Annotated in this window: 107 protein-coding genes (1 of these 107 running past the window's edge); 82 read left to right on the top strand and 25 right to left on the bottom strand. The window is 64.6% G+C overall.

Annotated features, from left to right (window positions below; genetic code table 11):
• A protein-coding gene (locus A9Z00_RS12400) for a C40 family peptidase (protein WP_296977855.1) crosses the window boundary here: on the bottom strand, positions 1-1,199 show its 5' portion. 103 nt of this gene lie to the left of the window's left edge; the window shows 1,199 of its 1,302 coding nt (coding positions 1-1,199); the start codon lies at positions 1,197-1,199; its stop codon lies beyond the left edge, outside the window.
• A gap of 383 nt (positions 1,200-1,582) precedes the next feature.
• Between A9Z00_RS12400 and A9Z00_RS12395 the strand changes: the two genes are divergently transcribed.
• Positions 1,583-3,433 (top strand): glycoside hydrolase family 9 protein, encoded by a 1,851-nt coding sequence (locus A9Z00_RS12395; RefSeq protein WP_296977852.1) that lies wholly within the window; start codon positions 1,583-1,585, stop codon positions 3,431-3,433.
• Positions 3,434-3,550: 117 nt separating this feature from the next.
• Here the strand turns inward: A9Z00_RS12395 and A9Z00_RS12390 are convergent, their stop codons facing one another.
• A complete protein-coding gene (locus A9Z00_RS12390) occupies positions 3,551-4,630 on the bottom strand; it encodes a LacI family DNA-binding transcriptional regulator (RefSeq protein WP_296977849.1) in 1,080 nt (359 codons plus the stop codon).
• 237 nt (positions 4,631-4,867) lie between these two features.
• Between A9Z00_RS12390 and A9Z00_RS12385 the strand changes: the two genes are divergently transcribed.
• From A9Z00_RS12385 to A9Z00_RS12375, 3 genes are all read left to right on the top strand, one after another.
• Positions 4,868-7,411, top strand: coding sequence for a beta-mannosidase (locus tag A9Z00_RS12385; RefSeq protein ID WP_296977847.1), 2,544 nt, complete (start codon positions 4,868-4,870; stop codon positions 7,409-7,411).
• Positions 7,412-7,505: 94 nt separating this feature from the next.
• A complete protein-coding gene (locus A9Z00_RS12380) occupies positions 7,506-8,471 on the top strand; it encodes an acetylxylan esterase (protein ID WP_296977845.1) in 966 nt (321 codons plus the stop codon).
• A 420-nt stretch (positions 8,472-8,891) separates the two neighbouring features.
• A complete protein-coding gene (locus A9Z00_RS12375) occupies positions 8,892-10,133 on the top strand; it encodes an MFS transporter (protein ID WP_296977842.1) in 1,242 nt (413 codons plus the stop codon).
• 137 nt (positions 10,134-10,270) lie between these two features.
• Here the strand turns inward: A9Z00_RS12375 and A9Z00_RS12370 are convergent, their stop codons facing one another.
• Positions 10,271-12,358, bottom strand: coding sequence for an ABC-F family ATP-binding cassette domain-containing protein (locus A9Z00_RS12370; protein ID WP_296977838.1), 2,088 nt, complete (start codon positions 12,356-12,358; stop codon positions 10,271-10,273).
• Between the two features lie 141 nt (positions 12,359-12,499).
• Positions 12,500-14,416, bottom strand: a complete 1,917-nt coding sequence (locus A9Z00_RS12365) for an electron transport protein (protein ID WP_296977835.1) — start codon at positions 14,414-14,416, stop codon at positions 12,500-12,502.
• A 191-nt stretch (positions 14,417-14,607) separates the two neighbouring features.
• On the opposite strand from A9Z00_RS12365, the gene A9Z00_RS12360 reads away from it, so the two are divergent.
• The 11 genes from A9Z00_RS12360 (at position 14,608) to mutY (ending at position 24,083) form a co-directional block, all read left to right on the top strand.
• Positions 14,608-15,219, top strand: a complete 612-nt coding sequence (locus tag A9Z00_RS12360) for a 5-formyltetrahydrofolate cyclo-ligase (RefSeq protein WP_296977833.1) — start codon at positions 14,608-14,610, stop codon at positions 15,217-15,219.
• Positions 15,220-15,269: 50 nt separating this feature from the next.
• Complete coding sequence (moaC, locus tag A9Z00_RS12355; protein ID WP_296977828.1) at positions 15,270-15,761, top strand: cyclic pyranopterin monophosphate synthase MoaC; 492 nt, start codon at positions 15,270-15,272, stop codon at positions 15,759-15,761.
• Positions 15,762-15,933: 172 nt separating this feature from the next.
• Complete coding sequence (locus A9Z00_RS12350; RefSeq protein WP_296977825.1) at positions 15,934-16,425, top strand: MogA/MoaB family molybdenum cofactor biosynthesis protein; 492 nt, start codon at positions 15,934-15,936, stop codon at positions 16,423-16,425.
• A 14-nt stretch (positions 16,426-16,439) separates the two neighbouring features.
• Entirely contained in the window at positions 16,440-17,450 is a 1,011-nt protein-coding gene (locus A9Z00_RS12345) for a molybdopterin-binding protein (RefSeq protein ID WP_296977822.1), read from the top strand.
• Positions 17,451-17,549: 99 nt separating this feature from the next.
• The gene (gene tatA, locus A9Z00_RS12340) at positions 17,550-17,768 is read left to right on the top strand and encodes a twin-arginine translocase TatA/TatE family subunit (RefSeq protein WP_296977820.1); all 219 of its coding nucleotides are present in this window, start codon (positions 17,550-17,552) and stop codon (positions 17,766-17,768) included.
• 491 nt (positions 17,769-18,259) lie between these two features.
• Positions 18,260-18,997: a twin-arginine translocase subunit TatC gene (gene tatC / locus A9Z00_RS12335; protein WP_296978034.1), complete on the top strand. Its 738-nt coding sequence runs from the start codon at positions 18,260-18,262 to the stop codon at positions 18,995-18,997.
• Between the two features lie 147 nt (positions 18,998-19,144).
• Positions 19,145-19,426 (top strand): co-chaperone GroES, encoded by a 282-nt coding sequence (gene groES, locus A9Z00_RS12330; RefSeq protein ID WP_296977817.1) that lies wholly within the window; start codon positions 19,145-19,147, stop codon positions 19,424-19,426.
• 111 nt (positions 19,427-19,537) lie between these two features.
• Complete coding sequence (gene groL / locus A9Z00_RS12325) at positions 19,538-21,154, top strand: chaperonin GroEL (protein WP_296977814.1); 1,617 nt, start codon at positions 19,538-19,540, stop codon at positions 21,152-21,154.
• A gap of 132 nt (positions 21,155-21,286) precedes the next feature.
• A complete protein-coding gene (gene acpS / locus A9Z00_RS12320) occupies positions 21,287-21,676 on the top strand; it encodes a holo-ACP synthase (protein WP_296977812.1) in 390 nt (129 codons plus the stop codon).
• Between the two features lie 45 nt (positions 21,677-21,721).
• The gene (locus tag A9Z00_RS12315) at positions 21,722-22,876 is read left to right on the top strand and encodes an AraC family transcriptional regulator (RefSeq protein ID WP_296977809.1); all 1,155 of its coding nucleotides are present in this window, start codon (positions 21,722-21,724) and stop codon (positions 22,874-22,876) included.
• The gene (mutY, locus tag A9Z00_RS12310) at positions 22,857-24,083 is read left to right on the top strand and encodes an A/G-specific adenine glycosylase (RefSeq protein WP_296977806.1); all 1,227 of its coding nucleotides are present in this window, start codon (positions 22,857-22,859) and stop codon (positions 24,081-24,083) included. The genes A9Z00_RS12315 and mutY overlap by 20 nt, the downstream gene beginning before the upstream one ends.
• A gap of 135 nt (positions 24,084-24,218) precedes the next feature.
• Here the strand turns inward: mutY and A9Z00_RS12305 are convergent, their stop codons facing one another.
• Together A9Z00_RS12305 and ylbJ are read right to left on the bottom strand one after the other, a co-directional pair.
• Positions 24,219-25,013 (bottom strand): NAD kinase, encoded by a 795-nt coding sequence (locus A9Z00_RS12305; protein WP_296977802.1) that lies wholly within the window; start codon positions 25,011-25,013, stop codon positions 24,219-24,221.
• Positions 25,014-25,096: 83 nt separating this feature from the next.
• Positions 25,097-26,155, bottom strand: coding sequence for a sporulation integral membrane protein YlbJ (ylbJ, locus tag A9Z00_RS12300; protein ID WP_296977799.1), 1,059 nt, complete (start codon positions 26,153-26,155; stop codon positions 25,097-25,099).
• Between the two features lie 184 nt (positions 26,156-26,339).
• Between ylbJ and A9Z00_RS12295 the strand changes: the two genes are divergently transcribed.
• The 6 genes from A9Z00_RS12295 to glpX all read left to right on the top strand — a co-directional run bounded on the left by A9Z00_RS12295 (position 26,340) and on the right by glpX (position 32,346).
• A complete protein-coding gene (locus A9Z00_RS12295) occupies positions 26,340-26,735 on the top strand; it encodes a globin domain-containing protein (protein WP_296977796.1) in 396 nt (131 codons plus the stop codon).
• 3 nt (positions 26,736-26,738) lie between these two features.
• On the top strand, positions 26,739-27,440 hold the full coding sequence (locus tag A9Z00_RS12290; RefSeq protein WP_296977794.1) for a DUF2225 domain-containing protein: 702 nt from the start codon (positions 26,739-26,741) through the stop codon (positions 27,438-27,440).
• A gap of 223 nt (positions 27,441-27,663) precedes the next feature.
• A complete protein-coding gene (locus A9Z00_RS12285) occupies positions 27,664-29,451 on the top strand; it encodes a M3 family oligoendopeptidase (RefSeq protein WP_296977790.1) in 1,788 nt (595 codons plus the stop codon).
• Between the two features lie 444 nt (positions 29,452-29,895).
• Positions 29,896-30,525 carry a helix-turn-helix transcriptional regulator gene (locus A9Z00_RS12280; protein ID WP_296978033.1) on the top strand — a complete coding sequence of 210 codons (630 nt, stop codon included), beginning with the start codon at positions 29,896-29,898 and terminating at the stop codon, positions 30,523-30,525.
• Positions 30,522-31,370, top strand: a complete 849-nt coding sequence (locus A9Z00_RS12275) for a pyruvate, water dikinase regulatory protein (protein WP_296977787.1) — start codon at positions 30,522-30,524, stop codon at positions 31,368-31,370. The genes A9Z00_RS12280 and A9Z00_RS12275 overlap by 4 nt, the downstream gene beginning before the upstream one ends.
• 10 nt (positions 31,371-31,380) lie before the next feature.
• Positions 31,381-32,346: a class II fructose-bisphosphatase gene (glpX, locus tag A9Z00_RS12270; RefSeq protein ID WP_296977784.1), complete on the top strand. Its 966-nt coding sequence runs from the start codon at positions 31,381-31,383 to the stop codon at positions 32,344-32,346.
• Between the two features lie 267 nt (positions 32,347-32,613).
• Here the strand turns inward: glpX and A9Z00_RS12265 are convergent, their stop codons facing one another.
• Complete coding sequence (locus A9Z00_RS12265; protein ID WP_296977781.1) at positions 32,614-33,612, bottom strand: LacI family DNA-binding transcriptional regulator; 999 nt, start codon at positions 33,610-33,612, stop codon at positions 32,614-32,616.
• A 251-nt stretch (positions 33,613-33,863) separates the two neighbouring features.
• Between A9Z00_RS12265 and A9Z00_RS12260 the strand changes: the two genes are divergently transcribed.
• The 18 genes from A9Z00_RS12260 (at position 33,864) to A9Z00_RS12175 (ending at position 52,143) form a co-directional block, all read left to right on the top strand.
• Entirely contained in the window at positions 33,864-35,249 is a 1,386-nt protein-coding gene (locus A9Z00_RS12260) for an extracellular solute-binding protein (RefSeq protein WP_296977778.1), read from the top strand.
• A 58-nt stretch (positions 35,250-35,307) separates the two neighbouring features.
• On the top strand, positions 35,308-36,189 hold the full coding sequence (locus tag A9Z00_RS12255) for a carbohydrate ABC transporter permease (RefSeq protein WP_296977775.1): 882 nt from the start codon (positions 35,308-35,310) through the stop codon (positions 36,187-36,189).
• Entirely contained in the window at positions 36,186-37,019 is an 834-nt protein-coding gene (locus A9Z00_RS12250; protein ID WP_296977772.1) for a carbohydrate ABC transporter permease, read from the top strand. Before A9Z00_RS12255 ends, A9Z00_RS12250 begins: the two co-directional genes overlap by 4 nt.
• Positions 37,020-37,057: 38 nt before the next feature.
• Positions 37,058-38,527: a glycoside hydrolase family 32 protein gene (locus A9Z00_RS12245; protein ID WP_296977769.1), complete on the top strand. Its 1,470-nt coding sequence runs from the start codon at positions 37,058-37,060 to the stop codon at positions 38,525-38,527.
• A 146-nt stretch (positions 38,528-38,673) separates the two neighbouring features.
• A complete protein-coding gene (locus tag A9Z00_RS12240; protein WP_296977767.1) occupies positions 38,674-38,985 on the top strand; it encodes a hypothetical protein in 312 nt (103 codons plus the stop codon).
• Between the two features lie 129 nt (positions 38,986-39,114).
• Positions 39,115-39,231: a sporulation protein YjcZ gene (locus tag A9Z00_RS12235; RefSeq protein WP_296977764.1), complete on the top strand. Its 117-nt coding sequence runs from the start codon at positions 39,115-39,117 to the stop codon at positions 39,229-39,231.
• Positions 39,232-39,497: 266 nt separating this feature from the next.
• A complete protein-coding gene (locus tag A9Z00_RS12230) occupies positions 39,498-40,184 on the top strand; it encodes a DUF2461 domain-containing protein (RefSeq protein WP_296977762.1) in 687 nt (228 codons plus the stop codon).
• Between the two features lie 30 nt (positions 40,185-40,214).
• Positions 40,215-40,682, top strand: coding sequence for a GNAT family N-acetyltransferase (locus tag A9Z00_RS12225; RefSeq protein WP_296977757.1), 468 nt, complete (start codon positions 40,215-40,217; stop codon positions 40,680-40,682).
• 235 nt (positions 40,683-40,917) lie between these two features.
• Positions 40,918-42,093, top strand: coding sequence for a CpaE/TadZ family protein (locus A9Z00_RS12220; protein ID WP_296977754.1), 1,176 nt, complete (start codon positions 40,918-40,920; stop codon positions 42,091-42,093).
• Complete coding sequence (locus A9Z00_RS12215) at positions 42,029-43,342, top strand: TadA family conjugal transfer-associated ATPase (protein ID WP_296977752.1); 1,314 nt, start codon at positions 42,029-42,031, stop codon at positions 43,340-43,342. Before A9Z00_RS12220 ends, A9Z00_RS12215 begins: the two co-directional genes overlap by 65 nt.
• Entirely contained in the window at positions 43,335-44,159 is an 825-nt protein-coding gene (locus tag A9Z00_RS12210; protein WP_296977749.1) for a type II secretion system F family protein, read from the top strand. Before A9Z00_RS12215 ends, A9Z00_RS12210 begins: the two co-directional genes overlap by 8 nt.
• A gap of 16 nt (positions 44,160-44,175) precedes the next feature.
• Positions 44,176-45,036 (top strand): type II secretion system F family protein, encoded by an 861-nt coding sequence (locus A9Z00_RS12205; protein ID WP_296977746.1) that lies wholly within the window; start codon positions 44,176-44,178, stop codon positions 45,034-45,036.
• 38 nt (positions 45,037-45,074) lie between these two features.
• Complete coding sequence (locus tag A9Z00_RS12200) at positions 45,075-45,308, top strand: Flp1 family type IVb pilin (protein ID WP_296977743.1); 234 nt, start codon at positions 45,075-45,077, stop codon at positions 45,306-45,308.
• The gene (locus A9Z00_RS12195) at positions 45,259-45,993 is read left to right on the top strand and encodes a TadE family protein (RefSeq protein WP_367189526.1); all 735 of its coding nucleotides are present in this window, start codon (positions 45,259-45,261) and stop codon (positions 45,991-45,993) included. The genes A9Z00_RS12200 and A9Z00_RS12195 overlap by 50 nt, the downstream gene beginning before the upstream one ends.
• A complete protein-coding gene (locus A9Z00_RS12190; protein WP_296977741.1) occupies positions 45,990-48,380 on the top strand; it encodes a prolipoprotein diacylglyceryl transferase in 2,391 nt (796 codons plus the stop codon). Before A9Z00_RS12195 ends, A9Z00_RS12190 begins: the two co-directional genes overlap by 4 nt.
• Positions 48,361-49,362 carry a TadE/TadG family type IV pilus assembly protein gene (locus A9Z00_RS12185; protein ID WP_296977738.1) on the top strand — a complete coding sequence of 334 codons (1,002 nt, stop codon included), beginning with the start codon at positions 48,361-48,363 and terminating at the stop codon, positions 49,360-49,362. The genes A9Z00_RS12190 and A9Z00_RS12185 overlap by 20 nt, the downstream gene beginning before the upstream one ends.
• 44 nt (positions 49,363-49,406) lie before the next feature.
• Positions 49,407-50,009: an A24 family peptidase gene (locus tag A9Z00_RS12180; protein WP_296977736.1), complete on the top strand. Its 603-nt coding sequence runs from the start codon at positions 49,407-49,409 to the stop codon at positions 50,007-50,009.
• Positions 50,010-50,187: 178 nt separating this feature from the next.
• Positions 50,188-52,143, top strand: coding sequence for a DUF6382 domain-containing protein (locus tag A9Z00_RS12175; protein WP_296977733.1), 1,956 nt, complete (start codon positions 50,188-50,190; stop codon positions 52,141-52,143).
• Between the two features lie 51 nt (positions 52,144-52,194).
• On the opposite strand, the gene A9Z00_RS12170 is transcribed toward A9Z00_RS12175, so the two are convergent.
• From A9Z00_RS12170 to A9Z00_RS12160, 3 genes are all read right to left on the bottom strand, one after another.
• Complete coding sequence (locus A9Z00_RS12170) at positions 52,195-53,100, bottom strand: TIGR01777 family oxidoreductase (RefSeq protein WP_296977731.1); 906 nt, start codon at positions 53,098-53,100, stop codon at positions 52,195-52,197.
• 22 nt (positions 53,101-53,122) lie between these two features.
• Entirely contained in the window at positions 53,123-53,560 is a 438-nt protein-coding gene (locus A9Z00_RS12165) for a DUF2621 domain-containing protein (RefSeq protein WP_296977728.1), read from the bottom strand.
• A 186-nt stretch (positions 53,561-53,746) separates the two neighbouring features.
• Positions 53,747-54,808, bottom strand: coding sequence for an FAD:protein FMN transferase (locus A9Z00_RS12160; RefSeq protein ID WP_296977726.1), 1,062 nt, complete (start codon positions 54,806-54,808; stop codon positions 53,747-53,749).
• 148 nt (positions 54,809-54,956) lie between these two features.
• Between A9Z00_RS12160 and A9Z00_RS12155 the strand changes: the two genes are divergently transcribed.
• The 13 genes from A9Z00_RS12155 (at position 54,957) to A9Z00_RS12095 (ending at position 67,868) form a co-directional block, all read left to right on the top strand.
• Complete coding sequence (locus A9Z00_RS12155) at positions 54,957-55,337, top strand: NusG domain II-containing protein (protein ID WP_296977723.1); 381 nt, start codon at positions 54,957-54,959, stop codon at positions 55,335-55,337.
• Positions 55,321-55,902: a Gx transporter family protein gene (locus A9Z00_RS12150; protein ID WP_296977720.1), complete on the top strand. Its 582-nt coding sequence runs from the start codon at positions 55,321-55,323 to the stop codon at positions 55,900-55,902. Before A9Z00_RS12155 ends, A9Z00_RS12150 begins: the two co-directional genes overlap by 17 nt.
• Before the next feature lie 3 nt (positions 55,903-55,905).
• Complete coding sequence (locus A9Z00_RS12145) at positions 55,906-56,796, top strand: ATP-binding cassette domain-containing protein (RefSeq protein WP_296977717.1); 891 nt, start codon at positions 55,906-55,908, stop codon at positions 56,794-56,796.
• Positions 56,727-57,638, top strand: a complete 912-nt coding sequence (locus tag A9Z00_RS12140; protein ID WP_296977714.1) for an ATP-binding cassette domain-containing protein — start codon at positions 56,727-56,729, stop codon at positions 57,636-57,638. Before A9Z00_RS12145 ends, A9Z00_RS12140 begins: the two co-directional genes overlap by 70 nt.
• Positions 57,623-58,405 (top strand): energy-coupling factor transporter transmembrane component T family protein, encoded by a 783-nt coding sequence (locus A9Z00_RS12135; RefSeq protein WP_296977711.1) that lies wholly within the window; start codon positions 57,623-57,625, stop codon positions 58,403-58,405. The genes A9Z00_RS12140 and A9Z00_RS12135 overlap by 16 nt, the downstream gene beginning before the upstream one ends.
• A 167-nt stretch (positions 58,406-58,572) precedes the next feature.
• On the top strand, positions 58,573-59,514 hold the full coding sequence (locus A9Z00_RS12130) for a prenyltransferase (protein ID WP_296977708.1): 942 nt from the start codon (positions 58,573-58,575) through the stop codon (positions 59,512-59,514).
• Positions 59,515-59,562: 48 nt separating this feature from the next.
• Positions 59,563-60,558, top strand: a complete 996-nt coding sequence (locus A9Z00_RS12125; RefSeq protein WP_296977705.1) for an FMN-binding protein — start codon at positions 59,563-59,565, stop codon at positions 60,556-60,558.
• A 79-nt stretch (positions 60,559-60,637) separates the two neighbouring features.
• A complete protein-coding gene (locus tag A9Z00_RS12120; protein WP_296977702.1) occupies positions 60,638-62,452 on the top strand; it encodes an FAD-dependent oxidoreductase in 1,815 nt (604 codons plus the stop codon).
• Positions 62,453-62,776: 324 nt separating this feature from the next.
• A complete protein-coding gene (locus A9Z00_RS12115; RefSeq protein ID WP_296977699.1) occupies positions 62,777-63,907 on the top strand; it encodes a deoxyribonuclease IV in 1,131 nt (376 codons plus the stop codon).
• 61 nt (positions 63,908-63,968) lie between these two features.
• Positions 63,969-64,868 (top strand): formyltetrahydrofolate deformylase, encoded by a 900-nt coding sequence (gene purU, locus A9Z00_RS12110; RefSeq protein WP_296977697.1) that lies wholly within the window; start codon positions 63,969-63,971, stop codon positions 64,866-64,868.
• Between the two features lie 529 nt (positions 64,869-65,397).
• On the top strand, positions 65,398-66,747 hold the full coding sequence (locus A9Z00_RS12105; protein ID WP_296977694.1) for a glucose-6-phosphate isomerase: 1,350 nt from the start codon (positions 65,398-65,400) through the stop codon (positions 66,745-66,747).
• A gap of 14 nt (positions 66,748-66,761) precedes the next feature.
• Positions 66,762-67,388, top strand: a complete 627-nt coding sequence (locus A9Z00_RS12100) for a YigZ family protein (protein ID WP_296977691.1) — start codon at positions 66,762-66,764, stop codon at positions 67,386-67,388.
• A gap of 114 nt (positions 67,389-67,502) precedes the next feature.
• Positions 67,503-67,868 carry a DUF4383 domain-containing protein gene (locus A9Z00_RS12095; RefSeq protein WP_296977688.1) on the top strand — a complete coding sequence of 122 codons (366 nt, stop codon included), beginning with the start codon at positions 67,503-67,505 and terminating at the stop codon, positions 67,866-67,868.
• A gap of 213 nt (positions 67,869-68,081) precedes the next feature.
• Here A9Z00_RS12095 and A9Z00_RS12090 read toward each other — a convergent pair whose 3' ends face one another.
• The 3 genes from A9Z00_RS12090 to A9Z00_RS12080 all read right to left on the bottom strand — a co-directional run bounded on the left by A9Z00_RS12090 (position 68,082) and on the right by A9Z00_RS12080 (position 70,637).
• Positions 68,082-69,041 carry an MraY family glycosyltransferase gene (locus A9Z00_RS12090; protein ID WP_296977685.1) on the bottom strand — a complete coding sequence of 320 codons (960 nt, stop codon included), beginning with the start codon at positions 69,039-69,041 and terminating at the stop codon, positions 68,082-68,084.
• An 82-nt stretch (positions 69,042-69,123) separates the two neighbouring features.
• The gene (locus tag A9Z00_RS12085; protein WP_296977683.1) at positions 69,124-69,696 is read right to left on the bottom strand and encodes a GNAT family N-acetyltransferase; all 573 of its coding nucleotides are present in this window, start codon (positions 69,694-69,696) and stop codon (positions 69,124-69,126) included.
• A 134-nt stretch (positions 69,697-69,830) separates the two neighbouring features.
• Complete coding sequence (locus tag A9Z00_RS12080; protein ID WP_296977681.1) at positions 69,831-70,637, bottom strand: Cof-type HAD-IIB family hydrolase; 807 nt, start codon at positions 70,635-70,637, stop codon at positions 69,831-69,833.
• A 219-nt stretch (positions 70,638-70,856) separates the two neighbouring features.
• Here A9Z00_RS12080 and A9Z00_RS12075 point away from each other — a divergent pair, with 219 nt between their 5' ends.
• The gene (locus A9Z00_RS12075) at positions 70,857-72,323 is read left to right on the top strand and encodes a S41 family peptidase (RefSeq protein ID WP_296977679.1); all 1,467 of its coding nucleotides are present in this window, start codon (positions 70,857-70,859) and stop codon (positions 72,321-72,323) included.
• Between the two features lie 247 nt (positions 72,324-72,570).
• On the opposite strand, the gene map is transcribed toward A9Z00_RS12075, so the two are convergent.
• Positions 72,571-73,317 (bottom strand): type I methionyl aminopeptidase, encoded by a 747-nt coding sequence (gene map, locus A9Z00_RS12070; RefSeq protein ID WP_296977676.1) that lies wholly within the window; start codon positions 73,315-73,317, stop codon positions 72,571-72,573.
• A 330-nt stretch (positions 73,318-73,647) separates the two neighbouring features.
• Here map and A9Z00_RS12065 point away from each other — a divergent pair, with 330 nt between their 5' ends.
• Positions 73,648-74,208 (top strand): family 1 glycosylhydrolase, encoded by a 561-nt coding sequence (locus A9Z00_RS12065; RefSeq protein WP_296977674.1) that lies wholly within the window; start codon positions 73,648-73,650, stop codon positions 74,206-74,208.
• Positions 74,209-74,278: 70 nt separating this feature from the next.
• Here A9Z00_RS12065 and A9Z00_RS12060 read toward each other — a convergent pair whose 3' ends face one another.
• The 3 genes from A9Z00_RS12060 to A9Z00_RS12050 are packed head-to-tail and all read right to left on the bottom strand — an operon-like array spanning position 74,279 to position 78,586.
• Positions 74,279-75,241 (bottom strand): S1C family serine protease, encoded by a 963-nt coding sequence (locus A9Z00_RS12060; RefSeq protein ID WP_296977672.1) that lies wholly within the window; start codon positions 75,239-75,241, stop codon positions 74,279-74,281.
• Positions 75,242-75,275: 34 nt separating this feature from the next.
• A complete protein-coding gene (locus A9Z00_RS12055) occupies positions 75,276-76,886 on the bottom strand; it encodes a response regulator (protein ID WP_296977669.1) in 1,611 nt (536 codons plus the stop codon).
• Positions 76,883-78,586 (bottom strand): sensor histidine kinase, encoded by a 1,704-nt coding sequence (locus tag A9Z00_RS12050; protein ID WP_296977666.1) that lies wholly within the window; start codon positions 78,584-78,586, stop codon positions 76,883-76,885. Before A9Z00_RS12050 ends, A9Z00_RS12055 begins: the two co-directional genes overlap by 4 nt.
• 160 nt (positions 78,587-78,746) lie before the next feature.
• Here A9Z00_RS12050 and A9Z00_RS12045 point away from each other — a divergent pair, with 160 nt between their 5' ends.
• Both A9Z00_RS12045 and A9Z00_RS12040 read left to right on the top strand, forming a co-directional pair.
• Entirely contained in the window at positions 78,747-80,294 is a 1,548-nt protein-coding gene (locus A9Z00_RS12045) for an extracellular solute-binding protein (RefSeq protein ID WP_296978026.1), read from the top strand.
• Positions 80,295-80,402: 108 nt separating this feature from the next.
• On the top strand, positions 80,403-81,116 hold the full coding sequence (locus A9Z00_RS12040) for a Crp/Fnr family transcriptional regulator (protein WP_296977664.1): 714 nt from the start codon (positions 80,403-80,405) through the stop codon (positions 81,114-81,116).
• A gap of 33 nt (positions 81,117-81,149) precedes the next feature.
• Here A9Z00_RS12040 and A9Z00_RS12035 read toward each other — a convergent pair whose 3' ends face one another.
• On the bottom strand, positions 81,150-82,013 hold the full coding sequence (locus A9Z00_RS12035; protein WP_296977661.1) for an AraC family transcriptional regulator: 864 nt from the start codon (positions 82,011-82,013) through the stop codon (positions 81,150-81,152).
• Positions 82,014-82,204: 191 nt separating this feature from the next.
• On the opposite strand from A9Z00_RS12035, the gene A9Z00_RS12030 reads away from it, so the two are divergent.
• The 3 genes from A9Z00_RS12030 to A9Z00_RS12020 all read left to right on the top strand — a co-directional run bounded on the left by A9Z00_RS12030 (position 82,205) and on the right by A9Z00_RS12020 (position 85,780).
• Positions 82,205-83,704, top strand: a complete 1,500-nt coding sequence (locus A9Z00_RS12030) for a tagaturonate reductase (RefSeq protein ID WP_296977659.1) — start codon at positions 82,205-82,207, stop codon at positions 83,702-83,704.
• Entirely contained in the window at positions 83,701-85,194 is a 1,494-nt protein-coding gene (locus A9Z00_RS12025) for a UxaA family hydrolase (RefSeq protein WP_296977656.1), read from the top strand. Before A9Z00_RS12030 ends, A9Z00_RS12025 begins: the two co-directional genes overlap by 4 nt.
• 154 nt (positions 85,195-85,348) lie before the next feature.
• Positions 85,349-85,780: a PH domain-containing protein gene (locus A9Z00_RS12020; protein ID WP_296977653.1), complete on the top strand. Its 432-nt coding sequence runs from the start codon at positions 85,349-85,351 to the stop codon at positions 85,778-85,780.
• Between the two features lie 178 nt (positions 85,781-85,958).
• Here A9Z00_RS12020 and A9Z00_RS12015 read toward each other — a convergent pair whose 3' ends face one another.
• Positions 85,959-86,858, bottom strand: coding sequence for a mechanosensitive ion channel family protein (locus tag A9Z00_RS12015; protein WP_296977650.1), 900 nt, complete (start codon positions 86,856-86,858; stop codon positions 85,959-85,961).
• 158 nt (positions 86,859-87,016) lie between these two features.
• Here A9Z00_RS12015 and A9Z00_RS12010 point away from each other — a divergent pair, with 158 nt between their 5' ends.
• The 5 genes from A9Z00_RS12010 to A9Z00_RS11990 all read left to right on the top strand — a co-directional run bounded on the left by A9Z00_RS12010 (position 87,017) and on the right by A9Z00_RS11990 (position 92,789).
• A complete protein-coding gene (locus tag A9Z00_RS12010; protein ID WP_296977647.1) occupies positions 87,017-88,813 on the top strand; it encodes a sensor histidine kinase in 1,797 nt (598 codons plus the stop codon).
• Entirely contained in the window at positions 88,788-90,389 is a 1,602-nt protein-coding gene (locus A9Z00_RS12005) for a response regulator transcription factor (protein ID WP_296977644.1), read from the top strand. The genes A9Z00_RS12010 and A9Z00_RS12005 overlap by 26 nt, the downstream gene beginning before the upstream one ends.
• A 116-nt stretch (positions 90,390-90,505) precedes the next feature.
• Positions 90,506-90,712: a hypothetical protein gene (locus A9Z00_RS15850; protein ID WP_367189515.1), complete on the top strand. Its 207-nt coding sequence runs from the start codon at positions 90,506-90,508 to the stop codon at positions 90,710-90,712.
• Positions 90,713-90,749: 37 nt separating this feature from the next.
• Positions 90,750-92,285, top strand: a complete 1,536-nt coding sequence (locus tag A9Z00_RS11995; protein ID WP_296977642.1) for an ABC transporter substrate-binding protein — start codon at positions 90,750-90,752, stop codon at positions 92,283-92,285.
• A gap of 180 nt (positions 92,286-92,465) precedes the next feature.
• Positions 92,466-92,789: an MGMT family protein gene (locus tag A9Z00_RS11990; RefSeq protein WP_296977639.1), complete on the top strand. Its 324-nt coding sequence runs from the start codon at positions 92,466-92,468 to the stop codon at positions 92,787-92,789.
• Between the two features lie 22 nt (positions 92,790-92,811).
• Here A9Z00_RS11990 and A9Z00_RS11985 read toward each other — a convergent pair whose 3' ends face one another.
• Positions 92,812-93,234: a hypothetical protein gene (locus tag A9Z00_RS11985; RefSeq protein WP_296977636.1), complete on the bottom strand. Its 423-nt coding sequence runs from the start codon at positions 93,232-93,234 to the stop codon at positions 92,812-92,814.
• 224 nt (positions 93,235-93,458) lie between these two features.
• Here A9Z00_RS11985 and A9Z00_RS11980 point away from each other — a divergent pair, with 224 nt between their 5' ends.
• The 6 genes from A9Z00_RS11980 to A9Z00_RS11955 all read left to right on the top strand — a co-directional run bounded on the left by A9Z00_RS11980 (position 93,459) and on the right by A9Z00_RS11955 (position 97,465).
• On the top strand, positions 93,459-93,755 hold the full coding sequence (locus tag A9Z00_RS11980; protein WP_296977634.1) for a LiaF transmembrane domain-containing protein: 297 nt from the start codon (positions 93,459-93,461) through the stop codon (positions 93,753-93,755).
• A gap of 66 nt (positions 93,756-93,821) precedes the next feature.
• A complete protein-coding gene (locus A9Z00_RS11975) occupies positions 93,822-94,481 on the top strand; it encodes a PspA/IM30 family protein (RefSeq protein WP_296977632.1) in 660 nt (219 codons plus the stop codon).
• Positions 94,482-94,487: 6 nt separating this feature from the next.
• Positions 94,488-94,985, top strand: coding sequence for a PspC domain-containing protein (locus A9Z00_RS11970; RefSeq protein WP_296977629.1), 498 nt, complete (start codon positions 94,488-94,490; stop codon positions 94,983-94,985).
• A 3-nt stretch (positions 94,986-94,988) separates the two neighbouring features.
• The gene (locus A9Z00_RS11965) at positions 94,989-95,669 is read left to right on the top strand and encodes a PspA/IM30 family protein (protein ID WP_296977626.1); all 681 of its coding nucleotides are present in this window, start codon (positions 94,989-94,991) and stop codon (positions 95,667-95,669) included.
• A 106-nt stretch (positions 95,670-95,775) separates the two neighbouring features.
• The gene (locus A9Z00_RS11960; RefSeq protein ID WP_296977623.1) at positions 95,776-96,810 is read left to right on the top strand and encodes a sensor histidine kinase; all 1,035 of its coding nucleotides are present in this window, start codon (positions 95,776-95,778) and stop codon (positions 96,808-96,810) included.
• A gap of 4 nt (positions 96,811-96,814) precedes the next feature.
• The gene (locus A9Z00_RS11955; protein ID WP_296977620.1) at positions 96,815-97,465 is read left to right on the top strand and encodes a response regulator transcription factor; all 651 of its coding nucleotides are present in this window, start codon (positions 96,815-96,817) and stop codon (positions 97,463-97,465) included.
• Positions 97,466-97,655: 190 nt separating this feature from the next.
• On the opposite strand, the gene A9Z00_RS11950 is transcribed toward A9Z00_RS11955, so the two are convergent.
• From A9Z00_RS11950 to A9Z00_RS11940, 3 genes are all read right to left on the bottom strand, one after another.
• Complete coding sequence (locus A9Z00_RS11950; protein WP_296977617.1) at positions 97,656-97,853, bottom strand: hypothetical protein; 198 nt, start codon at positions 97,851-97,853, stop codon at positions 97,656-97,658.
• 272 nt (positions 97,854-98,125) lie between these two features.
• Positions 98,126-99,361, bottom strand: coding sequence for a hypothetical protein (locus A9Z00_RS11945; RefSeq protein ID WP_296977614.1), 1,236 nt, complete (start codon positions 99,359-99,361; stop codon positions 98,126-98,128).
• A gap of 109 nt (positions 99,362-99,470) precedes the next feature.
• A complete protein-coding gene (locus tag A9Z00_RS11940) occupies positions 99,471-99,881 on the bottom strand; it encodes a hypothetical protein (RefSeq protein WP_296977612.1) in 411 nt (136 codons plus the stop codon).
• A gap of 327 nt (positions 99,882-100,208) precedes the next feature.
• Here A9Z00_RS11940 and A9Z00_RS11935 point away from each other — a divergent pair, with 327 nt between their 5' ends.
• The 7 genes from A9Z00_RS11935 (at position 100,209) to A9Z00_RS11905 (ending at position 108,811) form a co-directional block, all read left to right on the top strand.
• On the top strand, positions 100,209-100,829 hold the full coding sequence (locus A9Z00_RS11935; protein WP_296977608.1) for a cyclase family protein: 621 nt from the start codon (positions 100,209-100,211) through the stop codon (positions 100,827-100,829).
• Between the two features lie 726 nt (positions 100,830-101,555).
• Positions 101,556-103,142 carry a peptide chain release factor 3 gene (locus A9Z00_RS11930; RefSeq protein ID WP_296977605.1) on the top strand — a complete coding sequence of 529 codons (1,587 nt, stop codon included), beginning with the start codon at positions 101,556-101,558 and terminating at the stop codon, positions 103,140-103,142.
• Between the two features lie 236 nt (positions 103,143-103,378).
• Positions 103,379-104,794, top strand: a complete 1,416-nt coding sequence (locus A9Z00_RS11925) for a putative bifunctional diguanylate cyclase/phosphodiesterase (protein WP_367189509.1) — start codon at positions 103,379-103,381, stop codon at positions 104,792-104,794.
• Between the two features lie 120 nt (positions 104,795-104,914).
• A complete protein-coding gene (locus A9Z00_RS11920) occupies positions 104,915-105,733 on the top strand; it encodes an alpha/beta hydrolase (protein ID WP_296977598.1) in 819 nt (272 codons plus the stop codon).
• A 210-nt stretch (positions 105,734-105,943) separates the two neighbouring features.
• Positions 105,944-107,041, top strand: coding sequence for a DUF3048 domain-containing protein (locus A9Z00_RS11915; RefSeq protein WP_296977595.1), 1,098 nt, complete (start codon positions 105,944-105,946; stop codon positions 107,039-107,041).
• Positions 107,042-107,146: 105 nt separating this feature from the next.
• Complete coding sequence (locus A9Z00_RS11910; protein WP_296977592.1) at positions 107,147-107,761, top strand: DUF47 domain-containing protein; 615 nt, start codon at positions 107,147-107,149, stop codon at positions 107,759-107,761.
• Positions 107,762-107,800: 39 nt separating this feature from the next.
• Positions 107,801-108,811: an inorganic phosphate transporter gene (locus A9Z00_RS11905; RefSeq protein WP_296977590.1), complete on the top strand. Its 1,011-nt coding sequence runs from the start codon at positions 107,801-107,803 to the stop codon at positions 108,809-108,811.
• A 568-nt stretch (positions 108,812-109,379) separates the two neighbouring features.
• Here the strand turns inward: A9Z00_RS11905 and A9Z00_RS11900 are convergent.
• Positions 109,380-109,853: a hypothetical protein gene (locus A9Z00_RS11900; RefSeq protein ID WP_296977587.1), complete on the bottom strand. Its 474-nt coding sequence runs from the start codon at positions 109,851-109,853 to the stop codon at positions 109,380-109,382.
• A 239-nt stretch (positions 109,854-110,092) separates the two neighbouring features.
• On the opposite strand from A9Z00_RS11900, the gene A9Z00_RS11895 reads away from it, so the two are divergent.
• The 5 genes from A9Z00_RS11895 (at position 110,093) to A9Z00_RS11875 (ending at position 114,565) form a co-directional block, all read left to right on the top strand.
• Positions 110,093-110,383, top strand: coding sequence for a YerC/YecD family TrpR-related protein (locus A9Z00_RS11895; RefSeq protein ID WP_296977585.1), 291 nt, complete (start codon positions 110,093-110,095; stop codon positions 110,381-110,383).
• Positions 110,384-111,310 carry a sirohydrochlorin chelatase gene (locus tag A9Z00_RS11890; RefSeq protein WP_296977583.1) on the top strand — a complete coding sequence of 309 codons (927 nt, stop codon included), beginning with the start codon at positions 110,384-110,386 and terminating at the stop codon, positions 111,308-111,310.
• A 51-nt stretch (positions 111,311-111,361) separates the two neighbouring features.
• The gene (locus A9Z00_RS11885; protein WP_296977577.1) at positions 111,362-112,303 is read left to right on the top strand and encodes a diacylglycerol kinase; all 942 of its coding nucleotides are present in this window, start codon (positions 111,362-111,364) and stop codon (positions 112,301-112,303) included.
• A 55-nt stretch (positions 112,304-112,358) separates the two neighbouring features.
• Positions 112,359-113,807 (top strand): 23S rRNA (uracil(1939)-C(5))-methyltransferase RlmD, encoded by a 1,449-nt coding sequence (gene rlmD / locus A9Z00_RS11880; protein WP_296977574.1) that lies wholly within the window; start codon positions 112,359-112,361, stop codon positions 113,805-113,807.
• A gap of 278 nt (positions 113,808-114,085) precedes the next feature.
• The gene (locus tag A9Z00_RS11875; RefSeq protein WP_296977571.1) at positions 114,086-114,565 is read left to right on the top strand and encodes a hypothetical protein; all 480 of its coding nucleotides are present in this window, start codon (positions 114,086-114,088) and stop codon (positions 114,563-114,565) included.
• 598 nt (positions 114,566-115,163) lie between these two features.
• Here the strand turns inward: A9Z00_RS11875 and A9Z00_RS11870 are convergent.
• A partial coding sequence (locus tag A9Z00_RS11870; protein WP_296977568.1) for a transposase occupies positions 115,164-115,343 on the bottom strand: 180 nt, incomplete at its 5' end.

The raw sequence follows: 115,343 nt of genomic DNA, 5'->3' as shown, positions 1-115,343 counted from the left end.
TTGCCGTCGCCGAGGTAGATGCCGACGTGGGTGATGCGGGCGTTGGCCTTGTCGATGCCTGCGTAGTCCGATGCTTTGCTGCCCAGGTAGGACATGAAGAACATCAGGTCGCCGCGCTGGAGGCTCCGCCAGTCGTCGGTCGTCTTGCCGATGGCCTTCACGTAGGCGCCCTGGCTTCGCGAGTCGCCGGGCAGGCGCAGTCCGACGCCTTCCAGCCAGGCCTGGCGGACGAAATCCGAGCAGTCGAACGTGCTCGTGTCGTTCCGGTTCGAGCCGAACTCGTACGGCGTGCCGAGGTATTTCATGCCGGCGGCGATGGCGAGCTCCGCCGCGACGGCGCGGTCCAGATTCATCCAAGGCTCGACGTAGTTGGTCGAAATGTATTTGGCGCTTGTGCTGACGTAACCGTACACGCCGTTTGCGTCCTGCACGTAATACCAGTAATCGTTGTACCGTTTCACGACGGTCAGCTGTTCGCCCGGTTTCATGTACCGGATGCGCGAAGCGGACGTGCTCGGTCCCGTCCGGAACGAAACCGTGGCGACGATCACCGCGTTCGGCTCGGACTTGTAGATCGGTTCTTCGGGCCGGTCGATCAGGTCGGGGTCCGTCTCGTCGGGGTCCGCGGGATCGGCGGGCTCCCCCGGAACCGTCGGTACCGGAGGCTTGTCCGGTTCGGCGGGCACCGTGCCGGACGGCGGTGCGAACGACGTGCGGATGTATTTCGGGTTCGCGCTCGCATAGCCGATCACGTTGTTCCGGTCCGCGACGCGGTACCAATACGGGTTGACCTGTTCGAGAATCCAGACCGGTTCTCCCTTCTTCAGCATCCGGATGATGGCCGCGTCGGTGGACGGGCCGGTGCGCAGGTTGATGCCGTAGATCACTTCGCCGTTCGGTTCGGGCGCGGCGGCGGCGGAGCGGATTTCCACATATTTGTCCAGGGAGGATACATAACCGACCGTGCCGGCAGCATCCCGGACCTTCAGCCAGTACGCGTTCGTTCGTTCGATCAGCTCCAGCACTTCGCCCTTGCGGAGATAGCGGATCCGTTCGCCCGACGTGGATGGTTTGGTCCTGAAATTGACGGTAGCGATGACATGGACCTGTTCTACGGTGGATGGATACGCCGTGGCTGCAAGCGGCATCGGGAAGAGCGCGATGCAGGCGGCGAGCGCCGCAACCAGCAGGTTCTTCATGATGACGAACCTCCCGTCACACAGGGTGATGTTGCCGCGGCAAGACAATCTTACCATAGCTGAATTTCCGGTTAGCGTAGAAAAACTTTCCAAATACGTTTTGTAGCGCTCGGGAAATTGGGACGCTTTTCGCTGGATCTTGCGGGCGGCAGGTACCAGGATCGCATCCGGAACCGGCGGGAACCCGCGGCCGTTGGGACGGACGTAGCGGGGACGGCGGTCCGGACCAGCCCGCTTCACCGGAAGGCCCGCAAGAAAAATAATCCAAAAGTCACAGTCCGAATTCCGGCGCCGGCTGCGAGAGGGGGCGGATTCCCGCCGCATTTTGGAGCAAGGAACCGCTGGAAGAGGGGGGGTTTGATGTCATGCCCGGAGGAAACAGGATGACGGGAAGACTTCTGGGCCTGATGGTGATCGTCGGGCTTGTCGCCGGCTGCATGGACACGGGCGCGGGGAAGGTGCCCGAATCCCGGGAGCCGGCGGTCCGTGAAGCGGATGCCGGCGAACCGGAAGGCGGCGGACGACCGGCTCCGGAGAATGCTGCGGGCGACGACGCTGCGGCCGTCGGCGAAGTGACGTTCGACGGGAAGGACATCAAGGTCAACCAGGTTGGCTATCTGCCGGACGCGCCCAAAATCGCGGTGCTGGAAGGCCATGCGGACGCCGACCGATTCATGGTTGTCGACGCGGCGACGATGGCGGTCGTCCATGAAGGCGAGATCGGCCCGGCCCACCTCGACGTGCATTCGGGCGAACGGGTGCGGCATCTCGATTTCACCCCGCTCGCGGAGGAAGGCGAGTACGCCGTCGTCGTGCCGGGCGCCGGTTCGTCGCGGAAGTTCCGGATCGCGCGAAACGTCTATTACGCGCCTTTCTTCGACGCGCTGCGTTCCTATACGCTCGGGCGCTCCGGGCTCGCGATCGACGATCCGGTCACCGGGTTCCGGCACGCGGCCGGGCATACGCAGGATGCCGAGGCGAAGCTTGATATCGATCATCCCCACGCGCCGGCGGGCACCGTCGTCGACGTCAGCGGCGGATGGTACGACGCCGGCGATTACGGCAAGTACGTGCCGCCCGGCGCGGTGACGGCCGCGCAGCTGTTGCTCGCGTACGAACGCAGGCCGGAGAAGTTCGGCGTCGGGCAGCTCAAGTTTCCGCCCGGCTTCGAGTGCGACGTGCCGGGATTGCCGGACGTGCTGGCGGAGGTGAAGTACGAGCTCGACTGGCTGCTCAAGATGCAGCGGCCCGACGGCGCCGTCTACCACAAGGTGTCGGGGCTCACATGGCCCGGCATGATCCGGCCGGAAGAAGACACGCAGCCGAGGTACGTCTTCGGCATGACGACCTACGGCACCGGCATGTTCGCCGGGGCGATGGCGATGGCGGCGCGCGTCTACGAGCCGTTCGACGCCGGTTACGCCGCCCGGCTGCTCGGGGCGGCCGAGCGGGCGTTCGGATTCCTCGAGGCGAATCCCCGGCTCATCGTGCTGAAGAGCGAGCACCAGGACAACGGCTCGGGCGGCTACGACAAGAACGGCGACGAGGACGACCGGTTCTGGGCGGCGGCCGAGCTGCTGAAGACGACCGGCGATCCGAAATACGATGCGTATATTCGCGAGAAGCTGCCCCATCTGCTGCAACGTGACCCGATCATCATCGGCTGGGGTTCGACGATCGCGCTCGGGCAGTTCGCCTACGCCACGGCGGAAGCGGGCGATCCGGAGATCAAGGCGAAGATCGCGCAGAGACTGGTGAAGGCGGCGGACGACATCGTCGGGCGGATCGGCCGCGACGGCTACCGCTATTCGCTGACGTCCAACGAGTATTCATGGGCATCCGTGAAGAACGGGCTCGCGAAGGCGCAGCTCCTCCTGCTCGCGCACGAGCTGGAGCCGAAGGAGACGTACCTGCACGGCGCGCTCGACCAGCTCCACTATACGCTCGGGCGCAACGCCGTCGGCACGACGTACCTGACCGGATCGGGGACGGAGATGCCGGACCATCCGCACAACCGGTTGATCATCAGTACGGGCACGTACATCCCGGGACTGCTCGTCGGCGGGCCGAACAAATTCGGCGGCGATCCGCAGCTCGACAGGCTGCTCGAACGCGAATCGCCGCCGCCGGCGAAGGCCTATCTGGACGTGAGCGGATCGTGGGCGTCGAACGAATACGCGATCGACTACAACGCGCCGCTCGTGTTCGTCCTGACCTGGTTCGCGGAACCGTGATCCGAAAGGAAGGCGGCCGGCCGGTCCTTGGGCCCGTGCCGGCCGCTCTGCCGGTTGCAAGCGGTGAATCATGCCCCGGATTTGGATGCGGAACGATCGACAGGCTGCGTTCCCGCGTCAAGCGATTTCGCCCGCGGGCGGCGCGACGGACGTTCCCTCGACCGGCAAGGTGGCGAGCCGGACATGCTCGACCGGGCGGTCCGGCTGCTCCATCCGCAGGACGAGCTGCTCGAACGCGCGGGAGCCGACGCGCACCGCGTCGATCCGGACGGATTCCAGGCGCAGGCCGTCCGGCAGCGCGCCGGCATCCGGCTCCATCGCGTCGAAGCCGGCGACGGACACGTCGCGCGGGACCTCGAGGCCCATCCGGCCGAGCGCCTGGATCGTCCGGATCGCGACGACGTCGTTTGCGCAGACGAAGGCGGTGGGAAGATGCGGCATGGCTCCGAGCGCTTCGGCGACTTCCGCGCCGTCGAAGTAATGGCGCGGCCTCGGCGCCACGGCACAGCAAGCCGGGTCGACGGGGAGCCCCGCATCCGCCATCGCGAGCCGGAAGCCGTTCCACCGTTCCATGAACGACAGGCAGTCGCCGATGTCGCCGATGAAGCCGATGCGGCGATGGCCGAGCGCGATGAGCCGCGCGGTCAGATCGCGTACGCTTCGCTCGCTCTCCATCAGCACCGTGTCGAAGACGGCGTCCCCGGCCCGCGCCGCGCTGTCGTGGTCGATCAGCACGGCCGGAAGGCCGAGCCCGGCGACGGTGCGCGCGTAGGCGAGCCGCGTGATGCCGGCCATGATGACGCCGTCCACATGCGCCTCCGTGAGCGAGCGGGGCAGGGCGAGGGCGTCGAGATCTTCGGGCGTGACGAAATGCAGCACCATGTTCCAGCCCCGGCGCCGCGTCGATTCCTCGATGCCCTGCAGCACGTCCACCCAGTAGCCCTTGCTGCCGGAGCGGGCGAGGCTCGAGCGGACCAGGCAGGCGATCGTGCGCAGGCCCGCGTCCAAAGGGCCGGACGGATCCGTCCGGCCGGCGGACAGCCGGTAATGTTTGTAGCGGAGCCGGGCGGCCGCGTCCAGCACCCGCTGCCGCGTGGCGGGCGGAACGGACGGGTGCCCGTTCAGGGCCTTCGAGACGGTCGTTCGCGAGAGGCCCAGCATCCGGGCGATGTCGTTCGTGGTGGGTTTGCGTTTCATGAACGGGGATCACCTGCCTGGCGTTGCGCGATCGTTTTTTTGTCGACCGGAATGAGCGGTTTGTTCAATTTGTTAAAATTATAGCACGGCGGAAAAGTGAACTCCAAACATCATGGGATGGCGGCGGGTTCGGGTTAACAAATTGAACAAAAAATTAACGGATTCGCCTTTACTTTTTAACATCCCTCTGTATAATGGATGGAAACATCAGCAGTTGATGACATCCGGGAGGGCATCATGAACGCGGTACAGCGATTGATCGACGGCTGGCGGTTCCGGGGCGCGGGCGAACGGGAATGGATGCCGGCCGCCGTGCCGGGCTGCGTCCATACCGACCTGCTCGCGAACGGCAGGATTCCGGATCCGTTCGACGGGACGAACGAGCGCGATTTGCAGTGGATCGACAAGCAGGATTGGGAATATGAAACGACCTTCGACGTGTCCGGCGATCTGCTCGGCGAGTCCAGAATCGACCTCGTGTTCGACGGCCTCGACACCTATGCCGACGTGACGCTGAACGGCGAGCATGTGCTGTCCGCGGACAACATGTTCCGCGTGTGGCGCGTCGGGGTGAAGCGGCTGCTGAAGCCCGCCGGCAACCGGCTGCACATCCGCTTCCGCTCGCCGATCCGCGAGGATCTGCCGAAGCTGGAGAAGCTCGGCTATCCGTTACCGGCGGTGAACGACCAGTCGGAGAACGGCGGGCTCGGCGACAGGAAGGTGAGCGTCTTCGCGCGCAAGGCGCCGTACCATTACGGCTGGGACTGGGGTCCGCGGTTCGTGACGAGCGGCATCTGGCGCGAGGTGCGGCTCGAGGCGTGGTCCGGCGTGCGGATCGCCGATTTGTTCATCCGCCAACGGAGCGTGACGGAGGCCGAGGCACGGCTGACCGCCGTCGTGGAGGTCGAGGCGGAGGCCGCGTGGAGCGGCACGCTGCGGCTTGCGGCGGACGGCCGCGTCTGGGAGCGGGACGTGTCGCTGGAAGCCGGCGTCCGGACGGTCGAGCTCGATGCGGTCATCGAGCGGCCGAGGCTGTGGTGGTGCCGCGGGCTCGGGGAGCAGCATCTGTACACGTTCCGCGCCGAGCTTCTGGCTTCCGGCCGGGTGGCGGCGGCGCGTCAGGTCCGGACCGGCCTGCGCTCGATCCGCCTCGTGCGGAAGAAGGACGAATGGGGGACGTCGTTCCATTTTGAGCTGAACGGGGTGCCGGTGTTCGCGAAGGGCGCGAACCACATCCCGCTCGACAGCTTCGTCACGCGGGTGACGCGCGAGCGGTACGAACACGAGATCGCGTCCGCCGCGCAGTCGAACATGAACATGCTGCGCGTCTGGGGCGGCGGCATCTACGAGGACGATGCGTTCTACGACCTGTGCGACGAGTATGGCATCCTCGTCTGGCAGGATTTCATGTTCGCGTGCAGCCTGTATCCGGGCGACGAAGCGTTCCTCGAAAATGTGCGGATCGAGGCGGAGCAGAACGTGAAGCGCCTGCGCAACCATCCCTGCATCGCGCTCTGGTGCGGCAACAACGAGATCGACACCGCCTGGTCGCACTACATCGAGGACGCGGGCTGGGGCTGGAAGCAGCAGTATCCGCCCGAGCTGCGGGAGAAGTTGTGGGCGGATTACGAGAAGCTGTTCCACGAGCTGCTGCCGGAAGTCGTCGGCCGGCTCGCGCCGGAGGCGGACTACTGGCCGTCGTCGCCGATGCAGGGTCTCACGCGGGATGCGAACCAGCATGCCGGCAAGCGGACGACGTCCGGCGACATCCATTACTGGGGCGTCTGGCACGAGGTGGAGCCGTTCGAGTCGTATACGGTGAACCTCGGCCGGTTCATGAGCGAGTACGGCTTCCAGTCGTTCCCCGAGGAGCGCACGGTTCGCTCGTACGCGCGGGAGCACGAGTTGGAGCTGCTCTCGGACGTCATGCTCAGCCACCAGCGGCATCCGTCCGGCAACAGGCTGATCAAGCAGTACCAGACGATGTATCTGCCGGAGCCGAAGGACTTCGTCTCGTTCCTCTCCGTCAGCCAGGTGCTGCAGGGCGAGGCGATGAAGTTCGCGATCGAGGCGCACCGGCGGCGCAAGCCGTTCTGCATGGGATCGCTGTACTGGCAGCTGGACGACTGCTGGCCGGTCGCGTCGTGGTCGTCGATGGACTACTACGGCCGGTGGAAGGCGATCCAGTATTACGCGAAGCGGAGCATGAAGGACATCATCGTCTCGATCGACGGCACGAAGGAGGGCGTCGTGGACATCCACGTCGTGTCCGACGTGCTGCGGCCGATCGACGGTGTGCTGCGCATCGCGCTGTACGATTTTGACGGCAGGCTGCTGAAGGAGTCCGGCGCTCCGGCGAAGGTGGACGCGAACGCGGCGGCGGTCGTCTGGTCGGCCTCCGTATCCGGGCTGCTCGGCGAAGCGGACCCGCGGCGCACGGTGCTGAAGGCCGATCTGATCGAAGGGGGCCGGGTGCTCGACAGCAAGCTGCACTATTTCGTTCCGGCGAAGGAAATCCGGTTGTCGAAGGCGAACGTGACGGTCCGCGAAGTGCCGGGCTCGAACGGGACGGCCTTCACGCTCGAGACGGACACGCTCGCGAAGCAGGTCGCGCTGTTCGCCGAGGCGGAAGGCATTTTCACCGACAACTGGTTCGATCTGATTCCCGGCATTCCGGTCACGGTCGAGTTCCTCGGCCGCGGCGCCGGAGGACGGGCTTTCGCGCCCGCGCGGCCGGGAAGGTTGACCGTCCGCTCGTTCGCGGACTGGATCGGGTTGTAAAGCACGGACGAGTTGCCGCTCAGGGTCTTGCCGGGCGACCGGAGCTTGCCTTACACTGGATCCGAACCCGATGTGTGGAAAGGAGATGCCCGCATTGGCACAACAACCCTATGATCTTCCGTTGAGCGAGCTCGAGAAGTACAAGCCTTCCCTGACGCGGCAGCCCGACTTCGACGCGTTCTGGGAGCGGTCGCTGCGCGAGCTGGCCGGGACGCCGCTCAAGTACGAGCTTGCGCCGCGCGACTATCCGGCCCGGAAGGTGCGGCTGTACAAAATCGTCTATGCCGGTTTCCGCGGCGCGAACGTGCAAGGGTGGCTGGCGATGCCCGACGGCGACGGGCCGTTCCCGGGGCTCATGCTGTTCCACGGGTACAACTGGGCGATGGAGGGCCAAATCCACGAGGTCGTGAACTGGGCGTTGCACGGCTATGCGGCGATGCTCATGCTGTGCCGGGGCCAGCAGGGGGAAAGCGTGGACAACACCGTCTACAGCCACGGCGCCCACGCGGGATGGATGTCGAAGGGCATCCTGTCCGAGGACGAGTATTACTACCGCGGGGTGTACATGGACGCGGTCCGCGGGCTCGAGGTGCTGGCGTCGCTGGACAAGGTGGATCGCGCGCGCATCGGCGTGACCGGCGGCAGCCAGGGCGGCGCGCTGACGCTGGCCGCGGCGGCGCTGTCGGACATCCCGGTCGTCGCGGCGGCGGACCATCCGTATCTCGCGCATTTCGAGCGGGCGATCGACATCGCGCCGGCCGGACCGTATCACGAGCTGAACGAGTTCTTCCGCCGCAACGGCGATCCGGAGATCGAGACGCGGGCGAAGCGGACGCTGTCCTACTTCGACGTCATGAATCTGGCGCCGCGCATCCGGTGCCGGACCTGGGTGTCGATCGGCCTCGTCGACACGATCACGCCGCCGTCCACGGTGTTCGCGGCTTACAATCATCTGCAGTGCGACAAATCGATCGCGGTGTTCCGCTATTTCGGCCACGAGTACATCCCGCGCGCGCATGAAGAGAAGCTGCGGCTGCTCATGGAGACGCTGCGGCCGTGACGCCGGACATGCGCGGCCGTTCGGGAAGAAGCCTTCCGCCCCGTCGGGGCGGGGGCTTTTTTTCTTCGAACCGGACGGGCGGCATCCGGCACGGACCGGACGAGAACCGGACGGGCGGCATCCTTGCCCGGCACGCACCCGGGAGGAGCGCCTCCGACGCGTACTTCGTGACGGAACGGCTGCGCAACGAATCTGCCGGACCGCCTCTGACGATCCGGAACGGCTGCACAGCGAATCTGCCGGACCGCCCCTGACGATCCGTAAGCCTTCGCAACGATCGATCCGGTGCCGCCGCCGGTCCGACGCGGTCCGGGACGGGCCGAAATCCGCGTATTTTGTCTTATCCGGCATTTGACGCGGTACCGGGACGGGTCTAGACTGAAAATAATTATCATGGTCCCGGAAGGAGACGCAGCTTGTTTGAACACGGATGTTGATGCCCGGAGGATCGCCCGGACGAGCGCGACGGTCTATTCGATCCTGCTCGCGGTCAGCGCGATCCACATGCTGAACGATTCGATGCAGACCGTCGTAACGGCGCTGTTCCCCGTGCTGCGCGATTCCCTGTCGCTGACGCTGTCGCAGATCGGATGGATCAGTTTCACCCTCAACATGACATCGTCCGTCATGCAGCCCGTGGTCGGCCTGTATTCCGACCGGCGGCCGACTCCCGGCATGCTGCCGATCGGCATGGGAATGAGCCTGCTCGGCATCGCCGGGCTGGCGTTCGCGCCGAATTATTGGCTGCTGCTGCTGGCGACCGTCCTGATCGGGATCGGATCGGCGGTGTTCCATCCGGAGGGCTCGCGGGTCGTCTATTTCGCGGCGGGCGACCGGCGCAGCTTCGCCCAGTCGGTCTACCAGATGGGCGGGAACGCCGGTTCGATGCTGGCGCCGCTCATGACGATCGCAATTTTCATCCCGCTCGGCCAGCGCGGCGCGGCCTGGGGCATGCTGCTCGCGGGCGCCGCGATCGCGATCGGGTTGTACATCGTGCCCTGGTATCGGAAGCAGCTGGCCGCGCACGGCGCGCCGGTGAAGCGGAGGAGCAGGGCGGCGGAAGGCGCGGCTGCCGAAGCCCCGCGGGGGGACGGGCTCTCCCGCGGGATGGTCGCCTTCGCGCTGGCGCTGCTCGTGCTGATCGTGTTCGCACGGTCGTGGTACGCCGCGGGCATCAACAATTTTTATCCGTTCTATCTCGAAGACAAGTTCGGGGTGTCGAAACAGACCGCCCAGCTCGCGCTGTTCCTCTATCTGGGCGCCGGCGTGGCGGGCACGTTCTTCGGCGGCATCTGGGGCGACCGATACGGACGGAAGAACATGATCATCTTCTCGCTGCTCGGATCGGCGCCGTTCGCGCTGATGCTGCCGCATCTCGCGCTTGAGGCGATCTTCCCGGTCGTCACCGTGCTCGGCTTCATCATGATGTCGGGATTTTCGGTATGCGTCGTCTATGCGCAGGAACTCATGCCGCGGAACGTCGGCATGGCATCCGGGCTGATCGTCGGCCTTGCGTTCGGCATGGGGGCGCTGGGCGCCGTCGTGCTCGGCGAATGGATGAGCGCGATCGGAGAAAATCCGATCCCGGTCATCGACGCGATCAGCTGGCTGCCGTTGACCGGGCTGCTCGCGTTCCTGCTGCCGAAGGACCGGCGCCGGTAGGGCGGAAGCAGCCGGCGCCGCGGTGCCGGCGGCGCTTGCGGCGGTGACGGGTTCCGGGAAAACGGCCTGAATCAAGGGGCTCCGGGGGACGACGGCCCGCCCGCCGCCGGCGGTCCGGCATCCCCGGCGCATGCGCGTCAGGCCATGAGCTGTTCCCACTCCGCATACGCGCTCTCCAGCGCGGAACGCTTCTCGTCCAGCAGTTTTTGCTTCTCCTGCACGAGCATGTAGTCCATATAGACCGCCGGGTCCGCCAATTCGGCTTCGATGGCGGCGATCGCCGCCTCAAGCGACTCGATCTCCGCTTCGAGCTGCTCGATCCGCCGCTGGCGCTGGCGTTCCAGCCGCTTCGCCTGCTTCATGGCTTCGTAGGACATTTCACCCGAAGCGGTGCCGCCCGTGCGCGCCCCGGCATCGCGCGCTTCCGCGGCGCTTCCCGTCCCGCGGCCGTCGTCCCCCCGCGCCGTTCCGCCGCTTGCATCGCTCCGCGCAACGGTCTGTGCCATTCCGACGCCCGCTCCGTTCCGCGCCTCCGTCCGCGCCGCGCCGCCGTTCGCCCGGTCCCCCGGGTGCGGCGCCGGCTCCGGAGCAGCCCCGAGTTCCGCCAGTTCGCGCTTCTTCTCGAGCATGTCGTCGTAATTGCCCAGCCAGACCCGCACGCCGTCCGGCGTCAGCTCGAGGATCCGCTCGGCCATTTTGTTCAGAAAATAGCGGTCGTGCGAAATGAACAGCAGCGTGCCCTCGAATTCGGCAAGCGCCGTCTCGAGGGCTTCCCTGCTGTACAGATCCAGATGGTTCGTCGGTTCGTCCAGGATGAGCACGTTCGCCCGCTCGAGCATCAGCTTCGCGAGCGCCACCCGCGCCTTCTCGCCGCCGCTCAGCGACGCGATCTTCTTGAGCACGTCCTCGCCGCTGAACAGGAAATGGCCGAGCACGGTGCGGATGCGTACTTCCTCGAGATGCGGAAAGGCGTTCCACACCTCGTCGAGCACGGTGTTGTCGGGATGGAGATTCGCCTGTTCCTGGTCGTAGTAGCCGATCTTCACGTTGGCGCCGAACCGGATCATGCCGGTCTCCGGTTGAATCTTCCCGAGCAGCGCCTTGAGCAGCGTCGACTTGCCGATGCCGTTCGGGCCCGCGATGGCGACGGTCTCGCCGCGCTGAAGCCGGAACGAGACGTTCCGGAACAGCGGCCGGTCGCTCCCCTCGAACCGGACCGCCAGATCTTGCACCTCCAGCACGTCGACGCCGGTCTGCCGGTCGATCTCGAACGCGAACGAAGCCCGCTTCGCCTCGCCGGCCGGCCGTTCGACCCGTTCCATGCGCTCGAGCATCTTGCGCCGGCTTCTCGCCCGCTTCGACGTCGAGGCGCGGGCGATGTTGCGGCGGATGAAATCTTCCATCCGCGCGATTTCTTCCTGCTGCTGTTCGTAGGCCTTGAGCTGCGCTTCGTATTCGGCGGCCTTCTGTTCGATGTAGCGGCTGTAGTTGCCGGTATACCGCTTCGCCGCGTGCCGCTCGATTTCGATGATGCTTTCCGCCAGCGCATCGAGGAAATACCGGTCGTGGGACACGACGAGAATCGCGCCCGGATAGCCGCGCAGATAGTCTTCAAGCCAGGACAGCGTCTCGATGTCAAGATGGTTTGTCGGTTCGTCCAGGAGAAGCAGGTCCGGCTCCTGCAGCAGGAGCCGCGCCAGCGCGAGCCGCGTCTTCTGCCCGCCGCTCAGCGCGGCGACCGGCGTATCCGGCGGATACGCGCCGAAGCCCATTCCGTGCAGCACGCTGCGGATTCGATTGTCAATCCCGAATCCGCCCCGCTCGCGGAACCGGTCGGACAGCGCCGCGTACCGGGTCAGCAGTTCCTCGTACCGCCCCGGGTTCTCCATCTCCTTCGGATCGGCGATGCGGATTTCCAGTTCCCGCATTTCCCGCTCCATTTCCAGCACGTCGGCAAAAACGTCCCGCATCTCCTCCCAGATCGTCCGCTCCGAATGCAGACCGCCGTTCTGGGCCAGGTAGCCGATCCGGATGCCCTTGCGCCGGTTCACCGTTCCGGCGTCCGGAACCAGCTCGCCGGCGATGATCGCGAGCAGCGTCGACTTGCCCGCGCCGTTCACGCCGACCATGCCGATCCGCTCGCGCTCGTTCACATGAAACGAAATGTTGTTCAGCACCGGTTCTGCGCCGTAGCGCTTCGAAATACCCGAAAGTTGAAGCAGCATGTCGATCCTCCGCAGCCTTCTCCCGCAACGGCGGTTCTCGTGCGCCGCCGCCTGCGGCGCGCGGCCACACTGAACAGTGTACATGATTCCGGCGCCGAGCGGAACCTCGGGGAGAGGCGCGGAACGGAGCGCCAACCGGCACTATTTATCTTCGTCGTGCAGCGTCAGCAGGTAATGGATGAGCGCGTCCTGTTCCCGCCGCGTGAAGCCCGTCGACTCATCGACCCAATATTCGTGGCCCACGCCTTCCACGTTGGCTTCCCGCAGACCGCGGTCGGCATGGTTCGCCTCGACGACTTTCCGGCGCAGCTCCTGGTCGACGAGCGCGCGCAGGCTCTCGACCGGGTCGGGGAGGACGCCGGCTCCGAACGTACCGGGGATGCCGTATTGTCCCGGCTCCGGTCCCGCCGCGACGCCGCCGTCGTGCAGGTACGGCGCCGACCAGTACAGTCCGTACAGGCTCGGCGTCTTGTAACCGCCCGGCGAATCGCCGCGCGCGAAGGCCAGCCGGATCTGGTCTTCGCTCATGCCGTTCAGCGACATGCGGTGCAGCTTCGGCTTCGCCGGCAGCGGCACGGGCGTGTCGTAATCGTACATGAGCGGCGGACCCCAGAACGCTTCCGTTTTCTTGAACGACTTCGCGCGGGACGGATTCGTGCCGATGACGGCCGCCGAGACGATCCGGTTGTTCGTGAGATACGGGCCGGCGTGGCAGGAGACGCAGCCCGCCCGGCGGAACACCCGCTCGCCTTCCGCCGCCATCGCGGCGTTCCGCTTGAGGCCGGAGCGGGGCGGCTTCAACGTATTCTGGTAGGCGGATATCGCCAGCGTGTGCCGGTTGACCGGATGGCCGGGCACGGAGGAGAGCACGCCGGACACCGAGACGAACGACGCGCGCGGATGGACGGGCGTCGGCACCGACCGGATGATGCCCGGCGAGTCCGGCGTCGGGTCCACGGCCGCGAACTGTTCGCTCGGCTTGCTCCCCTTCTCCGGATCGTACCGGTATTTGGGCGATGCGGCCCGCTGCAGCAGGATGCCCATGTAGACTTCCCGGTCGAGCCCGAACAGCGTTTCGCTCAGGCCGACCTGCGCCAGCGCGTCCATGTTCTGCGCGTTCGGGACGCCCGAGAACGTCATCAGCCCCTTGAACGGGCCGGCGAAGGCCGTGCCGTTCCAGTTGTACGGATGATCGCCGAGCGTGAACGAGTCGGGAATCTGGACCGGATTGTTCACCATGTCAATCGAGGTGTCGATGGATCCCGGAGGCCATTTCATGAGCTCCTCGTCGACCAGCCGCTCCAGCTCGTCCGGATCGGGCAGCGGCGTGCGCTTGCCTTCGCCGTCCGTCACCCAGCTCTTCGCCTCTTCCTTGAAACGCATCAGCCCCTCGATCTGTTCCTTCGTCACCCCGGTATGCGTGAAAAAAGCCGCCGAATTCTCCGCCAGCGCGAGCATGAACCCGACGTTCAGGTCACGGTTCGGCGGGCCCTCGACGACCTTGCCGCTCGCCGGATCGTAGACGGCGTGGCAGGCGATGCAGCCGACGCCGACGCGGATTTTGCCTTTGTCCATCGTGATTTTCAAGCCGAGCGGCACCACCGATCCCTTCGCGACATCGAGGCCGGTATCGATGAGGTCGCCCTTGCGGATCTTCCGGCCGCCGACGACGGCGTCCTTCTCCGCCTTCACTTTCAGGTTGGTCGTGCCTTCCCCCCTCAGCGCGGCAGCCGCCTTCAAAATGCCGCGGACGGTCAGCGGACCGTCCAGCAGCCCCATGATGTCCATGAGAAAAAGTTCGTTGCCGAACGTCTCGCCGTAAAACGCGCGCCGTCCGAGTTTCAGCGTCTCCGGGTCCGTCCGCTCCGGACCGTCCGCGGACTCCGCCGCGCGTACCGCCGGTTCTCCGTTCGGGTTCAGGAGGTGCTCCCGGTCCGGTATATAGACGTATGTCGGATGCGCGTACAATGCGAGCACGGTCAAGGCGACGCCGGCGGCCAGCACCAGCAAGCCGGCCTTGCGCCCGATGTTCCTCCGCTTGTTGTTGTTCCGGGCCATGCTGTGTACCCCACCTCCGCGATCCGGCCGGGGGCCGGGTCGACTGTCATGGAATATCACGGATAGTATCGCGCCGTCCGGCGCCTTTCATGCGCGCGGCGCCATTGGCGAATTGCGCGGCGGAATGGTAAACTGATGACAGATTATTCACGCATTATTCATACATCAAGGCGGGAAAGGCGGATTCGATCGTGGCAAGCGGCAGCCGGCATGCCGGCAAGGCGGCGCTGCGGCGGAAGATGGCCGCGCTTCGCGACGGGATTCCGGAGCCTTCCCGGCGGCTCATGTCCGAAAGGGCGTGCGCCCACGCCGCCAGGTGGCTGCGGGAGAAGGGGACGGATGTCTTCCTCGCCTACGCCCCGTTCCGTTCGGAGCTGGACACGCGGCCGCTGCTCGAGTGGGGCCTGCGCGAGGGGCTGGCCGTCCTGCTGCCCGTCTGCTCCGTGCCGGACCGGTCGCTCGTCCTGTTCCGGGTGCGGAGCCTTGACGAATTGCGGTCGGGAGCGTACGGCCTGCCGGAACCGGACCCTGCGCGCGCGGAGCGCTGGGAGGATCTTGCGGCCGTCGGCGCCGTCTTCGTCCCGGGGCTCGCCTTTGCGCCGGACGGGAGCCGGCTCGGCTACGGCGGCGGCTATTACGACCGGTTCGCGGAGCGCATGCGCGCGGCGGGAGGCGCGGCCCCCTGGATGGGCCTGGCCTTCGGGCTCCAGATCGTGCCCGTGCTGCCCGTCGAACCGCACGACGCCCGGGTCGACGGCTATGTGACGGAAGAAGGCGTGCATTTCGTGCGGGAGCCGGGTTGACGGCTGCGGCCCCGGGTTCATGCCGTGCAGGCGGCGGGGAGGCGGAACGGATGGCGGACAAGGGATTCTCGCATTTCAACGACCAGGGGCGGGCGCGCATGGTGGATGTGACGGGCAAGGACGCGACGGAGCGGACGGCGGTGGCCGAGACGACCGTCACGATGCGCCCGGAGACGCTCGCGGCGATCCGCAGCGGACGGGTCGGCAAGGGCGACGTGCTGGCCGTCGCGCAGGTGGCGGGCATCATGGCGGCGAAGCGGACGAGCGAATGGATTCCGCTGTGCCACCCGCTGCCGCTTGCCGGCATAGACATCCGGTTCAGCGACAACGGCGTCGATCGTCTGCACATCGAAGCGACCGTGAAGACGGTCGGCAGGACCGGCGTGGAGATGGAGGCGCTCACCGCCGTGTCGGCGGCGGCGCTGACCGTCTACGACATGTGCAAGGCGCTGCAGAGGGACATGGAGATCGGCCCGACACGCCTCGTCCGCAAGACGGGCGGCACGAGCGGCGACTACGAGCGGACGGAGGAACGGGCTTGAGCTTCCGCGGGCCGAAGGAATTGCGCGGCGACGGAGGACGCGGCCGGCTTGCGGGCCGTGGTCCGATCCGAGAGATAGAGAACGCCGAAGGCTGATTTTTCGTCTCATTCGCATGACGGAGGCGTCTTGCGGAGGCGGGGCACCGCCCGTCATGCCTTGGGAGGGGAAACGGATGCGTTGGAGAGTTGCGATTCTGACGGCGAGCGACAGGGGGGCCGCGGGAGAGCGGGAGGACACGAGCGCCCAGGTGATCCGCGAACTGATGGAAGAAGAAATCGGCGCCGAGATCGTCGAATACCGCATCGTGCCGGACGACCAGGACGAGATTACGGCGGCGCTGATCGAGATCACCGAGTATTACCGTCCGGACCTGATCCTGACGACGGGCGGGACGGGGCTCGGCCCCCGCGACGTCACGCCGGAGGCGACCGAGCGCGTCATCGAGCGCAGGGTTCCGGGCATTCCGGAGGCGATGCGGGCCGGCGCGATGGCGAGAACCCGCGCCGCGATGCTCTCGCGCGGCATCGCCGGCATCCGCGGCCGCACGCTGATCATCAATCTGCCGGGCAGTCCGAAGGGCGTGCAGGAGAGCCTGATGGCGATCATGGACCAACTGCCGCACGCGCTGGCGGTCCTCACCGGACGGCAGACGGAACACGGCTGAAGCGGGGGCGGAACATGAAGACGACGAGGCTGCGCGAGGTGCCGGTCGAAGAAGCCGTCGGGCTCCGGCTGGCCCACGACCTGACGCAGATCATCCCCGGACAGTTCAAGGGACGGCTGTTCCGCAAGGGGCATGTGATCACCGAAGAGGACATTCCGAAGCTGCTGGACATCGGCAAGGCGCACATTTATGTGCTGGAGCTCGGCGAGGGCGACCTGCACGAGGATGACGCCGCGCTTCGCCTGGCCCGGGCGCTCGCCGGCGACGATGTCGCGTTCGGCGAGCCGGCCGAAGGCAAGGTGACGCTGAAGGCGCAGCGGATCGGCCTTGCCGCCGTCGACGAGGCGTTCGTGCGCAGCGTGAACGAGATCGGCGACATCGCGCTCGCGACGGTCCGGAAGGATGCCCTGCTACGGCCCGGTGAGAGCATCGCGGCGGTGCGCGCGATTCCGCTCGTCATCGAGGAGCGGAAGATCGCGGCGGCCGAGGCCCTGGCCGCGGAATGGCGCGCGCGGCACGGCGGCGGACCGCTGTCCGTGCGGCCGCTCCGTTCCGTCCGCGCCGGGCTGCTCGTCACCGGCAGCGAAGTGTACAGCGGCCGCATCCGGGACAGGTTCGGCCCGGTCGTCCGCGCCAAGCTGGAGGCGCTCGGTTCGGAGGTCGCCGAGCAGCGCTTCGCGCCGGACGATCGTCAACAAATTGTCACGGAGATTCACTATTTGCTGGAACAAGGGTATGATATGATATTGGTGACCGGAGGCATGTCCGTCGACCCGGACGACCGGACGCCCGGGGCGATCCGGGAAGCCGGCGCGGACATCGTCAGCTACGGGACGCCGATGCTTCCGGGTTCCATGCTGCTTGTCGGCTATCTGGGCGACGTCCCGATCCTGGGACTCCCCGGCTGCGTCATGCACGATCCGTACACGTCGTTCGACGTCCTGTTGCCGCGCATCCTCGCGGGGGATCGCATCACGCGGGATACAATCGCCGGCATGGGCTACGGAGGATTGTACCACGGATAGAACGGCCGCCGGGCGATGGCGCCGGAACGGAGACGAACATCGAGCCCGATCCCGCGGGAAGCGGATGGGCGCGGCTCGTAAGGAGGGAACGTGAAACCTATGAGCAGTATCGGTGTGCCGGGGCTCATCCTGCTCGTCATCATCGCGCTGCTGCTGTTCGGTCCGAGCAAGCTGCCGGAGCTCGGCAGGGCGTTCGGCCGGACGCTGCGCGAGTTCAGGATGGGCGCGCGGGAGATCGTGGAGGATATCGACCGTGACGAAGGGAAGAACCGCCCTCCGGACAATCAGGATGCGGACAAGAAGCGGCTTCCGGAATGACCGGAATCGCTTTTTTTGTGGCGGAAGGGACGGTATCGGCGTTCGGGGAGCGGGCGATGACGGCCTGCATGGTCCACCGTTGCCGGTTCGGGAGGGGCATGAAGGCGCGATAACGGTCCGCGGGACCGTAAAGCGCGCATGAAGCGGGCCCGGCGCTGCCCGGGGAGGCGAAATAACGGTCCGTGGGACCGTAATGGCCCGTTCGGGAAGGGCGGCAAGGTGCGATAACGGTCCGCGGGACCGTTAACCATGCTGGAAGCGGGCCCGGTGCCGCCCGGGGAGGCGAAATAACGGTCCGTGGGACCGTAATCGCCCGTTCGGGAGGGGCGGCAAGGTGCGATAACGGTCCGCGGGACCGTTAACCATGCTGGAAGCGGGCCCGGTGCCGCCCGATTGCATCATCGCGTGCGGAAGGAGGAGGACGTGCTTTGTCGGATCGCGACATCCGGCCGGCGGACCGGTCCGGCGACGGATCGGACGGCGAGAAACAGATGCATCTGTTCGAGCATATCGCCGAGCTTCGGAGCAGACTGATCCGGGTGCTGGCCGTGCTGGTTGCCGGACTGGTCCTCGGGCTGTTTGCGGCCGATCCGGTGTTCAACTATCTGATGAGCATCGAGCCGGCCAGCAGGCTGACCGACCTGCACGCGTTCTCGCTGTGGGACGGCATCGGGATGTACATGAAAATCGCCTTCGTGGTCGCGCTGCTGATCACCATCCCGTTCGCGTTCTATCAGATCTGGGCGTTCGTCAGTCCCGGCCTCAGGCCCCGCGAGCGGAGAGCGGCGCTGGGCTACGTGCCGCTCGCGTTCGCGATGCTGGCGGCCGGGCTTGCGTTTTCCTGGTTCGTCATTTTCCCGCTCGCGTTCGAATTCACCACGTCGGTCTCGCGCCGCCTCGGCCTCGTGGAGACGTATGGGATCGTGCAATATTTCTCGTTCATGTTCAACATCATCGTGCCGATCTCGCTGCTCTTCGAGCTGCCGATTCTCATCATGTTCCTGACGCGGATCGGCATCCTGAATCCGTCGCGGCTGCGCCGGATGCGCCGGTACGCCTGGTTCGGGCTCATCTTCGTCGGCGTCCTCGTCACGCCGCCGGACTTCATCTCGGACCTGCTCGTCGCGCTGCCGCTCATCCTGCTGTACGAGTTCAGCGTCTTCATGGCGGAGGCCGTCCACCGCAGGATGCGGCGCCGGCAGGAAATCCAGCGGCCGGACGAGGGCTGATTTTTTTGCAAATTCGACGGATGATCTCCCCTTGCATTGAAATTTCATCTTGAGTATTATAAGAGTTGGCTGTTAGCACTTGCCCAGGTCGAGTGCTAACAATGCAAGTCGCTTCATATCTAACGATGCGAAGGAGGCACATTCCGCATGATCAAACCTTTGGCTGACCGCGTACTGGTCGAACCGATCGCAAGGGAAGAAACGACTGCCAGCGGCATCGTGCTGCCCGACACGGCGAAGGAAAAGCCGCAGGAAGGCAAAGTGATCGCCGTCGGCAAGGGCGCCTACAAGGACGGCGTGCTTGTCGCTCCGGAAGTGAAGGTCGGGGACCGCGTGCTGTTCTCGAAATACGCGGGTACGGAAATCAAATATGAAGGCAAGGAATACCTCATCATGAGGGAAAGCGACATCCACGCGATTCTGGAGTAATTCCGGCCCCTTGGCTTCGTGCCGACGGAACCTGCGGTCGCAGGTCAGATGCACCAGGCATCGCACACGCGCAAGACGAATCCGAACGGTTCAAGGAGGTAATCACGCACAATGGCCAAACAGATCCTGTTCAATGAAGAAGCACGCCGCGCGATGCTTCGCGGTGTTGACACGCTCGCCAACGCCGTGAAGGTGACGCTCGGTCCGAAGGGCCGCAACGTCGTGCTGGAGAAGAAGTTCGGCAGCCCGCTGATCACGAACGACGGCGTGACGATCGCGAAGGAAATCGAACTCGAAGATCCGTTTGAGAACATGGGCGCCCAACTCGTGAAGGAAGTTGCCACGAAGACGAACGACGTGGCCGGCGACGGCACGACGACGGCTACCGTTCTGGCGCAGGCGATGATTCGCGAAGGTCTGAAGAACGTGACGGCCGGCGCGAATCCGATGGCGATCCGCCGCGGCATCGAGAAAGCGGTGAAGACGGCGGTCGAGGAGCTGAAGAAGATCGCGAAGCCGATCCAAGGCCGTCAATCGATCGCCCAGGTTGCAGCCATCTCCGCCGCTGATCCGGAACTCGGCGAGCTGATCGCGGACGCGATGGAGAAGGTCGGCAACGACGGCGTCGTCACGGTCGAAGAGTCGAAGGGCATCCAGACGGAACTGGAAGTCGTCGAAGGTATGCAATTCGACCGCGGCTACACGTCCGCGTACATGGTCACGGACACGGACAAGATGGAAGCCGTGCTCGACAATCCGTACATCCTGATCACCGACAAGAAGATCTCGAGCATCCAGGACATCCTGCCGATCCTCGAGAAGGTCGTGCAAACGGGCAAACCGCTGCTCATCATCGCGGAAGACGTCGAAGGCGAAGCGCAAGCGACGCTTGTCGTCAACAAGCTGCGCGGCACGTTCCTCTGCTGCGCCGTCAAGGCTCCGGGCTTCGGTGACCGCCGCAAGGCGATGCTGGGTGACATCGCGGCGCTCACGGGCGGCCAAGTCATCACGGAAGAGCTCGGCCTCGAGCTGAAGTCGGCTACGCTGGAACAGCTCGGCAGCGCGCGTCAGGTCCGCGTGTCGAAGGAAAACACGATCATCGTGGACGGCGCCGGCGACAAGAAGGATATCCAAGCCCGTATCCAGCAAATCAAGGCTCAACTCGAAGAAACGACGTCCGACTTCGACCGCGAGAAGCTGCAAGAACGTCTTGCGAAGCTGTCCGGCGGCGTAGCGGTCATCAAGGTCGGCGCCGCTACGGAGACGGAGCTGAAGGAGCGCAAGCTGCGCATCGAAGACGCCCTCAACTCCACGAAGGCTGCGGTTGAGGAAGGCATCGTGTCCGGCGGCGGCACGGCGCTGATCAACATCCTGCCTGCGGTGGCTGCGCTGAAGGGCGAAAACGACGACGAGCAAACGGGCATCAACATCGTGCTGCGCGCGCTCGAAGAGCCGGTCCGCACGATTGCGCAAAACGCCGGCAAGGAAGGTTCCGTCATCGTCGAACGGCTGAAGAAGGAACCGGTCGGCATCGGTTACAACGCGGCGACGGACGAATTCGTCAACATGTTCGAAGCCGGCATCGTCGACCCGGCGAAGGTGACGCGCTCCGCGCTGCAAAACGCGGCTTCGGTGGCGGCCATGTTCCTGACGACGGAAGCGGTCGTGGCCGACAAGCCGGAGAAGGAGAAAAATGCGGGTCCGTCGCCGAACATGGACATGATGTGATCCCGCGACGTCCGAACGTCATCAAGGCCTCTCCCCGCGAGAGGCCTTCGCTTTTTTGGGCCGTGGAACTGTTATACTAAAATGAAGTATAATTGATCGGGCGCCAAGGCCAGGTAACGGAGGCGGCTGCACGTGATCATCGGCATCGGACACGATCTGGTGGAGATCGCGCGGATCGAACGCATCCTGGAGGGAAACCGGAAGGACGCGTTCCTTCGGCGCATTCTGACGGAAGGGGAGATCGCCCGGGCGCCGGAGGGAGGCAGGCGGCTGGCGGAATACGCGGCCGGACGTTTCGCGGTGAAGGAAGCGGTGGCGAAAGCGTTCGGATGCGGCATCGGGGCGGCGGTTCGGTTTATCGATATCATCGTGCTGCCCGACCGCCTGGGGAAACCGGTCTGTACCCTGTCCGACCGCGCTTGGGAGCGTCTCGGGTTCGATCCGTCGGAGACCGTGATCCACGTGGCGATCACCCACGATCGCGGTTATGCGTCGGCCCTCGCCGTGGCCGAACGGCGCTGAGGCGCCTGGCGCTTCGGCAATCGTACCGTACTGCTGGGAGCGATTATGGAACGCATTTACCGGATCATCCTGGAACAACATCTGAGACGACTCAACGCTGAAGTGACACTGGCCGCATGGAGTTCCTTCGCTCCCGGGTCCAGCCTGGGGTGTTCGCGGCCTCACGGCTACAAGCTCGTCTACGTGACGAAGGGGACGTGCTGGTTTGAAGTAGACGGGAAACGGGCCCTATTCAAACCCGGAACCCTGTCCATGCTGCCCGCCGGAACGGAACAGTCGTGCGGCGTGTCGGGGACGGAGCCGGTCGAGGCGTACTGGGCCCAGTTCGACGCGAATCTCGGCGACACCGAGCTGATCGGCATGCTGAAGCTTCCCGTGTGCGTCGACGTGGGCGGGGATCCGGACATCGTCCGATTATTTGAGGCGATGATTGAATCGTTTAACGATTCGGCCATCACGAGCGTGCTGCGGTCGAAGGCCGCGCTGTACGAGGTGCTGGCCCGCTTTCTCGAGAAATGCCGGGTGGACGAGAAAGCGATCGCCAACATGGACCTTTTCGTCAGGCTGGGAAACGTGCTCGATTACATCGACCGTCATCTGGCGGACAACCTGACGCTTGAAGAGCTGGCGAAGATGGCGTACCTGCATCCGAATTATTTTGTCAGCCTGTTCAAAAATCTGATCGGCCTGCCGCCCATCCACTACGTCAACATGCGGCGGCTCGAGAAGGCCAGGAAGCTGCTGGAGGAAACCGACATCCACGTCTCCGAGATCGCGGCCGCCGTCGGCATGCAAAACCACTATCTGTCCCGTCTGTTCAAGCAGCATACGGGCCTCTCGCCGACGCGCTACCGCAAGCTGTACGGCGGGCGGAAGGCCCTGACGGCCGACGCGACCCGGCCGGCGGGCGGGCCGCATGTTTCGGCTGCGAACCCGGTCTTGCCGGGGGGAACGGCTTCGGAAGCGGATGTGCCGGGCCAACGGCCGGTCGTGCCGTGCAATGGTTCGGCCGTGCCGGGAGAAGGTCCGTTCGTGCCGGGGCAGGGTCCGGCTGTGCCGGAACGTGTCTTGCCGAAGGATGCGACGGCGGGGAAGGCCGGCCTTGCGGATGCCGCGGCGGATTCCGATTTTCCGGAACGGAGCCCGGTTCCGGCGGCAACAGGCACGGGAGGAGCGGGATATGGATTCAGACCGGACTGAAGCGGCCGCCTATTTCGCATCGCGGCTGCTGGACTGGTACGATCGGAACAAGCGCGACCTTCCCTGGCGGCGGGATCGCGATCCGTACCGGATCTGGGTGTCGGAAGTGATGCTGCAGCAGACGCGGGTCGACACGGTGATTCCGTATTACGAGCGGTTCATGCGGCGGTTCCCGACGATCCGGCATCTGGCGGAGGCGCCGGAGGAAGAGGTGCTGAAGCTGTGGGAAGGCCTCGGCTACTATTCGCGGGCGCGCAATCTGCAGGCGGGAGCGCGGCAGGTGGTCGAGCGGCACGGCGGCGTCGTGCCGGATGACAAGAAGGCGCTGTCGGCGCTGAAGGGGATCGGCCCGTACACGGCCGGCGCCATCCTGAGCATCGCGTTCGGCAAGCCGGAGCCGGCGGTGGACGGCAACGTGATGCGCGTGCTGTCGCGGTATTTCCTGCTGACGGACGACGTGGCGAAGCCGTCCGCCCGCGCCCGGATCGAGCGGCTCGCGGCTTCGATCATTCCCGAGGGGAGAGCCGGCGAATTCAACCAGGCCGTCATGGAGCTCGGCGCGCTCGTCTGCACGCCCCAATCGCCGGGCTGCCTGCTCTGCCCGGTGCTGGAGCGCTGCGCCGGCCGCGCTGCCGGACGCGAACGGGAGCTGCCCGTGAAATCCAAGGCGAAGCCGCCCCGGCCCGAGGCACGGATGGCGGTCATCGTCGAGGGCCGCGGCCGGCACGCGGGCAAGGTGCTCGTTCGGCGGCGGCCGGACAGCGGGCTGCTCGCCCGGATGTGGGAGCTGCCGCATGTGCTGGCGCCGGAGGCGGCGGCCGACGGGTATGCCGCATCACCCCGGGCGGGCGCCTTCGACGCGCTCAGCCGCGGGCTGGCGGAAGAAGCCGGCCTGCTCGTGCGCCCGGTGCACCTCTGGGCGAAGGCGGAGCATGTGTTCAGCCATATCCGGTGGCAGGTGGAGGTGTATCTCGCCGAATTCGGATTTTTCCTGGACGCCGGCTCCGCGTCGACCGGAGCTGCCGGTTCCGAAGCCGCCGTCGCCGCCGAAGCGGGCGCCCCTTGTGCCGGCGGCCCGGACCGCGCTCCGGATGGGGACGAACCGCCGGAAGGCTGGCTTTGGATCGGACCGGAGGATATGGCGTCGCTCGCGTTTCCGAATGTATTCTTACGGCTATTGAACGATTACTTCGCCAAGCGGGCATGAAGCAAGCCGGGAGCATGTTCCCGGCTTGCCGTCTTTTGTCCGGTTTTGCCTGAAGCGACGTCCATGGCGGCAAAGGCGCGCCAAATCGACTCGCCCAATCGAATCGCCGAATCGGGAAAGCCCGGGCCGCCGCACCTACGACTCGGTGAGGAATGCTTCGCGCACCCTCCGCCAGAACGGGAACGGCCGGTACCGGGCGAAGCAGATTTTCTTGTCCGAGACGGTGCATCGGAGCGACCGGATGTCGCTGCGCTCGATGCTGATGTGGTCGACGACCAGCGCGAGCCGCTGCGATTCCTTCTCGGGAATGATGTCGCAGTGATGATGTTTCGGCAGCACGACGGACGAGCCGAGCGTCCGGTAGACCCGGTTGTTGATCGACGCGATCTCGGCAATCTGCAGCGATTCGATCGACGGATGGATGACCGCGCCGCCGAGGCTCTTGTTGTAGGCCGTGCTGCCGGACGGCGTCGACACGACGATGCCGTCGCCGCGGAACATTTCAAACAGTTCGTCGTTGATGTGGATGCTGGCGACGAGCGTGCTGCCGACGCCCTTCAGCGTGAACTCGTTCAGCGCCAGATACCGTTCGCTGCCGTCCGGCCTGTTCGCCACGACCTCGACCAGCGGGTAGCGGACGTACTGCGGCTTGTCCGACGCCATCTTCGCGACGAGATCGTCGAGCTCGTGGGCCTGCCAGTCGGCGTAAAAGCCCAGGTGGCCGGTATGCACGCCGACGAAGCTGACGCGGTCGAGCAGATGGTTGTACCGGTGGAACGCCTGCAGCAGCGTGCCGTCGCCGCCGATCGAAATGACGATATCCGGCGATTCCGCGTCCGGCGCAAACCCGTGCGCCGAAGCCAGCGTGTGGAACCGCCCGGTCAGCCGCCGGGACAGATCGTCGCCCCGGTCAATGACGACATATTTCAACAGAATGACTCCCTCCGCATCGTTCTCCCTCGATCATAGCGAAAAACGGCGCCGCAGACAAATCCCTTTCGTTTCTTCGCGCGTCACGGACCGAGCAGGCCCCACAGCAGATAGACGAGCGCGGCGCCGATGACGCCGTGCGCCGCCCGGGCCGCGAGGAACGGCGCGTAGCGGATGTCCGTCGTGCCGATGATGCTCGCGATCTGCGCGTGCACGGACAGACCGGCCCAGGAGAGCACCCACGCCGCCGCGGCCGCCCGGTGCGCAAGCGCCGCGTCCGCTTCGCCGGCCGCCTTCGCGCCGAGCGTCACCTCGAACAGGCCGCTGGCGAACGCGGAGGCCGTCTGCGCCGGCAGCCCCGCTCCCTGCAGGAGCGCCTGCAGCATCGCAACGAACAGATCGAGGACGCGGGCCCTGGCCAGGAGCTCCATCACGACGGAAAAAAAGACGACCAGGCCGCCCACGACGGTGTTGAGCCGAAGCGCGGAGCCGACCGCATCCGCCAGCAGCCGCCCGGGTGTGCGCCCGTCCGCCGTGCGGGCGCGGTGCATCGCGGCGAACGCGGCGGGAACAAGCCGCGCGTTCCGGGGCGATTCGGCGGGCGTGAGCGGATCCTGCCGGCGGTACCGGCGGAAGGCGAGCCCGATGACGAGGGCGCCGCCATAGTGCGCGGCCGCAAGCACCGGTGCCAGGGCGGGATCGTGGAAGAAGCCGACCGATACGGCGCCGATCAGGAAGATCGGATCGGAGGTCGTCACGAAGGCGACGAGCCGCTCGCCCTCCGTCCGGCTGATCTGTCCCTGCTCCCGCAGCCTGGACGCGAGGCGGGCGCCGACCGGGTAGCCGGAGATCAATCCCATCGTGACGACGAAGCCCGCGATGCCGGGCAGCCGGAAGAGAGGACGCATCAGCGGGTCGAGCAGCGTGCCGAAGAAATGGACAACGCCGAATCCGAGCATCAGCTCGGCCATGACGAAGAACGGAAACAGTGCGGGGAACAGCACGTCCCACCAGACGGCGACGCCCCGCAGGGACGCCTCCAGCGAAGCGGCGGGATGCGCCGCCATCAGCGCGGCGAGCACGATGCCGCACGCGGCGGCGAGCGGAGCCGGACGTGCGAGGGATCGAACCAATCGCGCCACGCCGCTTCCCCTCCCGAAAGGCGGATTCTTTTTCCATCCATATGCCCGTCCGCGGACAAACAGCACACCGGACCTGCGGCCGGCGGGCATTTCGTCTTTGTCGCGGTTCCCGCCCAAAGTATGGTATAATGCTGTCGAAACTTGCGATCGCAGTCCCGGCATTCATGCGCCTGGAGTGAGATGCGTGCAGCAGGCTTACGGCACCCTGTACGAGGCGATCGGCGGGGCTCCGATGATACGACGCATTGTCGAAGCTTTCTATCCGAAGGTCAAGGAGCATCCGCTGCTTGCGCCCTTGTTCCCGGAAGACATCCGGCCCGTCATGGAGAAGCAGTACATGTTTCTCACCCAGTTCTTCGGCGGTCCCCCGCTCTATTCGGACGTTTACGGCCATCCGATGATGCGCGCGAGGCACCTGAAGTTTCCGATCACTCCCAAGCGTGCGGACGCCTGGCTCGACTGCATGCGCCGCGCCCTGGATGAGGCCGGGCTTTCGCCGGAACTTGCGGCGCTTGTGCTGGATCGGTTGTCCGGACCGGCCCATCATTTCGTCAATACGGTCGATGAGGAGGAAGGCTGAGCGATGGTGGATCCACTGTTCCAGGCGAAAGTCCAGTGTCCGTGCTGCGAGCGGACATTCCTGAGTTCCCGCGTCCGTCCGAGCTTCCGGAAGGCGATTCGCACCGATACGGATTTCATGGCCCATTACAGGGACGATGTCAATCCCGACTTCTGCGTCGTGCGCGTCTGCCCGTCCTGCGGATACGCCTTCACCGAGAACATGAAGCAGGAACTGACGCCCAGGCAGAAGGAAATGTACATGGAGCGCATCGGCAAAAGCTGGGTGCATCGCGATTACGGCGGGAAGCGGACGTGGGAGGAGGCGCTCGACTGCTACAAGCGGGCGCTGCTCTGCGCGCAGACGGTCGGCGACTCGGAACGCGTCATCGCCGGACTGCTCCACCACATCGCCTGGATGTACCGGCTCCGGGACATGAAGGACCAGGAACTGCGATTCCTGCGCTACGCGCTGGAGGAATACATCCACGTGTATGAGCGGGAGGGCAAGGACATCAACAACGCGCGCCTCATGTATCTGATCGGCGAGCTGTACCGCCGGCTGGACGAGCCTCATGAAGCGGTCAGGTGGTTCTCCCGCATCGTCAACGACAAGCGGATCATGGACGCCGCCATGATCAAGGCGTCGCGGGAAGCGTGGCATCAACTGCGCGAAGAGATGCTGGCGAAGAAGATGGCGATGCCGGAAGAGGCCGAATTGCTGTAGGACGCATGGCATGCGTAATCCGGGGAAGGCCGGCCGGTCCCGCCGAAGCGGGTTCGGCCGGCCTTCCGCGTGTCCGGCGGGGGAGACGGTCGGCGGTCCGGGCATCGGGAGGTCCTCCGGACGGACGCATGCCCCTTTTTCTTGGTATAAAATAAGGATGCCATCCCATCGCCCCGGCACCCGCCCGGCGCGGGACGGGGCGGGAAAGGAGCGAGCCAGAACGATGCATCGGCTCGACATGAGCTGGAATCTCGACAATATCTATCCCGGCGGCTCGGGGTCCGAAGCGTTCGCGGCGGAGCTCGACGGTCTCGAGCGGGACATCGCGGCGTTCGAACGGTCGCTGCGCGCCGCGGAAGACGCGCCGGTCACCGCGGACCTGCTCGGCGAGTGGACGCGGACCGCGCAGTCGATTCTGGCCCGTCTCAGGGAAGCGGAATCGTTCACGGCCTGCCTGACGGCGGCCGATGTCGCGGACCGGCGGGCGGCCGCGCTGGATGACCGGGTGAAGAATCTGGCCGCGGCTTTCCAGGCGGTCATGACGCTGTACGACCGCGCGCTGGGCGCCGCGGGCGACGAGATGTTCGAAGGCTGGCTGTCGTCGGAAAGCGGTCCCGGCGCGGCGGCGTTTTACGTGGTCCAGCGGCGGGAGCGGGCGAAGGAGAAGCTTCCGCCCGAGCAGGAGGCGCTCGCCGGCGATCTCGCGGTGAACGGCTATCACGGGTGGGGCGAGCTGTACAACACGATCGTCGGGCGGACCCGTTTTCGGGCGGCGGACGAGACGGGAGAGGTGAAAACCTGGTCGGCGGGGCAGATGCAGAATCTGCTGTACCACGGGGACCGCGGCGTCCGGAAGGCGGCGTTCGGGAGCTGGGAGGCGGAATGGGCGCGCCAGGCCGATCTGTGCGCCGAGGCGCTGAACCGGATCGCCGGCTTCCGGCTCAAGCTGTACGACCGGCGCGGGTGGAGGAGCGTGCTGAAGGAGCCGCTCGACATGAACCGGATGCGGCCCGAGACGCTGGAGGCGATGTGGGCCGCGGTTGACGAGACGCGCCCGGCGCTCGTACGGTACCTGCGGCGGAAAGCGGAGCTGCTCGGGCTGGAACAGCCCGACTGGCACGACGTCGAGGCGCCGATCGGTGCGGCCGCGCGAACCGTGCCGTACGAAGAGGCGGCCGCCTTCATCGTCGGGCGGTTCCGGGAGTTCAGCCCGGACATGGCCGAACTGGCGGAGCGGGCGTTCCGGGAGCGCTGGATCGAAGCGGAGGACCGCGGCGGCAAGCGTCCCGGCGGCTTCTGCACGTCGTTTCCGATCGCCGGCGAGACGCGCATTTTCATGACCTATTCGGGCACGGCGGCGAACGTCTCGACGCTCGCGCACGAGCTCGGCCACGCGTACCACCAGCACGTGATGAACGATCTGCCGGCGTTCGCGCAGGAATATGCGATGAACGTGGCCGAGACGGCGTCGACGTTTGCCGAATGGATCATCTCCGATTCGGCGGTGCGGGAGGCGTCCGATCCGGCGGAGAAGCTGGCGCTGCTCGACGACCGGCTGCAGCGGGCCGTCGCGTTCTTCATGAACATCCGCGCGCGGTTCCTGTTCGAGACGCGCTTCTACGAGAGGCGCCGGGAAGGCCTCCTGTCCGCGGAGGAGCTGTGCACCCTGATGGAGGAGGCGCAGCGGGAGGCGTACGGCGGCGCGCTCGGGGCGTATCATCCGCATTTCTGGGCGTCGAAGCTGCATTTCTATCTGACGGACGTGCCGTTCTACAACTTCCCGTACACGTTCGGGTACCTGTTCAGCAGCGGCCTTTACGCACGGGCCGCGGCCGAGGGCCCGGCGTTTGCGGCCCGTTACGCCGCGCTGCTGCGCGACACCGGCGCCATGACCGTCGAGGATCTCGCGTGGAAGCATCTCGGCGTGCGGCTCGACGACATCGCGTTCTGGCGCGAGGCGGCGGCGGTTCCGCTGAAGGATGTCGACGCGTTCCTGTCGCTTGGGCCATGAGCCCTGACCATGAGCCCGGAGCGTCTTCGACGTTGCACGAGTTGCACGATACGAGGGTGCGGCTTCAAGAGGCGAAGAAACTTCCTCCATTTGGTCGAAATTCGGCCGATGCGCCGCAATAGAGGAAGTTTCTTCGCTCATTTTTTCGGATATGCGGGTACCGGTGGAGGGATCCGGGGAGATAGGAGAAATTTTGATTCTATTTTCAACCGGTGATCCGCGAAAGAAAAACACCGCCCAGCCCGTTCGTCGGGTATGGACGGTGTGTTCACCTGCATTCATCCTAGCAAAAACGGGGGCGAAAAGCAAGAGGGAGCGATCGGAAGCAACAGGCGGCAGGGTAATCTGAAATGTTGTATCATATTTTTCAATATGATATTCTATTTCCCGGAATAGAATGTTCCATAAAAGGTTGTGTTGGCCATCGAACTGACTGCGAGACAAATGGAGATCGTGCGGCTCGTGGAGCGGCACGCGCCGATCACGGGCGAACAGCTCGCCAACATGCTGGGCGTCAGCCGGCCGACGCTTCGCTCCGATCTGGCGCTGCTGGTCATGCTCGGCCTCATCGATGCGAAGCCGAAGGTCGGCTATTTCCCGGGGCCGGCCCGCACCGCCGGGTCCGCTGCGCGGGGGCTGGCGGGCGTCAAGGTGAAGGACGTCATGGCCGTGCCCGTCAGCGTCGGCGAACAGAGCACGGTGCACGACGCCGTCGTCGCGCTGTTCACCGAGAACGTCGACGGGCTGATCGTCGTCGACCGCGAGCAGCGGTTCACGGGCATCGTGACGGCCAAGGACTTGCTGAAGGTGACGATCGGAGGAGCGGACGCTTCGGCGCTTCCGGTCAGCCTCGTCATGACGCGCGTGCCGAATGTCGCGACCGTCTCGCCGGAGGACGAGGCGATCGAGGCGCTGCGCCTGATGCTCGCCCGCGAGCTCGACTGTCTGCCGGTGGTGCGCGGGCGGGACGGGGCGCTTGAGGCGGTCGGCCGCGTGACGCTCCGGCACCTGGCGCAACGGTTTGCCGGAAACCCGCAGCCGCCGGCGCCGCGTGAAGGAGGCGGACGTAGGTGACGGAAACGGAGAACGGGAAGAGACCGAAGACCATTTTCATTTGTTCGGACGGCGTCGGCGAGACGGCGGAGGCGGTGGCGAAGGCGACGGTTCGCCAGTTCGACGACCGCGATGTGCGGCTGAAACGGTACGCCCCGATCAAGGACGAGGACGAGATCGCCGCCATCGTCGAGGAGGCGGCCCGGACGGGCGCCTTCATCGCGTTCACGCTCGTGCAGCCCGAGCTGCGCGAGATGATGCGCGAGGAAGCGGGACGGCGCGGCGTCCGCGCGGTGGACGTGCTCGGGCCGATGATGCAGGCGTACATCGACACGTTCAACGGGTCGCCCAGGAGCGAGCCGGGCCTGCTGCACCAGCTGGACGAGGACTATTTCAGGAGAATCGAGGCGGTGGAGTTCGCGATCCGGTTCGACGACGGCAAGGACGTCCGCGGGCTGCTCCAGGCCGAGGTCATCCTGATCGGCGTGTCGCGCACGTCGAAAACGCCGCTCAGCGTCTTCCTCGCGCACAAGGGCATCCGCACGGCGAATCTGCCGCTCGTGCCCGAGGTCAGGCCGCCCGCGGAGCTCATGGAAAATCCCGCCGATGCGCTGATCGTCGGCCTGACGATGGATCCGGACCGTCTCCGGGAGATCCGCGGCGAGCGGCTGCGCGAGATGGGCCTGCCCGGCGGGGTGTCCTACGCTTCGGGCGAGCGCATCCGCGAGGAGCTCGCCTACGCCCGGTCCGTCATGGAGGCGCTCGGCTGTCCCGTGATCGACGTCACCTACCGGTCGATCGAGGAGACGGCGGCGATCATCATGAGGATGATGCATGAAGCGCAGGAAAAACGGCAAAACCGTTAGGAGGAAGGCCATGGAAAGGGAACTCGCGCTGGAACTGGTCCGCGTGACCGAGCTGGCGGCGCTGTCCGCCGCCCCGTGGATGGGCCGTGGCGACAAGCATGCGGCGGACGCCGCGGCGACGGAAGCGATGCGGCGCATGTTCGATTCCGTCTCGATCCGCGGCACCGTCGTCATCGGCGAGGGCGAGATGGACGAGGCGCCGATGCTCTACATCGGCGAGAAGCTCGGCGACGGAACCGGACCGGAGGTCGACATCGCGGTCGATCCGCTCGAGGGCACGGAGATCGTCGCGAAGGGGCTGAACAACGCCATGTCCGTCCTGGCGGTGGCGGGCAAGGGCCGGCTGCTGCACGCGCCGGACATGTACATGGAGAAGCTCGCGGTCGGCCCCGCGCTCGCCGGCAAGCTCAGCCTGAAGGACCCGCCGCGGACGACGGTGGAGAAGGCGGCGCTCGCGCTGGGCAAGCCGCTGTCGGATCTCACCGTCATGGTGCTCGACCGTCCGCGCCACGCGGAGCTCATCCGGGTGCTCCGGGAAGCCGGCGTGCGGATCAAGTTCCTGTCCGACGGCGACGTCGCCGGCGCGATCGCGCCCTGCTTTCCCGAGACCGGCATCGACCTGTACATGGGTTCGGGCGGCGCGCCCGAGGGCGTGCTCGCCGCGGCGGCGATCAAATGCCTCGGCGGCGAGCTGCAGGGCAGGCTGATGTTCGAGGACGACGCGCAATATCAGCGCTGCCTGTCGATGGGGCTCGACGATCCGCGCCGGATTCTCGGGATGAACGACATGGTGGGCGACGGGGATGTCATTTTTGCCGCGACGGGCATCACGCCGGGCGAATTCCTGGGCGGCGTCCGCTACCTCGAGGGCGGGCGCGCCGAGACGCATTCGATGGTGATGCGCGGAAAGACGCAGACGATCCGGTTCATCCGGTCGATCCATATGCTCAAAAACAAGCCGCTGCTGCAGCGCTGAACGGTACGCCGGCCGGCACGCCGGGGGACTGATCAGCGCATTGCAACGCTGAACAGGACGCCGACCGGCACGCCGGGGGACTGATCAGCGCATTGCAACGCTGAACAGGACGCCGACCGGCACGCCGGGGGACTGATCAGCGCATTGCAACGCTGAACAGGCCGCCGTTCGACGCGCCGGCGGACTGATCAGCGCATTGCAACGTGCTGTTCTTCGGATAGATGACCAAAATAACGAAACGGCAGCACCGCGGCTGCCGTTTTCGCTTTATATCCGGCGATGATTGGAGCTTCTGCGCGTAATCAGCGTCGGTTCCAGCTGGATGCTGACGATGTCGGGGGAGAGCTTGCCTTCGATCCGGTTGATCAGCAGTTCCAGTGTCGTCGTCACCATTTCTTCGATGGGCTGATGGATGCTGGAAATGCCCATGATTTTCGACAGCAGCGTATCGTCGAACCCGATCACGCTGATGTCTTCCGGGACCTTGAGCCCCCGTTCCTCCACCAGCCTGATGCATTCCAGGGCGATGATGTCGTTTTCCGTAAATACGCAGGTGAACGGGAACGCATCGAACTCCCGGAAGTGCTTCTCGATTCCCTGGCGCACGAGAAAATGATCGTTGGACGTCTGTTCGAGTTCCAGCACCCGGACGGCCGAAACGGGAAGCTGGTGCTCGTACAGCCCGCTGGCAAAACCGAGGTATTTCTCGTCGTCGGCTTTCCCGATGTAGGCGAAGGAGGTGTGGCCGGACCGGATGAAGCTGTGAGCCGCGAGTTTTCCCGCCTTGAAGTGATCGATGGCCACGCTGTCCAGCGCATCCACCGTCTGCGTGATGGAAACGACCGGAACAGGCAGTTTGCCGATCCGTTCGAGATTGTGTCTGCCGGCGGGGACGATGATGCATCCGTCAATCTGCCGGGTCAGGAAATTCTGGATATTCTCCCACTCCAGAATCGGATTGTGCTTGGCGTTGTGGAGAATGATATTGTACCCCAGCTTTCGCGCCTTGTCCTCCAGATGATCGACCAGCTCGACGAAATACGGGTTGTACATTTCGGACACGCTGACCCCGATCAGCTTCGATTGATTGCGCTTCAGGGTCTGGGCGGTCTGGTTCGGTACATACCCGACCTCTTCGATCACCTTCCATACCCGCGCCGCCAGTTCCTCGTTGACATCGGGGTTTCCGTTGATGACCCGCGAGACCGTGGCCTGCGACACATTGGCCAGCCGGGCGATCTCCTTCATCGTGATTCGTTTTTTCACGTTGCCCTCCCGAGCGTGCATAATTCCGTACCGCATGGCTAAAACTATGATAGCATATTCTCAAATAATCGAACACCAGAATACGATTTCCAAACGAAAATCTCTGTTTTTTAAGACTTTAAATCATGGTTGACAGCGATTTTGGCATCGGATATGATGGTTTCAAGAATACGTATTCTTATATTTTTCTCAAATTTTTCTCGATGGTTTCACACTTATTCTCAAATTTATCACGCAGACGGAGGGGTCACATGAAAAAGCATCTGGCTGTTCTGCTCGCTGCTCTCGTGGTGCTGACGCTGCTTGCGGGTTGCAGCGGCGGGGGCAAAAACGACAAGAAGGATACGATCGTGGTCTGGACGCAGGCGTCCGCCGACACTCCCGAAGGCAAAATGTTCGCCGACCGCGTGGCCAAGTACAACGAATTGCATCCGGACAAGCCGCAGGTCGTCATCGAGAACATCACGCGGGCCGGCGCCGGGTCGGGCTACATCGACAAGCTGAACGCCGCCATCACGGCCGGCGACATGCCCGACATCTTCACGCTGGACGGGCCGGACGTGGCCGCCTATGTGGAAGCGGGCGTCATCGGCGAGGTCGGTCCGTATCTCAGCGAGGGATTCGCCGACGGGTTCACCGCCTCGATCCTGCAGCAGGGTACGGTGAACGGGAAACTGTACGCGCTCGGCTACACCGATTCGGCGGTCGTCATCATGTACAACGAGGACATGATCAACGCGCTGCCGGAGGAGATCAAGGCCAAAATTCCGGGTCCCGACGAAGACTGGACCTGGGATCAGCTGCTGGAGCTCGCCCGGGACATCGACAATTACGCCGCGACCAGCAACGATCCGGCCTTCGAAAAATACGCGGTGGCCGTAAGCACGCTGCTGACCGACGTGGCGAGCGGCGTTTATGAAACCGGCACGTACTACTTCACGCCGCTGGTCTGGTCGAACGGTTCCAACATCGTCGCCGACGACGGCCTGACGGTGGACGGCGTGCTGAACTCTCCCGAAACGGTCGAGGCCATGACGAAATACGCCCAATTGTTCGCGGGCGATCGTCCGCTGGCCAGCGCGTCCGAACCCGAGAAGGCGTTCCATTCGGGGCAGGCCGCGCTGTCCGTCACCGGCTTCTGGTATGTCAACGAATTCAACAATTATCCCGATCTGAAGTACAGAACGCTCCGCTATCCGAAGATGAACGCGCAATATGACGGGCTGTACACGCCGTCGGGCAGCTGGGCATTCGTCAGAAGCGCCAATATTTCCGAAGACCGTCTTCCGCAGGTCATCGAGGTGATGGAATGGCTGACCAATGACGAAGCCTCGCGGGAATATTACCAGAAGAACGGTTCCATCCCGGCCCGGATCAACGCGATCGACGTGATCGACACCAACACGGACAATCCGTATTTCAACGAAGCCTGGAAAGTCATGCAGTTCCAGGTGCAAAACCGGAACAAGGCGCGTCCCGTCTCCGTCGGTTATCCGTACCTGTCCGAAACCTTCGCGAAGGACGTCCTGCTCCGGATCGCGCAGAACAGGGCGACCGACGAGGCGACGATCAAGTCCTATCTGGACGACGCGGTCAAGAAGATCGATCGGGAATTCGCGAAATACAAAAAAGGATAACCCGTAGCTGGCGAGGTTCCATCCTCGCCACTATCTTTGACGGGGGTGGGAAAGCCGCATGTTCAAGCAATACAAATGGTCGGAGGTCGTCACGGCATACGCGTTCCTGGCGCTGGCGCTGCTCTTGGCCGTGCTGTTCATCGTCGTGCCGATCGGCAAGGCGATCAACTACAGCTTTACGGACTATTACCTGCTGAAGCCGCAGGAGCGCGAATTCATCGGGGTTGACAACTACCGGCGCATCTTCACCGACGAACTGTTCCGCCAAACGTTCTTCAACACGGTCAAGTTCGTCGTGTGCGTGGTTCCCCTCCAGCTGTCGATGGCGCTGGGACTGGCGTTGATCGTCAACCGGAAAGTCAGGGGAGTGGGATTTTTCCGCACCGCCTACTTTTCGCCGGCCGTACTGTCGCTGGTCGTGATTTCCATTTTGTGGACGACGCTGCTCAATCCCAATAACGGGCTGATCAACGAGATTCTGATGGCGCTGGGGCTCTCGCCCCAGCCCTTCCTGACCAGCCCGTCGCAGGCCATGTACACGATCGTCGTCATCTCGGCGTGGTCGGGCTGCGGATATCAGATGATGATTTTCCTTGCAGGGCTCTCGAACATTGAAACCAGCCAGTACGAGGCGGCGGAGCTCGACGGCTGCGGTCCGCTGAGGAAATTCTGGTACATCACGCTGCCGGGCCTGAAGCCGATCACGATGTTTCTCGTCATCACCACCACGATCCAGGCGTTCAAGCTCATCGTCCAGCCCATGGTCATGACGGGCGGCGGACCGGATTACTCCACGATGACGATTCTGCAATACATTTACGAGTACGGCTACAGGCACCGGAACATCGGATATGTCAGCGCGATCACCGTGGTATTCACCATTTTCCTCATCGTCGTCTCGGTCCTCATCAAGAAGCTTTTCCGGGAGGAAAAAGCGTGAAGATCATCAATCGAACGATATTTTATGTTGCGGCTTCGCTGATCGCGCTGCAATTTCTCGTGCCCATGGTGTGGATGATTCTGTCGTCGTTCAAGATCGACAGCGTCATCTACCGCGACATCTCGACCATCTATGCCGTGGTGCCGAGGTTTGAGGATTTGACCCTGAAATCCTATCGCGAACTGCTGTCCATGTACAACGTGTTCCGGAACGTGCTCAACAGCCTGATCTACGCGTCCGTCACGGTGCTCGCGGGACTGACCATCAACTCGCTGGCGGGGTACGCGCTGGCCCGGTTTCATTTTCCGTTCAAGAACGCCATCCTGCTGTTCATTATCGCGCTCATGATCGTGCCCATCGAGGCGATCATCCTGCCGCTGTATCTGGTCGTGCACGAGCTCGGCATGATCAATACGCTGGCGGGCTATCTGATCCCGTTCTTCGTCAATGTGATGAACATCTTCCTGTTCAGGCAGCACTTCCTGTCCTTCCCCGGAGAGCTCATCGAAGCGGCGAAGGTGGACGGCCTGACGGAGTTCGGAAGCTACTGGCGGATCGTCGTTCCGTCCAGCGTGCCGATGTTCGTGACGGTGGGGATCCTGACCTTTCTCGGTTCCTGGAACGACTTTCTGTGGCCGGTCATGGCGATCACGAAGTCGGATCTCATGCCCGTTCAAGTGGCGCTCAACGCGATTTTCAGCGACACGTACAAGATTTTCACCAGCCACATGATGGCGGCCCTGACCATCGTGACCCTTCCCATCATCGTGCTCTATGCCGTGTTTCAAAGATATATCATCGAAGGGGCCATACGGGCCGGGATCAAATAACCGGCGCCGTACCGGACCAGAATTGGAGTGGGTGAATCATGCTGTCCAGACTGGAAGCGGCAAACCGGTATATCCGCGAGAACAAGCATCGCGTCACCAACCGTCCGCATTATCACTTCGCGGCGGAAATCGGATGGATCAACGATCCGAACGGCTTCATCCATTACAACGGCGAGTATCATCTCTTCTACCAATACAATCCGTATTCCACGGTCTGGCGTGACATCCATTGGGGCCACGCGGCCACGAAGGATTTCATCCGGTGGGATTACAAGCCGGTCGCGCTCGCGAATGACCGGTGGTATGATGCGAACGGCTGCTTCTCGGGGAGCGCCGTCGAGAAGGACGGCATGCTGTATCTGATGTATACCGGGCATGTGACCGGGGAAGACGGCCGGGTCATCCAGCGGCAATGCCTCGCCGTATCGGAAGACGGGATTCATTTCGAGAAGCATCCCGCCAATCCCGTCATCGGCGAACGCGAACTGCCGGACCGTTACATGCCGTGCGATTTCCGGGACCCGAAGGTGTGGAGGGAAGCGGACGGCCATTACTATTGCGTGCTCGCGGTGCGCAACGAGCAGCGGCGCGGCGAGATCGTGATGTTCAGATCGGAGGATCTGGTCCATTGGCGCTTTCATTCTTCCGTCTACCGGACGGAGGAAGCGCAGAACCTGCTGCTGGAATGTCCGGACTTCTTCCATCTGGACGGCAAGGACGTGCTGATCTTCTCCGTCATGCCGTGCGATCCCGAGTATGCCGACCAGGTGGAGAACCATGTGGCCTATGCGGTCGGCAGGCTGGATTTCGGCACGGGAAGATTTGAGCCGGAAGCCCGTGGCGTGCTGGACCGGGGACCGAGCTTCTATGCTCCGCAGACGACCGCGGGTCCCGGCGGGGAGCGCCTGCTGATCGGCTGGATGCAGAGTTGGCGGCAAGGCGGGCTGCCCGACGGCTTCGAATTCAACGGCATGATGACGATCCCGAGAAGGCTGCGGGTTGAAGGCGCGAAGCTGCTGCAGCAGCCGTTCCTGCCGAACGGGGAGTATTTTGCTCCGGTTCATTCCGGCGAAGCGGAGCTCGCTCCCGGTCGGGCGCCCGTGCTGCTTACGTCCGGCTCCGGCCGCATCCTGCTCGAACTGGACAGGGCGGAAGCGGAGGAATTGAAGGGGAATGTCCTGGAATTCCGCCTGCAGGAGAAGGACGGGCGGGCGATCCGGGTGGAAGTGGACGCGGCGGCGGGGCAAATCGCCGTTCGGAACGATTATGAAGACGGCGAGCCGGGGCGGCTGGATGTTTCGACGGACGGAGGGCTCGCGCTTGAACTGTTCGTCGACCTGTACTCGCTGGAATTGTTCGTCAACGGCGGCGAACAGGTGTTTTCCCTGACCTCCTATGCGCCCAAAGGATTCGTGTCGAAGGTCTCGGCCGCGCGGCCCGTCAGGCTGCGCCGGCTGGAAAGCTTCGCCTTTCGGCCGCCGGGCCGGGATACAAGCCGACCATCATGAGGGAGTGCGTTCGCCGCGCGCCGGCTTTCGGGCCGGCGCGCATTTTTCGTGCTTGTACACCGTTGTCCACGCGCATCCCGCCGCGGCCGCATACGGTGTGGTAGCGCGGCCGAGGCCGCGACATCCGGGAAGGAGGCGGGATGAGCATGGCGGTTACGAGAGATCAGGCGCGGAAGCTGGTGGGAAAGAAAATTTACGCGCTGAGGAAGGACGGATCGGTCGTCTCCGGCAAGCTGGTCGCGATCCGCGGCAACCGGCTGGTGCTTGAGCAGCCGCGCGGCAAGAAGGCGCGGGTAAAGGGCATTCTGCCGCTTGCGCTGTTCGATCTGCTGGCGATCGGCGAGTCGCTGTACGGGTTTGGCGGCTTCGGCGGACCGTTCTACGGTGGCTTTGGCGGTCCGTTCTACGGCGGCTTTGGTCCGTTTGGCGGGCCCTTCGGCGGCGGGTTCTGGTGGTAACGGCCGGACGGTTGGATCGGGCGAATCGGCAGGCGCGGGATGCGTCTGCCTATTTTGTTGTTCTGCCCATAATGCCGGAGGGACGGGTGCATAGGATAACGCAGTCCGACCGGAAGGAGGTGCAAGCGGATGGGTTACCCTGTCGCGCATGGCGGGTACTGCGGGCACGGCCTGTACACGAGCACGGGCGTGATCCTCGTCCTCTTCATCCTGCTGGTCATCGTGCTTCGTGGCTGGTTCGTGTAACGACCGGAGATCCGCGGACACACCCTCCGGCGAAGCGGATGCCGGGAGCGAGCGCCGTTCGTGCGGACCTGGAATTGGGGCGGCCGCACGGGCGGCGCTTTTCATGTTGGAGAAAACCGAAAATAAACACTTGATGAAAAAGATTACATCGGATATATTTGGATGCATACGGAATGCGATCATATGTTCGTGTTTCGGAGGCGAACCGGATTGCGGTCGGGCATCGTGACAAGAGGGCCCGATCCTGATGACGGGGAGGAAGCATGATGGGGGCTTTTCGCGGTTTCACCGAACGGACGATTCAATTTCTGCGCGACTTGAGGGAGAACAATGCGAAGGAATGGTTCGAGCGGAACCGGCCGGTCTACGAGCGGGAGTTGCTCGAGCCGATGCGCGATCTCGTCGCGGACCTGAGCGGCGTGATGCTGACGATCGATCCGGAGTTCGAGACGCGGCCCGCCGTGGGCAAGACGATCTCCCGCATTCACCGCGACACGCGCTTTTCGCGGGACAAATCGCCGTTCCGCGACGCGATGTGGATTACGTTCAAGCGCCGTGCGGGGGAATGGACGGACGCGCCCGCGTTCTTCTTCGAGCTCCGGACGGACGGATATCGGTACGGGATGGGGTTCTACTCCGCGTCGAAGGATACGATGGACAAGCTGCGCGAATGGATCGACGAGGAGCCGGACGATTTCCGCCGCGTGACGGCGTTCTACGGACGGCAGAAGACGTTCGCCATCGAAGGCGAGTGCTACAAGCGGGTGCTCGACCCGGACAAGCCCGCATCCGTCCTCGAGTGGTACCAGCGCAAGAACATCTACCTTGCCTGCAACCGGGAAATCGACGAACTGCTGTTCTCGCCGAAGCTCGCGGACGAGCTGGCGGCCGGTTTCACGATGCTCGGCGATCTGTACCATGCGTTCTGGAAGCTGAGGATGCGGGCCGGCTGACAGGAGTGCATCTTTCAAGGGGGATGTTAAGTGAATTACCGTCTGCTGCAGGCCAAGGATGAGCAGGAAAAGCAGCGATTTGTGCCGCTGCTGCTGCTTGCCGACGAGTCAGAGGAAATGATCCGAAAATACCTGGGGAAGGGGGATCTGTATTATCTCGTTGATGCATCCTCCGAAACGGTTGGCGTTATCGTGATGCTTGCATGGAATGATGGTACGGTGGAAATGAAAAATGTTGCCATCACCCCGGAGCATCGGGGGAAAGGACTTGGAAAATTATTGGTTACAAAGGCGATGCAAATTTACAGGGAAAAAGGGTTCAAGCGTTTTATTGTGGGAACGGCGAATTCAAGTATTGGCAATCTTGCTTTTTACCAGAAGCTTGGATTCAGAATGTTTGCAATCAGGAAAGATTTTTTCCTGGATTATCCGTCCGAAATTTGGGAGAATGGAATCAGGGCCATGGATATGATCATGTTGGAAAAAGTGGAGACCTGATCTTTTTAACCAAGTGAATGCGTGCCTCAGCGAATCTGGCGCCCGGGCTGGCGGAATCGGAAACGGCGGTTGTGATGGAAGGAAAGAATTGACAAACTCAAAACGGTTGTGCTAGCATAAATGGCAAACCAACTCCATCAGTCTGGACGAACGGAAGCACCGTTCGCGTCGGGACAACGGCGTGTTGTCCCCGCGTGCGGTGCTTTTTTCGTTGGCGGAGGTGGGAAGTGGCGGCATGATGCCGATCCATCTGTGCGTCGCGGCGCGGGAGGCGGACTATGTGCGGAGGCTGGCCGACTACGTGCGGTCGTCGCCGTACGGCCGCGATTGGCGGGTGACCGGCTTCTCGACGGAAGAAGCGCTGCGGCAATACCTGAAGGCGGGGTATCCCGCGGATCTGCTGCTCGTCGCGCCGGAGTTCGCGGAGGCGGCGTCCGGGCTCAGGCCGGGCGTTCCGATCGCGCTGCTGGTCAGGCGGACCGGCGAAGCGGGGCCGGAATCCGGGCTGCCGGAAGTCTTGCAGTTTCAGCCGGTGCCGAATCTGATCCGGCAGTTGGAGACCCTACGCGCCGGGCACGGGCTGCCGCGCGCCCCGGCCGGCGAAACGGGGCCGCTGGTCGCGGCGGTTTATTCGCCGTCGGGCGGCAGCGGCGTGACGACGACGGCGCTCTGCATGGCGCATCTTGCGGCGAAGTCGGGCGCGGGCGCGTTCTATCTCGATCTCGATCCGTTCGGCGGCATTGCAGGCGGCAAAGCGGAACCGGCAGGCGGCCTGCCGGAGCTGTTGTACACCCTGCAGGCGCGACCGGAGGAAGCGGCGGCCGTGTTCGGGCGGGTGCGGAAGCATGACGCGGCGCTGGGCATCGACCGGTTCCCCGGCGGTTGTCCGCCGGAGGAGAAGCTGGACCTCGGCCCGGAAGCGGCGGACGGACTGATCCGGACCGTGGCGGGCTGCCGGGACTACGGCGTGGTCGTCGTCGATCTCGGGTCGGCGCCGACCGCGGCCCATCTCGAGGCATTCGCCCGTTCCGATGCGATTTTCTGGCTCGTGCCGGATCACCCGTCCGGCCGGGGCAAATCCGAGGCGGCGCTCGAATTTTTCCGGCGCCGGGAACCGAAGCGGATGGCGGAGATTGAACCGCGCATCCGTATGGTGGCGGCCCATGCCGGCCGGAGCGGTTCAGCCCGGGGCGCGGCCGGGCTTCGCTTGGTTGCCGGGATTCCGGAAGTGCCGCGGCTGCGCGGCGCCGGTCGGCCGGAAGAGGCGGCCGGATCGCCCGAACTGCAGGCCGCATGCCTCGCTCTCCTCGCCGCCGCCGGATGGAGGCCGGAAGGAGGGATGCCGGATGATCGGGGAACGCGAGGTGCGCTTGCTGCGGGAACGGGTCCGAAGCAGGATCGATTTGCATGAGGAACTGAGCGACGAACGGCTGACGGGCATCATCGAATCGGTCGTCTTCGAATGGGCCCGCGACAAGCCGCTTACCGCCGCGGACAAGCACCGGGCGGTCCGCAGGCTGTTCCACGCCTTCCGCGGGCTCGACCTGCTGCAGCCGCTCATGGACGATCCGACCGTGACGGAGATCATGATCAACGGACACGAGAACATCTTCGTCGAGCGGAACGGCCGCATCGAGCGCCATCCGGGCGCGTTCGAGAGCCGCGAGCGGCTGGAGGAGCTCATCCAGACGATCGTCGGCAGCGTCAACCGCGCCGTGAACGAATCGAATCCGATCGTCGATGCGCGGCTGGCCGACGGCTCCCGGGTTCACGTGGTGCTGCCGCCGGTGTCGATCCGCGGACCGACGGTCACGATCCGGAAGTTCCCCGAGCGTCCGATGTCATTGGACGATCTCGTCGCCCGCGGATCGCTGACGGCGGAGGCGGCGGACTGGCTCTCCCGGCTGGTGCGGGCGAAATATAACGTGTTCGTCTGCGGCGGCACCGGGACGGGGAAGACGACCTTCCTGAACGCGCTCGCCCAATGCATCCCTGCGGACGAGCGGATCGTCACGATCGAGGATTCCGCCGAGCTGCAAATCTCGATGCCGAACCTCGTCTCGCTCGAGACGCGCAACGCCAACCCGGACGGGAAGGGCGAGATTCCGATCCGCGCCCTCGTGAAGGCTTCGCTCCGCATGCGGCCCGACCGGATCATCGTCGGCGAGGTGCGCGGCGGCGAGGCGATCGACATGCTGCAGGCGATGAACACCGGGCACGACGGGTCGATGTCGACCGGGCACGGCAACAGCCCGCGCGACATGCTGTCCAGGCTCGAATCGATGGTGTTGTCCCAGGCGGAGCTGCCGCTTCCGGTCATCCGGCACCAGATCGCCTCGGGCATCGATCTCCTGATCCACCTCACCCGGCTCGCCGACGGGAGGCGGTGCGTCGCGGAGATCACGGAGCTGGGAGGCGTCCGGAACGGGGACTATGAGCTGAACGTGCTGTTCAGGCGCCGGGCGGGCGTGGCGAACGGGGAGGACGGCGACGGGCGGATCGAGGCGGGTGAACTGGTCTGGACGGGCAACCGGCTCGTCCGCGCCCACAAGCTGCGGTTGGCGGGCGTCGCCGATCCGTCGCGCGGCGCCCGGGAGCCGGACGGCGGGAATCGGGAAAGGGAGGGCGCTTTCCGGGAGGAGGCCGGTCGGTATGCGTAACGCCGCACGGCCGGCCAATCCCGAAGCGCTGCGGGAACGGAAGCGGCCCGGTTCCCGCGGGAAGAAGAGCGAAGAGCGTCCGGTGACGGCGGTCCGGCTGACGGGATGGCCGAAGGCCGCCGCCGCGGCCGCCGGCATGGCGGCGGTCGGCCTGCTGGCGGGACTGTACTATCAGTCCCTCTGGGCCGGGCTGCTGTTCGCGCCGCTCGGCCTGTTCGCCCCGGCCGCGGTCGAGCGGGAGCTCGAGAACCGGCGGCGCCGGTTGCTGCGGGAGCAGTTCAAGGAGGCGCTGCACTGTCTCGTCACGTCGCTCTCGGCCGGCCGTTCCGTCGAGAACGCGCTGCTGTCGGTGCCGGACGAATTGAAGGTTCTGTACCCGGACCCGAAGACCCCGATCCGGCGCGAATTCGAGTTGATCCGGATCGGCCTCGTCAACGGGGAGCGGCCGGAGGACGGGCTCCGCCGGTTCGCGTCCCGCGCGCGGCTGGGGGAGGCCGCCCGCCTCGCCGACGTGATCGCCGTCGCGAAGCGGACGGGCGGTGACATGGCCGCCATCGTCCGCAGCTCCGCCGCGCTGCTCGGGGAGAAGATGGAGGTCGAGCGGGAGATCGCGGTCATGACCGCCGGCAAACGCTTCGAGTCCCGGCTCATGATGGCCGCCCCGTTCGCGTTCGTCCTCATGCTGACCGCGATGGCGCCGGAATACATGGCGCCGCTCTACGGCAGCGCCGCGGGGTACCTGATCCTGACCGGCGGCCTCGCGGCGCTGGCGGGCTGCGCCTGGCTCATCCGCAAGATCATGTCGATCGACGTGTGAAGGAGGTGAGGGGAACGTGTTCTTCCTGGCGATGCTCATCGCCGGAGGCTGGCTGTCCGTTACGGCGGGAGCGCTGATGCCGGCTTTGCGGAAGGCGCGGCGGAGCGGACGTCCGGCGGACTGGCGGGAACTGTTGCTCGCCGAACCGGCCGACCGGTTCCTGATCGGTTGGGCCGGCCGGTTCGCCCCGGTCCAGACGCTGCTGGCGTCCGTGCATGCCGACCTGCAGCGGCTGGCGGACAGGCCGCCGGCGCCCGCGGAATCGCGTCGGTATCTCGCGCACGCGGTCGGATCGGGCATGGCGGCGGCCGGTCTGACGGCGGTGCTGGCGCTCGCCTCCGGCACGGCGGAAGTGTTGCCGGTCGGGCTGCTCGCGGCATTGCTCCTGCCGGTGTCGCGCGTCCGGGCGCTCAGGCAGCGGGTCGAGGAGCGACGCCGGGCCGTGCTGCGGGAACTGCCGGAGCTGCTCTCCGTGCTGATGCTGCTCGTCGGTGCCGGCGAATCGCTGCAGAACGCGCTGCATCGGTGTGCCACGGAAGGCGCGGACGGTCATCCGCTGTATCGGGAACTGAAGCGGGCGATGCACGCGGTCCGGAACGGCGAACCGTTCCAGATCGCGATGGACGGGTTCGCCCGGCGGCTCGGTGTCCAGGAGGCGTCCGTCCTGACTTCGGCCCTGCTGCTCCAGTACCGGAAGGGCGGATCCGATTTCGTCCACGCGCTTAGGGAGCTGTCGTTCAGCCTGTGGGAGAAGCGCAAGAGCCTCGCCAGGATCAGGGGAGAGGAAGCGGTTTCGAAGCTGTCGCTGCCGCTCACGCTCATTTTTTTCGTGCTGATGGTGATCATCGGATCGCCGGCAATCCTTGGTTTCCGGTGAATCGGTTGAATCCACGGGTTTGCAGGAGGGATGCGCTGATGCTGATGCCGTACCGGAATGCGCCGCGCCGCGGAATTGCGAAATTGCTCCGCGACGAGGACGGCGCGGGCGTGGTGGAACTGATCATGATCATCGCCGTTGTCATCATCGTGGCAATCATTTTCAGGGAATATTTGATCGATCTGGTGAAGACGTTGATGGGCAGGGCGGAGACGGAAGCAAATGACATTTTCAACTATGACGCCAATAAGCACTTCCCCGGATCGAAATAAGCGCCGCCGGTTTATTCTCGACGATGCATCCGGCAGCGCCGCGGTCGAGTCCGCGATCGTCTTCCCGGCGGTGTTTCTGGCGGTGCTGGCGCTGCTGTTCGGGGCGATGATCATCCACGAGCGGGTGCTGCTCTACCATGCGGCTTCCGCCGCGGCGGAGCGGGCGGCCTTCCGCTGGGACAACAGCCACCGTGATCCCGTCACCGGCATCGCCCCGACCGGGCGTTACGATCCGCTGTACTGGCGGCTCACCGACGACCGGTTGTTGCAGTCCATCTTCGGCATGGAGGCCGGCGAGTCGGAGGACGCCGCGGTCGATTTGCCGGCAATGGGAGCGGAAAACGGGGGAGACCTGATGACCGGCAAACTGCTGAAAGGGGCGGGGCGCGTGCCCGGCAAATACGACGGCCGGGCGGTGTACCGCCGCCATCTGCTGTTGAAGCGGGTCTCCGTGGAACTCCAGACCTTCGACATCCCGCCGGGGGCCGCGCGTCTTACCGGAATTGCGGGGATCCGCGCTTCCGCCGCCGCGCCGGTCACCGATCCGGTCGAGCTGATCCGCATCGTCGATCTCGCGCGTTACTATGCGCAGCGGTTCGGAGCCGGAACGGACGGGGAGGAGCAGCGGAAGAAGGCCGGCGGCATTTTGAAGGTACGGTCGGGCCGGGAGGGGGGCAGCGGATGAAGCGTCGGTTCGCCGGACGGACGCTCTGGGACAGCCGGGACGGATCGGTCAACGTGTTTCTGATCGGCATTACGGCCGCGCTGTTCCTGTTCGTGGCGGTGCTGATCGATTTCGCGCGCATCGCCGCCTTCGAGCGGCTGGCGGAGACCGCCGTCTACTCCGGCGTCCGCTCTGCGCTGTCCGCCTACGACGGCACGCTGTACGAACGCTACGGCCTGTTCGCGCGGGGCGGTTCGGACGGCGGGGAAATATTCCGCCGCGTCATATCGTCCGCCCTGGAGCCGGACCATCCGGACCGGGGACTGAAGCTGCTGCGGACGGACGTCACGCATGCGGAGGTGTCACCGGGGGATACGCTCGGGCTCCATGCCGTCCTCGAGCGGCAGATTCTCGAAGAAATGAAATACAAGGCGCCGATCGATTTCACGCTGGAAATCGTCGAGCGGTTCAGGGGCGTCGCTCCGGCCCTCCGGGAGACCGCGCATGCCGCAAATGCGATGCTGCAGCTGCAGGAATTGTTCGACAGCCGCCAGCGCCATCTGGAAGAGGCGGTGCGGCGCCAGCGGGAAGCGGCCGAAGCCGTCGCGGCGTCGGGACTGGCGGCCCGGATTCCTTATCCGCCGGGTGCCGGCAGCGGAGGCACCGCGGAGGATGCAGCTGCCGGATACGAACCATATGTCGGCTGGGTCCGGGCGGAGGCGGAACGCAGGGCGAAGGAGGCGGAATGGCGGCGCCGGGTCGAGGAAGAGAGGAGGCGGTGGGAGGCCGCTTGCGGAGCGAAGCCGGGGCGTTCCGGCAATGATGCGGAGCGTGCGGCGGATCCCGCATGCGAGTCCCCGCCGGACATTCCGCCGCCCGATCTCGGGCCGAGCTATGCGGCCGAGATCGCGGCGTATGAGCAATCCGCCCGGGAGACGGCGGCCGCATTGGCCGACGCGTCCAGCATGGCCGCAACCGTCCACGCGGACGCCATAGCCGCCGCCAGGCAGGCGGTTCAGGCCGCCGCGGCCGACAACGAGCGAATGGCCGACGTCCTGCGCGAAGCCCGGCAGGCCGGAGCCGGAGACGGGGGCGGTGCATCGTCCGGGGGAGCCGGGGAGCCGGACGCTTCCGTCGTGATCCGTTCCCTGCTGGAAGATGCGTCCCGGCTCGTGCTGGACGCGGAATGGTTCGACGACTACCTCCGGGAGCTGTCCGGCCAGGATGCCGGCGCAGCCGCCCTCCGGGAGCGGGCGGACCGGTTCGGTTCGGCCGTCGCGCAGGCGCTCGCGAGCCCGGATCAACGGCATGCGGCGCCGCTCGGAGCCGCCTTCGACCGGCTGCGTGACGCGTATCGGGCCTATGCCGCGGCGTATATCGGGGAAGACGGTTCCGGCTCCGGCGGCGTCATCGCGGCGCGCGGCCGTGCCGTTGCGGAACTCGCCGCGGCGGATGAACAGCGCCGGGAATATGAACGCCGGTCCGAGGCGAAGCGCGTTGAGGCCGCTGAACTGCTGAAGCGGCTATCGCGGCTTTCGTCCGACGGGGAGGCGGAGCGGGAGTTCGGGCAGCTCCGAAAGCGGTACGAGGCGAGCCTGGCGCTCAACGGGGCCGCGCCGTCCGGCGGCGGGACGGTCGGCGGTCCGGACGACAAATCCGGAAAATACGCCAAGGAGGCGTCGCACAAGGCCGCAGGCCTGTTCGGCATGCTTGACGGTTTGGCGGCGAGTTTTCGGGATGAGGTCTATCTGAACGAATATGCGGTCCAGCGTTTCGATCATTGGGATCCGCGGCATTTGTACGATCTTGTCTTGCGCACGACGCAATCGTCGGACACGACGGCGGACGGATCGGACGGCGGCGACGGGCATTTGCCGCTGACCGTCTCCCATCAGGAAGTGGAGTATATCCTGTACGGCTTTCACAACCCGGCGGGGAACATCGCCGCCGCCCATGCGGAGATTTTCGCCGTCCGCGTCGCCATCCGCCTGGCGGAGGGATTCGTCGAGTGCCGCGCACTCGGCCATCCGCTGGTGGTGTTCGCCGCCGCTGTGGCGTACAGCTTCGAGCACGCCCTGAACGACATGGTCGAGCTGGTCCGGACCGGCAAGACGGAACTGTCGAAATGGCTGCCGATCGCCATCGCCTACCGGGACTATCTGCGCCTGTTTCTGCTGCTTCACGGCAGCAAGGCGGAGAAGCTGGCCCGCATCACCGCACTGATCGAGCATGATACCGGCTACCGGTTGGCCGCCATGCCGGTCGCGCTCACCGGGCGCGCGGACGTATCGGTCAACCTGTGGTTTCTGCCCGGGGTGATGAAGGGGATCGCCGGCGGAGGCATGTTGGAAGGAAGGGTTGTGGACGGCCGCTATGAGACGACGGTGGTTGTCGGATCGTCGTATTGAGCCCGCGCGGGATGCGAAGGGCGGCGTCACGGTCGAGGCCGCGCTGGTCATGCCGGTCTTCCTGATGGTATTCATCCTGCTGATTGCGGTCATCCGGCTGGCGATGACGCAGATGGCGCTGCAGGATGCGGCGGCGCAGATCGCCCGGCTGACGGCGGCGCACATCCACCCGGTCCAGCTTGCCGTCCGGTCCGCAGCGGGACACCCGGCAGCGGAGGCGGACGGAGCGGGGGCCGGAGACCGGACCGGACAGTCCGGGAACCCGTTCGGGCCATCCGGCGATCGAAGCCCGCAGCCCGGATTTCCGGAACTGGCGGCCGAACTGGCGGGACATTTGCCGGAACCGGCGGGTCCGTTGCTCGAAGCGGCGCTGAGGGGGGATTGGGAGGAAGCGGCCGACATCGCTTCGGCGCCGATCGGGGAGGCCGTCTTCGGTCCGCTGATCCGCGAGCTTGCCGCGGAGTCGGCGCTCGATCCCGGACGCATCCGGATCACCCGGCTCAGGCTGCCCGATTTGTCGGGCGGCGGCGAGGCGTATTTCCGGATCCGGCTGACCTATGATGTTCCGCTCGGGCTGCCTTTTACCCGTTCGCATGTGACGCTGTCGGCGGACGCCGAAGAGCGCGCCTGGATCGCCGATCCGGTGCCGGCGCGGATCCATCCGGAGGGGGAAGACGGGCCCGGCGGCATCGTCATCTTGTCAATCGAGCCGTCGCCGCTTCGGCCGGGCCGGAAGGCGAGGCTGACCGCGCTCGGGGCGCCGAACGCGAAGCTGAATCTCACGGTCTGGTACAAGAGCGGCAAGAGCCAGGCGAAACATCTCGGTGAGAAAATGACGGATGAGCACGGGCTCGTCACATGGGAGTGGCACGTGTCCGGCAACACGACGCCCGGCACGTGGGAGCTCGAGGTGACTTCGGAGGACGGCGCGAGGGCGCACCGTTATTTTGTCGTGCGGAAGGCGGGCGGCGAGGAATCCTGACGGAGTGTCGCCGTGAAGCCGGAATGAACCGGGAGGAGGGAGGCATGATGGTGTTGACCGCCGCGGGAGCGGCGATTCTGCTGGCGGCCGCGTTCGTCAGCGACATCCGGACGATGCGCATTCCGAACCGGCTGAACGTCACTGCCCTGGCGGCCGGACTGCTCTGCCATGCGGCGGCAGGCGCGTGGTCCGGCTGGCAGGAAGCGGCGTCGGCGTCCGGTGCGTGGCTGGGCGCCTTGCAGGCGGCGGGCCGGGGACTGTCGGAGGCCTGCGCGGGAGCCGGAGCGGGATTCGCCTTGTTGCTGCTGCCTTACATGCTGGGGGCTGTCGGCGGCGGAGACGTCAAGCTGTTCGCCGCGCTCGGAAGTTGGATCGGTGCGCGGGAGGCGTTGGATTGCGCCGTCTATTCCATGCTGGCGGCCGGAGCGTACGGGCTGGCGTGTCTGGCCATCGGCAAACGGCGGGCCGCGCGCTGGAGGCTATTGCGGGAAGACGCGGTTCAAGGCGGACCTTCGGCTGAAGCCGTCTCCGCCGCGGACGGCGCAACCTCCGCGGATGGGGACGGAGGGAACGGCGGACTGCGGAAATCCCGCTTTCCGTTCATGATCGCGGTGGTTCCCGGGGCGATTGCGGCATGGATATGGTGAAACCGCACCGCGGCCGCGGGCGGTGCCGTCCGATTCGCGGCCGGCGGCATGGCGGTCCGATCACGGACCGGGGCGGCATCGTCCGATAAGCGGCCGAAACGGCGTCGTACCATCAACGGCCAGGTGCGGTGCGGAACGAAACGGGTGCGGTGCGGATCGAAAGGAAAGGGGCGACGGGATGGAACGGTTGCAGGTCGATTTTGCGATGCAGCGGGGACACGAGATGATCATCCGGCGCGATCCGCCGTTTGGGCGCGCGGATTTGGACGAAGTCGACGTGCGGATGTTGCAGGCCGCGCGGCCGCCCGGGCTGCTCAAGGTCGACTGGTTCGAGATGGACGGCTGCGTGACGTTCCGTCACGCGGTCGAAGGCCGGAAAATGCTGCCGCACCGGCTGATCGCCGGACCGTTCGGAATGACGGAATATTTGGGCTTCATGCTGGGCATCGTCGAGGCGCTGGAGACCTGCGGGCATTATCTGCTCCGGGAATCCTGCTGCCTGCTGGAGGAGAGGTTCCTGTTCGTCGGTTCGGAATGGCGCGATGTCGCGTTGACCTATCTGCCGCTGCGGGAGCCGCCCGTGAAGAGGCCGGTTCGCGAAGAGCTGCTCGCACTGGCGATCCGGCTGATCGGGAAGGCGGAGCACGTGGACGGGGATGCCGTGCAGACCGTGCTTCGCCTGCTGGACGACCCGGGGGCCTCGTGGCCGGACCTTCGGCTCGGTCTGCTCAGGCTGATGGCGTCGGATCGAACGTTCGGCGCCGGACATCCGGTCGCGGAGACGGCGGGATTCCGGGCCGGCTACCTTGCCGGCGGGTCGAAGACGGAAGGCGGGCAGGCGCGTCGGATCGGATCCGCCCCCGGCTCACCGTATGAAGATGGGGGAAATGATCGGAGATTCCCGCCTGCCTTCGGCGCTGGAGGACCGGACACGGACGGCGCGTGGGGCTGTCGGATCGCATTTGGGGCCGATCGGCCGGATTCGGGAAATCGGGATCCGGTGATGGAAGCGCATGATGGTGATGCCGGCGCCGGGGGTTCCGCCCGCGTCCCGCATGCCGGCCCTTTCCCGGCCGCCGCTGACGGCCGGACGGGCGCAACCGCGGAATCGTCCCGCGCGGCGGAAGCCGAAGCGATGAACGGAAAGAACCGTTTCGGTTGGCTCGGCAGATTTTTCAAGGGAGAAGGCGCCGAAGAGCTCCCGCCGCCCGAGACGATGATGTTCGACGACGGGGAATGGCCGGGGGCGACGGGCCGCATCCGCGACACGGGCAGGGCGCGCTGGCTGTCCGTGTGCGGCGCCGTGCTGACGACGGCGCTGATCTGGCGATACCTCTACCTGCCGTCTCCCGGCACGGACCGCCTGCTGATCTGCCTCGGTGCAACGCTGCTTGCGGCGGGCGGGCTGGTCCTCGTGTGGCGGCGTCTCGCTCCCGGGAATCGCGGGATGGAGAATCACGCATGGTCGGCGGAAGGCGCGAAGGCGGGATCGGATGAAAACGGGTTGGCCAGACGGCCCCCGTGGGCGGAATCCGGATCGTGGGCGGAAGCCGGAGCCGGCGCCGACCGCGGCATTCGGTCCGAAGCGGCCGACATCCGCTTTTCCTGGCTGACCGAATTCGGATTGGACGACCGTCCGGCATCCGATGCGGCGTTCCGGGCGCAGGCGGGCGGGAGCGGACCAGGCGAGACGATCGGGTTGGAGGCGTCATCGGGTTCGACCCGGAACGGGATGCCGGGCATGACGGCGGAGGGCGACGCGGCGGAGCGCGATGAAACCGTATGGCTGCAAGACGAGACCGTGCTGCTGGACCGGGACGACGGCCGGTTGTGGCTGGTGCGGGAATATGAGGGTTCCAGCCGCCGCATCCCCGTCGAACGCGGCACGCATATCATCGGCCGTTCGGAGGCGCACGCACAGTTCGTCGACAAGGCGGAGGGCGTATCGCGCGCGCATCTGGAGGTCGCGTTTGACGGCAGCGAGGTGCGCATCAAAGATCTTGCCTCGCGCAACGGAACGTTGCTCGGAGACGAGATCATGGTGCCGTACAAGGAATACGTGCTCGGCATAGGCGACGCGTTCCGGCTGGCGGGACCGGACGGGCCGAAATACACGCTGCGCAAAAGCGGCTGACGGCCGGATTGATCATCCGGTTGTCAGCCGCGTGCTTCAGGTGATCATGGTTCACAACGACTGTCGGTCGAGCAGCTGCCGCACCGCCTCGTCGATGGTCGGATAGCGGAAGGTGAAGCCCGCCTCGAGTGCCGCGTTCGGCAGCGCCCGCTGGCCTTCCAGCAGCAGCACGGACAGCTCGCCGAATACGAGGCGCATGAGGGCGGCGGGCACCGGGAACCAGTGCGGCCGCCCGAGCGCCGCGGCGACCGCCCTGCCGAACCGGTCGTTTGTCACCGGTTCCGGCGCCGACGCGTTGACCGGCCCCGCGATATGCTCGTTGTCGAGGCAGAACAGGATGAGCCGCGTCATGTCTTCGATGTGGATCCAGGAGATCCACTGCCGTCCGCTGCCGACGCGGCCGCCGACGAACAGGCGGTACGGCAGGACCATCAGCGGAAAGGCGCCGCCGTCGGCGCCCAGGACGAGCCCGACGCGGAGCTTGACGAGCCGCCGGGCGGGGATCCGGTCCGCCGCTTCTTCCCACTCCTTCACGACGGCGGACAGGAAGTCGGTGACCCGGCCCGGGCTCCGCTCGTCAAAGGTCTCCGTCTCGGACATGCCGTAATACGAAATGCCGGACGCGTTCACGACGACCGGCTTGTCCCGCATCGCCCGCACCCATTCCGCCACGGCCCCGGCCGCGTCGAGGCGCGACTTCAGCACGCGGTCCTTCGCGGCCTTCGTCCACCGTTGGTTGATCGTCTCCCCCGCCAGGTTGACGATGGCGTCCGTTCCCTCCAGCCGTTCGGGCCGTCCGTTCCATTCCTCCCAGGTCGATTCCGTCAGGTTCGGATGCTTCAGGTTCAGCTTCCCCTTCCTGCGGGTCACGACCCGGACTTCGTCCCCGCGCTCCAGCAGCGCGCGCACGAGCGCGCGGCCGATGAAGCCGGTGCCCCCGGTGACCGCCACGCGCATGGCCTTCCGTTCCTCCCCGGGCTCAGGATTTCAGGAGATGCCGGTACGGACCGTAGTCGATCCCGTGCTTCTCGAGAAATTTGATCAGGCTGCGGTAATCGCGCTTCGGCGTCGCCTTGATGTAGCCTTCGATGCAATGTTCCCGCGTCACTTGGGATGCGCCGCTCTCGACGGCGATCCTGCCGATCTCCGCGGCGATCGCGTGCTTCGCGGTGTCCCGGAACGGCTTCGGCACCGGAGAGACGAGCAAATCGAGGAACGCCTTCGATTCCTCCGTCCACAGCGGCCGGCTCTTCTCGACCCAGTAGTTCTGCCAGTCGAGCTTCGACATGCCGTCCTGCTTCGGCAGCAGCTTGAGGAATTTGCGGAACATGAAATAGCCGCCGATCGCCATGAACACGATCAACACCATACCCCAGAACAGAATGAAAAACATGAACCCGTCATGGACACCGTTCATCCCGGCTCGTCACCTCTCCCGACCATTATACCGCACCGGCCGGCGTTTTTCGAACGACGGTTCCATGAACGGGACGGGCGCCGCCCGTCAGGTCCGGCGGACGTCCGCTGACCCGGGCATGCGCCGGCGCCTTTTGGAGGGGTTCTGGGGAACGGGTTTTCGGTGTCCGCGTTTCCCGCGCGCCGCTCAGGGCATCAGTTTGTAATCTCCGTCGGTGACGGTCACCCGGTCCCGCAGCCCCCCGGTCACGTACATTTCCCTGTCCCTGGTCAGAAACAAAGCTTCCGCGTCCGGCAGCGCTTCCGCGAAGGCCAGGCCTTCTTCCAGCCCCATCACGAACAGGGCGGTGGACAACGCATCCGCATAGGCGGAACGGTCCGTCACCACGGTTACGCTGTACAGGTTGTTCTGCGCCGGATAACCGTCATCCGGATTCAGAAGGTGATGGTACCGCACGCCGTCCTGGATGAAGTAGCGCTCGTAAATGCCGGAGGTCACAATGCTCTGGTCGCGCACTTCCACGACGGCGACATGTTTGCCCCGCGAAGTTTCCGGATTTTGAATGCCGATCCGCCAGGGCTTGCCGTCCGCCTTTTGTCCCACGGCCACCACGTTTCCGCCCAAATCGATAATGGCGCTGCGGAACCCCCGTTCCTTCAGAAACGCGGCCAACCGGTCGCCGGCGTACCCTTTGGCGACGGCCCCGACGTCCAGGGACATGCCGGGTTTCGTCAGAAAAACCGAGCACGCGGCGGCGTCCAGTTCCACCCATTCGTAATTCACAAGTCCGGCGGCTTTGCGGATCTCGGATTCGGGCGGGCGGGCCGCCCGCTCCGTGCCGATGCCCCACAAATCGACCAGCGGACCGACGGTGGGATCGAATTTCCCCTGCGACCGGCGGGCCATATCCAGCGCCAGGCGCAGCACTTCGCAGGTGTCGGCGGAGACGGTCACGGCCTCCTTCCCGGCGGCCGCGTTCACCCGGGCGATTTCGCTGTCCGCGGAAAACCGGTTCAATCGGGCATCCAGCTCCCGGCCGATCGCTTCCAGTTCCCGGAAGGTTTGCCCGGTCATCCGCTCGTCGTACACGTTCACGGTGTTGATGGTATCGAACATGAAAAACGTGTCCGATTTCGGTTCGATGGCGCCGGCGGCATAACCGGATTCCGCCCGGTCGCGGCAGCCGGCCAGCGTCAGGGCGAGGGTGACGGCGAGCAGAATGGACAAGGCTCTAAAGGTGTCAGTCATGGGAGATCCCTTCGCTTCCGCAGATTGTTACGTTTTTCACAAAGAAATCATATCAAATTGGCGTACCGGCGCCTGTGCATCTGGTCACAGTGGGGTTGCTCCATTGCCACTTACAATGAAAAAAACGAAAGCGGGGGAGGGACCGGAGATGAAGCGCGGCGATGTGTGGCTGTTGGCCGTGCTGGCGGTTGCGGTCGTTTCGTTCAAGTTGCCGGATTGGCTGAGCCCGCAGGACAGCCGCGGGGAACTCCGGGCCGAGATCTATGTCGACCGGGAACTGTACCGGACGGTCGAACCGAAGGGGGAGCCCCGGGAAATCGAAATCCGGACGGCCCGCGGGGTGAACGTGCTCCGGGTGAGCGAAAAGGGCGTGCAAATGATCGAGGCGGACTGTCCCGACAAGCTGTGCATCGCCATGGGGCGGATCGACGCCGCCGGCGAGTCGATCGTCTGCCTGCCGCACCGCGTGTGGGTGAAGATGGTCGGCGCCCCGCCGGGAGGTGACGTCCCCGATGCAATCGTATTCTGACTCCTTCGGGCTGAAACGGTTGGCGGTCGTGTCCGTGTTCGCCTCCGTGGCGGCGGTGCTGGGCATCGTGGAAGCGATGATTCCGTTTGCCGTCGCCATTCCCGGCGCCAAACTCGGACTCGGGAACATCATGGTGCTGGCCTGCCTCTATTTTTTTCGGACGCGGGACGCCGTCACGTTGATCTTGCTGAAAACGATGCTCACCTCCTTCGTGTTCGGTTCGTTTTCCGCGTTTTTGTTCAGTCTGGCCGGCGCCGTCTGCAGCCTCGCGGTCATGGGCCCGATGCTGCGCCTGGGCCGCAGCTGGTTCAGCCTGCCGGGCATCAGCATCGCCGGCGGCGTGGCGCACAACGCGGGGCAGTTGGCGGTCGCCGCCCTGGTGCTGGGGACGACGAACATCTTTTATTACTTTCCCGTCCTGATCGTTTCCGGTCTGGCGACCGGATGGCTCGTCGGCCTGGCCGCCCGGCGGCTGGTGGACGCGCTGGAACGGTCGGACGTGCTGCAGTTCATGCGCGTTTCGTCCCCCGTCGGAACGGCCGGGCAGGCCGGGAAAGGAGGATGAGCGATGACTTCCCGACCGGAACCCATCATCGAGCTCGAGCGCGTCACCTATGTCCGACGGCCCGGCGAGGCTCCGGTGCTGCGCGAACTGTCCCTGCGCGTAGGCGCCGGGGAATGGGTGTGCATCGTCGGCCGGAACGGCAGCGGGAAATCGACGCTGCTCCGCCTGCTGAACGGGCTTTTGCCCGCGACGTCGGGCCGCATCCGGGTGGACGGGTTGACGCTCGCCCCGGATACCCTGTGGGAGGTGCGCGAACGGACCGGCTTTCTGTCGTCCAACCCCGACCACCAGCTTCTGGGATTCACGGTGGCGGACGACATCATGTTCGGATTGGAAAACCGCGGCCTGCCGCGGGAGACCATCCGGGAACGGGTTCGCCGGTACGCGGAACGGCTGGGGCTCGAACCCCTGCTGAACCGCCATCCGGACCAGTTGTCCGGCGGACAGAAGCAGCGGGCCGCCATCGCCGCCGTGCTCGCCCTGGAGCCCAGGATCGTGCTGCTGGACGAAGTGACCTCGTATCTGGACGAGGCCTCCCGGCGGGAAGTGTTGGGGATTTTGCGGGAGATGAAGGACAGCGGGCGGTACACGATCGTCTCGGCGACGCACGACGAGGAGGAAATGCGCCTGGCCGACCGCCTGCTGGTGCTGGACGGCGGAACCGTCATCGCGGACGGTGCTCCGCGGGACATCCTCCGCCGGGACGACCTGCTCAAGGCCGGCGGCATGCGGCCGACCTTCGCCTTGCAGGTGTGCCGGGAATTGCGGAAAAGAGGCGTGGACATCGGCGACCATCCGGACGAGGAAGGGTTGGTGGAGGCATTATGGCGATACAAATGGTCGACGTCCACTTCCGCTATCCTGACGGGCAGCCGGGCGAATCCGGCGGATTGAACGGCGTCACCTGGACCGTCCGGGACGGGACGTTCGCGGCGGTGCTGGGGGCGTCGGGCAGCGGCAAGTCCACCCTGCTGCAGCACCTGAACGGCCTTTTGCGGCCCGCGCGGGGAGAGATCCGGGTGGGGGACTTCCGGATCGAAGCCGGAAAGCCGTTCCGGGAAGCCGCTGCCCTCCGCCGGCGGGTCGGGTTGGTGTTCCAGTTTCCGGAACAGCAATTGTTTGCCGAGACGCTCGAACAGGATTTGGGGTTCGGACCGAAAAATTTCGGGGCGACGGACGAGGAAGCGCGGGAGGCCGCGCGGCGCGCGCTGCGGCTGCTCGGCATGGACGAATCCCTGCTGACGGCCGGGCCCGAACAACTGAGCGACGGCCAGCGGCGCAAAGCGGCCATCGCCACCGTGCTGGCCATGGACCCCGACATGCTGGTGCTGGACGAACCGACCGTCTCCCTGGACCAGGCGAGCCGCGACGAGCTCATGCGGCTGTTGCACCGGCTGTGCAAGCGGGAAGGCAAAACCGTGGTGGTGGTGTCCCACCGGCTGGAGGAAGTGATCCCCTATGCCGATGAGTGCCTCCTGCTGGAGCGCGGCCGGGTGCGGTTCCAGGGACCGGCGGAGGCGCTCCTGGCCCGTCCCCGGTTGCTGGAGGAGGCCGGCTTTCCGCTTCCGCCGGCGCTGCGCCTCTCCCGTCTTCTGGCCGAGCGGTTCCACCTCCGGGAACCGCCCGCCAGCGGCCGGACCGGCGCGGAGGCGTTTGCCGAGCGGTTGTGCCGGCTCCTGGAACTGCCCGCCGCCCTCCACGGACGAGAGGATGATGGACCGTGCGGAACCGGATGATGCTCGGGCGGTTCATGGACGTCGGATCCCGGATTCACCGGCTGGATCCGCGGGCCAAGATCATCGCCCTGATGATTTACACGATCGTGGTGTTCCGGATGGATACGCTGCGGGAAGCGGCCCTGGTATCCCTGTTCTCCCTGGGCTGCCTCCGGATGACGCGGATCGGCCTTTCCCAATATGTCAAGGCGGTCCGGCCGCTGGGAACGATCGTCGTGTTCATTTTTCTGTGCCACCTGGCGCTGGATGCGGGCGGCAACCAGTTGTGGCGGCTGGGCCCGTTCAGCGTGTATTCGGAGGGACTGGAGCGGGGGCTGATGGCCGCGCTGCGCATGATCTGGTTTGTCGCGATGTCGGCCGTCCTGACCTTCACGACCCCGCCCGCCCAGCTGATCCGCGGCCTGGAGCGGGTGCTTGCGCCATTGCGCCGGCTGGGATTGCGGCCGCAGAACATTACGCTCATGCTGATGATCGCCTTTCGCTTCGTTCCCACCATCTTTGCCGAAACGGAACGGATTCTGAAAGCCCAGGCGTCGCGCGGTTTCGACCTGAAAGGTCGTCCGTGGAAGGAAAAGGCCGGCCTGTTCCTGGCGCTGCTCGTCCCCGTGACCGTCAATGCGATCCGCCGGGGCGTGGAACTGGCCGAGTCCATGGAAACCCGGGGCTTCCGGCCGGGCGTGCGGCGGTCATGCGGGCACGCGCTGATCTGGCGCGCCGGCGACACGGCGTTCGTCCTGCTGTTCGCGGTCCTGCTGGCCGTCACCTGATAACCGGGCGAACGGGGGACGAATCGACAGGGCGAATCCGGGGCGGGGCGGGAATGGTCGCTTTTTCACGATTCCTTGCTATGCTTGTGATTTTTTTCACATATTTGGAGATACAACGAAATTATAATCAAGACAAAACAAAAAACATGACAGAAAGGGGGGTTACCATGGAGCGCACGGCGATGTGGATACCCGGATGGAAACGGATTTGGAAGGGTTTCTGGCAACTGGCGGATCCGAAGGTTTGGCTGGCCTCCACGGTTCCGATGCTGGTCGCGGCCGTCATGGCCTGGCGCGATACGGGACGGATCCCGGTGTTCTGGTTGCTGGCGGCGATGGCGGGCGTGTACCTGATCGAGATCGGGAAGAACGCCGTCAACGAGTTCGTCGATTACGAGTCGGGCGTCGACCGGTTTGTCGAACCGGACAAACGAACGCCCTTCAGCGGCGGCAAGAAAACCATCGTGGACGGCCTGCTCACCGTCCGCGAGACGCGCTGGATCGCGGCGGCGACTTTGGCGGCGGCCTTCGTCGTCGGAACGGCGATCGCGGTATGGCGGGAACCCGACATTTTCTGGATCGGCGTTCTGGGGCTGCTGCTGGCCGTCTTCTACACGCTGCCTCCCCTGAAGCTGAGCTACAGGGGCTGGGGCGAAGTGACGGTCGGTCTGACGTTCGGGCCGCTCCTCTTGACCGGCATGTATTGGGTGCTGGCCGGAACGTTCGCCTGGAAGGCGATCGCAGCCGGCGTCCCGCTTGCGTTCCTGATCGCCAACGTGCTGTGGATCAACCAGTATCCGGACTACGAGGCGGATTTGAAAGGCAACAAGCGCAACGGCCTCGTCCGTCTGGGCAAGGAAAAGGGCCTGATCGTGTATCGTCTTCTGTTCGTCGCCGCGTATGCCGGTTTGGCCGCTTTGACCCTCATCGACCGGAATCCGTTCTGGCTGCTGGGCTGCCTGAGCATTCCCTGGGCCGTCAAAGCGGTTCGCGTCGCGGCAGCCTTCAAGGACGACATCCCCCGGCTGATGAAGGCCAACGCCTGCACCCTGACCGTGTACCAGGTGACGGGATTGGGGATGATGCTGGCAGCCGGGCTGTTCGGGTGACGGATCGGTCGTGCGGCAACGTCCAAGGGATCTCATGCGGAACATGCGATGAACCTTTCCGAAGTTTCAAAAAGAAAGAACATGGCCATTGCAGAACCAACCGTTGAGGAGGGACCATCGATGGTCAACAACAAACGCTGGACTTGGCTTGCGATCGCCGCGCTGGTCGCGTTTCTGCTGACGGGGTGCGGCGGCGGCAAGGACGACAACGCGGCGGGCGGCGAACCGGCCGGTACCGAGCCGGCAGATACGCCTTCCGCAAGCGCACCGGCAGACGAAGACACCGGCGCCGCTTACCAGGACGGATTCTATTATGCCGAAGCGGATCAATTCGATGAAAAGTCGGGCTGGAAATACGTCGTGGGCCTGACCGTCGAAAACGGCAAGATCGTTGACGTGGAATGGACCGGGCTGCACAAGGACGGCGGCATTGACAAGAAGACGCTGTCGATGCAGGGGAAATACGGTCTTGTGGAAAAGGGCGGCGCGCAATCGGAATGGCACGAACAGGCGGAAAAGGTGGAGCAATTCCTGCTGGACACGCAGGATCCGGCTGCCATTCAAGTGAAGGATGACGGTACGACGGACGCGGTGTCGGGCGTGACGATCAAAGTGAATGATTTCACAATGTTGGTGGAAAAGGCGCTGGCGGCCGGTCCCACGGAAAAAGGTCCCTACAAGGACGGCCGTTATCATGCCGAAGCCGACCAATTCGATGAAAAATCCGGCTGGAAAGACACGGTGGACGTCACGGTGCTCGGCGGCAAGATTTTCGCCGTGCAATGGAACGCGGTGCACAAAGACGGCGGCGACGACAAGTTGACCCGTTCCAGAAACGGCGAATACGGCATGGTGGCCAACGGCGGTGCGCAGGCGGAATGGCACGAACAGGCGGCCAGGATGGAGCAATTCCTGCTCGAAAAACAGGACCCCGCGGCCATTCCGGTGGATGACGGCGGGTACACCGACGCGGTGTCCGGCGTAACGATCCATGTCGACGGGTTCCTGGATCTGGTCCAAAAAGCGCTGGCGAATGCCAAGTAATCATTGAAAGACAGCCGGAGCCGGCAGATCGCAACCGGTGCCGGGGCAGGCAGGCCGCGGCCGAAGAGGAGGGAGAGGCATGCGACGAATCGTCGTGTTGGGCGCCGGATACGGCGGCGTGCTGACGGCCAAAAAGCTGGCCAAAAGACTGAAAAAGGATCGCGACATCCGGATCACGCTCATTGACAAAAATCCGTTTCACACGTTGCTGACCGAACTGCACGAAGTGGCAGCCGGACGTGTCGACGAATCGTCGATCCGGGTGGAATTGAAGAAAATCTTCGCAGGCTTCAAGAATGTGGAGGTGGTTCTGGACGAAATTACCGGCATCGACTTCGGATCGCGAACCCTCCATTCCGATCGCCGTCAGTACCATTATGACTATCTGGTGATCGGAACCGGCAGCAAGCCTTGCTTTTTCGGCATCCCCGGGGCGGAGGAGCATGCGTTCACGCTATGGTCCTATGAAGATGCCGTCCGGCTGCGGGATCACATCGAGGCGATGTTCCGGAAAGCCGCCTGCGAGCAAGATCCGGAGCGTCGCCGGGACCTGCTCTCCTTCGTGGTGGTCGGAGCCGGGTTCACCGGCGTGGAGATGGTCGGGGAACTGGCCGAACATGCCAACGTGCTCGCCAGAAAAATGGGCGTTGACCGTTCGGACGTCCGGCTGTACCTGGTGGACATGGTGCAACGCATCCTGCCGATATTGCCGGAATCGCTGGTCCGCAAGGCCGTCCGGCGGCTGGAGAACATGGGCGTGCAACTGATGACCGGCACCCCGATCACCGAGGTCATGGCCGACGGCGTGCGCGTGGGGGAAAACGAAATTCGCGCCGGCACGGTCATCTGGACCGCCGGGGTGGAAGGATCCGATCTGGTCGGACGCCTGGATTTGCAGCAAAAGGGCCGGAAGCGGATCGTCACCAATGACATGCTGCAGGCGGTGGACGACGACCGCGTGTACGTGATCGGCGACAACCTGTTTTTCATTCCCGAAGGTTCCGATCAGCCGGTGCCGCAAATGGTGGAGAACGCGGAACATTCCGCGGAGCTGGTGGCCCACAACATCGTCAGCGACCTGAAAAACGGGAAGAAAAAATCGTATCGCCCGAAATTCCACGGCATGATGGTCAGCATCGGCAGCCGGTACGGCGTGGCGTACGTGGGCTCGCCCAGGCGGAAATTCGGCCTGAGCGGCCGGATGGCCATGCTGATCAAACACCTGATCAACATGCTGTATTTGGCGCAGGTTTGCGGCTTCCACAAGGTCTGGTCCTATCTGGGTCATGAATTTTTCCAAATCAAGGACCGGCGCAGCATCGCGGGCGGGCACCTGGCGCACCGGTCGCCGAATTTCTGGCTGCTGCCGCTGCGGCTTCTTGTCGGGTACGTATGGTTTACCGAAGGGCTGGTCAAATGGAAGAAGATCATGGAAGATCCGGACCGCATCTTCCTCATCCCCGCCAAGACGGAGGGCACAAGCGCCGCGACGGCGGAGGCCGGGGAAGCCGCCATGGAGGCGCTGCCCGTTCCGGACTGGATCGCCGATCTGGTGCAGGGCATGATGGATGCCATGTTCTACACCAAGGACGGCGGGTTCACCGCGCTGGCCGGCGTGTTTCAAACATCGATGGTGGTGGCGGAACTCCTGTTTGGCGCCCTGCTGTTCATCGGCCTGTTCACGGCCCTGTCCTCCGTGTGCACCATCCTGATGGGGCTGATGATCTGGTCGTCCGGCACGGCGTCGCCCGAGGTGCTGTGGCTGCTCATGGGCGGCATCGCGCTGGTCGGCGGTTCGGGGAGCGCGTTCGGGTTGGATTATTACGTGCTGCCCTGGCTGAAGGAACGGTGGAAACGGATCCCGTTTGTGAAGCGCTGGTACCTGTACACCTGAGCGGGCACGGGCGGGTGCCGCCGGGATCGTCCGACGGGCGGGACGTCCGGCGGCACGGCGGCCCGGGGTGAACCGGGGGCTGCGACGGCGACGCGGATTCGGCAAAGGGATGTTTTTATCAGGCTGGTCAAACCATAAAATAAAAAAACAGCAAGGATCGGCATGGCATTGTCCGGACCGCGCGGTCCGGCGGATCGCCATGCCGTTTCCGTTGCGGCGTCGCCGCGCGGGGCGGACCGGCGGCGGATCGCGCGGCGCGCCGCCTTTCAAGCGCGGACCGATTCTGTTAGAATAATAGGAAATGTGCTGTCGGGAGGGAGCAGGTTGCTCAAGATCGGTTCGCATGTGTCGTTTTCGGACAAGGGGCTCGTGACGGCAACGGAAGAAGCGGTGTCGTACGGCTCCAGTTCGTTCATGATCTATACGGGCGCGCCGCAGAACACGAAGCGGAAGCCGATTGAAGAGTTGTACATCGAGGAAGGCAAGGCGATGATGAAGGAGCACGGCATCGACGAGATCGTCGTGCATGCGCCTTACATCATCAATCTCGGCTCGTACAAGAAGGACACGTTCGAGCTGGCCGTGCGCTTCCTGCAGGAGGAGATCCGCCGCACGCACGCGATCGGCGTCGGCCACATCGTGCTGCACCCGGGCGCGTATACGGACAAGGATCCGGCGTACGGCATCGCCCGGATCGCGGAGGGCCTGAACGAGGTGCTGGCCGGCACGGAAGGGATGGACGTGAAGATCGCCCTCGAGACGATGGCCGGCAAGGGAACCGAGATCGGCCGCACGTTCGAGGAGATCGCCGCGATCATCGACAAGGTGAAGGACAACGACCGGATATCGGTCTGCCTGGATACGTGCCACATGCACGATGCGGGTTATGACATCGTCCACGATCTCGACGGCGTGCTGCGCGAAATCGACCGGATCGTCGGGCTCGACCGCGTCGCCGTCGTCCATATCAACGATTCGAAGAATCCGCGCGGCGCGGCGAAGGACCGGCACGCGCCCATCGGCTCGGGCTACATCGGCTTCGAGGCGATCAAGCGGGTCGTCGATCACGAGCTGCTCAAGGGACGGCCGTTCATCCTCGAGACGCCGTGGATCGGCAAGGACAACAAGACGTCCCGGCCGATGTACGAAGCCGAGATCGCGCTGCTGCGCGGCGACGTGAAGGAACGCTTCGGCGAGGAGTTCCTCGAGCATGTGGAGCGCCTGCACCATTTCTTCGACAAAGAGGAAATCGACGGGCGGACGTACGTGCTCTCGGTCTGGGAGTCGCTGAAGAGCGACGCGAAGGCGAAGAAAGCCGATCCGCGCGAGCCGATGGACCGGCTCTACGATCTCGTGATCGAGCGCAAGGTGCTGCCCGAACATCTGTCGGAGGAAGCGGTCAACCACCGGCTGACGGCCTGGTTCGCCGGCAAGCGGTTGCTGAAGGAAGCGTGATCGCCCGAGCACCTCTCCACCCCGGCATCATGATCCCAATGAACGGAAGGATGTAACAGCCATGCAGCGTAACGTCTACCAGCCACAACATCCGATCCAGCGAAGCGCCAACCGGGCGCGCATGCTGATCTCGTGTCCGGACCGTCCCGGCATCGTCGCGGCCGTGTCGCAGTTCCTGTACGAGCAGGGCGCGAACATCGTGTCGTTGGACCAGTATTCGATCGATCCGGAAGGCGGCATGTTCTTCATGCGCATCGAATTCGACCTCCGGGATCTCGACCAGGAGCTGCCGAAGCTGCAGGAAGACTTCATCCGCGTCGCCGACCGGTTCCAGATGAAATGGCACATTTTCCGCGCCAGCCGGAAGAAGCGGATCGCGATCTTCGTCTCGAAGGAGGACCACTGCCTGCTGGAGCTGCTCTGGCAGTGGCAGGCGGGCGATTTGGACGCCGAGATCGCGATGGTGATCAGCAACCATCCGGACATGCGCGAGCTCGTCGAATCGTTCGGCATTCCGTACCACCATATTCCGGTGACGCCGGAGACGAAGGCCGAAGCCGAGCGGCAGCAGCTCGAGAAGGTGCACGAGGGCAAGGTCGATCTGATCGTGCTCGCGCGGTACATGCAGATCCTCTCGCCGCGGTTCATCGAGTTTTTCCCGAACCGGATCATCAACATCCACCATTCGTTCCTGCCGGCGTTCGTCGGCAGCAAGCCGTACCACCAGGCGTATGAACGCGGGGTAAAAATCATCGGCGCGACGGCCCACTATGTGACGGAGGAGCTCGACGGCGGCCCGATCATCGAACAGGATGTGCAGCGGGTGTCGCACCGCGACGACGTCGCGAGCCTGAAGCGGATCGGGCGGAACATCGAGCGCACCGTGCTCGCCCGCGCGGTGAAATGGCACCTCGAGGACCGCATCATCGTGTACCAGAACAAGACGGTCGTGTTCAACTGACGGCGGATGCGGCCGGAAGCGGATCCGGGCGGGAGCGGAGGGGGAAGCGGCTTCGTCCGCCGGCCGCTCGAAACCGGACCGCCGATCGGGCCGCGGGTTCGAACCGGCTTGCCCGGGGACACGGCTTTGCGGCCGGTCCCGCCGGGGCGAAGGCGCGGCTTTGAACCGGGCGTCCGACAGACCACCAACACGCGGCCCCGCGCAACGCGGGGCTTTGTTGCTTGCGGGAGATGACGGCACGGGTATCGCCCGGTTCACCGGCGGCGGCTGTTGACGTACGTCTCGGCTGCTTCCGCAGATGCGCGGGGCCGGCTTCCGATTGTCGCCATTGTACCGCAACCGGTCGGGCCCCCGGATATAAACCGCATTGATCACCCGGTGAAAAAACGCAATGTGCCGGCGTGACCGATTTCCTTGTGTTCGGATGTGGAATCCGGTATGCTAAAGGTTGGGTTTTTGTCGCGGGGACTTGCAGCAGGTCGGCGGCAGGAAGCCGCTCACCAGATGTCCATTCGGGAGGAAACAGGAAATGTCGAAAGCCGTAACCTTCGATTATTCGAAAGCGCTGCCGTTCATCGGACAACATGAGATCGACTATCTCGCGGGACCCGTCCGGCTGGCGCACGAACAGCTCCACAACGGGACCGGCGCGGGAAGCGATTTTCTGGGCTGGATCAACCTGCCGGCCGAATACGACCGGGAGGAATTCGCGCGGATCAAGGCGGCCGCGGCGCGCATCCGGGAAACGTCCGACGCGCTCGTCGTGATCGGCATCGGCGGTTCGTATCTCGGCGCGCGGGCCGCGATCGAGATGCTGTCGCACTCGTTCTACAATCTGCTGCCCGCCGGGAAGCGCCAGGGTCCGCTCGTGCTGTTCGCGGGCAACAACATCAGCTCGACCTACGTCGCCCACCTGCTGGAGCTGCTTGAAGGCAAGGACTGGTCGATCAACGTCATCTCGAAAAGCGGCACGACGACCGAGCCGGCCATCGCGTTCCGCATTTTCCGCGAGAAGCTGGAGCAGAAGTACGGCAAGGAAGAGGCGCGGAAGCGCATCTACGCGACGACCGACCGGTCGAAGGGCGCGCTCCGGAAACTGGCGGAGGCGGAAGGCTACGAGACGTTCGTCATTCCGGACGACGTCGGCGGCCGCTACTCCGTGCTGACCGCGGTCGGCCTCCTGCCGATCGCCGTTGCGGGCATCGACATCGACGCGATGATGCAGGGCGCCGCGGACGCGATGCGCGAATACGCGAACCCGAACCTGGCCGAGAACGGCGCGTACCAATACGCGGCCGTTCGCAACATCCTGTACCGCAAGGGCAAGACGACGGAGATTCTCGTCAATTACGAGCCGAACCTGCACTATTTCGCCGAATGGTGGAAGCAGCTGTTCGGCGAGAGCGAGGGCAAGGACCACAAGGGCATTTACCCGGCGTCGGTCGATTTCTCGACGGATCTGCACTCGATGGGCCAGTTCATCCAGGAGGGCACGCGCAACCTGTTCGAGACGGTCATCCAGGTGGCGGAGGTGCCCGAGCATATCACGATCCACGAGGATCCGGAGAATCTGGACGGCCTGAACTTCCTTGCCGGCAAGACGATGGACTTCGTGAACAAAAAGGCGTTCGAGGGAACGCTGCTCGCCCACACCGACGGCGGCGTGCCCAACCTGGTCGTGACGATCCGCGACATGACGCCGTACACGTTCGGGTATCTGGTCTACTTCTTCGAGAAAGCGTGCGGCGTCAGCGGTTATCTGCTCGGCGTCAATCCGTTTGACCAGCCGGGCGTCGAGGCCTACAAGAAGAACATGTTCGCGCTGCTGGGCAAGCCGGGCTACGAGAAGGAGAAGGCGGCCCTCGAAGCGCGGCTGTAAGCGGGGATCGCAAGGTGCTGACGCGTTACCGGACGCTCCGTCGCGAGGGCGCGCGCGAGATCGTCATCAAGAAATCCAGGTTCATCGGATACGGCAAACCGGTAACGACCGAGGACGAGGCGATCGCCTTCATCGAATCGATCCGCAAGAAACATTGGGACGCGACGCACAACTGCTACGCCTACGTGATCGGCGACCGGGACGAGATCCAGAAGTCGTCCGACGACGGCGAGCCGAGCGGCACGGCCGGCCGGCCGATCCTCGAGGTCATCAAGGCGCAGCAGCTGAAGTACACGGCCATCGTCGTCACGCGCTATTTCGGCGGCATCCTGCTCGGCGCCGGCGGACTGATCCGCGCCTACACCGAGGGCGCCGTGCAGGCGATCGAGGCGTCGGAGCCGATCGAGCGGGTGCTGCGGCGCAAGGTCTCGGTCGAAGCCGACTACACCTGGTACGGCAAGATCGAGAACGAGCTGCGCAACCGCGGCTGGCCCGTCGGCGACACGGTGTTCACGGACCGCGTCACGATCGTCTGCCTGCCCGAGGTCGGCGAGGCGGACCGGTTCATCGCGTGGATGACCGACCTGACGCAGGGGCGCGCGACGATCACGGCCGGCGAAGCCGAATATTACGATTTCTGATCGCTGGCACGAAGATGGCGGGCGGCCTGAAGCAAGGCCGCCCGAGGCATGTTTCCCCCCGTCCCCGCATAGTGTTCTTAGGGAGATTCCCAAGGGGACGGGGAGGGATGCGGGATGGCGGTCAGGCGGTTCGCGGCGGTTACCGGGCTGGTCTTTCTGCTGCTCGGCGTGTACGGTTACATCGATCCGAACGGGTTCGGCCTGTTCCATCTGGGCGGGGCGCACAACGTCATTCACCTGATCGTCGGGCTGCTCGGACTCGCGGCCGCGTTCGGCGAGGGGTATGCCTATCGCTATTCGCAGGTCGTCGGCGTCTTCTATCTGCTGCTGGCCGTGCTCGGCGTGTTCACCGGCGACCTGTTCGGCCTGATGCACGTCGGCCTCGCCGACAACGCGCTGCATTTCATCGTCGGCGCGATCGCGCTGTACTTCGGATTCGTATGGTCGGAGGCGGCGCAGGGAGCGCGGTCGTACCGCTGAACGGACAGGGGATGCGCACGGATGGAAGGACGGCAGGCCGCTGTCGAGGACGGTGAAGCGCAGCCATCACGCCGAACATGCGGTTCAGGGTGCGCGCCTCATAACGCCGGACGGGCGGAAGGATGCGCGCGAACGAAAAGGCTGTTTCCGCAAGCTCCCGGCGCGGGAGGCGCCGGAGGGCGGAAACAGCCTTTTTCCGTGCGTGGGCGGAATTCAGGCTTCGACGAGCAGCAGGATGATCGACGACAGGCCCAGGCAGAGGCTCACGAGGCTGAGCAGGACCAGCGCCTGCCGGTTGTTGTAGCCGGCCCGGAGCAGCCGGTAGTGCACCTGGCTCGCGTCCGCCTGATAGATCGGCTTGCCTTGCATCAGGCGCTTGAACACGACGAACAGATTGTCGAAGATCGGCACGCCCAGCGCGAGAATCGGGATGAACAGCGACAGCAGCGTCGCCTGCTTGAACACGCCGTCGAGCGCGATGACGGACAGGATGAAGCCGAGGAACGTCGCGCCGGCGTCTCCCATGAAGATTTTCGCCGGCGGCTTGTTGTATTTCAGGTAGGCGATCGCCGCGGCCAGCAGGATGATCGCCATCATCGCCGACGGTTCCTGCCCCTTCACGAGCGCGACGATGAACAGCGTGCCGGACGAGATGGCGGTCAGCGCGCCGGCCAGCCCGTCCATGCCGTCCGAGAAGTTGATGACCGTCGTGACGCCGAAGATCCACAGGATCGTCAGCACGAACTGCAGCCACTCGGGCAGCAGCACGTATTTCTCGATCAGCGGATTGTAGAAGCCGGTGAACTGAATGCCCGACAGGTACACGACGACGGCGGCGGCCATCTGGACGAGCGCCTTCGGCAGCGGCGGGAAATCGCGGCCGTGGGACTTGTACCAGTCGTCGACGGTGCCGATGACAAGCAGAAGCGCCCCGCCGGCGAGGATGGCCAGCGTCTCGTAGCCGTTCCAGCCGGACATGAGCAGCCAGGCGGCGGCGAAGCCGAGATAAATCGCGTAGCTTGCGGTGAGCGGAATCGGTTCGCGGTGCAGCTTCCGCTCCACCCCCTCCCGCGGCTTGTCCACGAAATCGAGACGGAACGCGAGGCGGGCGAGGGGCGGGATCAGAAAATAGACGATGGCGAACGATATCAGGAATGCGAGGATGTAGAGCACGACGCAGAATCATCTCCGTCCCAAATTAATCCCGACAGTATAGACGACTGTCGGGATGGAAAAGTTTCGCTATTTTTTTCCGTCAATATCCGATATGTTTCGCCAGTCGCTTCATTTCGAACCACTGGGAAGCGAGCAGCGCGTAGACGGCCGTATCCGCGTAGCGGTCATCCAGCCGCTTCGCCTGCCGCGCGATGCCTTCGAGCCCGAAGCCCAGGCGTTCCGCCACGGCCCGCCCCCGTATGTTGTCCACGGCCGCGCGGATCTCGAGGCGGTTCAGGCCGGCCTGCTCGAACGCCCAGCCGGCAAGTCGTTCGCAGGCGCGGGTCACGCGGCCGCGCCCGCAGGCCGCCGGCGCGAGCCAGAATCCGAGGCGGCCGCAGCGGTCCCGTGAATCCAGGCCGTTGAGCTCGATGACGCCCATCAGCCGGCCTTCGATGAACAGCCCGAGCCCGAGCGCCCGGTCCTCTTTCCAATCCGTGTCCAGGCGCCGGATGAACGCCAGCGCGTCCGCGGGCGACCGGACCTCCTTCGGCCAGGCGAACCATTGCGCCAGCCACTCCCTGTGGACGTCCACGAGCCGGAACAGTTCGTCCGCGCGCTCCGGCCCGATCGGCATCAGTTCCGTCCGCTCGTCGACCGTGAATTTGACCATGGGCGGCACCTCCGCGTGGGATTGTAATTGTAAGCGTTTTCCTTCAGACGGGTGAAAAAGGGCGGCCGTCTCCGCTTTGCTTCCATTATACTCGATGTCCGCGCCGCGGAGACATTGCCGCCCGGCAGGAAATTTCAGGATGACTGCGGGTTCAGGATGAAGGTGTCGATCACGTGCTTGACGCCGTCTTCGTTGTTCGTCTTCGTGACGAACCGGGCGATCTTCTTCAACGCCTCGACCGCATTGCCCATCGCGACGCCGAGGCCGGCCGCCTCGATCATCTCGCGGTCGTTCCAGGAGTCGCCGATCGCGATGGTCTCTTCCATCGCGCAGCCGACATGGCGGGCGAGCGCCGCGAGGGCGTGTCCCTTCGTCGCTTCGGGATGAAGGAACTCGAGGTAGTTCGGCTTCGATTTCGTGATATGGACGCGGCCCTTGTAGACGGGCCTGAGTTCCTCCGCGATCCGGTCGAGCCGGTCCGGGTCGTCGATGATGAGCATCTTGGTCTGCGGGCGCGCGATGAGCCGTTCGAAATCGGGCTCCACCCGGTAGGGGACGGCGCAGCGCTCCGCGTATTCGCGCACCTTGTCGTTGTCCTCGGCCGCATACAATTCATCTTCCGTGTAGAGTTGCAGGTGGAGGCGGTGCCGCCGGCAGTAGGCGAGAATCTCGCGCGCGGCGTCCGCCGGCACGTTCCGTTCGTACAGCACCCGGCCGTCGAACGGCGTCTTGACGAGCGCGCCCTGGTAGGTGATGATCGGCACGTTCAGCCCGATGCGCTCCGCGATCTGCCGGGCCGAAGCGAACATGCGGCCCGTCGCGAGCGTCACCGTGACGCCGCGCTTCACGGCTTCGGCGAGGGCTTCCTTCGTCGCGTCCGTGATGCGCCCGTCGTCGGTCAGCAGCGTGTCGTCGATGTCGATCGCGATCAGTCGGTACATGGTTTCCTCCGCTCCTTCTCCGGGCGCCGGCCGCGGTCCGGCGCCCGTGTCTGTCAGACCGATTGTAGCAGAGCGCCGGCAGGGGCGGCAACAAGCGTTGTTCTGTCCCTTCGCTTTGCCGCATATGCTGGATCATGTCCATTCGGTGATCGCTTGAACCCTCGTCCGGAATGCGGTATCGTGAAGTATGCGACTGGAGTGAACGGAGCGATGCGGATCATGGGTACGGATTCGGGATGGAAGCGGCGGGGAGCGGCCCTGCTGGCGATGTCCGCGATGTTGCTGTTGGTCGGCGGGTCCGGTTTTCTGCTCGGGAAATGGTGGATGACGATGCGGTATCCGATGCTGAAGGATCCCGCCTTTGCCAATCTCGACTATACATACCGGAAAATCATGAGCGACTATCTGTACGGCGCCGATTCGACCGAATTGATCCACGGGGCGGCCAAGGGGATGACGGCGGCGCTCGGCGACCCCTATTCGGCCTATTACGCCGGCGAAGAGGGCAGGGAATATGTGCAGCGGTACGACGACCACATCGTCGGGATCGGCGTCGAGATCCACGTGGAGGACGGCGAATTCGTCGTCACGTCGGCCTACAAGGGGGCGCCGGCGGAGCAGGCCGGCATCCGCAAGGGGGACGTGATCGTCGCCGTCGACGGCGTGTCGATGAGAGGCAAGTCGATGCAGGAACTCGTGAGCCGGACGCGCGGTGAAGAGGGGACGAAGGTGACGATCACGATCCGCCGCGACGGGCTGACGGAACCGTTCGACGTGACGCTGGAGCGGGCGAAGATTCCGGTTACGACGGTCCACGCGGAGATGCTCGAGGGCGGCATCGGAAAGGTGCAGATCACGCGCTTTGCGGAAGGGACGGGCAAGGAATTCGGGAAGGCGGTCGACGAGCTGCTGGAACAGGGAATGGAAGGCCTCCTGCTCGATCTGCGCGCCAATCCGGGCGGGCTGCTCAGCTCGACGCTCGAGGTGGCCAGCCGGCTCATTCCGAAGGACCGGGTCATCCTCGAGGTGGTGTACAAGGACGACCGGAAGCGGCTGACCTACACCTCGACGCAGCGCGTGCCCTGGGACAAACCGATCACCGTGCTCATCGACGAGAGTTCGGCGAGCTCGGCCGAGGTGCTGGCCGCCGCGCTGCGCGAATCGGCGGGAGCGAAGCTCGTCGGCATGAAGACGTTCGGCAAGGGCGTCGTGCAGACGTTCCGTCCGCTGAAGGACGGCTCGGTGCTGAAGCTGACGGAATCGGAGTGGTTGACGCCGAACGGCGGGAAGATCCACAATACCGGCATCCGGCCGGATGTCGAGGTCGCCTTGCCGGACTACGCCTCGTTGCCGGCGCTGCCGACGGATGAAGTGCTGAAGGTGGGCTCGCTCGGGCAGAACGTGCGGACGGCGGAGCTGATGCTCGAGGCGATCGGCTATGATCCGGGAGAGCCCGAGGGCATCTACGACGAGCAGACGGCCGCGGCGGTCGAGCAATTCCAGCGCGACGAGCGGCTGACGCCGACGGGCACGATCAGCGGCCGGACCGCGTACAAGCTGATGGAACGGCTGCGGACGAAGCTTGTGGAGGAGGATCCCCAGCTCCGGGAAGCGGTGCGGACGCTGCGCGGGATGATCCGGACGGCCGGCGGCACGGCGGAGCGGAGGTCCGATGGAGCGGGGTGACGGGCGGCCGCACCGGCCCCGCCGGTGCTTCGGGGATCCGGCGAAACGGACGCCCATCCGCAAACATAAGCGAAGATTGTTCTCTTCTTTCGGCAGGATGGCGAATACGCCGAAATAGAGGAACATTCTTCGCTTGTTTCGTATTTCGCCGGGGGATGCGGAAGCGCCTCCGCCCTCACCGGGCCGTCCTGCGGCGAACCCGCGCGACATCCGCCGCTCCGGAATGCGCGGACGGCCCCGAATGACGCTACTGCGCCGTCAATATTTCGGGGCCGTCCGCCGTGATCGCGACGACGTGCTCGTACTGGGCGGCCAGCTTGCCGTCCAGCGTACGGGCGGTCCATCCGTCCTCGTCGATCGTCATGAAATAGGTGCCCTCCGTAAGCATCGGCTCGATCGTGAACACCATGCCTTCCTTCAGCCGGAGTCCCTTGCCCGGCTTGCCCACGTGCATGTAGCCCGGCTCTTCGTGCAGTTTCCGCCCGATGCCGTGGGCGAGCAGATCACGCACGACGCCGAAGCCGTTGCGCTCGGCGTGCGTCTGGATCGCGTGCGCGATGTCGCCCAGCCGGTTGCCGACCTTTGCCTGCGCGATGCCGAGCTCCAGGCATTCGCGCGTCACCCGCATGAGCTTCTCGGCCACGGGCGAGACGCGGCCGACGGCGTAGGTCCACGCCGAGTCGCCGAGCCAGCCGTCCAGCTCCGCGACCGTGTCGATCGTGACGATATCCCCTTCCTTCAGCGGTTCATCGCTCGGAAAACCGTGCGCGATCACATCGTTGACCGACGCGCAGATGGCGTAGGGATATCCCCTGTAGCCGATTTGGTACGGCCGGGCGCCGTATTCGGCCATGACGCGCTCGACGAGCCGGTTGATCTCCATCGTCGTCACGCCCGGGCGGATCATGCGCGCGATCCGGCGGTGGCATTCCGCCACGACCTGTCCCGCCCGGCGCATCGCTTCAATGTCGCGTCTGCTTTTCAGTTCGATCATCCATCGTCGTCCTTTCCAGCGGCTCTACTGGTTCACTATATCAACCATCACCGCCGACGGTGAAAAGCCCGAAACATTCAAACCGCGGCCGGACTGTGTGTTCGTCCTTCATGCCATACATTCGGCCGGCTCTTCGAGTCGCCGGAGCAGTCGCCGAACCAATTCCCAAAGGACGATCTGCAAGAAGTTATCATTCAGGTATCGATCTTGCATTCTTGTTATGTCGGTTCCACCCCCCTGTCGGTACAATGAATTAAAAAGGATCTGCAGCGCGCGGACGGTTTCCGCATCATGCGGTGACGAAAAACCACGAACAGGGGGATGTCGCTCATGGCCATCTGGGGATCGTACCGAGTCAGGCCGAAGCTTTCCGGGGCCCGGGTCAGGCGGGAAGATGCCGCCGGAACGGTCAGCGAAATCTGGAACCGGCATGTGGTGGTGTTCGACGGCGGCGGGCTGCCCCTTCCCGAGGATGTCGCCTTGCTGGCCGCCATGGGCTACCGCGCCTTCCAGTTCGAGCTGCTGTGGCCCGCCGTCCTGCATGCCGACGGGTCGCCGAACGAGGAAGGGATCCGGCGCTGCCGGGGCCTGGTCGGGACGATACGCCAATACGGCATGACGCCGATCATCTCCGCTTGCCGTTGGCAGCGACCGCTCTGGATGCGCATCGGCGGCAGATGGGTGAACGTGAAATCGAACGAGCGATACCGGCTTTTCATGAATATTCTGCACAGCCGTCTCGGCAGCGACGCGATCATCCGGAACCGGCCGCACGAACCGTGGGATGCGGCCGCGCGGGAGCTCAAGTGGTTCCGCGCCTTCAGCCGCGATCCCGCCGGCGCGATGGCCAGCCGTTACCGGATCGGAACCGAGGGCGAAAGCCTCGCCTGATCGCCTGTCCGCACAACACACGAAACCGGCTCCGCACGGGATGCGGGGCCGGTTTTTTGCACGGGCCGGGTTACCGGCCGGGCAGCCATTGCCCGAGCAAGCCGTCCAGTTCGCCGATCGGCACCGCGAACCCGGCCTGCACGGGTTCGCCCCGATGCATGACTTCGCCCGCGGCGTAGATGACGGCGACGGCGCGGCCCCGTCCGTTCACGACCGGGCTGCCGCTGTTGCCCCGGCGCACCGGCGCGTCGACGATCATGACCGGCGCGCTTCGGCCCTGAACCCGCGCGGTGCCCAGAATGCTGCCCGACGCGGCGATCCGCTCGAGGTAGAGCGGGTTGCCGACCACGTAGACGGTCTCGCCCGGCTCCCAGTTCCGTTCGATCTCGATGAACGGCAGCCGCTCCTCTCCGATGTCGGCCTTCAGGAGGGCGATGTCCAGCGCCGGATCGGCTTCTGCGACCTCGGCGGGGAACCGCCCCGCCCCGGGAAACTCGACGAGGAGCCAGGCGGCGTCTTCGACGACATGATGGTTGGTCAGAATATACCCGCCCGAGACATGGAATCCCGATCCCCGGCTCCGGTTCGTGCTGATCAGGACGACCGCGTCCAACGCCCTCCGGATCTCCTCCTGCTCGGCGAGCTGCCGCGACCGGAAGAGAAGCGGCAGCGTATCGAGGTTGTAGATCCGGGGCAGCACCGCCAGGAGGTTGACGATCAGCGCCGCGATGAGGAGCGCCGCGACCGCGTTCCGGATCCGGCGGCGCCCCGGAGAGGACCCGCCGCCTGTGGCATCGCCGCCGCCGTCGGACCCGTCGCCGACATCGGCGCTGTCTGCAGCTTCGTCGCTGGCAACGGCGCCGTCTTCGGCAACGCCGCCGTCGTCCGCGCCGTCACCGGCTGCCGTGTCCGCCGCTTCCGCCGCGGCATCGCCGTACGGCTCCCGCGTTTCGGTTCCGCCCGCGTCCGGCCCCGTTTCTCCGGCGTCCGGCCCCGCGCCGGAAACGTCGTCTTCCGTTCCGCCGGTCTTCATGTTCCTGTCCTCCGGCACTCCGGTCACTCCCCGTTCATCCTTCCGCCCGGTCCCGGTATTCCTGCGGCGTAAGCCCCGAATACTCCTTGAACAGCTTGATGAAATAATGCGCGCTGGAATAGCCGAGCATCGTCGTGATCTCGTAAATCTTCAGCTTCGTGTTGCGCAGGAGGTGCGTCGCCTGCTCCATCCGCCGGCGGTAGATCGTGTCGCTGATGCTATGCCCCGTCTCCTGCTTGTACACCTTCGACAGATAGACGGGGTGCAGCGACACGTGATGCGCGATCGACTGCAGCGTCGCCGAGTCCAGGTGGCTGTCGATGTATTCGTGCACCTGCCGGACGAGCTGCCGGCGCGTGTCGCTCATCTCGGCTTCAAGCCGGTTCCGGATCCGGTTCACGAGCTGCGTGCCCCAGTCCTTGAGCTGCGCCGCGTCGAGCGGGGGCTGGCGGTCCGTCAGCTCGACGCCCGCCAGATCGGCCAGCATCTTGCCGTTCTTGTGCGCGATGTAGAAGCAGGCGGCCAGAAGCTGGCTGTGGATCTCGCGCAGATGCTCCGCGGTGTCGATGCGCTTGTGCGCAAGCTCCGCGAACACCGCATCCAGCTTCTCCAGCGCGTTCTCCCACCGGCCGGATTCGAACAGCTGCATGAAGGACGGCGGCTCGTACAATTTCGTCAGGCTCGCGACGTCCCCGGGGTCGTCTTCCCGGTCCATCGTCATGAAGAAGCCGTGTTCGCTGCCGATGTACCGGCGAAGGAGGCCGAGGGACGACTGGTAGAGCGCGGGGAGGTCGTCCGGAAACGCCCCCGTCCGGCTGATGACGACGGAGATGCGGCCGCGCAGATAGTGCTCGACGCTGCGTTGCAGATCCTCCGCGAGCCGCGTGATCCGCGCGTAGGATTCGCTTTCTGCGCCGTCCGAAGCTTCCGCCGCCGGCTTCACCGCGTACACGAGATGGCCGAGTTCGTCGCTGCAGTTCCACAGCGCGAAATCGCCGCCGTACAGCTCGCGGGCGATGTTGTCGATCGCGTATTCGAACAGGAACATGTCGTCGGCGGAGAACGAACGGGACCCTTCGAGCCGCATGACGAGCAGCGCGACGCGGCATCCCGCCTCGAACGGGAGCTGGAACTTCGCAAGCTGCGATGCGAGCCGGTCGCGGGATATTTTTTTGCCCTGGATGAGATCGCGGAGCAGATTGTTGCGCAGAAGCGGCAGATGCTCCTCGAACAGGCTCATCGCCCGCTCGTACGACGCGATCTCCTGCCACTCCCGGCGGATCGTCTGCATGACCTGTTCCAGCTTCCGCACGAACTCCTCGTCGCTGATCGGCTTCGTCAGATATTCCGAAACGCCGATCTCCAGCGCCTGCCGCGCATAGTCGAACTCCGCGTAGCCGGACAGCAGGATCACCTTCGTCTGCTTCCACCGCTTCCGGATCGCGGCCGCCAGTTCCAGGCCCGACATGCCGGGCATCGTGATGTCCGTCACGACGATGTCGATCGGCCGCCGGCCCAGGATGTCGAGCGCCTCCGCACCGGAGTAGGCTTTGAACACCGCCTCGATGCCGAGCGCGTCCCAGTCGATCGTCATCGCGAGATCGTCCACGGCGAACGGTTCGTCGTCCACGAGCAGAATCATCATGCGGGGGTCGCCTCCTGCGCGCGGGAATCGCACCTGAGCGTGACCGTCGTGCCCTCGCCCGGCTTCGAATCGATCTCGAGGACCGCGCCCGGCCCGAATTTCCGGACGAAGCGCTGCCTCACGTTCCAGACGCCGTAGCCCGCCTCTTCCGATTTCGCGCCCTTGAGCTCTCCGCGCAGCCGCATCAGCGTCTCGTCCGTCATGCCGACGCCGTCGTCCTCGACCGTGAGCACGAAGCCGTCCCCGAGCCTGCGCCCGGTGATCCGCAGCGTCCCCCGCCCGGTCTTCGGCTCGATGCCGTGCAGGACGGCGTTCTCGACGAGCGGCTGGAGGAGCAGCCGGGGAATCTCGAGGTCCATCAGCTCCTCGTCGACGTCCGCGATGTAATCGATGCGCGGCTTCCGCAGGTTCAGGATCGACACGTAGTTGCGGATCAGATCCAGTTCGCTCCGGAGCGGGACCATGTCCTTGTCCGTCCGGGCCATGTAGCGGTAATATTCGCCGAGGCTGAGCGCCATCGCCTCGACCGACTCGGTGTCGCCGACGCGCGCCTTGCTCTTGATGAAGAACAGGCAGTTGTACAGGAAATGCGGATTGATCTGCGACTGGAGCTGCTTGAACTCCGCTTCCTTCGCGCGAATCTGCTCGGTCAGCACCTTGTCGATCAGGTCGCCGACCTGCTTCGCCATGTCGTTGAACCCTTCGGTCAGCAACCGGAATTCCCGCGCGGGCACGATGCCGATGCGCACGCCGTAGTCGCCTTCCTTGAAGCGGGCCAGGCCGTTCACCAGCTTCCGGATCGGGAGCTGCACGTTCCGGTACAGCTCGAACGCGAACAGCACGCCGAGGAGCAGCAGCGCGGCCGTCGCGCCCGCAAACAGCGTCGTGCTTTTGCGGATCGGCTGCAGGATGCGCTCGAGCGGGGTGTACTCGATCAGCATCCAATCGTCAAGCGCGGTCGGCATCGCGCTCACCAGATAGGACATGCCGTTCGCTTCCGTCACCATCGACAGCGTGCCGTCGATGGTCCGTGTCCCGAGTTGGCCGGCTATCCGGATCGCCGTCGTGCTCTCCGTATGGTCATCAAAGATGAAGCGGCCCGACGGATGGTACAGGTACGGCCGGCTCTTCCCCTCGTAAGAGGCGAGCAGCTTCCGGATGTTTTCGGCGGGGAAGGACAGCATGACGCTCACGTCGCCCGTCCGTCCCCGATCGGGCACGTACAGGATGAATTCGCTTGTCGGGTGGTCATAGATCCACCGGTCCGGCACGAGTTGGCTGAAATCGTATTCAGACTTGAGCGCGGAATGGGGGTCTGAGGACAGAAGGTCGCCCGTCGCCGGAAAGTACAGCGTGAGCGTGTTCGTCCACGCGCTTGCGGTGCTCTGCAGCTTGAGCTTCTCCGTGATCGTCATCTTCAGCCGGTTCCGGTCGACCAGATGCTCGATGGCCGGCAGGATCGCGTAGTCGCGCACGCTCGGGTCCTGCAACAGGTTGTAGGCGTTCAGCGTGAGCTGATCGATGTCGTTTTCCAGACGGTCGGCGAGGAATTTCAACTGGTTCAGGCGTGACGTCTCCAGCTCCCGCTGCATGGTGTCGATGGATGTCGCCACCGTATACCCGTAGAGCCCCGCGATGGCGAGCAGCAGCAGCGCCAGAAACGTCACCATTTTGGTGAACAGGCTCCACTTCCGCGTCACGTCCGGATGCCTCCCATGCGCGCTTGTCTCTCCCCTCTACGTCACAGTGTACACAAAAATGGAGGCGGCGTCGCGTATGTCGAGCATTTTTTGGCGCGATCGGCTAAAATGGAGACAAAGATTGACGGATTTCAGGGGGAGGGACGGGCGATTGTTCCGGATGCGGATCCTGCGGCCGGCATGGGTCTTGCTGCTGATGCTGGCGGCATCGGCCTGCTCCGCCGGCGGAGCCGGGCAAGCGGAGGATCGGGACGCGGCGGACACCGGCGGCGGGGAGCCGTACGTCATGACGACCGTCGGCGCCATTACGCCCGATATGACCTTCAAATACGGCGAGACGCTCGAGAACAACGTCCACCTCCGGTGGGCCGAGAACCGGCTCGGCATCCGGATCCGGTATCTCTGGACCGTGCCGTCCAGCATCTTCGAAACGAAGATGCGCCTCGAGCTCGCGACCAAGGGAGAAGTGCCGGACGTGATCGCGACGCGCAGCACAATCATCCAGGAGCTGATCGATTCCGGCCAGTTCCGGGAAGTCGGCTCGCTGTTCGACAGGTACGCCTCCGAGACATGGAAAAAGGCGATGGCCGAGCACGACGACGTCTGGGAAGCGTTCACGCGGGACGGCAGGCGGTACGCGATTCCGATCCTCGACTACGAGTACCATTCCGACCCGGTGCTGTGGATCCGGACGGACTGGCTCGACCGGCTCGGGATGGAGCCGCCGGCGACGCTGGACGAGCTGGAAGCGGTGATGCGCGCCTTCACCTTCGGCGATCCCGACGGCAACGGCCGCCACGATACGACGGCGCTGGCGGTGGCGCTCGGCTCCGGCGTCAGCACGCACATCGGCGATTCCACCTGGATCTTCGGCATGTTCGGCACCGTGCCCGCCCAGTGGAATGTCGGCGAGGACGGACGGCTCGTCTACGGATCGATCCATCCGGGCGCGAAGCAGGCGCTCGCCGTCATGCGCGAGTGGCTCCGGCAGGGCTTCATTTCCCACGAGGCGGAACTGATGGACGGCACGGCCGCGCAGGAAGCGTTCATCCAGGGCAAGGTCGGCATGATCGCGGGCCCGCACTGGATGGTCTACTGGCCGTTCGGCGACATGAAGGACGCCGAGTTCCGCGCGATTCCGCTGCCCGCCGGACCGGACGGGCATGTCGCGCGCCGCGGCTCGCTGCCGCGCAACGGCGCCATCCTGATCAGCAAGGGGATGGAGAAGCCCGAATATTTCTTCAAGTACCAGAACTTCCTGTTCGACACCTACGCGCTGCGCGAGGGCGAGCTGAAGTACGGCCTTGCGGAAAATTACGACTGGTCGTACGTCAACGGGCGGCCCTCGACGGACCCGAAGCTCGTGCCGGGCGGCTACGTGCGCGTCGCGAACTACACGCTCACGTACGACGGCGCCCGGATTCCGTCGCGCTGGCGGACGGAGGGCCAGCCGAACACGGTGGAGGTGCTGCTGTCGCAGCGGGAAGCTTCCTGGATCGACCAGTACCGGGGCGCGCCGACGCCGACGCAGCGCGAGAAGGGCGAGCTGCTGCGGAAGCTCGAGGAGGAGACGTTCCGGCAGATCATCTACGGACGGCTGCCGCTCGAGGCGTTCGACGATTTCGTGCAGCGCTGGATGGACAACGGCGGGAGGCAAATCACGGAGGAAGTGAACGCGTGGTGGGAGTCGCGGAAGGGCACGGCGTGACGCGGAATGCGGAAGGGGCGCGGGTCATCCTTTCCGCGGGTTATCCTTTCACGGATCACGGAGCCGGGAACCGGAGACGATGCGGTCCGGCCGGCGGGGAGGCGAACCATGGGACAGCACATCCGTGACATGCTGAGACAGATCGAATTGTTCAGAGATTTGACGGAAGACGGGTTGCATCAGCTCGCTTCGATCACCCTGCGCCGTTCGTTCGGCAGGAAGGAGACCGTCTTCACGGAGGGGACGGAGGTCGAAACGATCTGGTTCGTCGCGGGCGGCCTCGTCAAGACGTTCAAGACGGACGAATCCGGCCGCGAGCGGATCGTCTCCATCCTGCGGGAAGGCGACATGTTCCCGCATACCGTGCTGTTCGGCGACCAGCCGTATCCCGCTTCGGCCGAGACGATCGCGCCGTCCGTGCTGCTCGCGATGCCGAAGCGGGCGTTCGAATATTTCCTGGAGCGGCACCCCGGCCCGATGAGGCGGATCGTCCGCGCGATGAGCGACAAGATCGTCGAGCTCCAGAAGCGGTTGCAGGAAGCGGGCGCCTTTGACGCGCATGACCGCGGGCTGCGCTTCCTGGCCGATCTGGCGGAGCATTGCGGCGAGCGGCGCGGGGGCGCGATCCACATCCGGATGCATCTGACGCACCAGGACATCGCGAACGCGATCGGCACGTCCCGCGAGACGGTGAGCCGGATGCTCAACCGGCTGAAGCGGGAAGGCGTGCTCGAAGCGCGGCGGACCGGCATCGTGATCCTCGATCCGGAGGCGCTCCGGCGGCAGATCGGCGCGGACGGCGGAGCGGATGGCGCCGGATGAGCCGGACGATGAGCCCCCGGGCATGCGGCCGATTCACGGCCAGCCTCCGCGGCGCCAGGCCCCCGGCGTCATCCCCGTCAGTGCCTTGAACACCCGGTGGAAATGGGGCAGGCTGTCGAATCCGCATCGTTCGGCGACCTCCCCGACGCCGGCGTCCGTTTCCCTGAGCAAGTCCTTCGCTTTCATGATCCGCTTGATGTTCACGAAATCCGTCACGCTCATCCCCGTATACCGCTTGAACACGCGCGCGAAATGGGCGGCGGAGACTCCCGCCTGTCCGGCGAGCGCCGACAGGCTGCCCGCCTCCTCCGGCTTCTCGTCGATCGCGCGCAGCGCCTGCCGCAGCCAGACCGGGCCGACGCCGCTGCCGGGGGCGCCGTCGCGTTCCGGGAGCAGATGCCGGTTGAGCAGGAGCAGCAGCCGGCACAGCGCAAGCCGGACCGCTTCGCGGCATCCGGGGCGGGCGCCGGTCAGCTCCTCGTGCATCTCGTCGAGCAGCGCCTCGATCTGCGCGCGGAGCCCCTCCGGCGGCACCAGCCGGCATCTGCGGGCGCGGCGCGCCTGCTCGAAGCAGCCCAGCGGCGCGTACGTCCCGTCCGGGACGGCGGGCTCGACGAAGGCCGGCGCGAAGAAGACCGCCGTCGAGACGATCGGATCGGCGGCGTCGGGGAACGCGCGATGGATCGTATTGCCGGGTATGAGGAACAGATCGCCCGGCTTTTTTTCGTACAGCGTGTCATCGATGAAAAAGGTGCCGCGCCCGCCGTGGACGTAGACGATCTCGCACCGGTCGTGCAGATGGTCGGGCAGCTCGAACTGCGGGTATTTCGTCGCGCGGTACACCAGTTCGAAAGGAAAGGACGGATCGCCGAAGAACGGCTTCCGGAACGGCTTCATGCGCATCGCCTCCGTCGTCTGCTCCCAGAATATCAAAATCGGATACAAACATGCAATTTCAGACTATACCGTGACCTGAACCCAGGGGATACAATGGGGGCAAATTGACCCGCGCGGAACCGGGCGGCGGGGATGCCTGGCGGCCCGGCGAGGGGGACAGGTTACAAAAGGCGACGGAACGGGGTGCTGCGATGCGGACGTTGAATCGGGATACGGCCGGGGCGATCGCGGGCGCGGCCTGCGAAGCGCGTCATCCGGTGAAGGTGCTGCAGATCGGCGAGGGCAATTTCCTGCGCGCGTTCGTCGACTGGATGCTGCACGTGAGCCGCTCGAAGGGATGGTTCGACGGCGCGGTCGCGGTCGTCCAGCCGCGCCCGTCGGGGCGGGCGAAGATCGAACAACTCGCCGCGCAGGACGGGCTGTTCACGGTGGTGACGCGCGGCCTCGAGGACGGCCGGCCCGTCGAGCGGCGGGAGATCGTCACGGTGGTCGCGGAGGCGTTTGATCCCTACTCGGAGTGGGAGCGGTTCCTGGCGTTCGCGCGTTCGCCGGAGCTGCGCTTCATCGTCTCGAACACGACGGAGGCGGGGCTCCGCTACGAGCCCGAGCCGCCGGGCGACGGGCCGGTGCTCTCGTTCCCCGGCAAGGTCGCCCGCCTGCTGCACGAGCGGTGGCGGGCGTTCGGCGGGGATCCGGCGCGCGGGCTCGTCCTCCTGCCCTGCGAGCTGACGGAGCGGAACGGCGAAGCGCTCCGGGAGGCCGTGCTGAAGCACGCGGCCGACTGGGGCTGGCCGGAGGCTTTCCGGGAGTGGGTCGAACGGCACAACCGGTTCCTGAACACGCTGGTGGACCGGATCGTGACGGGCTACCCGGAAGCGGAACTGGCGGAAAAATGGTTCGCCGAATGGGGCTACCGCGACGCGATGCTGACGACCGCCGAACCGTACCATCTGTGGGCGATCGAGGGGCCGGAGGAGCTGGACGATGAACTCGGCCTGCGGAAGGCGGGGCTCAACGTCCATTACACCCGCGATCTTGCCTTCTTCCGCGAGCGGAAGGTGCGCATCCTGAACGGCGCGCACACCTGGATGGCGCCGATCGGCCTCCTGCACGGCGTGCAGACGGTGCGGGAGGCGCTGGAACATCCCGCGCTCGGGCCGGCGGTGCGCGAGGCGGTGTACGGCGAGATTCTGCCGGCGATGGACGGCGCCGGGGACGATCTGGCCGCCTACGCCGATTCGGTGTTCGAGCGGTTCGCCAATCCGTACATCCGGCACCGGCTGTCGGACATCGCGATGAACAGCCTGAGCAAGTTCCGCGTGCGGCTGCTGCCGACGCTCGTCCGGTACGCGGAGCGCGGGAAGCGGATCCCGCCCCGCCTTGCGGAGGGGCTGGCCGGCTTGCTGCGGTATTGCCGCGTGCGGCCGGACGGAAGCGGCGGCTACGTGACGCGGGCGCTGGACGGCACGGCCATCCCGGTGCGGGACGATGCGGAGCTGCTCGCGGTCATGGCGGAGCACTGGCGGACGGCGGAAGACGGCGCGGACGCGGGGGACGCCCGCATGCACCGGGCGGTGCGCGCAATCCTCGCGGACGGGCGGCTGTGGGGACGGGATCTGTCCCGGTGGCCGGATCTTGCGGAGGCGGTTGCCGGCATCATCGCGAAATGGGAAAGGGGCGCGGACGCATGAAGGGATGGATCCGGCTTCATCCGGCCGACCATGTCGTGACGGCGCTCCGGCCGTGGGCCGCGGGCGAGACGCTGGAGCTGGAGGACGGCGCGAAGCTGGTCGTGCGGGAGGACGTGCCGCGGGGGCACAAAATTTTGACGCGGCCGGTGAAGAAGGGCGGGGACGTCCTCAAGTTCGGCTATCCGATCGGCAAGGCGACGGAAGACTTGACGCCCGGCGTGTGGGTGCATACGCACAACCTGCGCACGGGGCTGTCCGGGCTGCTCGAATACCGCTACGCACCCGCCCCGCCCGCGCCGCCGGCGGAGCCGCTCGCGCAAACCACGTTCCGCGGATACGTGCGGGAGAACGGCGAGGCCGGCATCCGCAACGAGCTCTGGATCATCAACACGGTCGGCTGCATCAACAAGCTGTGCGAATCGCTGGCCCGCGAGGGCGGCGCGCGTTACGCCGGTCTGGTGGACGGCGTATACCATTTCGCACATCCCTACGGCTGCTCGCAGCTCGGCGACGACCTGCGTTACACGCAGCGGCTGCTCGCCTCGCTCGTCCACCATCCGAACGCGGGCGGCGTGCTCGTCGTCGGGCTCGGATGCGAGAACAACCGGATCGACGCGTTCCGCGAGGCGATCGGCGGGATCGATCCGCGCCGCGTCCGGTTCATGAACGTCCAGGACGAGGCGGACGAGATGGAGCGCGGGCTCGAGCTGCTCGGCGAGCTCGCCGGATACGCCGCCTCCTTCCGGCGCGTGGACGTGCCGGTCTCGAAGCTGAAGATCGGGCTCAAATGCGGCGGTTCCGACGGATTCTCGGGCATCACGGCGAACCCGCTCGTGGGCCTTGCGGCCGACCGGCTCGTCGCCTCCGGCGGCACGGCGATCCTGACCGAAGTGCCCGAGATGTTCGGTGCGGAGACGATCCTGATGGAGCGGGCCGCGGACGAGCGGGTGTTCGAGCGCATCGTGTCGCTGATCAACGATTTCAAGCAATATTTCATCCGCCACGGCCAGGTGATCTACGAGAATCCGTCACCCGGCAACAAGGACGGCGGCATCACGACCCTCGAGGAAAAATCGCTCGGCTGCACGCAGAAGGGCGGCTCGTCTCCCGTCGTGGACGTCATCCCCTACGGCGGGCGCGCGGTGCAGCCGGGCCTGAACCTGCTCGAGGCGCCGGGCAACGACCAGGTGTCGGTGACGGCGCTCGCCGCGGCCGGCGCGCAGCTCGTGCTGTTCACGACCGGGCGCGGCACGCCGTTCGGCGGACCGGTGCCGACGGTGAAAATCTCGACGAACAGCGAGCTCGCCGAACGGAAGAAGAACTGGATCGACTTCGACGCGGGCCGGCTGCTCCGGGACCGGACGATGCCCGAGCTTGCCGGCGAGCTGTGGGACCTGCTGCTCGCCGTCGCTTCCGGGGAGAAGGCGACGCGGAACGAACGGAACGGGTTCCGCGAGATCGCGATCTTCAAGGACGGGGTCGTGCTGTAGCGCCGGTTCGGCGGGAAGAAGACGCACTTGCGCGTTCGCGCGGGTGCGTTTGGTTTTTTATGGGGGCCAAATTTTGGCGCAGACGCAGATTCTTAACAGAAATATTTCCAAGATTTCTCTATAATAAAGGTTGGACGGCGCAGGAGGTGCAGTCATGCGATTTCAGGCCGCAAAAGACAAATGGGTGGAAGGGTTGTTTTGGGGCATTTCCCTGCTCTTGTACCTGGTGGCCGTCGCGATTTTTTTCACGGATTTGCATGTGGGAGCGCAAGTCGCGTTTGCCGTCCTTTTCGCGGCTTCCGGCATCATCACGCATTCGGCCGTCATCGGGACGGAGTATGTGATTGATCGGGGGATGCTCCGGATCAGAAGCGGACTCCTGATCCGAAGGTCGATTCCGCTCGACCGGATCGCAAGGGTGAAGCCCGTCGAATCCTGGGAAGCCTCGGCGGCGCTGTCCCGCAGGCGGCTGAGACTTTACGGCCGCAAGGATCGGGAATACCTGGATGTATCGCCGGAGCGGGCGGACGAATTTGTCCGGAAACTGAAAGAAGCCGCGCCGCATGTTCATGTCGAATCGCCGTAACGGTCGGGCGATGCCCGCGGACACCGCCGCGCGCCCGCAAGGACCCGAGCCGCCGGCGGAGCTGCCCGGCACGAACCCGGGCAGCCACGGCACCGTGCGGAAGCACGCAGGGGCAGGACGCGGAACGCGCGGATCGGATTCCGCGAAATGGCGGCATGCCAGGATGGCGCCGCGCCGCTCAGGACAGGGCGGCTCCGCTTTCCGCGCGCTCGATGCGCCGCGGATAGGCGACCGGGATGCCGGCTTCCTTCAGTTCACGGAGCAGCGCCTTGCGGATCTCCTTGCACGCCGTCCAATAGTGCTGGTCATGGACCAGGGAGACGACGGTGTATTTGGCGCCGAGCGCCTCGTTCTCGACATCGGTGATGCCGTACAGCTGCGGCGGTTCGATCGCCTCCCCTTCCTCGTTTCGCAGGAACAGGTGGGGCATGTCCCGCAGCAGGCGCGCCGACATCCGGTTGACCGCCGCTTCGACATCGGCCGGATCGGTCTCGTAGGCGACCGTGATGTTGACGATCGCCCGCATCCGCTCGCGGTTGTAGTTCTCGCTGACGCGGATCTCCGAATTCTGGATGACGACGACGTGCTGCGCCCAGGTGCGGATTTTCGTGGCGCGGAGGCCGACGCTGACGACGGTGCCGCGAATCTGCCCGTTGTTGATCGACACGTAGTCGCCGACGGAGAACTGGTCTTCGAACAGGATGAAGAAGCCGGTGATCAGATCCTTCACGAGCGTTTGCGCGCCGAAGCCGACGGCCAGCCCGATGACGCCCGCCCCGGCGATGATCGGGCCGATGTCGATGCCCAGGGTGCCGAGGATGGTGAGGGTGGCGATGATGAACACGGCATACCGCGTGAAGGACATCAGCAGGGATTCGAGCGTTTTGCGCTGCCTGGAGTCCAGCCTCGTCAGGGCGAAGGCGCGCGAGACGACGATTTTGCGCAGACGGAGCGTCAGCCAGGTCAGAAGCAGAATCAGCACGACCTGGCCGATTTTTCGGGACGCCAGGATGACGTGCGGCTCCCAGAATGCCCAGGTGAGCAGCTCCCCGGCGTCCGCACCGATCCATTCGTTCACGCGAGTCCACCTCCCGACAGGTATCCACGAGCCGCCCCCCAGCTTACCAGTCTTGCCGGGTGGCGTCAATCACGCGTTCCGGCGGATTCGGTTGCGCGGCCTCGCGCCCGCTGATAGACTGACAGTATCAGGCAATGTTCACTGCGGGGGCAGGCCAGGTGAGACGATCGATCCGCACGCAGCTCATCATCAGCTTCATCGCCGTCATGCTGCCGGTCGTGCTGTTCCTGATCGCCAACAACTGGTACGCGAGGAACGTGGTGCATGACAAGGTGTCCGAAACGTACCGCAACACGCTGGATATTTTCGTCCGGCAGCTGGATCAGAACTTGATTGAGATCAATGAATATTTGTACAGGCTGGCCGTGCTCGACGCGGACGTCGGGCTGCTCGCGGCATATCCGGCGGACAGCGACAACTATGCGCTGACCAAGGTCCGGGTTCAGAACAAGCTCAACCGGGACGTCGGCTTTTACAATTTGCTGCACACGGTTTTCATTTATAATGAAAGCGATCTCATTTTCGGTTCTTCCGGAAGTTACGGCCCGATCAGGCAGCTCCTGACGGAGGATGCGCCGCGCATGGCCGGCCGATACCCGCAGATGCAGGACGGCAGGTGGATGCTCTGGGAGAACGAACGGATGCCCGGCCGCGATTTTCTCGTCCGTCTGGTCCGGTCCGAGAGCCGCCACCATATCGGTGCGATCGTGGACCTCGGCGATGTGCTGGATTTGCTGCGCATCCAGTGGGACGACGACAAGATCGGGGAGAGCGCCGTCTACAGCCGGGAAGGCGTGCGGTTGGCGGAGCCGCTGTCGTTCACGGACCGCTCGCTGCCGCTCGCGGGTCTCCCGCTGCCCGATGCGCCGTACCAGATCGTGAGGCAGGACGGCGACCGCCATCTCGTCATGATCCGCACCAGTTCGCTGGCCGACATCGCGGTCGCCGTGGCCGTGCCGGAGAAGCGGCTGCTCCAGGGGCTGCCCTATTTCCAGAAGGCGGTCTGGTTCATCGCGCTCGGCTTCGTCTTCGTGTTCACCCTGTACCTGCTGTTCATCCAGCGCACCGTGTTCCAGCCGCTGGGCCAGCTCATCAGCGGGATGAAGAAGCTGTCGCGCGGGATGCTCGATTTCCGGCTGCAGGCGACAAACGCGTCCGAATTCCAGTTCATGGCGAACACGTTCAACCACATGGCCGAGCAAATCAGCAAGCTGCGCATCGGCATGTACGAGGAGCAGCTCAAGGCGCAGCAGAAGGAACTGAAGCAGCTGCAGGCGCAAATCAACCCGCACTTCTACATGAACAGCCTGAACATCATCTACAATTTCGCGGTGCTGAAGGATTTCGAGTCGGTCAAGAAGATGGCGCTGCACCTCGCGGACTATTTCCGTTTCATCATGCGGGTGAACCGGGACGCGATCACGCTGGAGGAGGAGCTGAAGCATATCGCAAATTACATCGAAATCCAGAAATTCCGTTTTCCCGGGCGCCTCGAATGCGACATCGACGTGCCGGAACGCCTGAAGTATGCGACGCTGCCGGCGCTGACGCTGCAGCCGTTCGTCGAGAACGCGATCATCCACGGATTCGTCAACCGGAAGCAGAAGTTCATCATCCGCATTCACGGCAAGGCGGTCGGAACCGAAGCAGGGGACCAGCTCGTCATCGTCGTCCGGGACAACGGCGTCGGATTCAAGCCGGATGTGCTCGAACGGCTCCGCAGGGGGGAAGAGCTGCCGGCCGCGGAGACCAGCCGGCTCGGCATCGCGAACGTGGTGCAGCGGCTCAGGCTGCGATACGAAGGGCAGGCCGGCGTCGAATTCGAAAACGATCCGGCAGGCGGCGCGATCGTCCGCGTGCATCTTCCGCTGCAGTCCGACTGGTCCGTCGGCGCGTCGGTCGACATCACCGGATTCGGGGAGGCCGAACATGTACAATCTGTTGGTCGTGGATGACGAAGAGATCGCGGTCAGGGGCATCGCGGAAGGGATAGACTGGGAATCCGTCGGCATCACGGGCGTGTACACCGCATACGACGCGGCCGACGCGAAGGAGGTGCTCCGGCGGCATGAGATCCATGTCCTGATCTCGGACATCGAGATGCCGAACGAGACCGGCATCAACCTGCTGGAATGGGTCAATGAGAATTCCCCCGGGACGGAGACGATCTTCCTCACCGGGCACGCCGATTTCCGCTACGCCCAGCAGGCCATCCAGCTGTCCGGCTTCGATTATCTGCTCAAACCGATCGATCACGAGCAGCTCAAGGCGTGCGTCGGGCGGGCGATCGACAAAATCCGGCGGCGCGAGCAGGACGAGCATTTCCGCAAAACCTACGCCTGCTACTACGAGCAGTGGAACCGGCAGCTTCCGCTTCTGATCGAGCGTTTCTGGCAGGATGTGATCCATCACCGGCTGGCGCCGACGCCGGAACAACTGGAGCCGATGATGGAGCTGTACGGCATCGGGCTGTCCGCGGACAGTCCCGTCCGGCCGGTGCTGATCAGCATCGAGGAGTGGAAGCAGGAGTGGAGCGCGCGCGACGAGGAGATCATGACGTACGCGCTCAAAAACGCGGCCGGCGACATCCTGCTGTGCGACGCTCCGGGGCACGTCGTCCGGGACGAGAGCGGGATGCTGTTCGCGCTGTTCTACGATCCCGATATCGGCGAGGAAGAGCTGGAGGCGCGCTGCCGCGAGTACGTGCGCCAGGCGGGCGAGCTGTTCTACGGCGTTGTCTCCTGCTATATCGGCGAGCCTGCGCCGGTGCGGGAGCTTGCGGCGGGCGTCGGGCTGCTCGCCGAGATGGAGCGGAGCAACGTGCACCGGATGGGCGAAGTGTTCCGGGCCTCGACCTATGCGAGGCAGCCGTCCGGCCCCGCGGACATGCCGGATTTCGGCGAATGGATCCTGCTGATCGAGGGCGGCCGGGAGGCGGAGATCGAGCGGCGCATCGAGGAGACGTTCGCCGCGTTCAACCGCGAGCCGCCGGACCGGACGGCGATGATGCTCTACGTCTCCGGGCTCACCTATGAGGTGTTCCGGATGCTGCTCCGGCGCGGGATGTCCCCCGGCGACGTCTATCCCGAGGAGGGATTTCCGGAGCCGGGCCAGGTGCTCCGGAACCTCGCGTCGCTGAAGAACTGGACGGTCTCGTTCGTCACGAAGGCGCTTCGGTTTATCGCGGAGCGCTGCGAAGCGGGTTCGGATACGATCCTGCTCGTCAAGCGATTCATCGAGGCGAATCTGCATGACGACCTGAACCGGGAAAGGATCGCCGGTCACGTCTACCTCAACCCGGCCTACCTGTCCCGCCTGTTCCGCAAGGAGACGGGCATGTCGCTGACCGATTACATCGTCGAGCGGCGCATGGAGAAGGTGAAGGAGCTCCTCGCGAAGACGAACGCGAAGATCAGCGACATCGCGCTGTCGGTGGGTTACGCGAATTTCTCGCATTTTTCGAAGCAGTTCAAGCGGTCGACGGGACTGACGCCCCAGGAATACCGCAAAAAATATCAACCAATGGGGTAAAAAGTCACATCAGCGTCAAGGGTTGGTCACATCGCCGATAGCCGCTCGGCGATGTTTTTCTTACCATGGGATGCGTGGGCCGGCATGCGGCCGAAGCGGTGTGCGGAGCTCCGGCGGTGACGGCTGTGACGGCCATGACGGAGGAAGAACATGGGCCATCACGCCGTCGTCTGTCGAAGCAGGCCGGTGCCTGCATCCGGTTCCCGGCCGGGACGATGCGCATGGCGACGGCGGTCGTCGGGATTGATCCGATCGTGCTTGCGGGTCCGTTTTTCCGGAAGAATATCGTCAAAGGACTGACGGTCGGCGCCGTCAAGGGCTGATTCCGATATCCACCGACACGGGAGGTCAGCAGCGAACATGAAGCGGCGGAGAATACGTCTTGGCATCATCATCGCGATTCTTGCGGCCGCGGCGATGGTCATTGCCGCCTGCAGCGAGGCCGGCGGGACCGGCGGATTGCCGGACGAAGGCGCTCCGGACGGCGGCTCGTCCTCATCCGACGGCGGTCCGACCGGCCTTGCGCCGTACGAGCTGACGCTTTACTATCCGGGAACGCCGCAGAAGGACGAGCGGCTCGTCGAAGAAGCGATCAACCAGATTCTGATCCCCAAAATCAACGCGACGCTCAACATCATCCCGATCGAATGGGGCGCGTGGAATGACCGGATGAACCTGATGATCGCCGCCCGCGAGAAGGCGGACATCATTTTCACGGCCCAATGGAACGGCTATGTGTCCCACGTCGGCAAGGGCGCGTTTCGGGAAGTCAGCGATCTGCTGCAGAAGCACGGCCAGGGCATCCTGGAGACGCTCGATCCCATTTTCCTCGAAGGAGCGAAAATCAACGGAAAGATCTACGGCGTGCCGACGAACAAGGAATTTGCCGCCGCCGGCGGCGTCGTGTACGACAAGAAAATCGCGGAAGAGCTGGGCCTCGACATGCGCTCGGTCAAGACGCCGCAGGACCTGACGCCGATTCTGGAGAAGGTGAAGCAGGCGCGCCCGGACATCACGCCGGTATGGACGAACGGGGGGCTGTTCAATTCGCATTACTTCGGCAATTATGATTTCCTCGGCGACGTGACGATTCCGGGAGCCATCCTGAAGGACCGGGACGACACGACGGTCCGGCCGGTCGAGGAGCTGGAACGCTACAGGGAGTATCTCGCGATTGCGCGCGAATGGTACAAGCGGGGCTTCATCAACCAGGACGCCACGACGACGCAGGAATCGTCGATCGATGTCTGGAAGGCGAGGAGCACGTTCCTGACGATCGAATCGCTGAAGCCGGGCAAGGCGGAAGAAATCGCCAGCTCCGCGGGCCGCTCCGGCGAGCTGGACCAAATCATCATGACGCCGAAGACGATCTCCACATCCGAGACGGCCGGAGCGATGCTCGCGATCTCCTCGACGTCCGATGATCCGGAGCGCGCGATGATGTTCATCAATCTGCTGCATACGGACAAGGAACTGAACAACCTGCTCAACTTCGGAATCGAAGGCGTCCACTACACGAGGAAGGGGGAAATCATTTCGCCGACGGAGCGGACGCCCGACTATTCGCCGGGCTCGGCCTGGATGTTCGGCAATCAGTTCCTGAACTATATCTGGGACTCCGAAGATCCGGAAAAGTGGCGGAAGTTCCGCGAGTTCAACCAGAACGCGCACATCTCGCCGGGGCTCGGCTTCATCTTCGACAGCGATCCGGTCAAGTCGGAAGTCGGCGCGCTGGCCAACGTCATCGAGCAGTATCAGCGCGCGCTCGAGACGGGCGCGGTCGACCCCAACAAAGTGCTGCCGGAATATCTGGGTGCGATGCGCGCCGCCGGCCTCGACAAGATCATCGCGGAGAAGCAGCGGCAGTTCGACGCGTTCCTCGCGGGCAGGACGTGAGCGGCGTTTCGCCCCGGCGTTCGGGCCCTTTCCTTCAGCATGGATCAACTCCTCAATCGATATGCATCGACCCCTTCCTTTGCGAAAGGGGCCGTTTTTTTCTTGCCGGCATTCCCGTTGCGGTTCCGAAGGTGTGTTATACTTTTTTGGGCAAATCCATGGGACGGATGTGACGCAGCGATGAAGCCTTTCACCGAGCGGGTCGTGCGGCTGATCCGGGGCATACCGGAGGGACGCGTCATGACCTACGGACAGATTGCCCGCCATGCCGGAAATCCGCGGGCCGCCCGTCAGGTCGTGCGCATCCTGCACGCGATGAGCGAACGGCACGGGCTGCCCTGGCACCGGGTCGTGAATGCCCGCGGCGAAGTCGCGATCCCCGACGCGGCCGGCCGCGAGGAGCAGATCGGGCTCCTGCGGCATGAGGGCGTCGAGGTGGACGAGGCCGGGCGGGTGGATCTGGCGCGGTATTTGCACGAGCCGGAATGGACGGATGGCGGGTGAACGCACGGTCCGGGGCCCGGGATCAGGGCTGCGGGGGATTCGGCCGCTTGCGCCGGAACCGGATGGACAGCAGCACATCGACCGCAAGCATCAGGAGCGTCAGCAGGCAGAGGAAGAAGGCGAAGTTCGGCCGGCTTTCGGGAGGCACCCGAAGCGGAAGGGACAGCAACCAACCGACGGCCAGCGCCGCGATCGCCTGGCCGGACAGGCGCAGAACGGGGAACGCCTTGCGGGACGCGAGCCTGCGGTGCAGGATGCCGTCCACCCACAGCGTGACCGGAAGCGCGATGAAGAAATAATAGAAGAACAGCTGGTAGACGGCCGTTCCGGCGATGTAGAAAACGGAGAACCCGGCACGGGTATCCGGCTCCTTTGCGGCCTTCAACACCAACCAGACGAACAGCAGGGCGAAGGAGACGGCGCAGGCCAGCAGACGTCTCATCATGCGGGACACCTCCCCCGGGGAATCCGGGCAAGTTTCTTTCATCCATCATAATGCCAAGATCGGCGGGCGGCAACGGTACCGGTCGCGGGCTCGGTCCGGAAGCGAAGGTTCTCCCCGACCGGGGTCCAGGTCCAAAAACCGCCCCCGGTCCGTTTTGCGGCGGCCGCATTCTTCCTAGAATGAAGACAGAAGGAACGAACCCGGTTGGAAAGGCGGTGAACGGTTTGAACGGCAAAACGGCTCTCGGCGTCATTCTCGTCGCATTCGGCGTACTGATCGCGCTCAAGCTTCTCGGGATCACGTTCGGTCCGATCTTCGGCTTCCTTTTCCCGTTCGTCCTGCTCCTGCTCGGATATGTCGGCATGAAGAACGGCAGGTACTGGATCGGCATCATCCTGATCGCCGTCGGCGCGATCTGGCTCCTCATCAGACTGTCCGGCGTGTTCTTCCTGATCCTTGCGATCGCGGCCATCGCGATCGGCATCTCGATGATCAGGGGGAAAAGCAGAAGGGTGTTCTGATCGATTCGGCCATGTGCGGCGGCCCAACACCATACGAGTCATACCAAGGGAAACGGAGGTCATGCGATGAGCGGTCTGATCAAGCGCGTGCGCGACATCACGATCGCGACGCTGAACGAGCGGCTTGAACGGGCGGAGGATCCGGTGCGGCTGATCGACCAGTTCCTGTGGGCAACGCGGGAGGAGATCATCCAGGCGGAACGGCTGTACCAGCAGTACTCGGCCCACGCGAACAGCATGCGCGCGCAATGGCTGCAGGCCGAGCAGCAGGCGGAGAAGCGCGAGCAGCAGGCGATCACCGCGCTGAAGGCCGGCGAGGAGCATCTGGCGCGGCTCGCCCTCGCGGAGAAGCAGCACCATCTGGAGCGCGCGCGGCAATACAAGGAACTGTATGAGACGAGCCAGGCCAATGTGAACGAGCTGGAGGAACTGATCCGGGAACTGCGCAGCGAATACCAGACGGTCTACGACAAGCGCGAATACTATGTGGCGCGCATGGAGTCGCTCCGCTTGCAGCAGCGGCTGAACGAGCGGTTCGGTTCGGTGATGGGCCATCCGGACAACATGTTCCGAAGGCTCGACGACCGGCTCACCGACATGGAGCTTGAAGCGCGCAGCCTGCGCGAAATCCGCAGGTCCGGCCAATCCTTCATCCCGACGGGATCTTCCGAGCAAGTCGAACTGGAACTGGAGCAATTGAAACGCAAGATCGGGAAAGAAGGCTGATATCCGATGAAACTGTACCGCTCCACACGCGACAGGAAAATCTTCGGCCTGTGCGGCGGTCTGGCGGAGTACATGGGCGTCGACGCAACGCTGCTCAGAATCGTCGCCATCGTGCTCGCCGTCGTCTCGAGCGGGGGATTCATTCTCATCTACATTCTGGCTGCGCTGGTCGTGCCGAAGGAGCCGACCTGGTACAACGGTCCGTACGGGTACGGCGGCCCGGGATCCGGGGGATTCGGCGGATACCATCATTCGCCGGGCGGCGGAGGCTACTGGAACCCGCCCCACGGCTCCTGGCGCAACCCCGGCTACGGCAGCCACGGCTCGCACGGACACGAATACGGCCAGGGTGCGCAGTACCAGACGCCGCCTCCGAATCCGGGCGATCTGGATGCGATGATGGATGACCTCGAGAAGAAGGCCCTGCGCAAGGAAATCGAAGAGCTGAAGGCAAGGATTCGCGAGCTCGAAAGCAAGAAATCCGATTACGGGAAAGGAGAATGATCCATGGGAGTGTTCAAGCGGCTGAGGGATATCACGAAGGCGTCCCTGCATGAGTTGCTCGACAAGCTGGAAGATCCGGTCGTCATGCTGAACCAGTATCTGCGCGACATGGAAGCGGAGATCCATCAGGCGGAGGTGACGGTCGCGAAGCAGATGGCGAACGAGCGTCGCCTGAAGCAGCGCCTCGAGGAAGCGGCGCGCAACGCGATCGACCGCGAGGCGAAGGCCGAGCAGGCGCTCCGCTCCGGGCGCGAGGATCTGGCGCGCAAGCTGCTGGAGGAGAAGATTTACTTCGACCAGAAGACGGCGGAGTACAGCGACCTGCACGCGCAGGCGGAACAGCAGGCCGAGTCGCTGAAGGCGCAGCTGCGCGAGATGAAGGACGAGTACTATCAGCTGCGCAACAAGCGGAACGAGCTTGCGGCGCGGGCGCAGATGGCGAAGGCGCAGAAGCAGCTCGCGCAGGTGACGAACGCGCACACGATCGAGAGCGGCAACGCGGCGCGCGGCTTCGCGCGGATGGAGGAGAAGATCCTGCAGATGGAGGCGGAGGCCGAAGTGCTGCGCACGCCGGGATATTACGGCGGCGCGGCGGCGCCGAAGCTCGACCCGGCGAAGGAGCTCGAGGTCGAGGCGCAGCTTCAGGCGCTGAAAGAGCGGCTGAACCGAAGCGAAGGCGAATAATCGCGGGATGATCGGGCGGAACCCGCTTTACGCAAGCGGGTTCCGCTTGCTACGATAGGGATGACGGCAAGGCCGGCGTTCGGCCGGCGGAGGAAGGAGCGGCGGCATGTCGGCGGACAGGAGGCCGGACCGCGCGCCGGTACAGGGAAGGCCGGGCGATCCCCGGAGCCGGGCGAAGCCGAAGCGCAACGCGGCCGAAGCGCTGCTGTGGCTCATCGTGCTGCTCGGCCTCATGGTGCTGGCGCTGCAGGGCACGGGATACGTGAAGCTGTTCAGGCTGCAGGAGCAGACGGCGGCCATCGTGCTGACGCTCATCGGGCTCGGGCTCGCCGCGGCGGCGCTGTACAGCTATTTGCAGGGACTGAAGTTGAAGCGGACGCTGATGAAGCTGGCGGAGCAGCAGCGCATGCGCCGGCCGGTGACGCTCGCCGGCGCGGAGGAATCCGAAGGCGACGGGACCGGGGAAGACGACAATCCCGAGGAGCGGATCCGCAAGGAGCAGCTCAAGTTCAAGGCGATCACGGAGGAGCGCCAGCGGCTCGCCCGCGAACTGCACGACGCGGTCAGCCAGCAGCTGTTCGCGATCTCGATGACCGCGACGGCGGTGAAGCGGACGCTGGACAAGGATTTCGAGAAGGCGAAGCGGCAGATCGAACTGATCGAGGAGATGGCTTCCGTCGCGCAGTCGGAGATGCGCGCGCTGCTGTTGCACCTGCGGCCGGTGCATCTGGAAGGGAGACGGCTGCCGCAGGCGCTGGAAGCGCTCGTCGGGGAGCTCAGTCAGAAGGTGCCGGGCATGGCGATCGTGCTCGACATGGAGCCGCAACTCAAGATTTTGCCGGAAGCGGAGGATCATTTGTTCCGGATCGTGCAGGAGGCCCTGTCGAACACGCTGCGTCATGCGAAAGCCTCGCGCATGGACATCGTGCTGCGGCGGGACCAGGGTGAACTGCGGCTCGTGATGCGGGATGACGGCGTCGGCTTCGATATGGAGGGGAAGAAGCAGACGTCCTACGGCCTGCTGACGATGGAGGAGCGCGTCCACGAGATGGGCGGCGTGATGGCGCTGCGATCCGCGCCGGGAGAAGGCACGGAGATCGATATACGCGTGCCGGTACTCATGGAAGAGAGGGACGGATGAAGGAATGGACCAGCCGATCAAGGTGCTGCTCGTCGACGATCACGAGATGGTGCGCATCGGACTTGCGGCGGTGCTGGACACGGAGGAAGGCATCGAGGTCGTCGGCGAAGCTTCGGACGGTCAGGAGGCCTTGAGGCTCGCGCAGATGTACAAACCGGACGTCGTCCTCATGGACCTCGTGATGGAGGGCATGGACGGCGTCGAGACGACGCGCCGGATCATGGAGATGCTGCCCGACTGCAAGGTCATCGTGCTGACGAGCTACATAGACGACAGCAAAATGTACCCGGTCATCGAGGCGGGGGCATTCTCCTATCTGCTCAAGACTTCGCGCGCGACGGAGATCGCGGACGCGATCCGGGCGGCGGCGAGGGGCCAGTCGGTGCTCGAGCCCCAGGTGGCGGCGAAGATGATGAGCCGGTTCCGGCAGCCGCAGCGGGCCCAGGCGCCCGCGCCGCACGAGTCGCTGACCGAGCGCGAGATGGAAGTGCTCAAGCTGCTCGCGCAGGGGCTGTCCAACCAGGAAATCGCGGACCGACTGTATATCGGCGTGAAGACGGTGAAGTATCACATCACGAACATTTTCTCGAAGCTGGGAGTGGAAGACCGGACGCAGGCCGCGATTTACGCGCACAAGCAGGGGCTTGCGGATTGAAGCGCGGCGAGCGTACCGCAAGACGCGGGGGTTCGGACGCGGGTGCCATGCATGCGGAGGTCGTCACGCCGGAGCGGAGCCGAACGACATCCGCCATGCAAACCGCCGGAGAGGGCGGTTTTTTTTCTTAATAGAAGATTTCTTAGAGATTTATAGATAGGCGGAATCGGGAGGAGAGACGGGTGCGGCTTCAGTCGTCCCTTCCGCGGGAGAAGACGTGCGAAGCCGCGAAGGCGGCGAGGAACGCGAACAGGAGGCCGATGCTCCAGCCGATGAGCTCCGCGTGCGGATGCGTGTTCCGGAGCAGGCTTCCGCCGATGATCCCGCCCGAAGCCAGAAACAGCAGCACGACGAGGACCCGCGGCATGCGCGCACGCACGTCGCCCATCACCTCCGATGACATTGTAGCACATGGCCGGCGGCGGCTCGAGCGGGAAGCATAAAGAAAAAACCGGCGGGGATTTCCACCGGTTGACATGGACGCAATCACGACATGCGGCGTCATGGCAGAACCGTTGTGCTCCCACGTGTCGCAAGCGCGTGGGAGTTTCTTTTCATTCCGGACCGGAATCGTTGGATTCCGGTTTCAGACTGCAAACGCACCGAAACGATGGCAAAAGCCGATCAACCATTGCAAGACGCCGCTTCTTCAATAAAACGTCAATAAAACGTCGAGTCGAAATACCAGCCGGAGGCGGGTTCCGCCGGCTGCACCTGCGTGGCGCCCGAGGCGTCCGGCGCATACGTGCCGGCTTCCCGCGTCCCCGGGTTCAGCAGCGCTTCGGCGGGCATCGCGAGGAACCGGTCCGTCATCCGGATGATTCCGGCGGACCAGCCGCCGGGACCGGCGAGCTCGTGGCGGACGCGCTCCGGTTCGTTCCGCACGGCTTCACGGAACCGGCGCTCGTCGAGCTCCCACCCGGAATCCGAACGCGCGATGCCGAGCATTTCCGCGGCCTCCGTCGTAGCGGAGCGCTCCAGTTCGCGGAGCAGCGCCTGGTGCAGGCTGCCGGCGCTTGTCCGATGGACGTACATGAGCTCGTTCAGGCCGTCGACGGCCGCGCGAAGAACTTCCGCGATCGCGTCCGGATCGTAGCCGACCGCCATCTCGTATGCGCCGGCGGCCGAGGGACTCCAGACGAGTCTGAGCCGGCCGCTATCCAGCACCGCTTCGTTCACCGGCAGTATCCGGTCCGGCCCGCCGTCCATGCGGATGACGGCGTCCTCCGCCGGGACGGCGACGTGGCCGATGCCGGACGCGCTGACGGCGCTGCCGTCTTCGTCCCGAAGTTCGAACGCGCCGCGGACGCCCGTCACCGCACCGACGAGCTCGAGCCAGACGAGGCGGAGCCTGCGGATTTCCCGCCGTTCGGCCCGGACGCCGGCTTCGGCGGCGTTGATCGCGGCGGCCAGCCGCGCGAGGGCCAGATCGTTCGTGTCGTTCGCTTCGATCCCCGCTTCGAGCGTGTGCGTCCTGCCGGCACAAGTCAGACGGAACGTGTGCCGGCCCGGCTCGATGACGGACCTGGCGTTCCGCGCCAGCTCGAAACCGCGGTTCCGCTGCGCCCGGGCCGTCTTCCCGATCTCGATGCGATGGACCGCAAGCGGCGCGTCGTCCGGCGCCCATCCGGCGATCGCGTCCGGATCGCCGGTCCAGACCCTGCGGCGCGACCAGAGGGAAGCTTCGGCGAGCCGGGCGGCGGATTCCCGGGCGCGGCGGACCGCCGTGAGCCAGGCGACTGCGCTCTCGGCGGCCCGCCGGCGCCCGTCCGCCGGTTCGCGCCTGTCTCCGGGCGGACGTCCGGGGGGCTTCCGCCCGTCTTCCGCCGGCCGGACGGCCGGCACGGCGCCGCTGATCGGCCTGGTCCGCTGCATGCGGACGGGTTCGATCTTCATCGGCGTTCCCTCCCGGCGGCTTGGTGCGCGCATTGCCGCATGAACTGCACTACATTAATTGTAAAAGATTTGCATTCGGGCTGTCCATCCGGGAGGAGCGCCGCGCGGTCTACAGGATCAGCAGCACGAGCGCGATCAGCGCGAGATCCAGCAGGGTCCGCGGGCCGAAGTAACCGTACGGCGGCCGGAATCCGCCGCTGAACGGACCGTCATACGGCACGTGCGGGCCGTACCATCCGCCGCTTGCGAAGGCGGTCGCCTGCGCCGTCTTGCCGGCGGATCTTCCGCGCCCCTTCCGGCCTCCGGCCCGCCGGCGGGGGCGCCGCTTCCCCTCCTCTTCGTCCCGCTGTCCGGCGACGCTGCCGTATGCTTCGGGCGCGTCCTCGTTCAGCACGAGGCGCCCGCCCCGGCAGCCGCCCAGGACCCCGATGTGCCGCGTACCGTCCTTCATGATGACGCACACCAGCTGGCCGCGGAACTGGTCGAGATTTTCCTCCGTGAGCGGGTGAATCGGTTCCATCCGCATCGCCTCCTTTCCGTCCGACATCGTGCGGAGCACGGGGGACAGCCGCGATTCAATATATTCACCCAGGGACGGATGCGCATCGTCATGTGCCCACCGGCAGGGCGGAGGCGTGCCGGCCCGCGCGTCGGAGGCGTCGGATGGCGTTTTTCCTTTTTGGCCGGATGGGGCGGATGGCGATCGGCGGACGATTGTGATACACTACATACCATGCAAATCCGACACGGCGGCTAGCCGCCGGCGGAAACTGCGGAAACGGCGAATATGGCGGACATGGCGGACCCGGCGGGGCCGGGTGCGCGCAATAGGCGGGGAGGGACGAAGATGCAGCGCATCATCGACATTTCGATGACGATTCACGAAGGGATGCAGGTCTACAAGAACAAGGACGAGAAGCGGCCGAAAATCTACAATACCGTCAACCACCAGACCGGCCGGGTTCACGAGAGCCGCATCGACATCGACGTGCACTGCGGCACGCACGTCGACGCGCCGCTGCACATGCTGGCCGGCGGCGAGACGATCGAGACGATCGGGCTGGAGCAGCTGGTCGGCCCGGCCCGCGTGCTCGACATGACGCATGTGGAAGACGCGATCACGAGGGACGATCTCGAGCCGCACGGCATTCAGCGCGGGGAACGGATTCTGTTCAAGACGAAGAACTCGCTGACGGACGAGTTTCTGTGGGATTTCGTCTACCTGCGGGAAGACGGCGCGCAGTACCTGATCGAGCGGGGCGTGACGCTCGTCGGCACCGACGGGCTCGGCATCGAGCGGGCGCAGCCGGAGTATACGACGCACCGGCCGCTGCTCCGGAACGGCATCGTCATCGTCGAAGGCCTGCGGCTCGGCCATGTCGAACCGGGCAGCTACTGGCTCGTCATCGCGCCGCTGAAGCTGACGGGCATCGACGCGGCGCCGGCGCGGGCGTTCCTGCTGCGATGATGGCGTGTCGGCTGCCGCGGCGCCTGCGGGGCGGGGCCGTCGCCATCAGCCGACGGGTGGTCTTCCGCAGGCATGCGCTTCGTGAACGGTCCGCGGTGCCGTTAACGGATGGTTTCGCCGCGTGTAGGAAGCGGATAACGGCACGGGAGACCGTTCATCGCCCGGAGACGGGCGGGCGAAGCCGCCGGAAGCCGCGAATAACGGTCCGCGGTGCCGTTAACGGGCGGTTTCGCCGCGCGTAGGAAGCGGATAACGGCACGGGAGACCGTTCATCGCCCGCGGATGGGCTTGCGAAGCCGCCGGAAGCCGCGAATAACGGTCCGCGGTGCCGTTAACGGATGGTTTTGGCGCGTGTAGGAAGCGGATAACGGCACGGGAGACCGTTCATCGCCCGCGGACGGGCTTGCGAAGCCGCCGGGAGCCGCGAATAACGGTCCGCGGTGCCGTTAACGGATGGTTTCGCCGCGTGTAGGAAGCGGATAACGGCACGGGAGACCGTTCATCGCCCGGAGACGGGCGGGCGAAGCCGCCGGAAGCCGCGAATAACGGTCCGCGGTGCCGTTAACGGGCGGTTTCGCCGCGCGTAGGAAGCGGATAACGGCACGGGAAGTCGTTAACGGATCGCGCTTCCGCCGTGGTGATACGCGGCCGTAAGGTTGCGCGGCGGTTGTCGGTTGTTAAGAGAAATATCATTCTTCCGAGGATTAGAAAGGACTGCGCAGATCGATGAAGAGCGACGTGCTCGAAGAACTGCGGACGGAAGTGACGCGTCGCCGCACGTTCGCGATCATCTCCCACCCGGACGCCGGCAAGACGACGCTGACGGAAAAGCTGCTGCTGTACGGCGGCGCGATCCGGGAGGCGGGCAGCGTCAAGGCGCGCAAGGCGAACCGTCACGTGACGTCCGACTGGATGGAGATCGAGAAGCAGCGGGGCATCTCGGTGACGAGCTCGGTGCTCCAGTTCGACTACAAAGGCCACCGCGTGAACATTCTGGACACGCCGGGCCACCAGGATTTCAGCGAGGACACGTACCGCACGCTGACGGCCGCGGACAGCGCGGTCATGCTGATCGATGCGGCCAAGGGCGTCGAGGCGCAGACGATCAAGCTGTTTCAGGTGTGCGCGAAGCGGGGCATCCCGATCTTCACGTTCATCAACAAGCTCGACCGGGACGGCCGCAATCCGTTCGACCTGATGGAGGAGATCGAGCGGGTGCTCGGCATCCGCTCGGTGCCGATGAACTGGCCGATCGGCATGGGCCGCGAGCTGTGCGGCATCTATGACCGGATGAAGCGGCAGGTCGAGCGGTTCCGGGGAGAAGTCCACGGCGAGATCGAGGTTCATCAGGTGGAGGATTACCGGGACGCGAGCATCCGCGAGATGGCCGGCGATTATCTGTACGACCAGCTCTGCCAGGATCTCGAGCTGCTCGACGTCGCGGGCGATCCGTTCGACCTGGAGAAGGTCCGGCGCGGCGAGCTGACGCCGGTCTTCTTCGGCAGCGCGCTCAACAATTTTGGCGTGCAGACGTTCCTCGAGCATTTCCTCGAGCTCGCGCCTTCGCCGACGCCGCGGAAATCGCGGACCGGCGAGGTGGATCCGCTCAGCCCGCGGTTCAGCGGGTACATTTTCAAGATCCAGGCGAACATGAATCCGGCGCACCGCGACCGGGTCGCGTTCCTGCGCATCGTGTCGGGACGGTTCGAGCGCGGCATGACGGTGCGGCACGTGCGGGCGGGCCGCGAGATCAAACTGTCGCAGCCGCAGCAGTTCCTCGCGCAGGATCGGGACATCATCGAGCGCGCGTATCCGGGCGACATCGTCGGGCTGTTCGATCCCGGGATTTTCCGGATCGGCGATTCGCTGGCGGAAAAAGAGGACATCGAGTTCGACGAGCTGCCGACGTTCTCTCCGGAGCTGTTCGCGAAGGTCACGGTCAAGAACGCGATGAAGCACAAGCAATACCAGAAGGGGATTGACCAGCTGACCGAGGAAGGCACGGTGCAGGTGTTCCGTTCGACGGGCGGATTCGACGAGACGATTCTCGGCGTCGTCGGCCAGCTCCAGTTCGAGGTGTTCGAATACCGGATGAAGCACGAGTACGGCGTCGACATCGAGCTTCAGCGGATGCCGTACCAGTTCGCGCGCTGGCTCGTCGGGGACAACATCGACTTTTCGAAGTTCCGCATCAATTCGACGGTGGTGCGGGACAAGAAAGACCGGCCCGTTGCGCTGTTCGAGAGCGAGTACGCGCTTCGGACGGCGATCGAGAAGAATCCGGACGTGAAGTTCCTCGAGACGGCTCCGTGACGGCGCGCGGGCGGGGCGCAGCCGGTTGGGTGCCGCGGGTGCCGACACGGATAAGCTTTCAAAATATGTCGAAAGAAGGCGAAAAATAGGACCCGAGCATGATTGCATAACAGCGGATCACCATACAAAATGGCGTCATATGGTTGGTGCACCACGATCGCTTCAAGCTGGCACCGCAGTACCGGACGTCCACGCACATACGCGCCACCAGTCTCGGCCGACACGCAACTTGCGTCATGGTGCAGGATCGATCATGCGCGGATGTCTGCCAACGGCAGGCAGCGGCAGGATGGAGAGCGGAAGAACTCATGCGCAGGGTTGATTCCCGACAGGTTGGGACGACCGTCGACGGACGGCGGGACGTGCCGCTCCGCATCCGGAATTCCGGGAGGTGCGAGCAGCCCGTCCGGCGTCGGACCGTCGCGGACATGCGGCAGACCGCCTTTGACCTGGCGGATGCGGATGGCGTGATGGTGATCGATATCGACCGGTTCCAGGACATCAATCTCGCCTGCGGCCGGACGGCGGGAGACCGGCTGCTTGCCGGGGTCGCCGAACGGATCGCGGCGGTCGCCGGGCCCGACGGGTGGTGCCGCACGGGGGATGACGAGTTCATGGTCGTCTGCCGGAGGTGCCGCGGCGATCTCGCCGCACGGCTGGAAGCGATCCGGCTGGCGCTCGGCGAGCCATACGAGCTGGGCGGATCGACCATTTGCGCGGCGGTCAGCATCGGCGCTTCGCTGCGCCGCTCCGGCGAGGCGTGCGACGCCGACCGGCTGATCCATGAGGCGAGCGTTGCCCTGAAGCACGCGAAGCGGATGGGCGGGAACCGCTGGCACATCTACGAACCGGGCATGCCGTGCGCGAGGAAGGAACAGCTGGAGCTGGTGTATGAGCTCCGGCAGGCGATCCGCCTGAATCAACTGGAGCTGTACTATCAGCCGCGGCTGGATCTCGCCACGGGGAAGGTCATCTGCCTCGAGGTGCTCGTCCGGTGGAACCATCCGACGCGGGGCCTGGTCATGCCGCGGGAATTCATACCGGTCGCGGAGGAGAGCGGCCTGATCCTCGAACTCGGCGAATGGGTGCTCCGCCGCGCCTGCGAGCAGAAGCGCGCATGGTCGGAGCTCGGCATTCTGCCCGTCCGGATATCGGTGAACGTCTCGCCGCTGCAGTTCCGGGACGCCGGGTTCGCCGACCGCGTGCTGGGGATTCTCAGGGAGACGGGCATGCAGCCCGGCTTGCTGGAGCTTGAGATTACGGAAACGTCCGTCATGGAAGACGTCGACCGGGCGCTCGAGATGATCACGGCGCTGAACATGAACGGCTGCACGATCTCGATCGACGACTTCGGCATCGGCCATTCCTCGCTTCAGCGGCTGAAGCTGCTTCCGGTCAAATGCCTGAAAATCGACCGCTCCTTCGTCCGGAACATGGCGAAGGACCAGCACGATCTTGCGATTACGAACGCGATCATCCATCTCGGCCGTTCGCTCAATCTGCAGGTGGTGGCCGAAGGCGTGGAGGACGTCGGCCAGCTCGAACTGCTCAGGAAGGCCTCCTGCACGACGATCCAGGGCTTTCTGCTCAGCCCGCCCCTCAAGGCCGGCGAGATCGAGCGGCTGGTGCGGGAAGAGAAGCTGGTCTGCTGAAGGCGGGCGGCGAAAAGGACGTCCGTCCGTTGACAGCGGACGGTTTTTTGTTTAGTATTATACCAAGTATTAAAATCGGAAATGTATGATTAGGGTGCACCGGGACCGGGGGGGATCGGGATGGAGAAACCGCTGACGTTGAAATTCGAAAACCTGGATCTGGCGGCGACGCTGCATTACCCGGCGGGCGGCAGGGGAGAGGACGGCAAATCGCCGGCGGTCGTGATCTGCCACGGCTTCGTCGGCACCCGCATCGGCGTCGACCGGCTGTTCGTCAAGACGGCGCGGGCGCTGGCGGAAGCGGGATATTACGTGCTGCGCTTCGACTACGCCGGCTGCGGGGAGAGTACGGGCGACTACGGCTCGCTCGGCTTCGCGTCGATGATCGACCAGACGCGGACGGCGCTCGATTATGTGCTCGACATCGACGATGTCGATCCGCAGCGGGTGGCGCTGCTCGGCCACAGCCTGGGCGGGGCGGTCGCGCTCCACACGGCGGTCAGGGACAAGCGGGTGCGGCAGCTCGTCCTCTGGTCGGCGGCGTTCCATCCGTTCAACGACATCGTGCGGATCGTCGGGCGACAGACGTATGACGAGGCGATGGCGCGCGGCGAGGCGGACTATCTCGGGTTTTCGCTGAAGCCGAAGTTTTTCGAGTCGCTGGCCGAGCATCAGCCGTTCCAGGCGGCGCTCAAGTTTTCCGGCGACGTGCTGCTCGTGCACGGCACGTCCGACGACGTCATCCCGACGGATTACACGTTCCTGATGCAAAAACTGCTCTGGATGCGGAGCGAGGGGAGCTGCGAGAAGGAGATTCTGTTCCAGGCGGATCACACGTATTCGTCGCGCAAAGCCCAGGAAGAGGCGATCCGGCGCACCGTGGACTGGCTGAACGGGCTTGCGGCGCGCCAGGAGGAGTGGCACCACTGGAGCATTTGAGCCGTCGGGAAGGCGACGGCTGCGGGCCGGATGACGGTGAAACGGGAAGGCGGGTTCGATTCGGGGACCGCGCCTTTGTTTCTTGGGGAGCGGACGATCGGGGGCGGACGGCGGGGATTTTTTTGCCGGCAAGAGGCGGACAATGGAACAAGATTTGTGGTTTAATAGAGACATCGGTGCAATCCAGGTCGACAAGGAAGGGATCGAAGCGTGAACAACCCGCGTATCGCCCGAATCATGGCGCTGGCGCTCAGCGCGCTGCTTCTGCTGCTGCTTGCGGCCGGATGCGGCAAGAAGGGAGAGGAGGGCGGAACCGTCGAGCAGGAGACGGAGCAGGAGACGCCGATCGCCGAACCGGAGCCGGAATCCGAGCCCGAACCGGCGTTCCGGGCGCCGCTCACCGGCTTGCCGCGCGATGCGGAAGCGAAGATGCGGCCCGTGGCGGTCATGATCAACAACCTGGCGCCGGCGCGGCCCCAGTCGGGACTGCCGCACGCCGACGTGGTGTGGGAAGTGCTGGCGGAAGGCGGCATCACGCGGCTGATCGCGATTTTCCAGAGCGACGAATCGTATGACGGGTCGGTCGGGCCGATCCGCAGCATCCGGCCGTACATGATCGAGCTCGCGGAGTCGTACAACGCGGTCATCGTGCACGCCGGGGCGAGCGACGAAGCCTACGGCATCCTGCGCAGGCAGAAGAAGGAGCATCTCGACGAGATCACGAACGCGGGAGCGTATTTCCGGCGCGACCGCTCGCGCAAGGCGCCGCACAATCTCTATTCGGATCTGCCGAGTCTGCGCGCGGGCGCGGAGAAGCGGGGATACGCGGCGGAGGCGGAGATTCCGGCGTTCCGTTTTCTGGAAGACAAAGCGGCGGAGGCACCGGCGGGGAGCGCGCTGGAAATCGACATCCGCTTCCAGTTGAAGAACTATATCGTGACGTACCGCTACGACGCGGAGCAGCGCCGGTATCTCCGGTTCATCAACGGCGAGCCGCACACGGACCTTGTCAGCGGTGAACAGCTCACGGCGGTGAATCTGGCCGTGCTCGGCACATCCCACAAGGTGCTCGACGACGAAGGGAGGCTGGCGGTCGACCTGAAGAGCGGCGGACCGGCCATGCTGATCCGGCACGGCGAAGCGATCGAATGCGTCTGGGAGCGCGCCGCGGACGGCGTCATCCGGCTGATGAAGGACGGGGAGGAGCTCCCCTTCGCGCCCGGCAACGTCTATTATCATATCGTGCCGGATCCGCGGTCGTTGGCGGACCACGTGACGATCCGGCAGCCGGAGAGCGCCGGGGCGTGACGTTCCGGAAGGCGGACATCCTTCGTTTGGTCTTCCACTTAACAATGGACGGGCTGTTGTGCTAAACTAGGTGGGGTTATTCAAGGCGAGGCGAAGGAGAGTCCCATGTTCAGCCGCAAGAAGAGCATTTTCTTCCAGACGTTCGAGGAGATGGCGGACACGATCGTCGAGGCGGTCGAGTATTTCCACAAGCATGTGCCGGAGCTCGACGACCTGACGAAGTTCGCCCGCGACATGAAGGAATTCGAGTCGAAATGCGACCGCTGTGTCCACACGATTCTGACCGAACTGAACAAGACGTTCATCACGCCGATCGACCGGGACGACATTCTGAATCTGACCGGCTCGCTCGATGACGTGCTCGACGGCATCGAGGCGCTCGCATCCCGGTTCGAGATGTACCAGATCCGGCAAATCGACGAATATGTGCCCGTGTTCGCGGAGATTCTCGTCAAATGCTCGCACGAGATCCGCGAGGCGATCCGGCTGCTCTCGGAGAAGAAGCTGCTTGCGATCCGCCAGCACGCGATCGCGATCAACGAGCTGGAGAATCAGGCGGACGATCTGGTGCGCGAATGCATCAAGTCCCTCTTTACGAACGTGACGGACCCGGTTGAACTGATGAAGCGGAAAGAGATTTACGAGCGCCTCGAATCGACGGCCGACTATTGTGAAGACGTGGCCAACACGCTCGAGACGATCATCATGCGGAACAGCTGACGGGCGCGGTGACGCGGAGCAAGGGGACAGGATCAGCAAATGCCGGATTTTGACAGCACCTTTCTCATTGTCTGCACCATCGTTGTTCTGGCGCTTTCGTTCGATTTCATCAACGGGTTCCACGACACGGCGAACGCGATCGCCGCAAGCGTCTCGACGCGCGCGATGACGCCGCGGATGGCGATCATCCTCGCGTCGGTCATGAATTTCGTCGGCGCCATGATATTCACCGGCGTCGCGAAGACGATCGGCGGCAAGGTGGCCGATCCCGCGGCGCTGACGCACGGGGTGTGGATCGTCATCGCCACGCTCCTGTCGGCCATCGCTTGGAACCTCATCACATGGTGGTACGGCATTCCGTCCTCGTCATCGCACGCGCTGATCGGTTCGCTGGCGGGCGCGGTGATCGCGGCGGAAGGGTTCGGCGGCGTGAACGGATCGGGGTTCATCAGCATCGTGCAGGCGCTCATCTTCTCGCCGATCATCGCGTTTGCCGTCGGGTATGTGGTCATGACGCTGCTCAAGCTGATCTTCGCGCGGGCGAATCCGCATATCGTGAACAAGGGATTCCGCTCGGTGCAGATTCTGACCGCGGCGTTCCAGGCGTTCACGCACGGCACGAACGACGCGCAGAAGGCGATGGGCATCATCACGATGGCGCTCGTCGCGGCGTCTTACCAGGACTCGTTGGAAGTGCCGTTCTGGGTCAAGTTCTCGGCGGCGCTCGCGATGGCGCTCGGGACAAGCTTCGGCGGCTGGAAGATCATCAAGACGATGGGCACGAAGATTTTCAAGATGGAGCCGGTGAACGGGTTCGCGTCGGACGTGTCGGCGGCGAGCATCATCATGACGGCGACCGCGACGGGGCTGCCCGTGAGCACGACGCATGTCATCACGTCGGCCATTCTCGGCGTCGGCAGCGCGAAGCGGTTTTCGAGCGTGAACTGGGGCGTTGCCGGCCGCATCGTGTCCGCATGGCTCATCACGATCCCGATTTCGGCCGTGATTGCGGCGGTCCTGTTCAAGGTGATCGCGTTCATTTTCCTGTGATGGCCGGGTGCCATGTGCCATGCACGGATCGTTCGGACTCCGCGGGATGCGGAGTCCTTATTTATGCCGCTTGATCGGGCAACGGGACGGCAAGAAACGGACAAGCCTCAACCTGAAAATGGTATTGCATTCAAAATTTGTCCTCCGTTATGATGAAAGTGCGGAGCCGGCGCGTCACCCGCCCGGTCCGGCGGTGCGGAAGCGCCGGCCGTATCAGTTCGAGGACGGCGGTGATGCGTATAGGGAACGGAAGGATCACGCTCTGATACCTGTCAGCAACGACGACCGGAGAAAGGGGCGGATGCCGCAGGGAGACGGGCTGATCTTGCACGATGTCAGGACGGACCCTATCAGGACGGACCATATGCGCAAATCGGATGTGATGCGAACGGATCGTCGAAGTTGACGCAGCGGTCACGCAGCCGACGCATCGATCAGATAAAGCGGTTACGCAGGACGCGAATCTGGCGACTTGCCATTTGGGTTGAATACGGGAACCGAATCGTAAGGCAAGAAGGCTTTGCCGCAAGCCCTTGTGGGCCCGGCAAAGCCTTCTGCTTTTGGACCGTCAGATCAACTCGTCTTCGCTCCGGACGGAGACGCGCTTGCGGCGCGCGCCGCGCCGGCCCTTCGCGCCGCCGCGCCGCCGGCGCCGGCGCGGGCGCCGCCCGGCTTCCGTGCTTGCGGCCGCGGCGGCCTTCTTCGGAGTCAGCGAGCCGGCGAGCAGCTTGATCATCGGTGCGAATTGCTGGACGGTGCCGACGATCTTCTGGATTTTCTGCACCGTGTTCAGGATGCCGTCGATGCCGCCCATCCGGTCGACGAACAGCTTCAGTTCGGCCAGGCTCGGCAGGCCGGGAGGCTTCGGAACGCCCGGCGCCGGGCCCGGTCCCGGATGCTGCACGCCCTGCAGGTAGGCGGGCGGCCCGAAGAACGGATCGGCGGGAGGACCGGCGGGCGGTCCGCCGGTCCAGGGTCCGCCGGTGCCTGCGGGCGGCTGGCCGAATCCGCGGACGCCGGCCCAGTGCGCAGGATGGTTCACGGGAATCACAACCTCTTCTCGCGGGTATCGTTCATCCCCAGTGTATGCGTGGGCATCCGTCGCGTATGGACGCATGCCCGGTTGCGGACCGATTTGGACGTCGGGCGCCCCTCTTCTGCGATCCTGTAAAGCGACAATACGGCAATGCTTGAAAAAACCGGCCGCTCGTTCTACAATGAGCATATCAAAGGAAACATGGCAAGGACGTTCATCAGGACGCTTATGGGGGGAGCAACCGCATGCAGCTCAAGAAACTCAACGATCCGACGATTGACCAGCTGTTCGAAGCGATCCTGACGCTGAAGACGGTGGATGAATGCTACATATTCTTTGATGATCTGTGCACGGTGAATGAAATCCAGTCGCTCGCGCAGCGGCTTGAAGTGGCGCGGCTGCTCCGCCAGGGCGCGACGTATGCCCAGATCGAGCGGGAGACGGGCGCCAGCACGGCGACGATCTCCCGCGTGAAGCGCTGCCTGAATTACGGTACGGAAGGCTACGAGATGGCGCTCAGCCGTCTGGGACGTTAAATGCCGGGCGCAAGACCGGGCGTGCTCGTCATCAGCCACGGCTCGCCCGATCCGGGCTGGGTGCGGCTCGTGGACGAAGCCGTAAGCCGCGTCAGGCTGCCGGGCGATGTGCCGGTCGTCTCCGCGTTCCTGGAATGCGTCGAGGGGCGCCTCATCCAGGACGGCATCGACGAGCTCGAGGCGCGCGGCGTGGACGAGATGTTCGTGCTGCCGCTGTTCGTGTCGTCGGGCAGCACGCACGTCGACGACATCCGCCAGGCGTTCGGCCTGCCGCCGGCCGCGTACCGCCGGGGAGAGCTCGAGCCGTTCAGGCTCCGGCGGGCGCACGTCACGGTCGGCATGCCCATCGACGACGATCCGATCATCGCGGCGATCATCGCGGACAACGTGCGCGAGCTGTCGACGGCGCCGGAGCGGGAGGCGCTGCTGCTCATCGCGCACGGCAGCCGCGAGCGGGGGCTGCACCGCATCTGGCGGGACGGGATGAGGCGGCTCGCGGCGCGCGTGCGGGAGCTGTGCGGCTTCGCCCGCGCGGAGACGGCGATGCTGCTGCCGGATCAGGCCGCCTGCGTCATGCGGGCGCTGACGAAGCGGCGGGCGCGCGCGGAAAACGGCGCGGCGGACGGCGGCTGCTGCTGCGCGGTGACGGCCGCGGGGCCGGAGACGGACGCGGTGATCGTGGCGCCGCTGTTCCTGTCGCGCGGGTATTTCACGAACACGGTGATTCCCGAGCGGCTGGCCGGCTTCGACTACCGGTACAACGGCAAGGCGCTGCTGCCGAATCCGGCGATCTCCCGGTGGATGGAACGGCAGATCGCGGATTGGCTGGGCGGCGGCGGGCAGCCGGGCCGGGAAGGACGGCGCGACGGTTCGGCGGGTGCTTTTGTAACGGGCGGTGAACTGGAAAGCGGCGCCGATTCCGGCTAAAATGGTGTAGGCGGCCATCCGGCCGACGCGAAGGATGAGGCGGGGGTTGCGTTGGCTTTCAAACGCGCGAGACTCATCTACAATCCGACGTCCGGCCGCGAGGAGATCCGGCGCCGGCTGCCGGACATCCTGCAGAAGCTCGAACGGGGCGGCATCGAGACGAGCTGCCACGAGACGACCGGCGAAGGAGACGCGACCGCGGCGGCTTCGGAGGCGATCGAGCGCGGCTTCGACATGATCATCGCCGCGGGCGGCGACGGGACGCTGTACGAGGTCATCAACGGCATGGCGCGCCACGAACGGAGACCGCCGCTCGGCATCCTGCCGCTCGGGACGACGAACGATTTCGCGCGGGCGGTCGGCATTCCGAAGCATTGGGAATACGCGGTCGACCTGATCCTGGCGCAGCACACGCGGACGATCGATCTCGGCATGGCGAACGACCGCTTTTTCATCAACATCGCCGGCGGCGGCTCGCTGACCGAATTGTCGTACGAGGTTCCGAGCAAGCTGAAGACGATGATCGGGCAGCTTGCCTATTATATGAAGGGCATCGAGAAGATGGTCCATTTCCGGCCGACCCGGATGCGGATCGAGGCGGAGGGCGTCGGCGAGATCGACGAGAAGATCATGATGTTCCTGATCTGCAACAGCAATTCGGTCGGCGGGTTCGAGCGGCTCGCGCCGGACGCGAGCATCGATGACGGATTGTTCGAGGTCATCATTTTGAAGAAATGCAATCTCGCCGATTTTCTGCGGGTGGCGACGCTGGCGCTCCGGGGCGAGCATCTGAACGATCCGCTCGTCATGCATTTCCGGTCGCGCCGGGTCCGTATAACGTCGGAGGACCACGTGCAGATCAATCTGGACGGCGAGTACGGCGGCACGCTGCCGTGCACGTTCACGGCGCTGAAGCAGCATCTGGACATCTTCGTGGATGAGCACGGCATGGCGTCCTATCGCAAGCGGCTGATCGCGGGCACAGGGTTGTGACGCGGCGGCCGCTTGACGTCATTCTGGTTCATTTTCCGGGAAATGAGGTTGGACTGTGGGTACGACGAAGGATGCGCCGGTGCGGAAAAACGACATCGTGACGCTCGACATCGAGGGGCTCACCCAGGACGGCGCGGGCGTGGGGCGGGCGGACGGTTTTGCGCTGTTCGTGCAGGGCGCGCTGCCGGGCGAGCGGGTCAGGGCGAAGGTACTGAAGGTGAAGAAGCAGTACGGCTACGCGAAAATGCTGGAGCTGCTTCAGGCGAGTCCCGACCGCGTGGAGGCGCCGTGTCCGATCTACGGAAAGTGCGGCGGTTGCCAGCTGCAGCATATGGACTATCGGGCGCAGCTCGAGTGGAAGCGGCGGCACGTCGTCGACTGCCTGACGCGGATCGGGAAGCTGCGGGTGGCGGATGAAGGAGCGGCCGGGGACGGCGGTGCCGGTGCCGCCGAAGGGATTGTCATGCATCCGACGATCGGGATGGCGGATCCCTGGCGCTACCGGAACAAGGCGCAGGTGCCGATCGGCATGGCGCAGGCCGATTCGGAGGACGGCGCGGCCGGCTCGCTGATCGGCGGGTTCTATGCGCAGCACTCGCACCGGATCGTCGACATGGACGCGTGCCTGATCCAGCACGAGCGGAACGACGCGGCGGTGAGGCTGGTCAAGGAGATCGGTACGCGGCTCGGCATCCGCGCGTACGACGAGACGACCGGGCGCGGGCTGCTGCGGCATGTCGTGGTGCGGACCGGATTCGCGACCGGCGAGACGATGGTCGTGCTCGTCACGAACGGCACGCGCATCCCGCGCGTGGACGAGCTGGTCGAAGGGATTCGGAAGGCGCTTCCGGATGTGCGGAGCATCGTGCAAAATGTGAACACGCGGAACACGAACGTGATCTTCGGCGACGAGACGCGGGTGCTGTGGGGGAGCGACGTGATCTACGACGAGCTCGACGGCATCCGGTTCGCGATCTCGGCGCGGTCGTTCTATCAGGTGAATCCGGCGCAGACGGTGACGCTGTACCGGAAGGCGGCCGAGTATGCGGGGCTCACGGGGCGCGAGACGGTGATCGATGCATACTGCGGCATCGGCACGATCTCGCTGTTCCTGGCGCGGCACGCGGGCAAGGTGTACGGCGTCGAGGAGGTGCCGGAGGCGGTCGAGGATGCGCGGCGCAACGCGGCACTGAACGGGATGCACCATGTCGCTTTCGAAGTCGGGCTCGCCGAAGAGGTGATGCCGCGCTGGCGGGAGGAGGGCGTCGCGGCGGACGTGATCGTCGTCGACCCGCCGCGCAAGGGCTGCGACGCGAAGCTGCTCGAGACGATCATCGCGATGCAACCGAAGCGGGTCGTGTACGTCTCGTGCAATCCGGCGACGCTGGCGCGCGATCTCGCCGTGCTCGAGGCGGGCGGCTTCCGCACGGTGGAGGTGCAGCCGGTGGACATGTTCCCGCACACGGGGCATGTGGAGTGCTGTGTATTGTTGGTGAGGAAGTAGTAAATTATAGCCGCATTTACCTTATAATTTAAGAAGCCCAAGCATAATAAGATCTTGGGTATTACTGCTATAGCATAATGTCCGGCAAATGACGGCGGCCCATATCATGGGAGGCATCCTTTTCCTTTCTCGTGATACGGTCATTATATCCGGAAAATTCCGGACCGGAAATTTCGCGAGCAATTGAACGTTTTCTTGAGGCAGTAACAGCAACATGTAGAGGAATTAATCCGTCAAAAGTTAGTGCAAACGTTCAAATAAGACATGGGGGTGAGGATATGGGGAAACGCAATTGGCTTGCCATTGCAATCATATCGGTCCTTTCAATCTTTTTGGCTTCCTGTGGAAATTTACCTACGTCAAAAACACCTGATGCCAATGCATCGCCTCAAGTTCCAATGAACTCAAATGAGGAAATATTTATGATAAAAAAAGAGGATATTTCCAGCGTGACGATTTCCACTGGTGAGAACGACCCGATTAGTGGAGTGATCGATAAGGAGACCGATATCTATCATCTTGTAAGCCTCTTGAATAACGCAGTTCATCTTACCGGAGATGCTACAGCGGATTATTATCGTTTAGTAAAACTTAACATGAAGGACGGATCCGTGAAAGCACTGGAGTTCGGCGGCCATGGTCGGTTTTTTAAGGTTCTCGATTCTGGCGTGTTTTTCAAACTTGAACCTCCAGAAAATCACAAGAAATTGAACAAACTGATTGACCGGGTCGAGAAGGAATATCAGCTAAAACACTAATGTTTCAGGACTTTCACTTGCAGTATGTGATTGCAAATCCCGCACTTACGAGGCAAATCGGCATGGATATAGCATGGATATTCAAAGAAGTTAAGATGACGCCAGGGCTCTCGAGTAACATGATGACTAAACCTGTTGATGAGCGACTCCGTATTCAACACAGGAAAAGAAATTCCCTCACACATATACATCCATTTGTTTAAGCGCTTAGTTAAAACAGATACGATGTATGTACCACGGCTCTGGAATGTGAAGCAATTCCTCCATTTGTCCGTCTTCTAATGCTCCTAGAAACATATGAAAACACCTAGTCTACAGGATGTTAATTTCTAGTATTGACAGGTGAATGCATTGATAACTTTTTAAGGGGGGATCTATTCCCCCCTAATTTGTGTTATTGTTCCTCCACCTATAGAAGCTGTTATTCCAGATAAATCCTGCTTTTTACATAAAACACTCCCTAAAGAGCCTTTCGAGCCTAGTAACATATACCATAATATTTTAGTAGTTGTTCACAATTCAAAATTGGATAAGATTGTACAAGATCAAGGATCAAGTCCAAATTTGTGTGTAAATTCCCTCAGTTAGAAAGGGCAGATTACATAATTCGTGTCACTTTTGACACTGGTTTTGGTTGACTGGCACGCCACTCCAGATACTCGCTCATATCGAGATACTTCTTGCCGGAAGCCCATTTCTCGTCTTGCTCCATGAGCAAAGCGCCGATCAACCGAAGCACGGACTCCCGGTTCGGGAATATGCGTATGACACGTTCCCG

This window comes from Thermobacillus sp. ZCTH02-B1, assembly GCF_002159085.1.
Classification (GTDB): Bacteria; Bacillota; Bacilli; order Paenibacillales; family Paenibacillaceae; genus Thermobacillus.
Note: the sequence above shows the minus strand (reverse complement) of the source record. Positions and strands in the feature narration are given on the sequence as shown.

Excerpts from the sequence above, each read along its gene's own strand:
- A9Z00_RS12395 (WP_296977852.1), top strand. The coding sequence starts at position 1,583 with ATGACGGGAAGACTTCTGGGCCTGATGGTGATCGTCGGGCTTGTCGCC.
- A9Z00_RS12390 (WP_296977849.1), bottom strand. The coding sequence starts at position 4,630 with ATGAAACGCAAACCCACCACGAACGACATCGCCCGGATGCTGGGCCTC.
- A9Z00_RS12385 (WP_296977847.1), top strand. The coding sequence starts at position 4,868 with ATGAACGCGGTACAGCGATTGATCGACGGCTGGCGGTTCCGGGGCGCG.
- A9Z00_RS12370 (WP_296977838.1), bottom strand. The coding sequence starts at position 12,358 with ATGCTGCTTCAACTTTCGGGTATTTCGAAGCGCTACGGCGCAGAACCG.
- A9Z00_RS12365 (WP_296977835.1), bottom strand. The coding sequence starts at position 14,416 with ATGGCCCGGAACAACAACAAGCGGAGGAACATCGGGCGCAAGGCCGGC.
- moaC (WP_296977828.1), top strand. The coding sequence starts at position 15,270 with ATGGCGGACAAGGGATTCTCGCATTTCAACGACCAGGGGCGGGCGCGC.
- A9Z00_RS12350 (WP_296977825.1), top strand. The coding sequence starts at position 15,934 with ATGCGTTGGAGAGTTGCGATTCTGACGGCGAGCGACAGGGGGGCCGCG.
- A9Z00_RS12345 (WP_296977822.1), top strand. The coding sequence starts at position 16,440 with ATGAAGACGACGAGGCTGCGCGAGGTGCCGGTCGAAGAAGCCGTCGGG.
- tatA (WP_296977820.1), top strand. The coding sequence starts at position 17,550 with ATGAGCAGTATCGGTGTGCCGGGGCTCATCCTGCTCGTCATCATCGCG.
- tatC (WP_296978034.1), top strand. The coding sequence starts at position 18,260 with ATGCATCTGTTCGAGCATATCGCCGAGCTTCGGAGCAGACTGATCCGG.
- groES (WP_296977817.1), top strand. The coding sequence starts at position 19,145 with ATGATCAAACCTTTGGCTGACCGCGTACTGGTCGAACCGATCGCAAGG.
- groL (WP_296977814.1), top strand. The coding sequence starts at position 19,538 with ATGGCCAAACAGATCCTGTTCAATGAAGAAGCACGCCGCGCGATGCTT.
- A9Z00_RS12315 (WP_296977809.1), top strand. The coding sequence starts at position 21,722 with ATGGAACGCATTTACCGGATCATCCTGGAACAACATCTGAGACGACTC.
- mutY (WP_296977806.1), top strand. The coding sequence starts at position 22,857 with ATGGATTCAGACCGGACTGAAGCGGCCGCCTATTTCGCATCGCGGCTG.
- A9Z00_RS12290 (WP_296977794.1), top strand. The coding sequence starts at position 26,739 with ATGGTGGATCCACTGTTCCAGGCGAAAGTCCAGTGTCCGTGCTGCGAG.
- A9Z00_RS12285 (WP_296977790.1), top strand. The coding sequence starts at position 27,664 with ATGCATCGGCTCGACATGAGCTGGAATCTCGACAATATCTATCCCGGC.
- A9Z00_RS12280 (WP_296978033.1), top strand. The coding sequence starts at position 29,896 with ATGGAGATCGTGCGGCTCGTGGAGCGGCACGCGCCGATCACGGGCGAA.
- glpX (WP_296977784.1), top strand. The coding sequence starts at position 31,381 with ATGGAAAGGGAACTCGCGCTGGAACTGGTCCGCGTGACCGAGCTGGCG.
- A9Z00_RS12260 (WP_296977778.1), top strand. The coding sequence starts at position 33,864 with ATGAAAAAGCATCTGGCTGTTCTGCTCGCTGCTCTCGTGGTGCTGACG.
- A9Z00_RS12255 (WP_296977775.1), top strand. The coding sequence starts at position 35,308 with ATGTTCAAGCAATACAAATGGTCGGAGGTCGTCACGGCATACGCGTTC.
- A9Z00_RS12245 (WP_296977769.1), top strand. The coding sequence starts at position 37,058 with ATGCTGTCCAGACTGGAAGCGGCAAACCGGTATATCCGCGAGAACAAG.
- A9Z00_RS12240 (WP_296977767.1), top strand. The coding sequence starts at position 38,674 with ATGGCGGTTACGAGAGATCAGGCGCGGAAGCTGGTGGGAAAGAAAATT.
- A9Z00_RS12235 (WP_296977764.1), top strand. The coding sequence starts at position 39,115 with ATGGGTTACCCTGTCGCGCATGGCGGGTACTGCGGGCACGGCCTGTAC.
- A9Z00_RS12230 (WP_296977762.1), top strand. The coding sequence starts at position 39,498 with ATGGGGGCTTTTCGCGGTTTCACCGAACGGACGATTCAATTTCTGCGC.
- A9Z00_RS12220 (WP_296977754.1), top strand. The coding sequence starts at position 40,918 with ATGATGCCGATCCATCTGTGCGTCGCGGCGCGGGAGGCGGACTATGTG.
- A9Z00_RS12215 (WP_296977752.1), top strand. The coding sequence starts at position 42,029 with ATGATCGGGGAACGCGAGGTGCGCTTGCTGCGGGAACGGGTCCGAAGC.
- A9Z00_RS12210 (WP_296977749.1), top strand. The coding sequence starts at position 43,335 with ATGCGTAACGCCGCACGGCCGGCCAATCCCGAAGCGCTGCGGGAACGG.
- A9Z00_RS12200 (WP_296977743.1), top strand. The coding sequence starts at position 45,075 with ATGCTGATGCCGTACCGGAATGCGCCGCGCCGCGGAATTGCGAAATTG.
- A9Z00_RS12195 (WP_367189526.1), top strand. The coding sequence starts at position 45,259 with ATGACATTTTCAACTATGACGCCAATAAGCACTTCCCCGGATCGAAAT.
- A9Z00_RS12190 (WP_296977741.1), top strand. The coding sequence starts at position 45,990 with ATGAAGCGTCGGTTCGCCGGACGGACGCTCTGGGACAGCCGGGACGGA.
- A9Z00_RS12180 (WP_296977736.1), top strand. The coding sequence starts at position 49,407 with ATGATGGTGTTGACCGCCGCGGGAGCGGCGATTCTGCTGGCGGCCGCG.
- A9Z00_RS12175 (WP_296977733.1), top strand. The coding sequence starts at position 50,188 with ATGGAACGGTTGCAGGTCGATTTTGCGATGCAGCGGGGACACGAGATG.
- A9Z00_RS12170 (WP_296977731.1), bottom strand. The coding sequence starts at position 53,100 with ATGCGCGTGGCGGTCACCGGGGGCACCGGCTTCATCGGCCGCGCGCTC.
- A9Z00_RS12165 (WP_296977728.1), bottom strand. The coding sequence starts at position 53,560 with ATGAACGGTGTCCATGACGGGTTCATGTTTTTCATTCTGTTCTGGGGT.
- A9Z00_RS12160 (WP_296977726.1), bottom strand. The coding sequence starts at position 54,808 with ATGACTGACACCTTTAGAGCCTTGTCCATTCTGCTCGCCGTCACCCTC.
- A9Z00_RS12155 (WP_296977723.1), top strand. The coding sequence starts at position 54,957 with ATGAAGCGCGGCGATGTGTGGCTGTTGGCCGTGCTGGCGGTTGCGGTC.
- A9Z00_RS12150 (WP_296977720.1), top strand. The coding sequence starts at position 55,321 with ATGCAATCGTATTCTGACTCCTTCGGGCTGAAACGGTTGGCGGTCGTG.
- A9Z00_RS12145 (WP_296977717.1), top strand. The coding sequence starts at position 55,906 with ATGACTTCCCGACCGGAACCCATCATCGAGCTCGAGCGCGTCACCTAT.
- A9Z00_RS12140 (WP_296977714.1), top strand. The coding sequence starts at position 56,727 with ATGGCGATACAAATGGTCGACGTCCACTTCCGCTATCCTGACGGGCAG.
- A9Z00_RS12130 (WP_296977708.1), top strand. The coding sequence starts at position 58,573 with ATGGAGCGCACGGCGATGTGGATACCCGGATGGAAACGGATTTGGAAG.
- A9Z00_RS12125 (WP_296977705.1), top strand. The coding sequence starts at position 59,563 with ATGAACCTTTCCGAAGTTTCAAAAAGAAAGAACATGGCCATTGCAGAA.
- A9Z00_RS12120 (WP_296977702.1), top strand. The coding sequence starts at position 60,638 with ATGCGACGAATCGTCGTGTTGGGCGCCGGATACGGCGGCGTGCTGACG.
- purU (WP_296977697.1), top strand. The coding sequence starts at position 63,969 with ATGCAGCGTAACGTCTACCAGCCACAACATCCGATCCAGCGAAGCGCC.
- A9Z00_RS12105 (WP_296977694.1), top strand. The coding sequence starts at position 65,398 with ATGTCGAAAGCCGTAACCTTCGATTATTCGAAAGCGCTGCCGTTCATC.
- A9Z00_RS12095 (WP_296977688.1), top strand. The coding sequence starts at position 67,503 with ATGGCGGTCAGGCGGTTCGCGGCGGTTACCGGGCTGGTCTTTCTGCTG.
- A9Z00_RS12085 (WP_296977683.1), bottom strand. The coding sequence starts at position 69,696 with ATGGTCAAATTCACGGTCGACGAGCGGACGGAACTGATGCCGATCGGG.
- A9Z00_RS12080 (WP_296977681.1), bottom strand. The coding sequence starts at position 70,637 with ATGTACCGACTGATCGCGATCGACATCGACGACACGCTGCTGACCGAC.
- A9Z00_RS12075 (WP_296977679.1), top strand. The coding sequence starts at position 70,857 with ATGGGTACGGATTCGGGATGGAAGCGGCGGGGAGCGGCCCTGCTGGCG.
- map (WP_296977676.1), bottom strand. The coding sequence starts at position 73,317 with ATGATCGAACTGAAAAGCAGACGCGACATTGAAGCGATGCGCCGGGCG.
- A9Z00_RS12065 (WP_296977674.1), top strand. The coding sequence starts at position 73,648 with ATGGCCATCTGGGGATCGTACCGAGTCAGGCCGAAGCTTTCCGGGGCC.
- A9Z00_RS12060 (WP_296977672.1), bottom strand. The coding sequence starts at position 75,241 with ATGAAGACCGGCGGAACGGAAGACGACGTTTCCGGCGCGGGGCCGGAC.
- A9Z00_RS12055 (WP_296977669.1), bottom strand. The coding sequence starts at position 76,886 with ATGATGATTCTGCTCGTGGACGACGAACCGTTCGCCGTGGACGATCTC.
- A9Z00_RS12045 (WP_296978026.1), top strand. The coding sequence starts at position 78,747 with ATGCGGATCCTGCGGCCGGCATGGGTCTTGCTGCTGATGCTGGCGGCA.
- A9Z00_RS12040 (WP_296977664.1), top strand. The coding sequence starts at position 80,403 with ATGGGACAGCACATCCGTGACATGCTGAGACAGATCGAATTGTTCAGA.
- A9Z00_RS12035 (WP_296977661.1), bottom strand. The coding sequence starts at position 82,013 with ATGAAGCCGTTCCGGAAGCCGTTCTTCGGCGATCCGTCCTTTCCTTTC.
- A9Z00_RS12030 (WP_296977659.1), top strand. The coding sequence starts at position 82,205 with ATGCGGACGTTGAATCGGGATACGGCCGGGGCGATCGCGGGCGCGGCC.
- A9Z00_RS12025 (WP_296977656.1), top strand. The coding sequence starts at position 83,701 with ATGAAGGGATGGATCCGGCTTCATCCGGCCGACCATGTCGTGACGGCG.
- A9Z00_RS12020 (WP_296977653.1), top strand. The coding sequence starts at position 85,349 with ATGCGATTTCAGGCCGCAAAAGACAAATGGGTGGAAGGGTTGTTTTGG.
- A9Z00_RS12005 (WP_296977644.1), top strand. The coding sequence starts at position 88,788 with ATGTACAATCTGTTGGTCGTGGATGACGAAGAGATCGCGGTCAGGGGC.
- A9Z00_RS11995 (WP_296977642.1), top strand. The coding sequence starts at position 90,750 with ATGAAGCGGCGGAGAATACGTCTTGGCATCATCATCGCGATTCTTGCG.
- A9Z00_RS11990 (WP_296977639.1), top strand. The coding sequence starts at position 92,466 with ATGAAGCCTTTCACCGAGCGGGTCGTGCGGCTGATCCGGGGCATACCG.
- A9Z00_RS11985 (WP_296977636.1), bottom strand. The coding sequence starts at position 93,234 with ATGATGAGACGTCTGCTGGCCTGCGCCGTCTCCTTCGCCCTGCTGTTC.
- A9Z00_RS11975 (WP_296977632.1), top strand. The coding sequence starts at position 93,822 with ATGAGCGGTCTGATCAAGCGCGTGCGCGACATCACGATCGCGACGCTG.
- A9Z00_RS11970 (WP_296977629.1), top strand. The coding sequence starts at position 94,488 with ATGAAACTGTACCGCTCCACACGCGACAGGAAAATCTTCGGCCTGTGC.
- A9Z00_RS11965 (WP_296977626.1), top strand. The coding sequence starts at position 94,989 with ATGGGAGTGTTCAAGCGGCTGAGGGATATCACGAAGGCGTCCCTGCAT.
- A9Z00_RS11960 (WP_296977623.1), top strand. The coding sequence starts at position 95,776 with ATGTCGGCGGACAGGAGGCCGGACCGCGCGCCGGTACAGGGAAGGCCG.
- A9Z00_RS11955 (WP_296977620.1), top strand. The coding sequence starts at position 96,815 with ATGGACCAGCCGATCAAGGTGCTGCTCGTCGACGATCACGAGATGGTG.
- A9Z00_RS11950 (WP_296977617.1), bottom strand. The coding sequence starts at position 97,853 with ATGGGCGACGTGCGTGCGCGCATGCCGCGGGTCCTCGTCGTGCTGCTG.
- A9Z00_RS11945 (WP_296977614.1), bottom strand. The coding sequence starts at position 99,361 with ATGAAGATCGAACCCGTCCGCATGCAGCGGACCAGGCCGATCAGCGGC.
- A9Z00_RS11940 (WP_296977612.1), bottom strand. The coding sequence starts at position 99,881 with ATGGAACCGATTCACCCGCTCACGGAGGAAAATCTCGACCAGTTCCGC.
- A9Z00_RS11935 (WP_296977608.1), top strand. The coding sequence starts at position 100,209 with ATGCAGCGCATCATCGACATTTCGATGACGATTCACGAAGGGATGCAG.
- A9Z00_RS11930 (WP_296977605.1), top strand. The coding sequence starts at position 101,556 with ATGAAGAGCGACGTGCTCGAAGAACTGCGGACGGAAGTGACGCGTCGC.
- A9Z00_RS11925 (WP_367189509.1), top strand. The coding sequence starts at position 103,379 with ATGGTGCAGGATCGATCATGCGCGGATGTCTGCCAACGGCAGGCAGCG.
- A9Z00_RS11920 (WP_296977598.1), top strand. The coding sequence starts at position 104,915 with ATGGAGAAACCGCTGACGTTGAAATTCGAAAACCTGGATCTGGCGGCG.
- A9Z00_RS11910 (WP_296977592.1), top strand. The coding sequence starts at position 107,147 with ATGTTCAGCCGCAAGAAGAGCATTTTCTTCCAGACGTTCGAGGAGATG.
- A9Z00_RS11905 (WP_296977590.1), top strand. The coding sequence starts at position 107,801 with ATGCCGGATTTTGACAGCACCTTTCTCATTGTCTGCACCATCGTTGTT.
- A9Z00_RS11895 (WP_296977585.1), top strand. The coding sequence starts at position 110,093 with ATGCAGCTCAAGAAACTCAACGATCCGACGATTGACCAGCTGTTCGAA.
- A9Z00_RS11890 (WP_296977583.1), top strand. The coding sequence starts at position 110,384 with ATGCCGGGCGCAAGACCGGGCGTGCTCGTCATCAGCCACGGCTCGCCC.
- A9Z00_RS11875 (WP_296977571.1), top strand. The coding sequence starts at position 114,086 with ATGGGGAAACGCAATTGGCTTGCCATTGCAATCATATCGGTCCTTTCA.